Annotated in this window: 109 protein-coding genes, 3 tRNA genes and 1 pseudogene (2 of these 113 running past the window's edge); 75 read left to right on the forward strand and 38 right to left on the reverse strand. The window is 73.5% G+C overall.

Translation table 11 applies throughout. The annotated features are described in order from the left end of the window. The 5 genes from GA0070560_RS16430 to serA form a co-directional block, all read left to right on the forward strand. On the forward strand, window positions 1-1,630 hold the 3' portion of the coding sequence (locus tag GA0070560_RS16430; RefSeq protein WP_091297855.1) for an acetolactate synthase large subunit. It extends 287 nt beyond the left edge of the window; the window shows 1,630 of its 1,917 coding nt (coding positions 288-1,917); its start codon lies off the left edge, out of view; it ends in the stop codon at window positions 1,628-1,630. 2 nt (window positions 1,631-1,632) lie between these two features. Beyond that, a complete protein-coding gene (locus tag GA0070560_RS29815; RefSeq protein WP_281184414.1) occupies window positions 1,633-1,755 on the forward strand; it encodes a hypothetical protein in 123 nt (40 codons plus the stop codon). Then, window positions 1,752-2,267: an acetolactate synthase small subunit gene (gene ilvN, locus GA0070560_RS16435; RefSeq protein ID WP_088977814.1), complete on the forward strand. Its 516-nt coding sequence runs from the start codon at window positions 1,752-1,754 to the stop codon at window positions 2,265-2,267. Before GA0070560_RS29815 ends, ilvN begins: the two co-directional genes overlap by 4 nt. A gap of 79 nt (window positions 2,268-2,346) precedes the next feature. Beyond that, window positions 2,347-3,360, forward strand: a complete 1,014-nt coding sequence (gene ilvC / locus GA0070560_RS16440) for a ketol-acid reductoisomerase (protein ID WP_091297858.1) — start codon at window positions 2,347-2,349, stop codon at window positions 3,358-3,360. Window positions 3,361-3,618: 258 nt separating this feature from the next. Continuing rightward, a complete protein-coding gene (gene serA / locus GA0070560_RS16445) occupies window positions 3,619-5,217 on the forward strand; it encodes a phosphoglycerate dehydrogenase (protein ID WP_091297862.1) in 1,599 nt (532 codons plus the stop codon). Window positions 5,218-5,317: 100 nt separating this feature from the next. On the opposite strand, the gene GA0070560_RS16450 is transcribed toward serA, so the two are convergent. Both GA0070560_RS16450 and GA0070560_RS16455 read right to left on the reverse strand, forming a co-directional pair. After that, the gene (locus GA0070560_RS16450; RefSeq protein ID WP_091297866.1) at window positions 5,318-5,674 is read right to left on the reverse strand and encodes a hypothetical protein; all 357 of its coding nucleotides are present in this window, start codon (window positions 5,672-5,674) and stop codon (window positions 5,318-5,320) included. Window positions 5,675-6,041: 367 nt separating this feature from the next. Next, window positions 6,042-6,917, reverse strand: a complete 876-nt coding sequence (locus tag GA0070560_RS16455) for an FAD:protein FMN transferase (protein ID WP_245675556.1) — start codon at window positions 6,915-6,917, stop codon at window positions 6,042-6,044. A 223-nt stretch (window positions 6,918-7,140) separates the two neighbouring features. Between GA0070560_RS16455 and GA0070560_RS16460 the strand changes: the two genes are divergently transcribed. After that, window positions 7,141-8,172 (forward strand): 3-isopropylmalate dehydrogenase, encoded by a 1,032-nt coding sequence (locus GA0070560_RS16460; RefSeq protein ID WP_091297874.1) that lies wholly within the window; start codon window positions 7,141-7,143, stop codon window positions 8,170-8,172. 235 nt (window positions 8,173-8,407) lie between these two features. Continuing rightward, window positions 8,408-9,505, forward strand: coding sequence for a branched-chain amino acid aminotransferase (locus GA0070560_RS16465; protein ID WP_091297877.1), 1,098 nt, complete (start codon window positions 8,408-8,410; stop codon window positions 9,503-9,505). A 115-nt stretch (window positions 9,506-9,620) separates the two neighbouring features. On the opposite strand, the gene GA0070560_RS16470 is transcribed toward GA0070560_RS16465, so the two are convergent. From GA0070560_RS16470 to GA0070560_RS16485, 4 genes are all read right to left on the reverse strand, one after another. After that, window positions 9,621-10,316 carry a tyrosine-protein phosphatase gene (locus GA0070560_RS16470; protein ID WP_091298232.1) on the reverse strand — a complete coding sequence of 232 codons (696 nt, stop codon included), beginning with the start codon at window positions 10,314-10,316 and terminating at the stop codon, window positions 9,621-9,623. A gap of 97 nt (window positions 10,317-10,413) precedes the next feature. Then, the gene (locus GA0070560_RS16475) at window positions 10,414-10,872 is read right to left on the reverse strand and encodes a PRC-barrel domain-containing protein (RefSeq protein WP_091297880.1); all 459 of its coding nucleotides are present in this window, start codon (window positions 10,870-10,872) and stop codon (window positions 10,414-10,416) included. A 159-nt stretch (window positions 10,873-11,031) separates the two neighbouring features. After that, window positions 11,032-11,562: an alkylhydroperoxidase, AhpD family gene (gene ahpD, locus GA0070560_RS16480; RefSeq protein WP_091297883.1), complete on the reverse strand. Its 531-nt coding sequence runs from the start codon at window positions 11,560-11,562 to the stop codon at window positions 11,032-11,034. A 1-nt stretch (window position 11,563) separates the two neighbouring features. Beyond that, window positions 11,564-12,124, reverse strand: coding sequence for a peroxiredoxin (locus GA0070560_RS16485; protein WP_091297885.1), 561 nt, complete (start codon window positions 12,122-12,124; stop codon window positions 11,564-11,566). A 350-nt stretch (window positions 12,125-12,474) separates the two neighbouring features. On the opposite strand from GA0070560_RS16485, the gene cimA reads away from it, so the two are divergent. Continuing rightward, a complete protein-coding gene (cimA, locus tag GA0070560_RS16490; RefSeq protein ID WP_091297888.1) occupies window positions 12,475-14,058 on the forward strand; it encodes a citramalate synthase in 1,584 nt (527 codons plus the stop codon). Window positions 14,059-14,077: 19 nt separating this feature from the next. Here cimA and GA0070560_RS16495 read toward each other — a convergent pair whose 3' ends face one another. Beyond that, window positions 14,078-15,061: an endonuclease/exonuclease/phosphatase family protein gene (locus GA0070560_RS16495; protein ID WP_091297893.1), complete on the reverse strand. Its 984-nt coding sequence runs from the start codon at window positions 15,059-15,061 to the stop codon at window positions 14,078-14,080. A 218-nt stretch (window positions 15,062-15,279) separates the two neighbouring features. Here GA0070560_RS16495 and GA0070560_RS16500 point away from each other — a divergent pair, with 218 nt between their 5' ends. The 8 genes from GA0070560_RS16500 to GA0070560_RS16535 all read left to right on the forward strand — a co-directional run bounded on the left by GA0070560_RS16500 (window position 15,280) and on the right by GA0070560_RS16535 (window position 21,711). After that, entirely contained in the window at window positions 15,280-16,329 is a 1,050-nt protein-coding gene (locus GA0070560_RS16500; RefSeq protein ID WP_091297897.1) for an AAA family ATPase, read from the forward strand. Then, on the forward strand, window positions 16,326-17,330 hold the full coding sequence (locus GA0070560_RS16505; protein ID WP_091297900.1) for a DUF58 domain-containing protein: 1,005 nt from the start codon (window positions 16,326-16,328) through the stop codon (window positions 17,328-17,330). Before GA0070560_RS16500 ends, GA0070560_RS16505 begins: the two co-directional genes overlap by 4 nt. Further along, on the forward strand, window positions 17,327-18,286 hold the full coding sequence (locus GA0070560_RS16510) for a VWA domain-containing protein (RefSeq protein WP_091297903.1): 960 nt from the start codon (window positions 17,327-17,329) through the stop codon (window positions 18,284-18,286). The genes GA0070560_RS16505 and GA0070560_RS16510 overlap by 4 nt, the downstream gene beginning before the upstream one ends. Window positions 18,287-18,311: 25 nt before the next feature. Beyond that, entirely contained in the window at window positions 18,312-19,175 is an 864-nt protein-coding gene (locus tag GA0070560_RS16515; RefSeq protein ID WP_091297907.1) for a S1C family serine protease, read from the forward strand. A gap of 106 nt (window positions 19,176-19,281) precedes the next feature. After that, window positions 19,282-19,587: a hypothetical protein gene (locus GA0070560_RS16520; RefSeq protein WP_091297911.1), complete on the forward strand. Its 306-nt coding sequence runs from the start codon at window positions 19,282-19,284 to the stop codon at window positions 19,585-19,587. A 9-nt stretch (window positions 19,588-19,596) separates the two neighbouring features. Continuing rightward, window positions 19,597-20,022: an alternative ribosome rescue aminoacyl-tRNA hydrolase ArfB gene (gene arfB / locus GA0070560_RS16525; RefSeq protein WP_091297914.1), complete on the forward strand. Its 426-nt coding sequence runs from the start codon at window positions 19,597-19,599 to the stop codon at window positions 20,020-20,022. Between the two features lie 46 nt (window positions 20,023-20,068). Continuing rightward, window positions 20,069-20,458, forward strand: a complete 390-nt coding sequence (locus tag GA0070560_RS16530; RefSeq protein WP_091297917.1) for a DUF4180 domain-containing protein — start codon at window positions 20,069-20,071, stop codon at window positions 20,456-20,458. A 146-nt stretch (window positions 20,459-20,604) separates the two neighbouring features. Then, window positions 20,605-21,711 (forward strand): cellulose binding domain-containing protein, encoded by a 1,107-nt coding sequence (locus GA0070560_RS16535; protein WP_091297920.1) that lies wholly within the window; start codon window positions 20,605-20,607, stop codon window positions 21,709-21,711. 128 nt (window positions 21,712-21,839) lie between these two features. Here the strand turns inward: GA0070560_RS16535 and GA0070560_RS16540 are convergent, their stop codons facing one another. After that, the gene (locus GA0070560_RS16540; RefSeq protein ID WP_091297923.1) at window positions 21,840-22,703 is read right to left on the reverse strand and encodes a 3-methyladenine DNA glycosylase; all 864 of its coding nucleotides are present in this window, start codon (window positions 22,701-22,703) and stop codon (window positions 21,840-21,842) included. Window positions 22,704-22,736: 33 nt separating this feature from the next. Beyond that, on the reverse strand, window positions 22,737-24,212 hold the full coding sequence (locus tag GA0070560_RS16545; RefSeq protein ID WP_091297927.1) for a hypothetical protein: 1,476 nt from the start codon (window positions 24,210-24,212) through the stop codon (window positions 22,737-22,739). Between the two features lie 166 nt (window positions 24,213-24,378). Here GA0070560_RS16545 and GA0070560_RS16550 point away from each other — a divergent pair, with 166 nt between their 5' ends. The 4 genes from GA0070560_RS16550 (at window position 24,379) to GA0070560_RS16565 (ending at window position 25,807) form a co-directional block, all read left to right on the forward strand. Further along, on the forward strand, window positions 24,379-25,182 hold the full coding sequence (locus GA0070560_RS16550; RefSeq protein ID WP_091297932.1) for a fumarylacetoacetate hydrolase family protein: 804 nt from the start codon (window positions 24,379-24,381) through the stop codon (window positions 25,180-25,182). A 106-nt stretch (window positions 25,183-25,288) separates the two neighbouring features. After that, a tRNA-Gln gene (locus GA0070560_RS16555) sits at window positions 25,289-25,360 on the forward strand. Between the two features lie 139 nt (window positions 25,361-25,499). Continuing rightward, window positions 25,500-25,572 (forward strand) — tRNA-Glu (locus GA0070560_RS16560). A gap of 162 nt (window positions 25,573-25,734) precedes the next feature. Continuing rightward, a tRNA-Glu gene (locus GA0070560_RS16565) sits at window positions 25,735-25,807 on the forward strand. 491 nt (window positions 25,808-26,298) lie between these two features. Here GA0070560_RS16565 and GA0070560_RS16570 read toward each other — a convergent pair. Beyond that, window positions 26,299-26,985, reverse strand: coding sequence for an IclR family transcriptional regulator (locus GA0070560_RS16570; RefSeq protein ID WP_088977837.1), 687 nt, complete (start codon window positions 26,983-26,985; stop codon window positions 26,299-26,301). A gap of 49 nt (window positions 26,986-27,034) precedes the next feature. Between GA0070560_RS16570 and leuC the strand changes: the two genes are divergently transcribed. The 3 genes from leuC to GA0070560_RS16585 all read left to right on the forward strand — a co-directional run bounded on the left by leuC (window position 27,035) and on the right by GA0070560_RS16585 (window position 29,924). Continuing rightward, a complete protein-coding gene (leuC, locus tag GA0070560_RS16575; RefSeq protein ID WP_091297935.1) occupies window positions 27,035-28,477 on the forward strand; it encodes a 3-isopropylmalate dehydratase large subunit in 1,443 nt (480 codons plus the stop codon). A gap of 15 nt (window positions 28,478-28,492) precedes the next feature. Next, window positions 28,493-29,080, forward strand: a complete 588-nt coding sequence (leuD, locus tag GA0070560_RS16580) for a 3-isopropylmalate dehydratase small subunit (RefSeq protein WP_091297938.1) — start codon at window positions 28,493-28,495, stop codon at window positions 29,078-29,080. A gap of 172 nt (window positions 29,081-29,252) precedes the next feature. Next, window positions 29,253-29,924 (forward strand): HU family DNA-binding protein, encoded by a 672-nt coding sequence (locus tag GA0070560_RS16585; RefSeq protein ID WP_170839439.1) that lies wholly within the window; start codon window positions 29,253-29,255, stop codon window positions 29,922-29,924. A 59-nt stretch (window positions 29,925-29,983) separates the two neighbouring features. Here GA0070560_RS16585 and GA0070560_RS16590 read toward each other — a convergent pair whose 3' ends face one another. The 4 genes from GA0070560_RS16590 to cofC all read right to left on the reverse strand — a co-directional run bounded on the left by GA0070560_RS16590 (window position 29,984) and on the right by cofC (window position 34,131). Beyond that, entirely contained in the window at window positions 29,984-30,868 is an 885-nt protein-coding gene (locus tag GA0070560_RS16590; protein WP_091297946.1) for an NUDIX hydrolase, read from the reverse strand. 64 nt (window positions 30,869-30,932) lie between these two features. Beyond that, complete coding sequence (locus GA0070560_RS16595) at window positions 30,933-33,230, reverse strand: RNA degradosome polyphosphate kinase (protein WP_091297950.1); 2,298 nt, start codon at window positions 33,228-33,230, stop codon at window positions 30,933-30,935. A 54-nt stretch (window positions 33,231-33,284) separates the two neighbouring features. Then, entirely contained in the window at window positions 33,285-33,482 is a 198-nt protein-coding gene (locus tag GA0070560_RS16600; RefSeq protein WP_091297953.1) for a cold-shock protein, read from the reverse strand. Between the two features lie 22 nt (window positions 33,483-33,504). Continuing rightward, window positions 33,505-34,131 carry a 2-phospho-L-lactate guanylyltransferase gene (cofC, locus tag GA0070560_RS16605; protein WP_091297958.1) on the reverse strand — a complete coding sequence of 209 codons (627 nt, stop codon included), beginning with the start codon at window positions 34,129-34,131 and terminating at the stop codon, window positions 33,505-33,507. A 115-nt stretch (window positions 34,132-34,246) separates the two neighbouring features. Between cofC and GA0070560_RS16610 the strand changes: the two genes are divergently transcribed. From GA0070560_RS16610 to GA0070560_RS16630, 5 genes are all read left to right on the forward strand, one after another. Further along, window positions 34,247-34,972: a lysophospholipid acyltransferase family protein gene (locus GA0070560_RS16610; protein WP_091297961.1), complete on the forward strand. Its 726-nt coding sequence runs from the start codon at window positions 34,247-34,249 to the stop codon at window positions 34,970-34,972. A 22-nt stretch (window positions 34,973-34,994) separates the two neighbouring features. Beyond that, window positions 34,995-35,999, forward strand: a complete 1,005-nt coding sequence (locus GA0070560_RS16615) for an NAD(P)H-dependent glycerol-3-phosphate dehydrogenase (protein ID WP_091297964.1) — start codon at window positions 34,995-34,997, stop codon at window positions 35,997-35,999. Window positions 36,000-36,114: 115 nt separating this feature from the next. Next, window positions 36,115-37,251: a cystathionine gamma-lyase gene (locus GA0070560_RS16620; protein ID WP_091297967.1), complete on the forward strand. Its 1,137-nt coding sequence runs from the start codon at window positions 36,115-36,117 to the stop codon at window positions 37,249-37,251. A gap of 137 nt (window positions 37,252-37,388) precedes the next feature. Next, the gene (locus tag GA0070560_RS16625) at window positions 37,389-38,174 is read left to right on the forward strand and encodes a putative protein N(5)-glutamine methyltransferase (protein ID WP_091297971.1); all 786 of its coding nucleotides are present in this window, start codon (window positions 37,389-37,391) and stop codon (window positions 38,172-38,174) included. 116 nt (window positions 38,175-38,290) lie between these two features. Beyond that, a complete protein-coding gene (locus GA0070560_RS16630; protein WP_091297976.1) occupies window positions 38,291-39,352 on the forward strand; it encodes an ROK family protein in 1,062 nt (353 codons plus the stop codon). 75 nt (window positions 39,353-39,427) lie between these two features. Here the strand turns inward: GA0070560_RS16630 and GA0070560_RS16635 are convergent, their stop codons facing one another. Both GA0070560_RS16635 and GA0070560_RS16640 read right to left on the reverse strand, forming a co-directional pair. Beyond that, complete coding sequence (locus tag GA0070560_RS16635) at window positions 39,428-39,628, reverse strand: DUF397 domain-containing protein (protein WP_091297981.1); 201 nt, start codon at window positions 39,626-39,628, stop codon at window positions 39,428-39,430. Between the two features lie 3 nt (window positions 39,629-39,631). After that, the gene (locus tag GA0070560_RS16640) at window positions 39,632-40,477 is read right to left on the reverse strand and encodes a helix-turn-helix domain-containing protein (RefSeq protein ID WP_091297987.1); all 846 of its coding nucleotides are present in this window, start codon (window positions 40,475-40,477) and stop codon (window positions 39,632-39,634) included. 272 nt (window positions 40,478-40,749) lie between these two features. On the opposite strand from GA0070560_RS16640, the gene GA0070560_RS16645 reads away from it, so the two are divergent. Both GA0070560_RS16645 and GA0070560_RS16650 read left to right on the forward strand, forming a co-directional pair. Further along, complete coding sequence (locus GA0070560_RS16645) at window positions 40,750-40,977, forward strand: hypothetical protein (protein ID WP_091297990.1); 228 nt, start codon at window positions 40,750-40,752, stop codon at window positions 40,975-40,977. A gap of 149 nt (window positions 40,978-41,126) precedes the next feature. Continuing rightward, window positions 41,127-42,227 carry a D-alanine--D-alanine ligase family protein gene (locus tag GA0070560_RS16650; protein WP_091297993.1) on the forward strand — a complete coding sequence of 367 codons (1,101 nt, stop codon included), beginning with the start codon at window positions 41,127-41,129 and terminating at the stop codon, window positions 42,225-42,227. Between the two features lie 266 nt (window positions 42,228-42,493). Here GA0070560_RS16650 and GA0070560_RS16655 read toward each other — a convergent pair whose 3' ends face one another. Further along, entirely contained in the window at window positions 42,494-43,117 is a 624-nt protein-coding gene (locus GA0070560_RS16655) for a DUF3515 family protein (RefSeq protein ID WP_091298235.1), read from the reverse strand. 9 nt (window positions 43,118-43,126) lie between these two features. Continuing rightward, entirely contained in the window at window positions 43,127-43,360 is a 234-nt protein-coding gene (locus GA0070560_RS16660; protein WP_013284547.1) for an Lrp/AsnC ligand binding domain-containing protein, read from the reverse strand. A gap of 163 nt (window positions 43,361-43,523) precedes the next feature. Here GA0070560_RS16660 and GA0070560_RS16665 point away from each other — a divergent pair, with 163 nt between their 5' ends. Beyond that, a complete protein-coding gene (locus GA0070560_RS16665; RefSeq protein ID WP_091297996.1) occupies window positions 43,524-44,462 on the forward strand; it encodes a thiamine-phosphate kinase in 939 nt (312 codons plus the stop codon). A 28-nt stretch (window positions 44,463-44,490) separates the two neighbouring features. Further along, window positions 44,491-44,952 (forward strand): GNAT family N-acetyltransferase, encoded by a 462-nt coding sequence (locus tag GA0070560_RS16670; RefSeq protein ID WP_091298000.1) that lies wholly within the window; start codon window positions 44,491-44,493, stop codon window positions 44,950-44,952. Window positions 44,953-45,000: 48 nt separating this feature from the next. Here GA0070560_RS16670 and GA0070560_RS16675 read toward each other — a convergent pair whose 3' ends face one another. Together GA0070560_RS16675 and rpmB are read right to left on the reverse strand one after the other, a co-directional pair. Next, on the reverse strand, window positions 45,001-46,257 hold the full coding sequence (locus tag GA0070560_RS16675) for an ATP-grasp domain-containing protein (protein ID WP_091298003.1): 1,257 nt from the start codon (window positions 46,255-46,257) through the stop codon (window positions 45,001-45,003). A gap of 221 nt (window positions 46,258-46,478) precedes the next feature. After that, the gene (gene rpmB, locus GA0070560_RS16680; protein WP_088963534.1) at window positions 46,479-46,670 is read right to left on the reverse strand and encodes a 50S ribosomal protein L28; all 192 of its coding nucleotides are present in this window, start codon (window positions 46,668-46,670) and stop codon (window positions 46,479-46,481) included. A gap of 354 nt (window positions 46,671-47,024) precedes the next feature. Here rpmB and GA0070560_RS16685 point away from each other — a divergent pair, with 354 nt between their 5' ends. The 3 genes from GA0070560_RS16685 to GA0070560_RS16695 all read left to right on the forward strand — a co-directional run bounded on the left by GA0070560_RS16685 (window position 47,025) and on the right by GA0070560_RS16695 (window position 51,836). Further along, window positions 47,025-48,644, forward strand: coding sequence for a DAK2 domain-containing protein (locus GA0070560_RS16685; RefSeq protein WP_091298240.1), 1,620 nt, complete (start codon window positions 47,025-47,027; stop codon window positions 48,642-48,644). Continuing rightward, a complete protein-coding gene (recG, locus tag GA0070560_RS16690) occupies window positions 48,641-50,842 on the forward strand; it encodes an ATP-dependent DNA helicase RecG (protein ID WP_091298007.1) in 2,202 nt (733 codons plus the stop codon). The genes GA0070560_RS16685 and recG overlap by 4 nt, the downstream gene beginning before the upstream one ends. Window positions 50,843-50,903: 61 nt before the next feature. Further along, window positions 50,904-51,836, forward strand: a complete 933-nt coding sequence (locus tag GA0070560_RS16695) for a serine hydrolase domain-containing protein (RefSeq protein WP_091298011.1) — start codon at window positions 50,904-50,906, stop codon at window positions 51,834-51,836. A 228-nt stretch (window positions 51,837-52,064) separates the two neighbouring features. On the opposite strand, the gene GA0070560_RS16700 is transcribed toward GA0070560_RS16695, so the two are convergent. Next, the gene (locus GA0070560_RS16700) at window positions 52,065-53,312 is read right to left on the reverse strand and encodes a hypothetical protein (RefSeq protein ID WP_091298015.1); all 1,248 of its coding nucleotides are present in this window, start codon (window positions 53,310-53,312) and stop codon (window positions 52,065-52,067) included. 314 nt (window positions 53,313-53,626) lie between these two features. On the opposite strand from GA0070560_RS16700, the gene rsmD reads away from it, so the two are divergent. From rsmD to GA0070560_RS16745, 9 genes are all read left to right on the forward strand, one after another. Continuing rightward, window positions 53,627-54,190 carry a 16S rRNA (guanine(966)-N(2))-methyltransferase RsmD gene (gene rsmD / locus GA0070560_RS16705; RefSeq protein WP_091298018.1) on the forward strand — a complete coding sequence of 188 codons (564 nt, stop codon included), beginning with the start codon at window positions 53,627-53,629 and terminating at the stop codon, window positions 54,188-54,190. Further along, window positions 54,187-54,675: a pantetheine-phosphate adenylyltransferase gene (gene coaD / locus GA0070560_RS16710; protein WP_091298020.1), complete on the forward strand. Its 489-nt coding sequence runs from the start codon at window positions 54,187-54,189 to the stop codon at window positions 54,673-54,675. Before rsmD ends, coaD begins: the two co-directional genes overlap by 4 nt. 228 nt (window positions 54,676-54,903) lie before the next feature. Next, a complete protein-coding gene (locus GA0070560_RS16715) occupies window positions 54,904-55,401 on the forward strand; it encodes an SPFH domain-containing protein (protein ID WP_091298024.1) in 498 nt (165 codons plus the stop codon). 111 nt (window positions 55,402-55,512) lie between these two features. Next, the gene (locus GA0070560_RS16720; RefSeq protein ID WP_091298027.1) at window positions 55,513-56,076 is read left to right on the forward strand and encodes a YceD family protein; all 564 of its coding nucleotides are present in this window, start codon (window positions 55,513-55,515) and stop codon (window positions 56,074-56,076) included. A gap of 5 nt (window positions 56,077-56,081) precedes the next feature. After that, a complete protein-coding gene (gene rpmF / locus GA0070560_RS16725; RefSeq protein ID WP_088963525.1) occupies window positions 56,082-56,255 on the forward strand; it encodes a 50S ribosomal protein L32 in 174 nt (57 codons plus the stop codon). Between the two features lie 116 nt (window positions 56,256-56,371). Continuing rightward, window positions 56,372-57,349 carry a phosphate acyltransferase PlsX gene (locus GA0070560_RS16730; RefSeq protein ID WP_091298031.1) on the forward strand — a complete coding sequence of 326 codons (978 nt, stop codon included), beginning with the start codon at window positions 56,372-56,374 and terminating at the stop codon, window positions 57,347-57,349. Next, window positions 57,346-58,128 (forward strand): ribonuclease III, encoded by a 783-nt coding sequence (gene rnc, locus GA0070560_RS16735; protein WP_091298035.1) that lies wholly within the window; start codon window positions 57,346-57,348, stop codon window positions 58,126-58,128. The genes GA0070560_RS16730 and rnc overlap by 4 nt, the downstream gene beginning before the upstream one ends. Next, on the forward strand, window positions 58,121-58,978 hold the full coding sequence (gene mutM / locus GA0070560_RS16740) for a bifunctional DNA-formamidopyrimidine glycosylase/DNA-(apurinic or apyrimidinic site) lyase (protein WP_091298038.1): 858 nt from the start codon (window positions 58,121-58,123) through the stop codon (window positions 58,976-58,978). Before rnc ends, mutM begins: the two co-directional genes overlap by 8 nt. 217 nt (window positions 58,979-59,195) lie before the next feature. After that, entirely contained in the window at window positions 59,196-61,415 is a 2,220-nt protein-coding gene (locus tag GA0070560_RS16745) for an MMPL family transporter (protein ID WP_091298042.1), read from the forward strand. A 76-nt stretch (window positions 61,416-61,491) separates the two neighbouring features. Here GA0070560_RS16745 and GA0070560_RS16750 read toward each other — a convergent pair whose 3' ends face one another. After that, window positions 61,492-62,373 carry an endo alpha-1,4 polygalactosaminidase gene (locus GA0070560_RS16750; RefSeq protein ID WP_091298045.1) on the reverse strand — a complete coding sequence of 294 codons (882 nt, stop codon included), beginning with the start codon at window positions 62,371-62,373 and terminating at the stop codon, window positions 61,492-61,494. Window positions 62,374-62,520: 147 nt separating this feature from the next. Next, window positions 62,521-63,690 (reverse strand): CAP domain-containing protein, encoded by a 1,170-nt coding sequence (locus GA0070560_RS16755; protein WP_245675552.1) that lies wholly within the window; start codon window positions 63,688-63,690, stop codon window positions 62,521-62,523. A 372-nt stretch (window positions 63,691-64,062) separates the two neighbouring features. On the opposite strand from GA0070560_RS16755, the gene GA0070560_RS16760 reads away from it, so the two are divergent. The 3 genes from GA0070560_RS16760 to GA0070560_RS16770 all read left to right on the forward strand — a co-directional run bounded on the left by GA0070560_RS16760 (window position 64,063) and on the right by GA0070560_RS16770 (window position 68,757). Next, window positions 64,063-64,257 carry a hypothetical protein gene (locus tag GA0070560_RS16760; protein ID WP_088977872.1) on the forward strand — a complete coding sequence of 65 codons (195 nt, stop codon included), beginning with the start codon at window positions 64,063-64,065 and terminating at the stop codon, window positions 64,255-64,257. Between the two features lie 268 nt (window positions 64,258-64,525). After that, window positions 64,526-68,137 (forward strand): chromosome segregation protein SMC, encoded by a 3,612-nt coding sequence (gene smc / locus GA0070560_RS16765; RefSeq protein ID WP_091298048.1) that lies wholly within the window; start codon window positions 64,526-64,528, stop codon window positions 68,135-68,137. Next, the gene (locus GA0070560_RS16770; protein WP_091298051.1) at window positions 68,137-68,757 is read left to right on the forward strand and encodes an HAD family hydrolase; all 621 of its coding nucleotides are present in this window, start codon (window positions 68,137-68,139) and stop codon (window positions 68,755-68,757) included. Before smc ends, GA0070560_RS16770 begins: the two co-directional genes overlap by 1 nt. 104 nt (window positions 68,758-68,861) lie before the next feature. Here the strand turns inward: GA0070560_RS16770 and GA0070560_RS16775 are convergent, their stop codons facing one another. The 7 genes from GA0070560_RS16775 to GA0070560_RS16805 form a co-directional block, all read right to left on the reverse strand. Then, window positions 68,862-69,608: a helix-turn-helix transcriptional regulator gene (locus GA0070560_RS16775; RefSeq protein WP_091298054.1), complete on the reverse strand. Its 747-nt coding sequence runs from the start codon at window positions 69,606-69,608 to the stop codon at window positions 68,862-68,864. Between the two features lie 42 nt (window positions 69,609-69,650). Then, window positions 69,651-70,109, reverse strand: a complete 459-nt coding sequence (locus tag GA0070560_RS16780; protein ID WP_091298057.1) for a hypothetical protein — start codon at window positions 70,107-70,109, stop codon at window positions 69,651-69,653. Then, window positions 70,106-71,512, reverse strand: a complete 1,407-nt coding sequence (locus GA0070560_RS16785) for a multicopper oxidase domain-containing protein (protein ID WP_091298059.1) — start codon at window positions 71,510-71,512, stop codon at window positions 70,106-70,108. The genes GA0070560_RS16780 and GA0070560_RS16785 overlap by 4 nt, the downstream gene beginning before the upstream one ends. A 40-nt stretch (window positions 71,513-71,552) precedes the next feature. Continuing rightward, window positions 71,553-72,596: a multicopper oxidase family protein gene (locus tag GA0070560_RS16790; RefSeq protein ID WP_091298062.1), complete on the reverse strand. Its 1,044-nt coding sequence runs from the start codon at window positions 72,594-72,596 to the stop codon at window positions 71,553-71,555. Window positions 72,597-72,779: 183 nt separating this feature from the next. Next, on the reverse strand, window positions 72,780-73,310 hold the full coding sequence (locus GA0070560_RS16795) for a DinB family protein (RefSeq protein WP_091298065.1): 531 nt from the start codon (window positions 73,308-73,310) through the stop codon (window positions 72,780-72,782). A 46-nt stretch (window positions 73,311-73,356) separates the two neighbouring features. Next, window positions 73,357-73,797, reverse strand: a complete 441-nt coding sequence (locus GA0070560_RS16800) for a MarR family winged helix-turn-helix transcriptional regulator (protein ID WP_245675553.1) — start codon at window positions 73,795-73,797, stop codon at window positions 73,357-73,359. A 22-nt stretch (window positions 73,798-73,819) separates the two neighbouring features. Then, window positions 73,820-75,532 (reverse strand): alkaline phosphatase D family protein, encoded by a 1,713-nt coding sequence (locus GA0070560_RS16805; RefSeq protein WP_091298068.1) that lies wholly within the window; start codon window positions 75,530-75,532, stop codon window positions 73,820-73,822. A gap of 152 nt (window positions 75,533-75,684) precedes the next feature. Between GA0070560_RS16805 and ftsY the strand changes: the two genes are divergently transcribed. The 6 genes from ftsY (at window position 75,685) to ffh (ending at window position 84,116) form a co-directional block, all read left to right on the forward strand. After that, window positions 75,685-76,866 carry a signal recognition particle-docking protein FtsY gene (ftsY, locus tag GA0070560_RS16810; protein ID WP_091298072.1) on the forward strand — a complete coding sequence of 394 codons (1,182 nt, stop codon included), beginning with the start codon at window positions 75,685-75,687 and terminating at the stop codon, window positions 76,864-76,866. Between the two features lie 7 nt (window positions 76,867-76,873). After that, window positions 76,874-77,737 carry an aminoglycoside phosphotransferase family protein gene (locus tag GA0070560_RS16815; RefSeq protein WP_170839440.1) on the forward strand — a complete coding sequence of 288 codons (864 nt, stop codon included), beginning with the start codon at window positions 76,874-76,876 and terminating at the stop codon, window positions 77,735-77,737. Window positions 77,738-77,966: 229 nt separating this feature from the next. Further along, window positions 77,967-79,379, forward strand: coding sequence for an ammonium transporter (locus GA0070560_RS16820; protein ID WP_091298075.1), 1,413 nt, complete (start codon window positions 77,967-77,969; stop codon window positions 79,377-79,379). A gap of 25 nt (window positions 79,380-79,404) precedes the next feature. Beyond that, window positions 79,405-79,743, forward strand: a complete 339-nt coding sequence (locus GA0070560_RS16825; RefSeq protein WP_170839442.1) for a P-II family nitrogen regulator — start codon at window positions 79,405-79,407, stop codon at window positions 79,741-79,743. A 10-nt stretch (window positions 79,744-79,753) separates the two neighbouring features. After that, window positions 79,754-82,060 (forward strand): [protein-PII] uridylyltransferase, encoded by a 2,307-nt coding sequence (locus tag GA0070560_RS16830; RefSeq protein ID WP_091298078.1) that lies wholly within the window; start codon window positions 79,754-79,756, stop codon window positions 82,058-82,060. A gap of 505 nt (window positions 82,061-82,565) precedes the next feature. Further along, window positions 82,566-84,116, forward strand: coding sequence for a signal recognition particle protein (gene ffh / locus GA0070560_RS16835; protein WP_091298081.1), 1,551 nt, complete (start codon window positions 82,566-82,568; stop codon window positions 84,114-84,116). Window positions 84,117-84,177: 61 nt separating this feature from the next. Here ffh and GA0070560_RS16840 read toward each other — a convergent pair whose 3' ends face one another. Beyond that, window positions 84,178-87,753 carry a S8 family serine peptidase gene (locus tag GA0070560_RS16840; RefSeq protein ID WP_245675554.1) on the reverse strand — a complete coding sequence of 1,192 codons (3,576 nt, stop codon included), beginning with the start codon at window positions 87,751-87,753 and terminating at the stop codon, window positions 84,178-84,180. A gap of 214 nt (window positions 87,754-87,967) precedes the next feature. On the opposite strand from GA0070560_RS16840, the gene GA0070560_RS16845 reads away from it, so the two are divergent. Further along, the gene (locus GA0070560_RS16845) at window positions 87,968-89,047 is read left to right on the forward strand and encodes an amidohydrolase family protein (RefSeq protein ID WP_091298091.1); all 1,080 of its coding nucleotides are present in this window, start codon (window positions 87,968-87,970) and stop codon (window positions 89,045-89,047) included. 167 nt (window positions 89,048-89,214) lie between these two features. On the opposite strand, the gene GA0070560_RS16850 is transcribed toward GA0070560_RS16845, so the two are convergent. Next, window positions 89,215-89,817: a TetR/AcrR family transcriptional regulator gene (locus GA0070560_RS16850; RefSeq protein ID WP_091298095.1), complete on the reverse strand. Its 603-nt coding sequence runs from the start codon at window positions 89,815-89,817 to the stop codon at window positions 89,215-89,217. A gap of 92 nt (window positions 89,818-89,909) precedes the next feature. On the opposite strand from GA0070560_RS16850, the gene proS reads away from it, so the two are divergent. From proS to GA0070560_RS16910, 12 genes are all read left to right on the forward strand, one after another. Further along, on the forward strand, window positions 89,910-91,316 hold the full coding sequence (proS, locus tag GA0070560_RS16855) for a proline--tRNA ligase (protein ID WP_091298098.1): 1,407 nt from the start codon (window positions 89,910-89,912) through the stop codon (window positions 91,314-91,316). 49 nt (window positions 91,317-91,365) lie between these two features. Next, on the forward strand, window positions 91,366-91,986 hold the full coding sequence (locus tag GA0070560_RS16860; RefSeq protein ID WP_091298257.1) for a ribonuclease FAU-1 family protein: 621 nt from the start codon (window positions 91,366-91,368) through the stop codon (window positions 91,984-91,986). Between the two features lie 242 nt (window positions 91,987-92,228). Continuing rightward, window positions 92,229-92,687 (forward strand): 30S ribosomal protein S16, encoded by a 459-nt coding sequence (gene rpsP / locus GA0070560_RS16865; RefSeq protein WP_091298101.1) that lies wholly within the window; start codon window positions 92,229-92,231, stop codon window positions 92,685-92,687. After that, entirely contained in the window at window positions 92,662-92,922 is a 261-nt protein-coding gene (locus tag GA0070560_RS16870) for an RNA-binding protein (protein WP_088970263.1), read from the forward strand. The genes rpsP and GA0070560_RS16870 overlap by 26 nt, the downstream gene beginning before the upstream one ends. Before the next feature lie 2 nt (window positions 92,923-92,924). Beyond that, entirely contained in the window at window positions 92,925-93,476 is a 552-nt protein-coding gene (gene rimM, locus GA0070560_RS16875; RefSeq protein ID WP_170839443.1) for a ribosome maturation factor RimM, read from the forward strand. Between the two features lie 14 nt (window positions 93,477-93,490). Then, window positions 93,491-94,279, forward strand: a complete 789-nt coding sequence (gene trmD, locus GA0070560_RS16880; RefSeq protein WP_091298108.1) for a tRNA (guanosine(37)-N1)-methyltransferase TrmD — start codon at window positions 93,491-93,493, stop codon at window positions 94,277-94,279. A gap of 143 nt (window positions 94,280-94,422) precedes the next feature. Further along, the gene (gene rplS / locus GA0070560_RS16885; RefSeq protein WP_091298111.1) at window positions 94,423-94,782 is read left to right on the forward strand and encodes a 50S ribosomal protein L19; all 360 of its coding nucleotides are present in this window, start codon (window positions 94,423-94,425) and stop codon (window positions 94,780-94,782) included. A 186-nt stretch (window positions 94,783-94,968) separates the two neighbouring features. Next, entirely contained in the window at window positions 94,969-95,853 is an 885-nt protein-coding gene (gene lepB / locus GA0070560_RS16890) for a signal peptidase I (protein WP_139131504.1), read from the forward strand. Continuing rightward, complete coding sequence (lepB, locus tag GA0070560_RS16895) at window positions 95,850-96,482, forward strand: signal peptidase I (RefSeq protein WP_091298115.1); 633 nt, start codon at window positions 95,850-95,852, stop codon at window positions 96,480-96,482. The genes lepB (GA0070560_RS16890) and lepB (GA0070560_RS16895) overlap by 4 nt, the downstream gene beginning before the upstream one ends. Window positions 96,483-96,541: 59 nt before the next feature. Continuing rightward, window positions 96,542-97,042, forward strand: a complete 501-nt coding sequence (locus GA0070560_RS16900) for an NUDIX hydrolase (RefSeq protein WP_091298119.1) — start codon at window positions 96,542-96,544, stop codon at window positions 97,040-97,042. After that, window positions 97,036-97,848 (forward strand): ribonuclease HII, encoded by an 813-nt coding sequence (locus tag GA0070560_RS16905; protein ID WP_091298123.1) that lies wholly within the window; start codon window positions 97,036-97,038, stop codon window positions 97,846-97,848. Before GA0070560_RS16900 ends, GA0070560_RS16905 begins: the two co-directional genes overlap by 7 nt. Further along, window positions 97,845-98,168 (forward strand): DUF2469 domain-containing protein, encoded by a 324-nt coding sequence (locus GA0070560_RS16910; protein WP_007075222.1) that lies wholly within the window; start codon window positions 97,845-97,847, stop codon window positions 98,166-98,168. The genes GA0070560_RS16905 and GA0070560_RS16910 overlap by 4 nt, the downstream gene beginning before the upstream one ends. A gap of 64 nt (window positions 98,169-98,232) precedes the next feature. Here GA0070560_RS16910 and GA0070560_RS16915 read toward each other — a convergent pair whose 3' ends face one another. Beyond that, window positions 98,233-99,336, reverse strand: a complete 1,104-nt coding sequence (locus GA0070560_RS16915; RefSeq protein ID WP_091298127.1) for a sulfite oxidase — start codon at window positions 99,334-99,336, stop codon at window positions 98,233-98,235. A gap of 199 nt (window positions 99,337-99,535) precedes the next feature. Here GA0070560_RS16915 and GA0070560_RS16920 point away from each other — a divergent pair. Next, window positions 99,536-100,192, forward strand: a pseudogene (locus GA0070560_RS16920) (murein hydrolase activator EnvC family protein); the annotation flags it as partial. A 272-nt stretch (window positions 100,193-100,464) separates the two neighbouring features. Here the strand turns inward: GA0070560_RS16920 and GA0070560_RS16925 are convergent. After that, window positions 100,465-101,646, reverse strand: coding sequence for an aminotransferase class V-fold PLP-dependent enzyme (locus GA0070560_RS16925; protein WP_091298131.1), 1,182 nt, complete (start codon window positions 101,644-101,646; stop codon window positions 100,465-100,467). Between the two features lie 87 nt (window positions 101,647-101,733). Continuing rightward, window positions 101,734-102,837: a tyrosine recombinase XerC gene (locus GA0070560_RS16930; protein ID WP_091298135.1), complete on the reverse strand. Its 1,104-nt coding sequence runs from the start codon at window positions 102,835-102,837 to the stop codon at window positions 101,734-101,736. A gap of 259 nt (window positions 102,838-103,096) precedes the next feature. Here GA0070560_RS16930 and GA0070560_RS16935 point away from each other — a divergent pair, with 259 nt between their 5' ends. Then, a complete protein-coding gene (locus GA0070560_RS16935; RefSeq protein ID WP_091298138.1) occupies window positions 103,097-103,432 on the forward strand; it encodes a hypothetical protein in 336 nt (111 codons plus the stop codon). A 5-nt stretch (window positions 103,433-103,437) separates the two neighbouring features. On the opposite strand, the gene GA0070560_RS16940 is transcribed toward GA0070560_RS16935, so the two are convergent. From GA0070560_RS16940 to GA0070560_RS16950, 3 genes are all read right to left on the reverse strand, one after another. Beyond that, window positions 103,438-104,640, reverse strand: coding sequence for a DNA-processing protein DprA (locus tag GA0070560_RS16940; protein ID WP_091298142.1), 1,203 nt, complete (start codon window positions 104,638-104,640; stop codon window positions 103,438-103,440). After that, window positions 104,637-106,157, reverse strand: a complete 1,521-nt coding sequence (locus GA0070560_RS16945; protein ID WP_091298145.1) for a YifB family Mg chelatase-like AAA ATPase — start codon at window positions 106,155-106,157, stop codon at window positions 104,637-104,639. Before GA0070560_RS16945 ends, GA0070560_RS16940 begins: the two co-directional genes overlap by 4 nt. A 91-nt stretch (window positions 106,158-106,248) precedes the next feature. After that, window positions 106,249-106,608 (reverse strand): YraN family protein, encoded by a 360-nt coding sequence (locus tag GA0070560_RS16950; RefSeq protein ID WP_091298261.1) that lies wholly within the window; start codon window positions 106,606-106,608, stop codon window positions 106,249-106,251. A gap of 136 nt (window positions 106,609-106,744) precedes the next feature. On the opposite strand from GA0070560_RS16950, the gene GA0070560_RS16955 reads away from it, so the two are divergent. The 7 genes from GA0070560_RS16955 to GA0070560_RS16985 form a co-directional block, all read left to right on the forward strand. Then, complete coding sequence (locus GA0070560_RS16955) at window positions 106,745-107,227, forward strand: HIT family protein (RefSeq protein WP_091298150.1); 483 nt, start codon at window positions 106,745-106,747, stop codon at window positions 107,225-107,227. A gap of 64 nt (window positions 107,228-107,291) precedes the next feature. After that, window positions 107,292-108,257 carry a hypothetical protein gene (locus GA0070560_RS16960; protein WP_245675555.1) on the forward strand — a complete coding sequence of 322 codons (966 nt, stop codon included), beginning with the start codon at window positions 107,292-107,294 and terminating at the stop codon, window positions 108,255-108,257. Window positions 108,258-108,488: 231 nt separating this feature from the next. Next, complete coding sequence (gene rpsB, locus GA0070560_RS16965) at window positions 108,489-109,358, forward strand: 30S ribosomal protein S2 (RefSeq protein WP_091298158.1); 870 nt, start codon at window positions 108,489-108,491, stop codon at window positions 109,356-109,358. 138 nt (window positions 109,359-109,496) lie between these two features. Beyond that, complete coding sequence (tsf, locus tag GA0070560_RS16970; RefSeq protein WP_091298161.1) at window positions 109,497-110,324, forward strand: translation elongation factor Ts; 828 nt, start codon at window positions 109,497-109,499, stop codon at window positions 110,322-110,324. Between the two features lie 163 nt (window positions 110,325-110,487). Further along, window positions 110,488-111,255, forward strand: coding sequence for a UMP kinase (gene pyrH, locus GA0070560_RS16975; RefSeq protein ID WP_091298168.1), 768 nt, complete (start codon window positions 110,488-110,490; stop codon window positions 111,253-111,255). Between the two features lie 85 nt (window positions 111,256-111,340). After that, window positions 111,341-111,898 carry a ribosome recycling factor gene (gene frr, locus GA0070560_RS16980; protein ID WP_091298173.1) on the forward strand — a complete coding sequence of 186 codons (558 nt, stop codon included), beginning with the start codon at window positions 111,341-111,343 and terminating at the stop codon, window positions 111,896-111,898. Between the two features lie 343 nt (window positions 111,899-112,241). After that, window positions 112,242-113,251 carry the 5' portion of a phosphatidate cytidylyltransferase gene (locus GA0070560_RS16985; protein ID WP_091298176.1) on the forward strand. The gene runs 262 nt beyond the window's last position, so only the first 1,010 of its 1,272 coding nucleotides appear in the window; the start codon lies at window positions 112,242-112,244; its stop codon lies beyond the right edge, outside the window.

Consider the following 113,251-nt stretch of genomic DNA (forward strand, 5'->3'; position numbering starts at 1 on the left):
CTCCACCGTCCGGCACATCCTGGTCCGCCACGAGCAGGGCGCCGGTCACGCCGCCACCGGGTACGCGCAGGCGACCGGCCGGGTCGGCGTCTGCATCGCCACCTCCGGGCCGGGCGCGACCAACCTGGTCACCCCGATCGCCGACGCGTACATGGACTCGGTCCCGATCGTCGCGATCACCGGTCAGGTGGCTCGCCCGTCGATCGGCACGGACGCCTTCCAGGAGGCGGACATCCAGGGCATCACCCTGCCGATCACCAAGCACAACTTCCTGGTCCAGAGCGCCGAGGAGATCCCGCAGGTGCTGGCCGAGGCGTTCCACCTGGCCTCGACCGGGCGGCCCGGGCCGGTGCTGGTCGACATCCCCAAGGACGTCCTCCAGGCGCCGACCACCTTCGCCTGGCCGCCGACCCTCGACCTGCCCGGGTACCGGCCAACGCTGCACCCGCACGGCAAGCAGATCCGCGAGGCGGCCCGGCTGATGGCCGCCGCCCGCCGTCCGGTGCTCTACGTCGGCGGCGGCGTGCTCAAGGCCGGCGCGACCGAGGGGCTGCGCAAGCTCGCCGAGCTGACCGGCATCCCGGTGGTGACCACGCTGATGGCGCTGGGGGCGTTCCCCGACTCGCACCGCCAGCACCTGGGCATGCCCGGCATGCACGGCACCGTCGCCGCGGTCTACGGCCTGCAGAAGTCCGACCTGATCGTGGCGCTCGGCGCCCGCTTCGACGACCGGGTGACCGGTCAGCTGGACTCGTTCGCCCCGGACGCCACGGTGGTGCACGCGGACATCGACCCGGCGGAGATCGGCAAGAACCGGCATGCGGACGTCCCGATCGTCGGCGACGCCCGGCACGTCATCGACGAGCTGATCACCGCGGTCACCAGCGAGCAGAAGGCCGGACACCGGACCGATCTCACCGACTGGTGGACGCAGCTGGACGACCTGCGCGAGCGTTACCCGCTGGGGTACGAGGAGCCGTCCGACGGCACGCTCTCCCCGCAGCACGTGATCAAGCGACTGGGCGAGATCGCCGGCCCGGACGCGATCTACGTGGCGGGTGTCGGCCAGCACCAGATGTGGGCCAGCCAGTTCATCTCGTACGAGAAGCCGGGCACCTGGCTCAACTCCGGCGGCCTCGGCACCATGGGGTACGCCGTCCCGGCGGCGATGGGCGCGAAGGTCGGCCGGCCGGACGCGGTGGTCTGGGCGGTGGACGGCGACGGTTGCTTCCAGATGACCAACCAGGAGCTGGCGACCTGCGCGCTGGAGGGCATCCCGGTCAAGATCGCCGTGATCAACAACGGCAACCTCGGCATGGTCCGCCAGTGGCAGACCCTCTTCTACGGCGAGCGTTACTCCAACACCGAGCTGGGCACCCACAAGCACCGCATCCCGGACTTCGTGAAGCTGGCCGAGGCGCTCGGCTGTGTCGGCCTGCGCTGCGAGAACGCCGAGGACGTGGACCGGACCATCGAGGCCGCGATGGCGATCGACGACGCGCCGGTCGTGATCGACTTCGTGGTCGGCAAGGACGCGATGGTCTGGCCGATGGTGGCCGCCGGCACCAGCAACGACGAGATCATGTTCGCCCGTGGCGTCCGCCCGGCATTCGACGAGGACGAGCTGTAGTCATGGCCGAACGCACCGAGCGCAGCGAGGGCCATGAGGGCATGACGAGGAAGGCGTCGGTCATGGCCGAACGCACCGAGCGCAGCGAGGGCCATGAGGGCATGACGAGGAAGGCACTGCGATGACCATGCACACTCTTTCGGTCCTGGTGGAGAACAAGCCGGGTGTCCTGGCCCGGGTCTCCGGCCTGTTCTCCCGGCGCGGGTTCAACATCGACAGCCTCGCCGTGGGCGAGACCGAGAACCCGGACGTCTCCCGGATCACGATCGTGGTCAACGCCGAGTCGTCCCCGCTGGAGCAGGTGACCAAGCAGCTCAACAAGCTGGTCAACGTCCTGAAGATCGTGGAGCTGGACCCGCAGGTCTCGGTGGCCCGGGAGCTGCTGCTGGTCAAGGTCCGCGCGGACCGCAACGCCCGCGCGCAGGTGCTGGAGACGGTCAACCTGTTCCGCGCCCGGGTGGTCGACGTCGCCCCGGACACGTTGACCATCGAGGCCACCGGCACCCCCGACAAGCTGGACGCGCTGCTGCGCGACCTGGAGCCGTTCGGCATCAAGGAGATGGTCCAGTCCGGCACGGTGGCGATCGGGCGCGGCTCGCGCTCCATCACCGCCGGTCCCGCGCTGCGCGCCGCCTGACCCCGGCGCTGCGCGCCGCCCAACCGCCACCGCACAAGTCCACGACGGCCGTTCGGACCGCCGTACGAAAGGGAAGTCAATGAGCGTTGAGGTGTACTACGACGACGACGCCGACCTGGGTCTGATCCAGGGCCGCAAGGTCGCGGTGATCGGGTACGGCAGCCAGGGCCACGCCCACGCGCTGTCGCTGCGCGACTCCGGCGTCGACGTGGTGATCGGCCTGCCGGCCGGCTCCAGGAGCCGCCCGAAGGCCGAGGAGCAGGGCCTGCGCGTGCTCACGCCGGCCGAGGCGGCGGCCGAGGCCGACGTCATCATGATCCTGGCGCCGGACACCGCCCAGCGGGCGCTCTACGCCGAGTCGATCGCGCCGAACCTGGCCCCCGGCAAGGCGCTCTTCTTCGGCCACGGCTTCAACATCCGGTACGGCCTGATCACCCCGCCGGCCGACGTGGACGTCGCGATGGTGGCCCCGAAGGGCCCCGGCCACCTGGTCCGCCGCCAGTACGTCGACGGCAAGGGCGTGCCCTGCCTGGTCGCCGTCGAGCAGGACGCCAGCGGCAACGCCTTCGCGCTCGCCCTGTCGTACGCCAAGGGCATCGGCGGCACCCGTGCCGGGGCGATCAGGACCACCTTCACCGAGGAGACCGAGACCGACCTCTTCGGCGAGCAGGCGGTGCTCTGCGGTGGCGCGGCGGCGCTGGTGCAGACCGGTTTCGAGGTGCTCACCGAGGCCGGCTACGCGCCCGAGGTGGCCTACTTCGAGTGCCTGCACGAGCTGAAGCTCATCGTCGACCTCATGTACGAGGGCGGCATCGCCCGGATGCGCTACAGCGTCTCCGACACCGCCGAGTACGGCGACCTGTCCCGGGGCCCCCGCATCGTCGACGCCCGGGTCAAGGAGGAGATGCGCAAGATCCTCGGCGAGATCCAGTCCGGCGAGTTCGCCCGCGAGTGGGTGGCCGAGGACGAGGCCGGTCGGCCGAACTTCGCCAAGTGGCGGGCCGAGGGCGCGGCGCATCCGATCGAGGAGACCGGCCAGAAGCTGCGCTCGATGATGAGCTGGGTCGACCGGCCGATCACCGAGACCGCCTGACGTTCCCCGTACGCGGTGACGCGTCCGGCACTCTCCCCGGTGCCGGACGCGTCACCGCTGCCGTCCGTTAACACCCCGGACATGTCTGGTTTGTGAGGGCACTCACCCCGCCGACCGGGACCCGCCGGCCGGGGTGCCACCTACCATCCTTGATAGGTGCGTAGTCGGCACCTGACGGCCATGGCACGGATCAGCGCAGGGGCGCAGCGCGGCGTCCCGACGCCCCGGGCCGACCGCATACGACGTCTACGAGGACCGATGAATCCTGTCGTACTGATCGCCGAAGAACTCGCTCCCGCCGCCATCGAGGTGCTCGCGCACGACTTCGACGTACGCCACGTCGACGGCACCGACCGTCCGGCCCTGCTCTCCGCGCTCTCCGAGGCCGACGCGGTTATCGTGCGCAGCGCCACCCAGATCGACGCCGAGGCGATCGCCGCCGCGCCGCGGCTGAAGGTGGTGGCCCGGGCCGGTGTCGGTCTGGACAACGTCGAGGTGCCGGCCGCGACCGCGCGGGGCGTCATGGTCGTCAACGCCCCCACCTCCAACATCGTCTCCGCCGCCGAGCAGGCCGTCGCGCTGCTGCTCGCCGTCGCCCGCAACACCGCCGCCGCCAGCGCGGCGCTGAAGGCGGGGGAGTGGAAGCGGTCCAAGTACACCGGCGTGGAGCTGCAGGGCAAGACCGTCGGCGTGGTCGGGCTCGGCCGCATCGGCGTGCTCTTCGCGTCTCGTATCGCCGCCTTCGGCACCCGGCTGATCGCGTACGACCCCTACATCCAGCCGGCCCGGGCCGCTCAGCTCGGCGTCCGCCTGGTGGGCCTGGAGGAGTTGCTGCGCGAGGCCGACTTCATCTCCATCCACCTGCCGAAGACCCCGGAGACCGTGGGCCTGATCGGTGAGAAGGAGCTGGCGATCGTCAAGCCGGGCGTGCGCATCGTCAACGCCGCCCGTGGTGGCCTGGTCGACGAGCAGGCCCTCGCGGACGCGATCGCCGAGGGCCGGGTCGCCGGCGTCGGCGTCGACGTGTACGCCAAGGAGCCCTGCACCTCCTCGCCGCTGTTCGCCTTCGACAACGTGGTGGCCACCCCGCACCTGGGCGCCTCCACCCACGAGGCGCAGGACAAGGCGGGCCTGGCCGTGGCGAAGAGCGTCAAGCTGGCGCTGCAGGGCGAGTTCGTCCCGGACGCGGTGAACGTGCAGGCCGGCGGCGTGGTCGCCGAGGACGTCCGCCCGCTGCTGCCGCTGGCCGAGAAGCTGGGTCGGGCGTTCACCGCGGTGGCCGGCGGGATCGCCTCCAGCGTCACCGTCGAGGTGCGCGGTGAGATCGTCAACCACGAGGTCTCGGTGCTCAAGCTCGCCGCCACCAAGGGGCTGTTCAGCTCGGTGGTGGAGGAGCAGGTCACCTACGTCAACGCCCCGCACCTGGCCGCCGAGCGTGGCGTCGAGGTCACCCTCACCACCCAGGCCGAGACGATCGACCACCCGAACCTGGTCACCGTCCGCGGTGCGTTGCCCGACGGCCGTACGGTCAGCGTCTCCGGCACGGTCACCCCGGCCGGCCCCCGTGACGTGATCAAGCTGACCGAGGTGGACGGCTTCGACGTGGAGATCGGCGCGGAGGGCATCCTGCTCTTCCTGCGCTACGTCGACCGTCCGGGCGTGGTCGGCACGGTCGGCACCCTGCTCGGCGAGGCCGGCGTCAACATCGCGGCGATGCAGGTGGCGCGTCGGGAGGCCGGTGGGGAGACGCTGATGACCCTCACCGTCGACCAGGCGCTCGGCGCCGACCTGCTCACCTCGGCCGCCGACTCGATCGGCGCGACCTCGGCGAGCGCGGCGGACCTGCGCGACGAGTAGCCCGCGCACGACGCATCGGGGGCCCGGCCGTCTCGGCCGGGCCCCTCGTCGTGGCCGCCCGGATCGAGCCGGGGGCCACGCCTCGTCGCGCCCGTGGGGGTCAGCGCGCGACGCGGGACGGCGGTGGGTACACCGAGCCGTCCTGGGCGTCGAAGAGCATCAGGTCGTGCTCGCCCGCCAGCCGCTCGATGTCGAGCAGGACCTGGTCCTCGCAGGTCGGCACGAGGTTGAGCTCCACATGGTCGGCGGCCGCGTGCAGCGGCGCGACCTCCCACGGGGTGCCCGGCCCGACGGGCCGGTCGGGATAGGTGGCGGTGATGGCCCGGTAGAAGGCGACCACCCGGGGGTCGGGGTGCCGGTCGCCGTGGCGTCCCTCGCGGCACCGCCGCACCGCGGCGTGGACGTCCTCGGGCGTGGCCCCGTCCGGCAGGGCCCACACGCTGAGATCGAAACTCACGGCGGACAGCGTGCCATCCGCCGTTCACATTCCCGCAACTGACCCGCCGACCAGCGACACGATCGTGACATGGTGTCTGGTCAGGACGGTCCGTTGTGGAGACCGGAGACCCTTGCGTCGAGCTGCGTCGATTCGCTAGCGTACCGGTGCGGTCACCGGCTGAGTTGGGGCGTTCGGCCCGTCTTCGGGTGACGAGGTCAGGCGTCCGACCGACCGGTCCGCACCCCTCGATTGCGCGAGCCACGCGCACTCGTCGCTGACCGGCCCCCACGGTCGTTGCCGAGACCGTGGGGGCCGATCGCGGGCCCGCCGACCGCGCCACCGGAGTGGACCCCCTCCACTCCGTCGGTCGACGCGCCCCGGCGCCTCAGCGGCGCCGGTGGGCGAAGAGAGCCTGATAACCCGATCCGTTGCGGAACCATGCCAGCCCGGTCGGGCCGGCGGCGTAGAGCGCGGTGGCGTACGCGTCGGCGACCGCGAGGTCGGGACCGACGACGGTTGCCGCGACGAGCTGGTCGGCCGGGTCGCCGGTGTGCGGGTCGACCACGTGCCCCCGGCGGCCGGACACCCCCGAGGTGCCCACCGCCCCGGCCGTCATCTCCAGCACCAGCGGCGCGCGGCGGCCGTCGGTCGGGTGGTGCACGGCCACCCGCCACGGCCCGCCGTGCGCGGCGTGCCCGCGTACGGTCAGGTCCGCGCCGGAGAGCACCGCGTAGTCGGTGATGCCGGCGGCGCGCAGCCGGGCGGCCGCGCGCTCCACCGCCCAGCCGTTGAGCAGGCCGCCCGGGTCGAAGCCGCCGGGCACCGCCCAGGCGTCGAACCAGCCGTCGGTCGCCGCGCGCATGGCCGCGCAGCGGTCCACCAGGTCGGCCAGCGGCGGGTACGACTCGGGGCTGATCTCGCCCCGGCGCAGCCGGGAGACCAGGCTGTCCGGGCGGGTCGGGCCGTAGGTGAGGTCGATGGCCCGCAGTTCGGCGACGGCGTCGCGCAGCGCGTCGCCGACCGTCCGGCGGCCCACGTGTCCGGGGGCGTTGAGCAGCAGCGAGTATTCGGCCGTGCTGGTGCGCACGCGGTGTTGGACGGCGATCCGGTCGCCGGTGGCGTCGCCGCCGGAGTCGACGCGGTGGTTGCGGGTGCCGAGGCGCAGGTCCGGCCGGCGCAGTGTGAAGGCGGCCTGGTCCACCCACCGGGTGCGCGGCTGCTCGTCGAGCCCCGCCGCCCCACGCTGCTGGTCGGTCCGCACCACATCCGCTCCTTCGCTGACCGCGCCGCGACGACAGCGGCGGATCCCGTCGCGAGCCCCCGTGACCCGCTGCACACTGACCCTAGGTAGTGGAGATGACCGCACCATGAATGTCACCTGGGAGCCTCCTGAGCATTTCAATATCCCGAATCGTGGAAGACGCGTACCGGGAGACGGGACGGCGACGTACCGTTCACGGGAACGACGAGGTGAGGAGCGCCAGGTGGCACGGATCGCGGTGGTGGCCGGGGACGGGATCGGACCCGAGGTGGTCGGGCAGGCCCGCAAGGTCCTCGACGCCGTGCTCCCCGGGATCGAGGCCACCGAGTACGACCTCGGCGCCGCGCGCTACCACCGCACCGGCGAGGTGCTGCCCGACTCGGTGCTGACCGAGCTGGCCGGGCACGACGCCATCCTGCTCGGCGCGGTCGGCGACCCGAGCGTCCCGCCGGGCGTGCTGGAGCGCGGCCTGCTGCTCAAGCTCCGCTTCGCCTTCGACCAGTACGTCAACCTGCGCCCGTCCCGGCTCTGGCCGGGCGTGCCGGGCCCGCTGGCCACCGTCAAGCCGGGCGAGGTCGATCTGGTGGTGGTCCGGGAGGGCACCGAGGGGCTGTACGCCGGCGCCGGTGGCTCGCTGCACCGCGACACCCCCGCCGAGGTCGCCACCGAGGAGAGCCTGAACACCCGGCACGGGGTGGAGCGGGTCGTCCGCGACGCCTTCGCCCGGGCCGCCCGCCGGGAACGGCGCAAGGTCACCCTGGTGCACAAGACCAACGTGCTGACCCACGCCGGGTCGCTCTGGGCGCGCGCCTTCGAGGCGGTGGCCGCCGAGCACCCCGACGTGGCCACCGAGTACCAGCACGTCGACGCCGCCGCGATGTTCCTGGTCACCCAGCCCCAGCGGTACGACGTGGTGGTCACCGACAACCTGTTCGGCGACATCCTGACCGACATCGCCGCCGCCGTCACCGGCGGCATCGGGCTGGCCGCCAGCGGCTGCATCAACCCCTCCGGGGCGTACCCGTCGATGTTCGAGCCGGTGCACGGCTCGGCGCCGGACATCGCGGGCAAGGGCCTGGCCGACCCGGTGGCCGCGGTGCTCTCCGCCGCCCTCCTGCTCGACCAGCTCGGCCACGCCGACGCCGCCGCCCGGGTGACCGCCGCGGTCGGCGCCGAGCTGGCCAACCGCACCCCGGGCGTACCCCTGCGCACCGAGGAGGTCGGCGACCGGCTCGCCGGTTACGCCGTAGCCTGACCGGGCGCCGCGTCGCCCGCCTCCACCGGCCCACCGCCCGGGTCCGCCGGACCCGGGCCGGGCCGGACTGCTCCCCGCCGTCGTCGGTGTCGACGCCCCGCGCCGCATCCCATCGGGTGTGCTCGTTCCGCCGGGCGCAGCTATCCGCTGAACGACCGTTCGGGGTAAGTTTCTGGCACCAGTGATGTCGGTGTGCGGCCCCGTACGCCGTTCAACCCTCAGGGAGGTCAGCGCGATGAGCGGTGGTGACAAGCTCGATTTCGAGATCCGTCCGAATCCCGCCCCGGTATCCGCCGCCGACCGGGCCGCGCTGCTGGCCAACCCGGGTTTCGGCCGGGTCTTCACCGACCACATGGTCACCATCCGCTACGCCGAGGGCAAGGGCTGGTACGACGCCCGCGTCGAGGCCCGCGCGCCGATCCCGATGGACCCGGCGAGCGCCGTCCTGCACTACGCGCAGGAGATCTTCGAGGGGCTGAAGGCGTACCGGACCGCCGACGGCGCGGTCACCATGTTCCGTCCGGAGGCGAACGCCGCCCGGTTCGTCGCCTCCGCCAGGCGGCTGGCCATGCCGGAGCTGCCGGAGGAGACGTTCGTCGAGTCGCTGCGCCGGATCGTCGAGATCGACCGGGAGTGGATCCCGGAGGGCCCGGACGCCAGCCTCTACCTGCGGCCGTTCATGTTCGCCAGCGAGGTCTTCCTCGGCGTGCGCCCGGCCAACGAGTACCTCTACTGCGTCATCGCCTCGCCGGCCGGGGCGTACTTCGCCGGTGGGGTCAAGCCGGTGACGGTCTGGGTCAGCCCGGACTACACCCGCGCCGCCCCCGGCGGCACCGGCGCGGCGAAGTGCGGCGGCAACTACGCCGCCTCGCTGGCCGCGCAGGCCGAGGCGATCGAGGCCGGCTGCGACCAGGTGGTCTTCCTCGACGCGGTGGAGCGCCGCTTCGTCGACGAGCTGGGCGGCATGAACGTCTTCTTCGTCTACGAGGACAACACCCTGGTCACCCCGCCGCTGACCGGCACGATCCTGCCGGGCATCACCCGCGACGCCGTCCTGTCCCTGGCTGCCGCCTCCGGGCACCGGGTCGAGGAGCGGCCGGTCAGCTTCGCCGACTGGCAGGCCGACGCGGCCAGTGGCCGGCTGCGGGAGGTCTTCGCCTGCGGCACCGCGGCAGTGATCACCCCGATCGGCCGGGTGCGTTTCCCCGACGGGGAGTTCCTGATCGGCGGGGGTGAGCCGGGTCGCTCCACGATGGCCCTGCGCGAGCAACTGGTGGCGATCCAGCGCGGCGAGGCCGAGGACCCGCACGGCTGGGTGCGCCGCGTCTGCTGATCCGCCGACTGCCGACCGCCGGCCCGCCGCTGCCGCGGCGTGGCCGGCGGTCGCCGTTTCGGACCCTGGAGGTCGCCGGGCGCCCCGGCCAGATCGCGGGAGGGCGGGCCGTCAGTTACTCCAGCAGGTGGTCGCGTAGCGCGGCGAGCTGGGCGTCGGTCAGTCCGGCGTGCCGCAGGTAGTCCTCCACCGAGCCGTGCCGGTGACGCAGCTCGGTGAGGAAGAGCGTCATCGCCTCGGCGGGGGTGGTGAGCGGGGGCAGCCCGGGCCGGACCTGCTTGCCGGTGGAGTTGAACCAGGTCTGGAACCGTTCGGCGGCCTCGGTGCTGAGCGCGTAGTCGGCGGCGATCTCGGTGTCGGGGACCCCGAGCACCGCCAGGGTGAGCCCGCAGACGATGCCGGTGCGGTCCTTGCCCGCGACGCAGTGCACCAGAACCGGGGCGGCGGTCTCGTCGGCGATCAGCCCGACCGCCTCGCCCAGCCCGGTCGCGCCGGTCTCGGCCAGGTCGGCGTACCGGTCGGCCAGGTAGCGGGCGAGGTCGGTGCCCTGCCGGTACGGGTTCTCGCCCCAGTCGGCGTGCTCCGGGTGGATGTTGCGGTACGCCAGCCCGTCGAACTCGGGCACCCGGCCGTCCCGCTCCACCTCGGAGGGTCGGCGTAGGTCGATGACGGTCCGGACGCCGAGGGCGGCGAACGCCTCCCGGTCGGCGCCGTCGAGACGGTGCGGGGAGTCCGAGCGGTAGAGCCGGCCCCTGCGCACGGCGCGGCCGTCGCGGGCGGGGTGTCCGCCCACCTCTCGGAAGTTGAACATGACGGAGAAGGGAACGCGGCGGTTGACCTGTGTGTCGTCCACTCGGACACGGTAACGGCCGGCGGGTTTCCCCACCGGCCGTCGAGGTCCGTGCCGCTCAGCGCGCGGTGCCCGGGGGCACGTTGCCGTACGTCTCGTCGTAGTAGCCGCCCAGCGTGTCCCGGTACGACGGGTCGCTGTGGCTGGTCTCGTCGTACTCCGGCGCGGCCTTGATCTGGTCCTTGCCGCGGTCCACGTAGACCTTCCTGTCGTCGTGGTCCACCTGGTTCACGGTGCCGGCCGGCAGCATGACCTTCTTGCCGAAGATCCACGGGCCGGTGTCGACGACCAGGTAGCTGCCGCCGACCTCGTGGCTCGCGCTGTCGATCTTGCCGATGCCGCCGTCGGTGGCCTCGACCTTGTAGCCGACCAGGTCGGCGTCGACCACCCCGGCCTCGTCGCGGTAGCGCCAGGGGTTGAAGGCGCCGGCGGGGGCGCCGCCGGCGACGCTGCCCTGACCGCCGTCGATCATCGGGTCGGTGCTGCCGTACGTGGCGTGCGGGTCGAGCCTGTCCATGGGGAACTCCTGCCCCGACTGTCGTAGTCGTATCGGAGGAAAAGTGCTTCGTGTCCACGGATGGGGTACCCGGACCCGCCGCCCTCCACACTCGGTGACCGGAAACGACGACGGGCCGGTACCGCGGTCGCGGTACCGGCCCGGTGCCGAGTGTCCGGCTCAGACCAGGGCGGCCTGCGCGTCGAGCGCCACCGCGGCGGCGTGCACGACGGCGGCGATGCGCAGCCCCTCGTGCACCTGCTCGCGGGTGAACCCGGCGCCGCGCAGGGCCTTCTCGTGCGACTCCAGGCAGACGCCACAGCCGGTGATGGCCGAGACGGCGAGGCACCAGAGTTCGAAGTCACCCTTGTCCACGCCCGGCCTGGCGATGATCTGCATCCGCAGCCGGGCCGGCATCGAGGCGTACTGCTCGTCGCCGATGAGGTGCTTGGCCCGGTAGTAGACGTTGTTCATCGCCATGATCGTGGCGGCGCCCTTGGCGGCCTCGACGGCCTCCGGCGACAGGTGGGTCGAGGCCTCGTCGGCGATCTCCCTCAGCACCACCGGGTTACGTGCGGCGACCGCGCAGGCCAGGGCGGTGCCCCAGGCCTGCTCGGGCTTGAGCGTCGAGGTGCCGACGGTGGAGCCGAGGTTGAGCTTGATGTCCTTGGCGTACTCGGGCAGCGTCGCCTTGACCGCGTCCAGACCCATGTCAGGCGCCGGCGCCGGCGAGCAGGGCGTTGGCGTCGAGGGTGGCGCCGCCCTTGTTCCAGTTGCACGGGCAGAGCTCGTCGGTCTGCAGCGCGTCCAGCACCCGCAGCACCTCGGAGACGTTCCGGCCGACGGAGCCGGCGGTGACCATGGCGAACTGGATCTCGTTGTCCGGGTCGACGATGAAGGTGGCCCGCTGCGCCACGCCGTCGTCGCCCAGCACGCCGCAGGCGGCGCTCAGCTCACGCTTGATGTCGCTGAGCATCGGGAAGGGCAGCTCGCGCAGGTCCGGGTGGTCCTTGCGCCAGGCGTAGTGCACGAACTCGTTGTCCACCGAGACGCCGAGCACCTGGGCGTCGCGGTCGGCGAACTCACCGTTGAGGCGGCCGAACTCGGCGATCTCCGTCGGGCAGATGAAGGTGAAGTCCTTCGGCCAGAAGAAGACGACGCGCCACTTGCCCTCGTGGGACTTGTGGTGGAGCGTCTCGAACGCCTTGTCGGCGTCGAGCGAGACGCACGCGGTGAGTTCGTACTCGGGAAAGCGGTCACCGACAGTGAGCACGGGTCCTCCTTGACTGCGGCACGAGGGCCGGTAACTGGATCGGTTCCAGATACTTCCGCAGCGAAGTTTCCTGCTGGTGGCGGCCGGGTGACTTGTGAAGTCGATCACCGCCGGCGGGTTCTGCCCGAGGAGCTGCGGTGAATCTGTTATGAACACTCAACGTCACCATCCCGACATGTGGATTATGCCTCCCAGAAGTCGGTCGGGAGTGGCAGAGTGGCCACCGTGAGCAGCACCGTCCTGATTATTGGCACGTAGCGCGCCGGCCTCCCCTCCGCCGAGCGCGCAGACCTCCCGCACCCCGCGGGGGGTCTTTTTGTTGCTCCCCGGCCCGTGAAGAAGGGACTCCCATGACGTTCCAGGTGTACGACACCACGCTGCGCGACGGCGCCCAGCGTGAGGGGCTCAGCTACTCGGTGGTCGACAAGCTGGCCGTGGCCCGGCTCCTCGACGAGCTGGGGGTGGGCTTCATCGAGGGCGGGTGGCCCGGCGCGGTCCCGAAGGACACCGAGTTCTTCCGCCGGGCGCGTACCGAGCTGGACCTGAAGCACGCCGTGCTGGTCGCCTTCGGGGCCACCCGGCGGGCCAACGTGGCCGTGCAGGACGACCCGCAGGTGCGGGGCCTGCTCGACGCCGAGACCCCGGCGGTCGCGCTGGTCGCCAAGGCGGACATCCGGCACGTCGAGCGCGCGCTGCGCACCACCGGCGCGGAGAACCTGGCCATGATCCGGGACACGGTGGCGTACCTGGTCGCGCAGGGCCGGCGGGTCTTCGTCGACGGCGAGCACTTCTTCGACGGGTGGCGGCACGATCCGGTGTACACCGCCTCGGTGGTGCAGGCCGCGCTCGGTGCGGGGGCCGAGCGGTTCGTGCTCTGCGACACCAACGGCGGGATGCTGCCGTCGCAGGTGACGGCGGCCATCGCCGACCTCACCGCACGCACCGGCGTCGCGCCGGAGCTGCTCGGCATCCACTGCCAGAACGACACCGCCTGCGCGGTGGCCAACACGATCGCCGCCGTCGAGGCCGGGGTCCGGCACGTCCAGGGCACCGCCAACGGGTACGGCGAGCGCCCCGGCAACGCCGACATCTTCGCGGTCGTCGCCAACCTCCAGCTCAAGCTCGGCATGCCCGTCCTACCGGATGGCTGCCTGGAACAGATGGTGCGGGTCTCGCACGCCATCGCCGAGATCGCCAACATCGCCCCCGACACCCACCAGGCGTACGTCGGGGCTGCGGCCTTCGCCCACAAGGCGGGGCTGCACGCGAGCGCGATCAAGGTCGACCCGTTGCTCTACAACCACGTGGACCCGTCGGTGGTGGGCAACGACATGCGGATCCTCGTCACCGAGATGGCCGGCCGGGCCAGCGTCGAGCTCAAGAGCCGCGAGCTCGGCCTGGACCTGGCCGGCCATCCGGAGGCGTTGTCGAAGGTGACCAGCCGGGTCAAGGAGCTGGAGGCGGGCGGGTGGTCGTTCGAGGCCGCTGACGCCTCGTTCGAGCTGCTGGTCCGCTCCGAACTGCCGGACGCCGCGCCGACGCGGCCGTTCGCGCTGGAGTCGTACCGGGTGCTGGTCGAGCACCGGGAGGACGGCGCGGTGGTCTCCGAGGCCACCGTGAAGATCCGGGTACGCGGGGAGCGGGTGATCGCCACCGCCGAGGGCAACGGCCCGATCAACGCCCTCGACGAGGCGCTGCGGGTCGGGCTGTCCCGGCACTACCCGGAGCTGCGCGACTTCGAGCTGGCCGACTACAAGGTCCGGATCCTGGAGGGCAGCCACGGCACCGGCGCGGTGACCCGGGTGCTGGTGGAGACCGCCGACGGCACCGGCCGGGACTGGACCACCGTCGGGGTGCACCCCAACGTGGTCGAGGCGTCCTGGCACGCTCTCGTCGACGCGCTCACCTACGGCCTGGACCGCGCCCGGGTCTGACCGTCGCAGGTGACGCGGTTCAGGCGGCCGGGAGGCGCAGTTCGGCGAGGACCGCCCGGTGGTCGCTGCCCGGCACCGGGTGCACGTCGACGGTGCGGACGGCGATCCGCCGGTCGACCAGCACATGGTCGATGGTGACCGGCGGGACCGGGCCGCCGTCGTACGGCCCCCAGGTGCCGGCCAGCCCCGCCCCGGCGGCGTCGGCCGCGTCCACGTACCCGCTGTCCAGCAGCGCCCGCAGCGGGGCGTGGTCGAGGGTGGCGTTGAAGTCCCCGGCGAGGACGCTCAGCGGCCCGTCCGGGGTGGCGCGCGGCTGCGCCCGCAGGTCGGTGAACCATTCGTCGACCACCTCGACGCCGTACGGGGCGGCCGGATGCGCCGACTCGACCCGCAGCGGTGCCGCGCCGGGGACCGCCACCCGCGCGTACGCCTGGGTGAACGCCATGCCGGCGTTGCGCCGGAAACCGCCGTCGGAGAGCGGGTGGCGTGCGTAGAGCCCCGAGCCGGTGGTGCCGACCTCCGGGTTGAGCTGCCGGTGGGGGAGCAGCTCGGACAGCCCCTGCCGGTCCAGTTCGGCCTGCGCCTGCGGGGTGAACTCCTGCACGGCGAGCACGTCCACCCGGTGCCGGCGGACCAGGTCGACCAGGGTGCGGGCGTCCGCGCCGCCCTTGAGCAGGTTGGCGGTGAGCAGCCGCAGCACCGGTCCGTCCACGTCCGGCTGCCCGGAGGCGAGGGCCCGGGGCGCCACCGTGCCGACCAGCGTCAGCGTCACCAGTGCCGCGACCACCGCCGGCCCGCGACGCCGCAGGGCGAGCGCCAGCCCGAGCGGCACCAGGCTCCCGACCGCGACGTACGGGGTGAAGGCCAGCGCCTGCACCAGGGGGCCGCGTTCCAGCCCGGCCAGGCGTACCACCGCCCAGGCGAGGCCGGGTACGACCGCCAGCCAGCAGAGCAGCATGGTCCACGAGTGCTGCGTACGCGGTGGCGCGACGGTGTCGATCATGGTGCTCAGGCTAGCCGTCGGCCTGTCGCGCGGTGGCCCGCCACACCGTCTCGTGAACGGCGCGGGTGATCGGCACGGAACCCCCGTCGACGTGCCGACGGGTCGGGACCGTCGCTCTGTCGGCTGTGGTGCCGCTCGTCCCGGATAGGCCCGGAGAAGCGCCGTCCGGCCCGGAAATTCCGACGTTTGTCGGGCCGGTGGCCCGGGAAGCAAGCACCGTGACGGACATCTCGGACACCCTGGCCAGCCTGCCCACCCCGGCCGAACCCGATCCGGCGGGCATCGAGCTGGAACAGACCCTCTTCGAGGTCAAACGTGTGATCGTCGGGCAGGATCGGCTCGTCGACCGCCTGCTCACCGCACTGGTCGCCGACGGGCACTGCCTGCTGGAGGGCGTGCCCGGCGTGGCCAAGACGCTCGCCGCGCAGACCCTCGCCACGGTGGTCGGCGGGACGTTCTCGCGGATTCAGTTCACCCCCGACCTGGTCCCCTCCGACATCGTCGGCACCCGCATCTACCGGGCGTCGAAGGAGAGCTTCGACGTCGAGCTGGGCCCGATCATGGCCAACCTCGTGCTGGCCGACGAGATCAACCGAGCCCCGGCCAAGGTGCAGTCCGCGCTGCTGGAGGCGATGGCCGAGCGGCAGGTCTCGATCGGTGGTCGGAGCTGGCCGGTGCCGGAACCCTTCCTGGTGCTCGCCACCCAGAACCCGATCGAGTCCGAGGGGGTGTACCAGCTGCCCGAGGCGCAGCGGGACCGCTTCCTCATGAAGATCGTCGTGGACTACCCGGACGACGCCGACGAACTGGCGATCCTCTACCGGATGAGCGTCGAGAAGCCCCGGGCCCGGCAGGTGCTCGACCCGGTACGCCTGCGCGACCTGCAACAGCGCGCCGCCCGCGTCTTCGTCCACCACGCCATCGCCGAGTACGTCGTCCGGCTCATCCTCGCCACCCGCGACCCGGGTCGCTTCGGGCTGCCCGAGATCGCGCCGCTGCTGGCGTACGGGGCGAGCCCCCGGGCCACCCTCGGCCTGGTCGCCGCCGCCCGCGCCCAGGCGCTGCTGCGCGGCCGGGAGTACGTGCTCCCCGAGGACGTCCGGGACCTCGCCGTGGACGTCCTCGCCCACCGGCTGGTGCTCTCCTTCGACGCGGTCGCGGACGGGGTCGCCGCCGAGGCGCTGGTGCACCGGCTCGTCCAGGCCGTGCCACCACCCGTGCTCGCCACCGGGCAGCCCGAGCACGCACCCGACCTGGCGGCGGCATGAGGCGGGTCGCCGCCCGGCCACCGGCCGACCCGGGACTGGCCGACCTCGCCCCCGGCCAGCGACTGCGCCGACTGGAGCTGACCGTGACCCGACGCCTGGACGGCCTGCTCCAGGGACAGCATCGTGGGCTGCTGCCCGGGCCGGGCAGCGAGATCGCCGGCAGCCGGGAGTACCGGCCCGGTGAGGACGAGGTACGCCGGATGGACTGGGCGGTGACCGCCCGCACGGGCGTGCCGCACGTGCGTGAGGTCGACGCCGACCGGGAACTCACCACCTGGCTGCTGGTGGACGCCAGCCCCAGCATGGAGTTCGGCACCGCGGAGCTGGACAAGCGGGAGCTGTCGGTGGCCGCCGTCGCCGCGGTCGGCTTCCTCACCGCCGGGGCGGGCAACCGGCTCGGCGCCCAGGTGCTCGGCCCTTCCGGGCTGCGTCGCTTCCCGGCGCGCGGTGGGCGTACCCACCTGCTGAGCCTGCTCCGGGCGCTGCTGGCGGCCCCGCGCTCCGGCGGGCACGACGCCGCCGGCCACCCGCCGGAGCCGCCCGACCTGGGCGCGGCGCTCGCCGCGACGCAGCGGGTCGCCACCCGGCGCGGCCTGGTCGTGGTGGTCTCCGACTTCCTCGACGGGCTGCCCGAGCATCCCGACGACCCGGCTCCCTGGGAGCCGGCGCTGCGCCGGCTCGCGGCCCGCCACCAGGTGCTCGCGGTGGAGATCACCGACCCCCGCGAGCTGGAGCTGCCGGACGTCGGCCTGATCACCCTGGTCGACCCGGAGACCGGCCGGCGGCGTGAGGTCTGGACCGGCGATGCGGTCCTGCGCCGGCGCTACGCCGACGCCGCCGCCGTGCAGCGCGACCAGGTACGCCGGGCGCTGCGCCGGTGCGCGGCGGCCCACCTGCCGCTGCGGACCGACCGGGACTGGACCGCCGACATCGTGCGCCACGTGCACGCCCAGCGTCGCCTCGCGGCGGCGCCCGCGGCGGCCCGGGGAGGTGTGGCGTGAGCTGGCAGTCACCCGCCCGCCTGCTGCTGCTGTTCGGGGTGCTCGCGCTGGCCGTCGGCTACCTGCTCGCCCAGCGCCGGCACAGCCGGTACGCCGTCCGCTTCACCAACCTGCGGCTGCTCGACCGGGTCGCGCCGGCCCGCCCCGCCTGGCGGCGGCACGTGCCGGCCGGCCTCTTCCTGGCCATGCTGGCGCTGCTGGTGGTGGGCTTCGCCCGGCCCGAGGCCGAGGTGCGGGTGCCCCGGGAACGCGCCACCGTCATGGTCGCCGTCGACGTCTCCACCTCGATGCTCGCCACCGACGTGGAGCCGGACCGGCTGGCGGCGGCCAAGGAGGCGGCCCGCCGCTTCGTCGAAGGGCTGCCCGACGAGTTCAACGTCGGTCTGGTCGCCTTCGCCGGAAGCGCCGCGGTGCTGGTGCCGCCGAGCACCGACCGGGAGGCGCTGGACGAGGGGATCGAGCGGCTCGCCGAGGGGATCACCGGCGTGCAGGGCACCGCGATCGGCGAGGCGATCAGCGCCTCGCTCGGGGCGGTGAAGAGCCTCGACGCCAACGCCGCCAAGCAGCCGCCGCCGGCCCGGATCATCCTGCTCTCCGACGGGGCGAACACCTCCGGCATGGACCCGATGGAGGCGGCCTCGGCCGCCGTGACGGCGAAGGTGCCGGTGCACACCATCTCGTTCGGCACGCCGGGCGGCTTCGTCGACCGGGGCGGCCGGCCGATCCAGGTGCCGGTCGACGGGCAGACCCTCAAGGCGGTCGCCGAGGACACCGGGGGCCGGTTCCACGAGGCGGGCAGCAGCCAGGAACTGCGCGAGGTGTACGAGGACATCGGCTCCTCGGTCGGTTGGCGCAAGGAACGCCAGGACATCTCCGCCCGGTTCATCGGCCTCGGGCTGGTGTTCGCGATGGGCGCCGCGGCCGGGTCGATGCGCTGGTTCTCCCGGCTGCCCTGACCCCCGACGAGTGAGGAGCACGCGTATGGCTGTGCAGACCGGTCTGGGCGAGCCCCGGGGACCGTGGTTCGTCTCGCCCGAGCTGGGTCCGGACGGGAGGTCCCGGTGGGACGTACCGGGGTCGGGGGAGGACCCGTCCCGGCGGCGCTGGCGCGGACGGCTGCTGACCGCGGCGGCGGTGGTTGCCCTCTCCACCGTCTCCGGCGCGGCGGCCGGCGGCTGGGTGGCCGGCCAGGGCGGCGGCCCGGGGCCGACGGCGGCCTCCGCCGCGCCGGTGCCCGCGGAGCTGGTGACCGCCGCCCAGAAGACCGTGCCGGGCGTGGTGTCGGTGATGGCCGGCGGCGGCACCCGGGCGGGCGCCACCGGCTCCGGTTTCGCCATCGACAATCAGCAGCACATCATCACCAACGACCACATCCTGGCAAAGGGCGGTGGCGGCGAGGTGACCGTGGAGCTGCCCGACGGCCGCCGGTACGCCGCCGAGGTGGTCGGCCGGGAACCGGGCAGCGACCTGGCGGTGCTGAAGGTGCCGACAGAGGCCGGCCTGGCGCCCCTGCCGCTGGCCAAGCCGCGCTCGACCCGGGTGGGGGAGCCGGTGCTGGCGGTCGGTTCGCCGCTCGGGCTGGCCGGCACGGTCACCGCGGGCATCGTCAGCGCGCTGGACCGCCAGGTGCGGCTGGGCACCAACCGGCGCAGCGCGGTGCAGACCGACGCCTCCATCAACCCGGGTAACTCAGGAGGTCCGCTGGTCAACGCCCGGGGCGAGGTGGTCGGGGTGAACACCGCGATCGCCACCATCGACGGCAACGGCTCGATCGGGATCGGGTTCGCCATCCCGATCGACCAGGTTCAGCAGACCGCCGACACGATCATCGGCAAAGGCGGCTGAGCCGGACGTGCCAGGACCGGAAGGGCGTAACGGTAGAACTATCGGATACCCGGCATGGGACCATCGGGCCATAGAAATATCACGTTGAGTGTGGATACTGGCGTGGGTGGAGCTTTCTCTCGTTGCGGTCCTGCTCGCGGTGGGACTCTTCCTCGGATGGGGCGTGGGCGCCCAGTACGCCAGGGCCAGACGCGGCTGGAACGACTACCGGGCCGCCAAGAACGCCGTACCGGGCGCCCGGCGGACCGCGTGGCTGCTGCTCCGGGCGGTCACCACCAAGGTCGGCGTGATCGCGCTGCTGCTCGTCGGTGCGGTCGCGTACGCCACGGTGGGGCCCGACCACGAGCGCGCCGAGCCGGCCCCCAGCCCTACCCCGACCGCTTCCACCAAGGCCGGCGTGAAGGAGCGCTAGCCTCGGGGCGTGGATGACGGACTGCGGGTCAACGACCGGTGGGTGGTGCCCGCCACCGAGCTGCGGGAGCGGTTCTCCCGGTCGTCCGGCCCGGGCGGGCAGGGGGTCAACACCACCGACTCGCGGGTGGAGCTGAGCTTCGACCTGGCCGCCACGCCGAGTCTCCCGCCGGGGCTGCGGGGCCGGGCGCTGGAACGGTTGGCCGGTCGGCTGGTCGGCGGGGTGCTCACCGTCACCGCCAGCGAACACCGGGCCCAGCTCGCCAACCGGGAGGCGGCCCGGGAGCGACTGGCCGCGCTGCTGCGCGAGGCCGTCGCGCCGCCGCCCCCGCCCCGACGGCCCACCCGTCCCTCCCGTGGGGCCAAGGAGCGCCGACTGGCCGAGAAGAAGCGCCAGTCCCAGCGCAAGCGGGACCGGCGGGTCGACGGGGACTGACCGGGAAAGCCCGCGTACCCGGGCGGCGCGTGCCTAGGCTGCGACCATGTCCGGCGACACCCTCGTCACCCTGCACGGCCGTTCGGTGCTGGCCTGCGCCGCCGACGGCCCGAAGCTCTGTGAGGGCGCCGACGCGCTGCGGGTGATCGGTGAGGCCTCCGGGTACGGCGCGGAGCTGGTGGTGCTCCCGGTACGGCGGCTGGCCGTCGAGTTCTTCACTCTGCGTTCCGGGGTGGCCGGGGAGCTGATGCAGAAGTTCGTCAACCACCGGATGCCGTTGGCCGTGGTCGGGGACATCTCCGTCCACGTGGCACGCAGCGCCGCGCTGCGCGACTTCGTCACCGAGGCCAACGAGGGCCACCAGCTCTGGTTCGTCGACACCATGTCCGAGCTGGAGGAGAAGCTGCGCCGGCAGGGGGAGAGCGCCACCGCCTGAGCCGGCCGGCGCGGGCCGCCCCGCCCGGGCGGTGGGCCCGCGGACGGCAGGACGTTGAGTTCGATGATGTTCGATGCTGGAATGGCCGTGGGAGCAAGGGCCGTCACCGACCGCACGCACCGTCACGTGACAGGAGTTCCTTCACCATGCCCCGAAGGCCGTTCGTCTCCGCCCTGCTCGCCGCGCTCGCGGCCGCCCCGCTCGTCCTGATCTCCGGGCTGGCCGCCGCCGCGCCCGCCCAACCGGCCGCTGCCGCCGCACCGGTACGCGTCATGCCGCTCGGCGACTCGATCACCGGGTCACCGGGCTGCTGGCGGTCGATCCTCTGGAACCGGCTCCAGTCCACCGGCCACACCGACATCGACTTCGTCGGCACCCTCGGCCCACAGGGCTGCGGCCAGCCGCACGACGGGGACAACGAGGGCCACGGCGGATACCTGGCGACCAACGTCGCCAACCAGAACCTGCTGCCCGGCTGGCTCTCCGCCACCCGGCCCGACATCGTGCTGATGCACTTCGGCACCAACGACGTGTGGAGCAACATCCCGCCGGCCACCATCCTGGCCGCGTACGGCAAGCTGGTCGACCAGATGCGGGCCAGCAACCCGGCGATGCGGGTGATCGTCGCGAAGATCATCCCGATGGCGCCGGCCTCCTGCGCCGAGTGCGGCCAGCGGGCCGTGGCGCTCAACAGCGCCATCGACGGCTGGGCGGCGGGGAAGACCACCGCGCAGTCGCCGGTCGTCGTGGTCGACCAGTGGACCGGGTTCAGCACCGCCACCGACACCTACGACGGGGTGCACCCCAACGCGGCCGGCGACCAGAAGATGTCCGACCGCTGGTACCCGGCCGTGGTGGCCGCCCTCTCCGGCGCCACCCCGAGCCCGACGGTCAGCCCGACCGTGTCGCCCAGCCCGACGGTCAGCCCCACGTCGACCCCGTCCGCTCCGGTGGCCTGCGCCGCGACCTACCGGATCACCAACCAGTGGCAGGGCGGCTGGCAGGGCGAGGTGACCGTACGCAGCACCGGCACCGCCCGGACCAGCGGCTGGCGGGTCGGCTTCACCCTGCCCGACGGCCAGCGGATCACCCAGGCATGGAACGCCGAACTGACCCAGAGCGGCACGGCCGTCTCCGCACGCAACGTGAGCTGGAACGGCGCCCTGGCCGCCGGTGCCGAGGCCACCTTCGGGTTCCTCGGCAGCACGACCGGCACGCCCACTGTGCCGGCGGTGACCTGCACCGCCGGCTGAGTCGCATGCCCGACGGCCCGTGTCCCGTGCGGCGCGGGCCGTCGGGCATCGTCCACCACCGACGGTACGACCCGACGCCCCTCGGCCCGAACGCCCTCGGCCCGACGTCCTGTCGACGAGCGGGGCGGTCAGCCCAGCGCCGCCAGCAGCCGCCCGCGCAGCACGGCCGCCCGTTCGGCGAAGTCCCGCTGGGCGGCGGCATACTCGGCGCGGCCCTCCGGGGTCTCCACCCGCACCGGGGCGTACCCGAGGTCGGCCAGGTCGTACGGGCTGGCCCGCATGTCCAGCGCGCGGATCTCCCGGGCCAGGGCGAAACAGTCCGCCACCAGCTCGCTGGGCACCAGCGGAGAGAGCTTGTAGGACCACTTGTAGAGGTCCATGTTGGTGTGCAGGCAGCCCGGCTGCTCCAGCGCGTGCTGGCTCTCCCTGGTCGGCGTGAGCAGGTTCAACGGTCGGGCCGGCGGGGTGAAGAACCGGTACGCGTCGAAGTGGCTGCACCGTACGCCGCGTTCCTCGACCACCGCGGCCGTCCGTTCCGGTGTCAGGCGCAGCGGCCAGGCATTGTGGCGTACCTCCTCCTGGGTCTGCCGGTAGACCATCGCCCACTCGTGCATCCCGAAGCAGCCCAGGTGCGCCGGCCGGCCGGCGGTGGCGACGAGCAGGGCACGGATCCAGGCGACGGACTCGCCGCGCCGTGCGCGTACCCGATCGGTGTCGAGGGTGACCCCGGCGGCGTCGGCGCGGTAGTCCGGGCCGAACTCGGCCGGGTCGGCGTCGCGCAGCACCACCCCCGCGCCCGGGTGCCAGCGGCGCAGCTGGGCCGGGCGGTGCGAGTAGTAGGTGAAGAGGAAGTCCTCCACCGGGTGCTTCCCGCCCGCCTTGCGGCGGGCCAGGTGCGGCGCCAGCCAGGCGTCCACCCGCTGTTCGTGCGCGGCGCGCCGGGCCTGCCAGTCGGCCGCGTCGAGGGCGGCGGGGGCGAGGGCGGCGGTCACGGACCCAGGGTACGACCGCCGCCCGCACGCCGGTCAGGGCACGTCCACCCGGACCCCGGCGGAGAAGACCCCGCTGCGCAGTTCGAGCTGTTCCGGCTTCTGCGCCCCGTTCATGGTGAAGACCAGCGGCAGCACCAGCCGACTGTTCGCGGCGACCGGCTGGGCGAAGACGTCGCGGCCCAGGTTGGCCAGCCGGGTGGCGTCCGCGTCGGCGGTGACCCAGTTGCCGCCCCGCAGGTAGGCCCGTTGCAGCTCGCCGTGCCAGGTCTGCTGCTCGGGCGTGACGTTGCGTACCCCGACGGTGGCCTGGCACCGCCGCGCCGACCCGGGGGCGTTCGTGCAGTCCACCCGGTAGACGGTGAACTCGAACGCCCGCTCCCGCAGCGGCACTCCGACGGTGCCGGTGGTGCTCCGGCCCACCCAGGCGCCGCTGGTCGGCTGCTTGGCCGTGTCGATCGCGGAGACCTGCCGGGTGGCGGTGAACACCGCCGTCGAGACGACTGCGGCGAGTACCACCACGGCCACCCCGACGATCGCCCAGACCGGCGGTCTGCGGCGTCGTCCGGTCGCGCCGGGTGCGGCCGGGCGCGGACGGCCGGTGCCGCCGGGAGCGTCGGGGCCGCCGGCGTACGGCGGGACGCCCGCCGCCGTCGGCACGGCGCCGGTCGGCTCGGCGCGTCGCCGACGGGCGCGCCGCCACGCCCAGGCTCCGGCGGCGCTCAGCATGAGCAGCACCACCAGCGTCGCGGCCAGGATCGACGGTCGTCGCCAGGCCGGGGTCGCCTCCTCCACCTCCGCGGCCGGCACCCCTGCGCCCTGCCAGGTGGCGGTGGCGCAGTCGTACGGCCGGTTGCCGTCGCCGGTGAAGGCGCAGGCGGGCGCGGTGACCGCCCGGCCCGGCGCGGTGACCGCGAGCGCGGTGTCCAGCGTCGTGGTGCTCCGGGCCGGCAGGCGCAGCTGCCAGGTCACCTCCCCGGTGCTGTTCGGCCCCGGGACGCGGGTGGCCCGGCCGCCCGCGCTCACCGCCGTCGTCGACGAGCCGGCCGGCAGCTCCTGCCGCACCGTGGTCTCGATCGGCGTGGTGGCGTCGTTGTGGACGCGGATCCGGTAGCCCGGCGCGGGCGTTCCGGCCGCCGTCACCGACACGGTGACCGGTGGGGCGGGCCGGGGCGCTCCCGGCGCGGCCGTGGCGCCCATTCCGGGGGCCGGCACGGCGGGCGTCACCGGGATCACCGCCCCGGTCGCGGCGACTCCCGGGGCTGCCGGCGCCTTGCGCGCCCCGGGTGCCGCGGCCGGGGCGAGCACACCGGTCGGCCCGGGTGCCGGGCTCGTGGACGCCGACGGCGCCGGGCTGGTGGGCGCGGCCGCCGGTGGCGCCGGGGCGACCACCGCCGGTGCGGCCTCGGCTCTCGGGGACGTCGCCGTGGGCAGGGCCGGCACGGCGGCGAGGATGCCCAGGCCGTGCACGAACACGGCGAGGGCCCTGTGGTGTCGTCTCGATGCAGGCATACGAACGAACCTCCGCAGCCGACGCTAGGGGCGCGTCACCTCCGGCCGGGTACGAAGTACCGAACCCGGCCCCGCCCGGCCGTCGATGGCGTACGCTGCGCCGACGCCGCCGGCGGCCGGGCCGTCGCCGGGCTCGGGGCGCGCCGGCAGGGGCTAGATTGGCCTGGTGCGTATCGCTCGTTTTGCTCATGCCAAGGGAATGTCGTTCGGGGTCGTCGAGGGCGATCCGGGGGGCGGGCCGCAGGGCCTGACCGTCGCCGAGATCGAGGGTCACCCGTTCGGTCCGATCCAGTTCTCCGGCGCCCGCTGGGCGCTCTCCGACGTCCGGCTGCTCTCGCCGATCCTGCCGAGCAAGGTGGTCTGTGTCGGCCGTAACTACGCCGAGCACGCCGCCGAGCACGGCGGCGAGGTGCCGAAGGAGCCGCTGCTCTTCCTCAAGCCCTCCACTTCGGTGATCGGGCCGCGGGACGCGATCCGGTTGCCGATCTTCTCCAAGCAGGTCGAGCACGAGGCGGAGTTGGCCGTGGTGATCGGCGCGCCCGGCGCGCGGCGGGCCGATCGGGCCGCCGCCGAGAAGGCGATCTTCGGCTACACCTGCGCCAACGACGTGACCGCGCGGGACCTGCAGCGCTCCGACGGGCAGTGGACCCGGGCCAAGGGCTTCGACTCGTTCTGTCCGATCGGCCCGTGGATCACCACCGGCCTGGACGTCTCCGACCTGGAGGTCCGCTGTGAGGTGGGTCGCGACCCGGAGGAGACGGAGGTACGCCAGCTCGGCCGGACCAAGGACATGGTCTTCGACGTGCCGGCGCTGGTGTCGTACATCTCGCACGTGATGACGCTGCTCCCCGGCGACGTGGTGCTGACCGGAACCCCGGCGGGGGTTAGCCCGCTCACGGAGGGGGATACGGTCACCGTGCGGATCGAGGGGATCGGCGAGCTCACCAACCCGGTGGTCCCGGTCGCCTGATGCGTCCGACGCCCTGTTTGCGCAGTTCAGAGGCGGTTCAGGGGGTTGGATTTGGCCTGTCGGCGCGGGGAGGGTAGAGTTCTTTCTCGGCGCCGCAAGGGGCCAATGGGGTATGGGGTAATTGGCAGCCCGACTGATTCTGGTTCAGTTAGTCTAGGTTCGAGTCCTGGTACCCCAGCGCAACCGCGGATTCGCGAGAGTCCCGGACGCTGGATTCTGGCGGAGTTCCGCTCCCCTCCTTCCCGGAGGGGTGGCGGATGATCTCTGGTAGAGTGCAGCTTCCCCGCCCGTGAGGGTGGGGAAGCGACATGAGTTCTGGCCCCGTCGTCTAGCGGCCCAGGACGCCGCCCTCTCAAGGCGGTAGCGCCGGTTCGAATCCGGTCGGGGCTACAGCGCTGACAGCCCGTTCCACCTCGGTGGGGCGGGCTTCTTCGTGTCTCCGTCTCCGCCACGCACCTGCCCGGCCGGGTGCCCCCGCGTCGGCGCGGGAAAGTGGTGCCGCTAGACTACAACCGCACCGCTCGCCAGGGCGGTGATGCAGGAAAAGTGCCTGGCCCCGTCGTCTAGCGGCCCAGGACGCCGCCCTCTCAAGGCGGTAGCGCCGGTTCGAATCCGGTCGGGGCTACAGAGCAGGTGCGGCCCGTCTCGCTGATCGTGGGGCGGGCCGTTCGCTATCCACCTCACTGAGCGTGTTGCTCGCTCGTCGTTACTCTTCGTGTGCATCGGTGCCGGGTTGTCTGGTGACCTTTGCGTCCTTTGCTCTGCTGCCACCCACGCGCCACCGCTGTGAGCAGCGATGAAGCGACCAGGTCCTGTCGCGGTTGGGCGCTCACCCAGTCACCCTCCGCTGCTGGCGCGTATGTGGCAGCAGAGCAAAGGGGCAAGGTGGTGGGTCCGCACCTTTGGCAGAATATGACGCACAGTGACCGTGGCGAGGCGTTCTCGCCGGCTCGGCCCTTGCTCGAGGTCCGGCTCGTGCCGCTCGACCCGGCCGGCCGATCCCCAGGTCCGGCTCCTGCCGCCCTGCCTGCCGCCCTGCCCGGGGTCGAGCCGGCCCGGCCTGGACACCGCGATCTCGCCCCGCCGTCCGACCGGGCCTCGACGGCCGGGCTGCGGTCAGAGGCCGGAGAGGCGTTGGCCGGCGCGGACCACCGCCATGGCGTGGCGTTCGCCGGGGCGGCGGCCGAGGCGCTCGATGGGGCCGGAGATGCTGATCGCGGCGATCACCCGGCCGGTGCGGTCCCGGATCGGGGCCGAGACGCTCGCCACCCCCGCCTCGCGCTCGGCGACGCTCTGCGCCCAGCCTCGGCGACGGACCTCGGCCAGGGTGCGGCCGGTGAACTTCGACCGGGGCAACAGCGGCATGACCGCCTCCGGCGGCTCCCAGGCGAGCAGGATCTGCGCCGCCGAGCCCGCCGTCATGGGCAGCACCGAGCCGACCGGCACGGTGTCCCGTAGGCCGCTGGCGCGCTCGGCGGCGGCCACGCAGACGCGCTCGTCGGCGCGGCGCAGGTAGAGCTGGGCGCTCTCACCGGTGGCGTCGCGCAGCGCGGCCAGCAACGGCTCCGCCGCCGTCAGCAGCACGTCCGGAGCGGCGTTGGCCAGCTCGCCGAGCCGGGGCCCGGGACGCCAGCGCCCCTGGGTGTCCCGGACCAGCATCCGGTGGATCTCCAGCGCCTGTGCCAGCCGGTGCGCGGTGGCCCGGGGCAGCTTGGTGCGTTCAACGAGTTCGGCCAGGCTGGCACCGTCGACACAGGCGGCCAGGATGACCACCGCCTTGTCGAGGACGCCGACACCGCTCATACTGTGTCCCACAAGCCGAAATTTACCTCCCAGAATTTAGGATGTCCAGATGGTGGGAGTCACTCGACCGAGGACCCTGGCCGAGAAGGTCTGGGACGCGCACGTCGTACGGACCGCCGAGGGTGAGCCGGACCTGCTCTACATCGACCTGCACCTGCTGCACGAGGTGACGAGCCCGCAGGCCTTCGACGGGCTGCGCCTGGCCGGCCGCCGGGTCCGCCGCCCCGATCTCACGCTCGCGACCGAGGACCACAACACCCCGACCTGGTACGACGACCCGTCGTTCCGGCTGCGCCGCGGTGACCTGCTCACCATCGCGGACCCGACCTCGCGTACGCAGATCGAGACGCTGCGCCGCAACTGCGCCGAGTTCGGCCTGCGGCTGCACCCCCTGGGCGACGAGAACCAGGGCATCGTGCACGTCATCGGCCCGCAGCTCGGCGTCACCCAGCCCGGCATGACCATCGTCTGCGGCGACTCGCACACCGCCACCCACGGCGCCCTCGGGGCGCTCGCCTTCGGCATCGGCACCAGTGAGGTCGAGCACGTCCTGGCCACCCAGACGCTGCCCCAGGCCCGGCCGAAGACCATGGCGGTGAACGTCACCGGCGAGCTCGGCCCCGGCGTCACCGCCAAGGACCTGGTCCTCGCGCTGATCGCCCAGGTCGGCACCGGCGGCGGACGCGGCCACATCGTGGAGTACCGGGGCGAGGCGATCCGCGCCCTGTCCATGGAGGGCCGGATGACGGTCGCCAACATGTCCATCGAGTGGGGCGCCAAAGCCGGGCTGATCGCACCGGACGAGACCACCTTCGCGTACCTCAAGGGCCGGCCGAACGCCCCGCAGGGCGCGGACTGGGACGCCGCGGTGGCCTACTGGCGGACCCTGCCCACCGACGCCGACGCGACCTTCGACGCCGAGATCACCCTCGACGCCGGCCGGATCACCCCCTTCGTGACCTGGGGCACCAACCCCGGCCAGGGCGCGCCGCTCGGCTCGGCCGTGCCCGACCCGGAGGAGTTCGTCAGCGAGGCGGACCGGACCGCCGCCCGCCGGGCCCTGGAGTACATGGACCTCACCCCCGGCACTCCGTTGCGGGACCTCGCGGTCGACGTGGTCTTCGTCGGCTCCTGCACCAACGGCCGGCTGGAGGACCTGCGTGCCGCCGCGGACGTGCTGCGCGGCCACCGGGTCGCCGACGGCGTACGGATGCTGGTGGTGCCCGGCAGCGCGGCCGTGCGGGAGGCGGCCGAGGCGGAAGGGCTGGACAAGGTCTTCGCCGACGCCGGCGCCGAGTGGCGCTTCGCCGGTTGCTCGATGTGCCTCGGGATGAACCCGGACACGCTCAAGCCCGGCCAGCGCTCCGCGTCCACCTCCAACCGCAACTTCGAGGGCCGTCAGGGCCGGGGAGGGCGCACCCACCTGGTGTCCCCGCCGGTCGCCGCCGCCACCGCCGTGGCCGGTCGGCTCGCCGCCCCCGCCGATCTGTAGAAGGGCAGCCGAGAGATGGACAAGTTCACCACCCACACCGGCACCGCCGTGCCGCTGCGACGGTCCAACGTGGACACCGATCAGATCATCCCGGCCGTGTACCTCAAGCGGGTGACCCGAACCGGTTTCGCGGACGGACTCTTCAACGCGTGGCGGGAAGATCCGCAATTCGTGCTCAATGATCCGGCGTATTCCGGTGCGTCGATTCTCGTGGCCGGTCCGGAGTTCGGTACCGGATCTTCACGGGAGCACGCCGTCTGGGCGCTGCGCGACTGGGGCTTCCGCGCGGTGATCTCCCCCCGCTTCGGTGACATCTTCCGGGGCAACGCCCTCAAGGAAGGGCTCCTGCCGGTGGAGCTGGAATTGAAAGCGGTCGAGGAGATCTGGGCTCGGATCGAGTCCGACCCGCGCACTGCGGTGACCGTCGACCTGACCGCCCGGGAGGTCCGGCTCGGCGAGTCCACCTGGTCGTTCCCGCTGGACGACCACAGCCGTTGGCGGCTGATGGAGGGCTTGGACGACATTGGACTCACCCTCCGGCACGCCGACGACATCGCCGCCTACGAGGCCACCCGGCCGTCCTTCAAGCCCGCCGTGGCATAGCCGTACGCCGCACCACTCATCGGTTTTCGCCCCCACCGGTTCGCCCGGTGGGGGCGAATCCGTTACGACACAAGGGCTTTTTTCCATCGAATGTTTGTGTCCAGGCAGCACAGGGCATACCGTGCGCGCAGAATGGCTCGCGTCGAGTCAGTTGCACAATCGGGAGGAAGTCGTGAACAAGGCCGAGCTCATCGAGGCGCTCGCCGCTCGCCTGGGGGACCGGAAGACGGCGACGGCCGCGCTCGACGCGGTTCTCGCTGAGGTCCAGGCAGCGGTCACCAAGGGCGAAAAGGTGGCGATCACCGGTTTCGGAGCGTTCGAAAAGCGTGTCCGAGGGGCCCGAACAGCGCGCAACCCACGTACCGGCGAGGCGGTGAAGGTCAAGAAGACGTCCGTCCCGACCTTCCGCGCCGGCGCCGGATTCAAGGAGATGGTGGCCAGCGGCAAGGTGCCGAAGGCCGCGGCCCCGGCGAAGAAGACCGCCACGGCGGCCGCCAAGGCCACCGGGGTGAAGGCGGCGGGGGCCAAGGCGACCGGGGCGAAGGCCACCGGCGCGAAGGCCACCGCGGCCAAGAAGACCACGGCCGCCGCCAAGAAGACCACGGCCACCGCGGCCAAGAAGACCACGGCCGCCAAGGCCACCAGGACCACCGCGGCGAAGGCCGCCACCAAGAAGGCCGCCCCGGCGAAGAAGACCGCCGCGGCGACCAAGGCCACCGCCGCCAGGAAGACCGCCGCGGCCAAGAAGACCGCGGCCACGAAGAGCACCGCCGCCAAGAGCACCGCGGCGAAGAGGGCCCCGGCGAAGAAGGCGCCGGCCAAGAAGGCCGCCACCAAGCGCTGATCTCCGCGTACGACGCACAGGGCGCCCACCGCGACGGTGGGCGCCCTTCGTGCGTGCGGTCAGAGGCGGTCGGCGGTGAGCAGCCGGTCGGCGGTGAAGGCGAGCAGCCAGCCGCTGCCCTTCGGGGTGGTCCAGTCGGCGGCCCGCCCGGCCAACCGTTCCAGCGCGCCCGGGATCACCTTGCCCTGGCTGCACACCCCGACCGACGCCCCGGCGGCGGCCAGCTCCGCCAGCCGGCCGGCCGCAGCCAGCGCACACTCCTCGTTCTGCTGGCCCGGGCGCGGCTCGTCCAGGTCGCCGCAGACCTCGACCGCCAGGTCGAGCAGGGCCGCCGCCGGGGCGAGGGTCTGCACGCAGCGGCGCGCCGACGCCGACAGCAGCCGGGTCGGGCGGACGAGCGCCAGCAACGGCGCCAGCGCCTCGGCCTGGGCCTCGCCCTCGGCGTCGAGCGGGCGGCCGTCGTCCGGGCCGGACCAGGTGGCCCGCCTCCCGGCGTGCCCGTGCCGGACCAGGACGATCGTCGCGGTCACCGGGGGCAGCGCGGCGAACGCGGCCAGCACCTCCGCGTCGTGCGGGTAGCTGACCAGCCGGACCGCGTCGTCGACGCCGAGCCAGCGCACGTCGTCGACCTCGGTGTCCGGTTGGAACCCGCCCTCGCCCACCGCCCGCATGGACCAGTAGTCGACCTCCTTGGGCCGGCCCTCGCTGCGGTAGCGCACGGTGGGCAGGCGGACCTGCGGGACGGCCCGTACGTCGCTCTCCTCGGCCATCTCGCGGACGGCGGCCAGCAGCGGATGCTCGCCGGACTCCAGCTTCCCCTTGGGCAGCGACCAGTCGCCGTAGCGGGGGCGGTGCACCAGGCAGACCTCGACGCCGCCGGCGGCGTCCGGCCGCCAGGCCACCCCGCCGGCCGCCCGGATCCCGACCGGTTCCTCGTCCACCATCCCGTCACCCTACGTCCGGGGCGGTCCCCGTACGGGCCGCTCAGTTTCCTGCGCCTGCGCCTGGTCAGCCCGCCGTGCCGCCGACCCGGCGCAGCAGCAGCTCCTGCAGGTCCACCAGCGGCTCCTCCGGGCTGCCGGTACGCCGGGCCCAGGCGCCGTCGGCGGCCAGCTCGAAGGCGTCCACGTCAGGGCTGAACGCGGCGGTCAGCACGTGGTCCAGCTCGGCCCGGGCCACCGGGTCGCTGACCTGCACCAGCGCCTCCACCCGGCGGTCCAGGTTGCGGTGCATCAGGTCGGCCGAACCCATCCAGAACTCGGCGTCGCCGTTGTTGCCGAACCGGAAGATCCGCGAGTGCTCCAGGAACCGGCCGAGGATCGAGCGGACCCGGATGTTCTCCGACAGTCCCGGCACCCCCGGTCGCAGCGTGCACATGCCCCGGATCAGCAGGTCGACGTGCACGCCGGCCCGGGAGGCCCGGTAGAGCGCGTCGGTCACCTCCTCGTCGACCAGGGCGTTCACCTTGAACTGCACCAGCCCCGGCATGCCGAGCCGGACGTGCGCGATCTCCCGCTCGATCCGCTCGACCAGGCCGCGACGGATGCCCTGCGGCGCCACCAGCAGTCGCCGGTACGCGGTCTGCCGGCTGTACCCGGTGAGGACGTTGAACAGGTCGGTCAGGTCGGCGCCGATCTCCGGGTCGGCGGTGAGCACCCCGAAGTCCTCGTAGAGCCGGGCGGTCTTCGGGTGGTAGTTGCCGGTGCCGATGTGGCAGTAGCGGCGGATCTGGTTGCCCTCCTGGCGTACCACCAGCGCGGTCTTGCAGTGCGTCTTGAGGCCGACCAGGCCGTAGACGACGTGGCAGCCGGCCCGCTCCAGGGTGCGTGCCCAGCCGATGTTGGCCACCTCGTCGAAGCGCGCCTTCAGCTCCACCAGCACGACCACCTGCTTGCCGGCGGCGGCCGCGTCGACCAGGGCGTCGACGATCGGGGAGTCGCCGCTGGTGCGGTAGAGGGTCTGCTTGATGGCGAGCACGTCCGGGTCGGCGGCGGCCTGCTCGATGAAGCGCTGCACGCTGGTGGCGAACGAGTGGTACGGGTGGTGCACCAGCACGTCGCCGTCGCGCAGCGTGGCGAAGACGCTGCGCGGCACCTCGCCCTCGGCGAGCCGGGGGTGGGTGGCCGGCACGAACGGCGGGTCCTTCAGGTCCGGACGGTCGGCCTCGCCGTAGAGCTGCCAGAGCGCCGACAGGTCGAGCAGCCCCGGGACCCGGAGCACGTCGTGCCCGTCCATGTCCAGCTCGCGTACGAGCAGCTCCAGCATGTGGTCGGAGATCGAGGCGGCGACCTCCAGCCGTACCGGGGGCCCGAAGCGGCGCCGGGCCAGCTCCCGTTCCAGCGCCTGGAGCAGGTCCTCGTCCCGGTCCTCGTCGACCTCCACCTCGGCGTTGCGGGTCACCCGGAACAGGTGGCACTCCACCACCTGCATGCCGGAGAAGAGCTGCCCCAGGTGCACCGAGATCAGCTCCTCGACCGGCAGCATGTGCACCCCGGGCCGGTCCTTGGCGACCCGGACGAAACGCGGCACGTTGTTCGGCACCTTGACCCGGGCGAAGAGTTCCGAGCCGCCGTCCGGGTCGCGTACCGCCACCGCCAGGTTCAGCGACCGCCCGGAGATGTACGGGAACGGGTGCGCCGGGTCCACCGCGAGCGGCGTCAGCACCGGGAAGATGTGCTCGCGGAAGTAGGTGCGCAGCCGCTCCCGCTCCGGGTCGTCCAGCTCGGCCCAGCGCAGGATCCGGACGTCCTGCTCGGCGAGCCTCGGCAGCACGTCGTCGACGAAACAGGCCGCGTGCCGGGCGACCAGGTCGGTGGTCTTCTCGGTGATCCGTTCCAGCTGGGTACGCAGCGGCAGCCGGTCCCCGCCGCGTACCGGCAGGCCGGCGGAGAGGCGGCGCTTCAGGCCGGCCACCCGCACCATGTAGAACTCGTCGAGGTTGCTGGCGAAGATGGCCAGGAACTTCGCCCGCTCCAGCAGCGGGGTGCCCGGGTCCTCGGCCAGCGCCAGCACCCGGGCGTTGAAGTCGAGCCAGGAGACCTCGCGGTTGAGGAAGCGGTCCTCCGGCAGCGGCTCGTGGGCCGCCGGGGCGTCCGGGCCCGGGGTGGGCCGCTGCCCGGAGTCCAGCACCTCGTCGAGTCCCGCCGAGGCGCCGGCGGCGCCGACCCCGGAGGAGCCGGGCGTCGTGGTGACGACGTCCTCGGGGCTGCGCGGGGCACGGCCGCCGCGACGGCGGGCGCCGTTGCGGGGGACCGTGGGGTCGGTGGCCTGCGGTGGGCTGGTGGGGTGCTCCCGAGGGGTGCTCACCCGCTCATAATCACCCGATTTTGGTTAACTGAAAATGAACTCCGGCCGGGTCGGTCAGGCCATCGTCGGGAACGTCACCCGGACGACCGTTCCGTCCGGGTCCCGCTGCACCCCTAACCGCTGCCCGAGGCGGAGCAGCCGCAGCCCGGAGGCGTCGAAGGCGTGCGCCGGGAAGGCCAGCTCGGTGCCGTCGTCCAGCAGCAGCACCCCGGTGCGGGTCTGCGCGTCGAAGCTCGCCACGGTGCCCTGCATGCCAGCACCGTACACGGTGTGGTCAGGGGCAGGGCGCCAGCAGCGCGGCGCTGTGCGGGCCGAGCCCGAGCCGGGCGGCGGTGGTCAGGTCGGCGGCGGTGTCCACGTCCCGGCGCAGGGTGGGCCAGTCGCCGTGCAGCGGGAGCGCCCCGCCGGCGGCGTGCGCCGCCGCCGAGCCGATCCCGAACCGGGGCTCCAGCGCGACGCCCGGCGGTGCGGCCAGCAGCACGGTGCCGCTGCCCGGCGCGTCGGCGACGAACCGACGTACCCCCGGGGTGTCGGTGGCGGCGGCGAGCAGCGCGGCGGCCAGCTCGGCCGGGCGCAACGCGGGCAGGTCCGCGGTGAGGCCGGCGACCCAGCCACGGCCGGCGACCTCGGCGCCGTGCCGGAAGGCGGCGTTGAGCCCGGCGTCCGGCCGGTCGGGCACGGCCCGCGCGCCCGCCGCCCCGGCGGTGGCCGCCACCGCCGGGTCGTCGGTGACCACCAGGACCTCGGCCACCGCCGGGCAGGCCACCGCCGCGCGGACCGTGTCGGCCGCCAACGCCAGCGCCAGCTCCTCGTGGGGTACGGCCGGCAGCGCGCCCCGCAGCCGGCTCTTCGCCGCGTCGAGGCGCTTCACCGGCACCACCACGGTCCAGGTCGGCTGCACGCGACAATCCTGCCAGCGTCGCCGGCCGGTACCCTCACTGGCCGTACCCCGGGCGAGCAGGCATGATTTCCGCTGCGGGGCCACACCGCGGGGGTCGGGGCGACGAGGAGGCAGAGTGACACGGCGCAGGCTGGGCTTCTGGCAACGATTCGCCGTGGTGCTGGTCAAGCCGGTGATGCTGCTCTGGACCCGGCGCACCTGGCGCGGCGCCGAGCAGTTGCGCCGCGAGGGCGGGATCATCATCGTGCCCAACCACCTCTCGCACGCCGATCCGCTGGTCTCCGCGCACTTCATCTACGAGGCCGGGCGCTGGCCGCAGTACCTCGGCAAGGCCAGCGTCTTCCGGGTGCCGGTCATCGGGTGGATCCTGCACCGCTGCAAGCAGATCCCGGTGGAGCGGGAGACCGTCCACGCGGTGAAGTCGCTGGACAAGCTGGTCGCCGCGCTGGACGCCGGTGGCGCGGTGGTGATCTACCCGGAGGGGACGATCACCCGCGAACCGCAGTTGTGGCCGATGAAGGGCAAGACCGGGGCGGCCCGGCTGGCGCTGGCCACCGGCGCGCCGGTGATCCCGGTGGCGATGTGGGGTCCGGAGAAGCTCTTCGACCCGCGCACGACCCGCTTCGGGCTGCGACCCCGAACGCCGGTGACCGTGGTCGCCGGCCCGCCGGTGGACCTGGGCCGCTGGGCGGGCGCGACGCCGACCCGGGCGGTGCTCGAAGAGATGACCGACGAGATCATGCTGAGCCTGCGCGACCTGCTCGCCGAGATCCGGGGCGGCACGCCGCCACCGCTGTGGGAACGTCCCGCCCGTCCGCGTACTTCCGAGGTGACCGAATGAGCGAGCGCAGCGAGGTGACGGCATGAGCCATGTGGCGGTGCTGGGGGCGGGTTCCTGGGGGACCGCCTTCGCGAAGATCCTCGCCGACGCCGGTCGGGACGTGACGATCTGGGCGCGTCGGGAGTCGGTCGCCGAGGCGATCCGCACCCACCGGCACAACCCGGACTACCTGACCGGCACGCGGCTGCCCGAGCGGGTCACCGCGACCGGCGACGCCGCCAAGGCGATCGCCGGCGCCGAGGTGGTGGTGCTGTCGGTGCCGTCGCAGACGCTGCGCGGCAACCTCGCCGACTGGGCCCCGCACCTCGCCCCCGACTCGACCCTGGTCTCCCTGATGAAGGGGATCGAGCTGGGCACCACCAAGCGGATGAGCGAGGTGATCGTCGAGACCGCCCGGGTCACCCCGGACCGGGTGGTGGTGGTCTCCGGCCCCAACCTGGCCCCCGAGATCGCCGCCGAGCAGCCGGCCGCGACCGTGGTCGCCGGCACCGACGCCCGCCGGGCCGAGCTGGTGCAACGCTCGATCCGCACCCCGTACTTCCGGCCGTACACCAACGACGACGTGATCGGCTGCGAGCTGGGCGGCGCGGTCAAGAACGTGATCGCCCTGGCGTACGGGATCGCGACCGCGATGGGCTTCGGCGACAACACCCGGGCGATGCTGATGACCCGTGGGCTCGCCGAGACCGCCCGGTTGGGCGTGGCGCTCGGCGCCGACCCGATCACCTTCGCCGGCCTGGCCGGCATGGGCGACCTGGTCGCCTCCTGCTCGTCGCCGCTGGCCCGCAACCGCACCTTCGGTGAGCACCTGGGCCGGGGGGAGACCCTGGAGCAGGCGCAGGCGGCCACCCGGCAGACCGCCGAGGGCGTGAAGAGCTGCCTCGCCATCCGGGACCTGGCCCGGGCGCACGGGGTGGAGATGCCGATCACCGAGCAGATCGAACGGATCTGCCACGAGGGAATGGACCCGAGACTCGCCGTGGACGCCCTGATGAGCCGTACCGCCAAGCCGGAGTCGTACGAGTGAGCGCGAGGAGTGAGCCGGGTCTGCGAGCCCCGCAGTCGCGAACTGAGGTGACAGCGGTGAGCGCGAGGAGTGAGCCGGTGTTGCGAGCCCCGCAGTCGCGAACTGAGGTGGCACCGTGAGCGCGAGAGATTGGCACGACGGCACCCGGTGCGTGCACGCCGGCCTGCCCGAGCCGGCCCCGGGCGATGCGTTCCTGCCCGGGCCGGTCTTCGCCGCGCCGTACCACCTCGACCCGTGGCAGGGGCCGGCGGCGAGCCCGAACGGCTACGGCCGGCCGGACAACCCCACCCGCCGGCTGCTGGAGGCGGCCATCGGCGAGCTGGAGGGGGGCGAGTGCCGGGTCTTCGCCAGTGGGCAGGCGGCCATCACCGGGCTGCTGCTGGCCCTGCTGCGCCCCGGGGACCGGGTGCTGCTCCCCGCCGACGGGTACTTCCCGGTCCGTGCCTTCGCCACCGCCACGCTGGAGGGCATCGGGGTCTCCGTCGGGTTCGTGCCGACCGCCGGGCCGTACCCGTCGTTCGACGGCGTCCGGCTGCTGATGCTGGAGACCCCGGCCAACCCGGGGCTGGACGTGGCCGATGTCGCCGCGCTCACCGCCGAGGCGCACGCCGCCGGCACGCTGGTCGTGGTCGACAACACCACCGCCACCCCGCTCGGGCAGCGTCCGCTGGACCTCGGCGCCGACCTGGTCGTCGCCTCCGGCACCAAGGCCCTGACCGGGCACTCCGACCTGCTGCTGGGCTACGTCGCGGCCCGCTCGGCGGAGCTGCTGGAGACGCTGACCGGTTGGCGTACCACCACCGGTGCGGTGCCCGGGGCGTTCGACGCCTGGCTCGCCCACCGGTCGCTGGCCACGCTGGACCTGCGGCTGGCCCGGCAGTCGGCCAACGCGGCGGCCGTCGTCGAGCTGCTCGCCGGGCGCGCCGACGTGACCGGGCTGCGCTGGCCCGGGCGGCCGGAGGACCCGGCGTACCCGGTGGCGTCGGCGCAGATGCGGCGGATGCCCGGGGTGCTCTGCTTCGACCTCGGTGACGCCGCGCGGGTCGCCCGGTTCGTCGAGGCGTCCCGGCTGGTCGCCGCCGCCACCTCGTTCGGTGGCCTGCACACCACCGCCGACCGGCGGGCGCAGTGGGGCGACGACACCGCCCCGGGTTTCGTCCGGCTCTCCTGCGGGGTGGAGGACACCGCCGACCTGGTGGCCGACATCGGCGCCGCGTTGGACGCCGCGGGGCCGGCCGGTCCGCTATCGTGATCGGCGACCCGCAGGGGTCCCGACCGGAGGAGGTGAGTCCGATCCACCAGTACCGAGGACCGGCGCTCTCCTCCGAGTCCCCGTCGCCGGAGTAGGCGACGGCGGGAGCGCCGACGAGCGTTCCCGAGAGGCATCCCATGGCACCGTTGCACCCTGACCGTTCCGCCCTCGTCTCGCGGCTGCGTGCCGCCGGCTGCGTCTACGCCGAGGACGAGGCGGACCTGCTCGTCGCCGCCGTCGACTCGTCCGACGCGCTGGCCGCGCTGGTCGACCGCCGGGTCGGCGGCGAACCGCTGGAGTACGTCCTCGGCTGGGCCGAGTTCTGCGGGCTGCGGGTCGCCGTCGTGCCCGGCGTCTTCGTGCCCCGCGCGCGTACCGCCCTGTTGGTGGAGGCCGCCGTGTCGGTCGCCGGGCCGGCGCCCGCGGTGGCTGACCTCTGCTGCGGGTCGGGCGCGACCACCCTCGCGCTCGCCGCGCGGCTCACCCCGCGCTGGCTGGTCGCCGTCGACCTGGACCCGACCGCGGTGGCCTGCGCCCGTCGCAACCTCGCCGGCCGTGACGTCCCCGTCCTCCAGGGCGACCTGTACGACCCGTTGCCCCCCGCCTGGCGGGGCCGGCTCGACCTGGTGGTGGCCAACGCCCCGTACGTCCCGACGGAGGCGGTGGCGCTGATGCCGGCCGAGGCGCGGCTGCACGAGGCTCCGGTGGCGCTCGACGGTGGGGCCGACGGGCTGGCCGTGCTGCGCCGGGTGGCGGCCGGGGCGGTGGACTGGCTGGCCCCCGGCGGTCACCTGGTGGTCGAGGTGAGTGACGGCCAGGCCGACGCCCTCTGCGTCGTGCTGACCGGGCTGGGCCTGGCGCCGCGTGTGCTCCGTGAACCGGAGTGGGACGCCACCGCCGTCACCGCCCGCCGGCCCGGCTGACCGCCGCCGCCGTCGTGCCCCGGTGGCGCTGCGGTCGGTTCGGGTCGTTCGGGCGTGGCGGGGGCCGGGCGCGGGAACTAGCCTCGCATCAGGCTCGGGCGGGGAGGCGACCGGAGATGGACAGCGCGGACGTGCCGGTGGTGGTCGGCATCGACAACGGTGGCACCAGCAACAACGCCACCGTGCTCACCGTCGACGGGCGGTTCCTGGTCGACGGGCTGCTGGAGATCCCCAGCGAGGTGGGGGCCGGCCCGGAGGCGGCGATCGAGGCGATGGCCCGCGCGCTGGACGGGGTGCTCGCCCACACCGGCGTACCGCGCGCGTCGGTGCGGGCGGTGGGGCTGGACACACCGGGGCCGGCCAGCGCCGACGGGGTGATCTCGTCGCGCGGGTCGACGAACTTCGCCCAGCCCGCCTGGCACGGGTTCGACGTGCGGGGCGCGCTGCAGCGGCGGTTGGGCCTGCCGGTGGTGTACCACAACGACGGCAACGCGGCGGCGCTCTACGCCCACCACGTCCACTTCGGAGCCGACGCTACGGCCCGTTCCTCGGTGTCGGCGATCGTCGGCACCGGGCTGGGCGGGGGAGTGGTGGTGGACGGCCGGGTGCTCACCGGGGCGGCGGGGATGGCCGGCGAGTTCGGGCACGTGCACATTCCGCTGACCGGGCTGCTCGCCCCGGACCAGCCGGTCCCGACCTGCGCCTGCGGGTTCGTCGGGGACGCGGAGAGCGTCGCCTCGCTGACCGCGATCCGGCGCAACCTGCTGCCGTACTGGCTGACCCGGTATCCGGGGCACCCGCTCGCGGCGGAGCCGGCCGACCGGGCCGCGAGGCTGCTGCGGGGGTACGCCGAGCGGGGTGACGGCTTGGCCCGGGAGGTCTTCGCCCAGCAGGCGGCCGCGCTCGGCCGGCTCTTCACGATCGCGGCAAACGTCACCGACCCGCACGCGTACTTCGTGGGCGGTGGCGTGGTGGAGGCGGCGCCGGAGTTCCGGGACTGGTTCCTGGCGACCGTACGCGAGCACACGGTGCTCCGCGCGGAGCAGGCCGCGGTCGCGACCTTCGCCCTGGTCCCCGACCGTGACATGGCCGGCGCCCGCGGCGTCGCCATCGCCGCGCTGACCGCCCTCCGACCCGCCACCCGCACCCCGGCCCCCCTGCCCGTCACGCCGGGTTGACCAGGCGGTTCGCGCCCCGGACCGGGCCTTCCGGGGACGCGAACCCTGGTCGACCCGGTGGTCGCGCCGGGTGGGTCAGCGGCGGGGCGGGGCGGCGGCGAAGGCGGCCCAGGCGGCCGGGGGGAAGAGCAGGACCGGGCCGGCGGGGTCCTTGGAGTCGCGGACGGCCACCACGTCCGGCACGGCGGCCAGCTCGACGCAGGCCCCCTCGTCGCCGCTGTGGCTGCTCTTGCGCCACGCGGCCGTGGCCAGTGTCGCGCTGATCGTCGGTGTCATCTTCTACCGTCCCTTCAACAGTTGCACGAGCTGGTCGCGGCTGTCCGCCGGGCTGAGCGCGACGGTCCGCAGGTGTTCCATGATCTTGGTGCAGGTACGCAGGTCACCCGGGCGGTCGAGGACCATCTGACCGGCGACCGTCTCCACCGACGCGATGAGTGGGTCCTCCGGGTCGGCGAACTCCAGGATGTGCAGCGAGCCGCGGGTGCCCCGGTGGTAACCCGCCGCCAGGGGGATGACCTGGACGGTCACGTTCGGCAGCTCGCCCATCTTGAGCAGGTGTCGCAGCTGCCCCTGCATCACCTCGCGGTCGCCGACCGGGCGCAGCAGCGCGCCTTCGTCGATGATCGCGTCGAAGATGGGCGGGTCGTCGGCGGTGATCCGCTGCTGCCGGTCCAGCCGTAGCTGCACCCGCTGCTCGACATGGTCGTCGCTGAGGGTGTGCGGCCCGCCGCGCATCACGCCCCGGACGTAGTCCGCGGTCTGGAGCAGCCCCGGCACCACCGAGGGTTCGAAGTTGGCGATTCCGGTCGCCTCCGCCTCCAGCGCGATGAAGTCGATGGTGCGCTTGTCCAGCAGGTGCGAGTACGGCACCCACCAGCCGGGTTTCCGGGTGTCCTTGGCGAGCTGCACCGCCGCGGCGATCTCGTCCGGCCCGACGCCGTAGACGCTGAGCAGCGCCCGCACGGTGGCGGGGCTGACCAGCGTCTGCGCGTTCTCGTAGCGGGAGAGCGTGCTGCGGGTGCTGTTGATCTCGTCGGCGGCGGCCTCCAGCGTGAGGCCGGCCGCCTCCCGGTGGGTGCGCAGGGCGATGCCCAGCCGTCGCGCCCGGGCGGTCTTGGGAGCCATACGTTGATGGTGGCATATGTCTTCGGGAAAGCGCGCATGAGAGAACGTCGATGAGAGTTGCATTCACGCCTGCACACCTGTCAATCTGTGACGGCGTCCTCACCAACGGTTGTCGTGGCGACGGCGATGGTGAGCGACCGGAGGGGATGGGGCGCGTGGTGATCGGGTTTACTCCCCCGTTCCCGATCGCCACGTGCCACACCCCGGGGCGCCACCATCCACCGTGGAGGGAGACGTCGGATGAGGTCGAGCGGATGTCCCGGCGAGCGGCGATGACGCGGTTCCTCGTGGTGCTCACCGACGTCCGTCCGGCGGAGGGGGAGGTCCGCGACGAGCGCACCTGCCCGGAGCGGCGTCGCCAGGTGCTCGGCGCCGGTAGTCGGGCGGCAGCCGACCGGATCGCCGGCGCGTTCATGGCCCTGGGGATGGTGCGCGCCGGCCGGCAACGGGTGAAGGTGATCGCAGTCGGCCGTGGCCGACCCACCAGCCCGGACAGGTGAGTCACGCACCGTGTCGGTGCGGGTGACCGTTTGCGAGGGAGACTCAGCTCCTCCCGGGTATCACCATCGGCCCGCCGCCACCCACAGTAGGGTCAACCGGGTGAGTGCGCCGCAGGCGGCTCCGCAGTCGCGTACCGAGAGGTGACCCAGTGACCACCCCAGGCAAGACCCGCGTGGCGATCGTCTTCGGCGGACGCAGCCCCGAGCACGGCATCTCCTGCGTCAGTGCCGGCAGCGTCCTCGCCGCGCTGGACCCGGACGAGTTCGAGGTGGTGCCGGTGGGCATCACCCGCCAGGGGCAGTGGGTGCTGGCCAGCGGTGACCCGAGCCAGCTCGCCATCGCCGACCGGAAGCTGCCGGAGATCACCGCCGGCTCCGGCGCCGAGCTGGTCCTGCGTGCCGACCCGACCGCCGGCGGCCTGATGGTGCTCGACCCGGCCGAGGGCCCGCGCGCGCTGGCCGACGTCGACGTGGTCTTCCCGGTGCTGCACGGCGCGTACGGCGAGGACGGCACCATTCAGGGCATGCTGGAGATGGCCGACATCCCGTACGTCGGGGCGAACGTCTTCGCCTCCGCCGCCGCGATGGACAAGGAGTTCACCAAGAAGCTCTGCGCCGTCGAGGGCATCCCGGTCGGGCCGTACGCGGTGCTGCGCAACGGCATGACGCTCAGCGAGGAGGACAGGGAGCGACTCGGCCTGCCGGTCTTCGTCAAGCCGTCCCGGGCCGGCTCGTCCTTCGGCATCACCAAGGTCGACGACTGGGCCCAGCTCGACGCGGCGGTCGCAGCAGCCCGGGAGATCGACACCAAGGTGCTGGTGGAGGGCGCGATCGTCGGCCGGGAGATCGAGTGCGGCGTGCTGGAGGGTGAGGCCGGCGGCGCCCCCGAGGCGTCCGTGCTGGCCGAGGTCCGGGTCGTCGCCGGCCACGACTGGTACGACTTCGAGGCCAAGTACATCGACGACTCCTGCGAGTACGACATCCCCGCCACCCTGCCCGAGCAGGTCACCCGCCGGGTGCAGGAGTACGCCACCCGGGCCTTCACCGCGCTGGACTGCTCGGGGCTGGCCCGGGTCGACTTCTTCGTCACACCCGAGCTGGACGTCTACCTCAACGAGATCAACACGATGCCGGGCTTCACCCCGACCTCGATGTTCCCCCGGATGTGGGCGGCCTCCGGCCTGGAGTACCCGAAGCTGGTCAATCGCCTGATCCGCACCGCCCTGCACCGCGACACCGGCCCCCGCTGACCCACCCCGCCCCACCACCCGCCCCCGCCCCGCCCCGCCCCGCCCCGCCCCGCCCCACCCCGCGCCCCGCGTTCAAGATCTGCACAATTTCCCGAAAAGAGTGGTCATTCCGAGCTGGATGGCCACTCTTTCCGGGAAATTGCGGGCACCACAGACCGACGCGTGGCCGGGCCGGCAGACGAGCGCGCCCCCGCGGCGGCGTGCTGCGGGGGCGGGGTGACTCGCGCTGGTGCGCTGGTGCTCGTCGGCTACCGGGCCGGAGAGAGTCAGGCTCGGCAGCCGGCCGGGGCCGCGCCGTCCGACGGCACCGAGGCGACGATCGTGTCGGAGATCGGGGTGACCCACTGCAACGGCTGCTCGTACGACAACGGCACGGTGACCGTCACGGCGGTCTCCCGGTCGACGGTGGTGAGCACCGTGGCGTCGGACTTCTGCTCCGCGTACCAGCAGACCTTGTTGACCGTCCAGACGTCGGCGGTCGCGTCCACGGTCGGCTCGGCGCCGCCGCAGGTCACGGTCAGCGCCGGGTCGCCGTAGGCGGCGTTCTGCTCCGGCCCGGCGGTGACCGGCCGCTGCCTCAGCTCGCGCACGGAGTCGGGCAGCTGCGACACCAGCGCCCGGCAGACGACGGCCGGGCGGGCGTCGAGCGCCGGGGCGGCCATCTCGACCGGGGTCGTGGCCTGCGCCCGCGCGGTCGTCGCGGTCGGGCTGGGCGCGGCGGCCGGGGTGTCCGGCGCCAGCCTGGCGAACGTGATCCCGGCGACCACCACGGTCACCGGCACCGCGACCAGGGTGGCGATCAGCGCGGCCTTACGGGTCGCCGGATCCTTGGCTCGGCCGGCGCCCTTCGTGGGCCGCTGGTCGACCTCGGGAGCGGAGGTGGAAGTCATCTCGTCCACTTACAGGCGCACCACCGAACACGTGAGGGTGCGGGTGATGCCGGGCACCATCTGCACCTTGCTGACGATCAGTTTGCCGAGCTCGTCGACGGTGTTCGCCTCGGTGAGCACCACCACGTCGTACGGCCCGGTGACGGCGTCGACCCGGACCACGCCGGCAAGGTCCGCGATCAGACCGGCCACGTCACGCGCCCGGCCGACCTCCGTCTGGATGAGGATGTACGCCTGTACCACGACTCGACCTCCGTCCGTCGCCGCCCGTGGGCGGCCCGAAGGGTGAAACTACCTTACGGAGCAGGCGTGATCCCTATCGGTGGCCGCCTGGACGCGGTGAGCGAGCGCACGTGGTGGCGGGACGGCAGGGTCGGGGCATGAGTGAGCGCGACGAGGGGACGGGATGACAGTCGCGGGTGTGGGCGAGTTCGGACTGATCGACCGGGTGACGGCCCGCCTGACGCACGGCGGGAGCTGCCTGCTCGGTCCGGGCGACGACGGGGCGGTGGTCGCGGCGCCGGACCGGCGGGTGGTGGCCTCGACCGACGTGCTGGTCGAGGGGAGGCACTTCCGCCGGGACTGGTCCGGCGCGGCCGACGTCGGGCACCGGGCGGCGGCGGCGAACCTGGCCGACATCGCCGCGATGGGGGCCACCCCCACCGCGCTGCTGGTGGCCCTCTGCCTGCCGGCGGACCTGGACACCGCCTGGGCCGAAGGGCTGGCCGACGGGCTCGGCGCGGAGGCGGCCACGGTGGGGGCGAGCGTGGTCGGTGGGGACATGTCCGCCAGCCCCACCCTGACCATCGCCGTCACCGCGCTGGGGGACCTCGGCGGGCGCGCCCCGGTGGTCCGCTCCGGCGCCCGGCCGGGGGACGTGGTCGCGCTGGCCGGGCGGACCGGCTGGGCGGCTGCGGGGCTGACCGTGCTCTCGCGGGGGTTCCGCACGCCCCGGCTGCTGGTCGAGGCGTACCGGCGGCCGGAGGTGCCGTACGCGGCCGGGCCGCACGCCGCCCGGCTCGGCGCCACCGCCATGATCGACATCTCGGACGGGCTGCTGGCCGATCTCGGTCATGTGGCGAAGGCCAGCGGGGTCGGTGTCGACGTGCACCGGGACGCCTTCGAGGTGCCCCGGCAGATGCGCGACGCCGCGCAGGCGCTCGGCGTCGACCCGTACTCGTGGATCCTCGCCGGTGGCGACGACCACGCGCTGGCGGCGACGTTCCCCCGGTCGGCGGCCCTGCCCGCGGAGTGGCGGCCGATCGGCCGGGTGGTCGAGGGCGAGGGGGTGACGGTCGACGGGGCCGCGTACGACGGCCCGGCCGGCTGGGACCACTTCCGGTAACGGCCCGTCCCGGTCGTACCCTTTACCGGTGAGTGAGATCGAGATCCACGCGTCGGCCTTCGACTCGCCGGTGGCGCAGGCGCTGATCCGCGCGGCCCTGGCCGACCTCGGCCGGCGGTACGGCGGCAGCGGCGACGAGACCCCGGTCGACGCCGCCGAGTTCGTCCCGCCGCACGGCGCGTTCCTCGTCGCCCACCTGGACGGCGAGCCGGTCGGGTGCGGTGGCTGGCGCAGCCACGACGACGACACGGCCGAGCTGAAGCGGATGTTCACCGCCCCGGCGGCCCGGGGGCGGGGTGTGGCCCGCGCGGTGCTGGCCGCGGTCGAGCGGTCCGCCCGGGACCACGGCCGCAAGCGGATCATCCTGGAGTGCGGCGATCGGCAGCCCGAGGCGATCGCCATGTACACCTCGGCCGGGTACGAGTCGATCCCCAACTTCGGCTTCTACGCCGACGAGCCGGGCTGTCTCTCCTTCGGCCGGGTCCTCTGACCGTCCGCCGGCGGAGCCCGGCTCGACCGTCACGGCGGCGGGAGCGGCTCAGCCGACGCTGATCCGGACCAGTCCGGCGGCGTGCCGGGCGGCCCGCGTCGCCTCGGCCGGGTCGGCGCCCCAGGTGAGCACGTGACCGCTGCGCCGGGTGGAGGAGACCAGCTCGCCGACGGTGTCGCCGACCCGCACGTCCAGCTCGACGGAGAGCACCCCGGGGGCGCGCAGCGCGTCGCGTACCCCGTCCACCGCGGTCACCGTCCCGGGCGGGGCGAGCAGGAACTCCACCGCCGCCGCGCCGGAGGCCCGGGCCGGCAGCGCGGGGCGCCCGCCGCGCAGCACGTCCAGGTACGCGCCGATGAACGCGCACTCGTACGCGGCCGCGACCAGCGCGGTGATCATGTCCCCGGGGAGTCGGGCGGCGCACTCCACCAGGGTCGGCGTCCCGTCGGCGACGATCCATTCGCTGTGCAGCACCCCGGTTCCGAAACCGGCCGCCACGGCGAGCCGGGTGGTCACCGCCACCAGTTCCGCCTGCCGCGCCGGGGGCAGCGCGGAGGGCACGGTGTGCCCGGTCTCGACCGGGCGGCGCCCGGGCAGGACCCGCTTGTCGGTGACGTTGGCGAAGAGCACCTCGCCGTCGGCCACCAGCAGTTCGACGCTGTACTCCGGGCCGACGAGGGTCTGCTCGACCAGCACCTCGCTGGGCAGGCCCCGGTCGGTGGCCTCCGGCGACTCCGCCGGGGCGGCCGTCGCCGCCCAGGCGGGGACGATCTGCTCCCGGTCGGTGATCAGCTGCACGCCCAGGCTGCCCGCGCGGCGGGTCGGCTTGAGCACGCACCGCCCGCCGAAACGCTCGGCGAACACCGCCGCCTCCTGCGGGCCGGTGACCAGCGTGTAGGCGGGATTCGCCAGTCCCGCCGCCGCGGCGGCCCGCCGCATCCGGTGCTTGTCGGTGAAGACCTCGGCGGCCGGTGGGCCGGCGCCGGGCAGGCCGAGCCGGTCGGCGAGTCGGGCCGCGGCGGTCACGGCGTACTCGGTGCCGGGCACGACCAGCCGGGCGGCGGCCAGGCCCGGCTCGCGGGCGAGCAGCGTGTCGACGTCGAGCCCGGTCTGGTACTCGACGGCCACCGTCCGGGAGATGACGGGCAACCCGGCCACGAGCCGGTCCACGCCCCGCCGCCGGATCACGTCCGGTTCCTCGACGAGAACCACGCTGGACGGCGGGAGCTGCTCGTCGAGCCAGCGCAGGATGCCGACGGAGGACCCGAAGAAGATGATCTCGTCTGGGTCGAGGTCCAGGTGCACGGTCGTCCTCCCGGGGGTGCGGGCAGGCAGGCCGGTGCGGACGCGCCCTGCGGGGCCGGCGGGGCAGACGCTAGTCGGCTGACCGGGACCGGTCGAGAGCCACGTCGCCGATCTGTCAGAGGCAGGGCCGGTTGGTGCGGGCGTACCCGGACACGACAGCACCGGCGGACCGTGACGGCCCGCCGGTGCTGGCGAATATTCGAGCTGGAGGCGCTACCGGGTCAGGCGCGGGTGACCTTGCCGGCCTTGATGCACGAGGTGCAGACCTGCATCTTCTTGGTGTTGCCGCCACCGGCCGGGGTACGCACCGACTGGATGTTCGGGTTCCAGCGGCGGTTGGTCCGCCGGTGCGAGTGGGACACGTTGTGGCCGAAGCCCGGTCCCTTGCCACAGACGTCGCACACGCTAGCCACGGGATACTCCTGGGATTGAAACGTTCATGAGGTCGCCGGCAGGCGCTGCCCGGGCAACCTGGCCAGGTTACAGGATCACACCCACCCCGGACCAACCGGCCCGGTCTGCAGGCGTCGGCGTGACAGCGGTCACCGCCCGGTGGCGACCAGGCCGTCGTGGTGGGGACCGACTCAAGTAACGCCGCACAGGCTACCGTCGGTCGGCTCCCCGGGGCGCGACCGGGTGTCCGGCCCGGACGTCCGGCGTGCCGGCCCGCGCCACCCCGCCGGGCCACGCCGGACGGGACCTCGGACACGCCGGGTGAGGACGGCCGACCCGGGCGCGTGTCGGTGCGCGACAGTAGGCTTCTGGCCGTGCTGGACACCCTCGACGCCGCCGCGGTGCGCCGCTGGTGCGCGGGTGGGCTCATCTCGCTCCGGCACCACCAGAGCGAGATCGACGAGCTGAACGTCTACCCCGTCCCCGACGGTGACACCGGCACCAACATGGTGCTCACCCTCACCTCGGCCCAGCAGGCCCTCGCGATGGACCTGGACACCCTGCCGGAGGACGGGCACACCCCGCACGGTCACGCGCTGCGGCTGATGGCCCGTGGGGCGCTGCTCGGCGCGCGGGGCAACTCCGGGGTGATCCTGTCGCAGATCCTGCGCGGCTTCGCCGACGCGCTCGCCGACGTGTCGCGAGTCGGCGGCCGTGAGCTGGCCCGCGCGCTGCGCCACGCCGCCGACGCGGCGTACGCGGCCGTCGCCCGGCCGGTGGAGGGCACCCTGCTCAGCGTGGTCGCCGCCGCCGCGACCGCCGCCGAGCAGGCCGACACCGACGACCTGCGCACGGTGGTGCGGGCGGCGGCCGGGGAGGCGGCGCGCGCCCTGGCCCGCACCCCCGAGCAACTGCCCGCGCTGGCCCGGGCCGGGGTCGTCGACGCCGGCGGGCGGGGGCTCTGCCTGCTGCTCGACGCGCTGGTCGAGGTGGTCACCGGGGAGAGCCCACCCCGGCCGGCGCCGGTGGCCCGCGCGGTCCGCCCGCCGCTCACAGCCGTCCGCGAGACCGGCTCCGAGGAGTACGCCTACGAGGTGCAGTTCCTCCTCGACGCCGACGACCGGGCGGTGTCGAGGATGCGGGACACCCTGGACACGCTGGGGGACTCCCTCGTGGTCGTCGGCGACGGGGGCGAGCCGCAGGCCACCTGGAACGTGCACGTGCACGTCAACGACGTCGGCGCGGCGATCGAGGCCGGGGTGGTCGCCGGCCGGCCGTACCGGATCTCGGTGACCCGCTTCGCCGACCAGAACCCGCCGGCCCCGCGCCCCGGGCCCGCCACCGACGGCCGGGCGGCCGTGGTGGTCGCGGCCGGCGTGGGCATCGCGGAACTCTTCGCCGGCGAGGGCGCGACGGTGGTGCCGGGCAACCCGTCCACCAGGGAGTTGCTGGATGCCGTCCGGGCCACCTCCGCGGCCCGGGTGGTGGTGCTGCCCAACGACCCCAACACGCAGGCCGTGGCGAGCGCCGCCGCGAAGGAGGCGCACGCCCTCGGCGTCAAGGTCAGTGTCGTGCCGACCCGCTCGCCGGTGCAGGCGCTCGCCGCGCTCGCCGTCCGCGACCCGAAGCGGCGCTTCGAGGACGACGTCATCGCGATGGCCGAGGCCTCCGGCGCCTGCCGGTACGCCGAGGTCTGCCGGGCCAGCCGGGAGGCGCTGACCGTCGCCGGCCCGTGCCGCCCCGGTGACGTGCTCGCCCTGGTCGAGGGGGAGGTGCACCTGATCGGCGCCGACCTCGTCGACACCTGCGTCGCCGTGGTCGACCGGATGCTCGGCGGCGGTGGCGAACTGGTCACGCTGCTCACCGGCGAGGACGCCCCGGACGGCCTCGCCGAGGCGGTCCGCGCCCACGTCGCCCGGCGCTGGCCCTTCGTCGAGGTGCAGGCGTACCCGGGCGGGCAGCCGCACTATCCGCTGCTGGTGGGGGTCGAATGACGAGCGAGCCGTCGACGGTGGACACGCCGCTGAGGAAGCTGGTCGGGGAGCGTACGGCCAAGGCCCTGGCCGGCCACCTCGACCTGCACACCGCCGGTGACCTGGTCTACCACTTCCCCCGCCGGTACGACGAGCGCGGCGAGCACACCGACATCCGCTCGCTCGACGTGGGCGAGCAGGTCACCGTGCTGGCCCAGGTGCAGCGCACCGCCGTGCGGCCGATGCGGCAGCGCCGGGGCAACCTGCTGGAGGTGACCGTCGGCGACGGCTCCGGCGGTGTGTTGACGTGCACCTTCTTCGGCAACCAGGCCTGGCGGGAGCGGGAGCTGCGCCCCGGGCGCTGGGGCCTGTTCGCCGGCAAGGTCACCGAGTTCCGGGGCAAGCGGCAGCTCAACGGCCCGGAGTACGTCCTGCTCGGCGAGGGCGGCGACGGCGAGGCGGCGGCCAGCGAGGAGGTGGAGGAGTTCGCCGGCGCGCTGATTCCGGTCTACCCGGCCGCCGCGGCGGTGCCGACCTGGGTCATCGCCCGCTGCGTCCGGGTGGTGCTGGACACCTTCACCCCGCCGGACGACCCGCTGCCGGTCGCCGTGCGCTCCAGCCGCAACCTGGTCGGCATCGGCTCCGCGCTGCGGGAGATCCACCGCCCGTCCAGCAAGGAGGCGCTGTACCGGGCCCGGCGTCGGCTCAAGTGGGACGAGGCGTTCGCCGTGCAGCTCACCCTGGTGCAGCGCAAGGTGCGGGCGGCGTCCTGGCCGGCGAAGCCCCGCCCCCCGAAGGCCGGTGGGCTGCTCGACGCGTTCGACGCCCGGCTGCCGTACGAGTTGACCACCGGCCAGCGGGACGTCGGCGTCGAGATCGCCGCCGACCTGGCCACCCCGCACCCGATGCACCGGCTGCTGCAGGGCGAGGTCGGCTCCGGCAAGACCATGGTGGCGTTGCGGGCCATGCTCCAGGTGGTCGACGCCGGCGGGCAGGCGGCGCTGCTCGCCCCGACCGAGGTGCTCGCCGCCCAGCACCACCGGGGGATGCTGGAGCTGCTCGGCCCGCTCGCGCAGGCGGGTGAGCTGGGCGCGGCCGACGACGCGACCCGGGTGGAGCTGGTCACCGGCTCGCTCGGGGCGGCCGCCCGGCGAAGGGCCCTGGCGGAGGTCGCCGAGGGCCGGGCCGGGATCGTCCTCGGCACCCACGCCCTGCTCTACGAGGGGGTGGACTTCGCCGACCTCGGCCTCGTGGTGGTTGACGAGCAGCACCGCTTCGGCGTCGAGCAGCGTGACGCGCTGCGGTCCAAGGCCGACCAGCCGCCGCATGTGCTGGTGATGACGGCGACCCCGATCCCGCGCACGGTGGCGATGACCGTCTACGGCGACCTGGAGACCTCCACCCTGTCGCAGCTGCCGCAGGGGCGCTCGCCGATCGCCTCGCACGTGGTACCGGCCGCCGAGAAGCCCGCCTTCCTCGACCGGGCCTGGCGTCGGTTGCGCGAGGAGGTGGCGGCCGGGCACCAGGCGTACGTGGTGTGTCCCCGCATCGGGGAGGGGCCGCAGAGCGACGAGGAGCCGCCCCGGGAGGACGACAACGGCCGACGGCCGCCGCTGGCGGTGACCGAGGTGGCGCCGCTGCTCGCCGAAGGACCGCTGCACGGGCTGCGGATCGGGGTGCTGCACGGCCGGTTGCCGGCCGACGAGAAGGACGCGGTGATGCGGTCCTTCGCCGCCGGTGACCTGGACGTGCTGGTCGCCACCACGGTGGTCGAGGTCGGCGTCAACGTCCCCAACGCCACCGTGATGATCGTGCTGGACGCCGACCGGTTCGGTGTCTCCCAGCTGCACCAGCTCCGCGGCCGGGTGGGGCGGGGTACCGCACCGGGTCTCTGCCTGCTGGTCACCGAGGCGGCCGAGGGTACCTCGGCCCGGGAGCGTCTCGACGCGGTCGCCTCCACCACCGACGGTTTCAAGCTGGCCGAACTCGACCTCGAACAGCGCCGCGAGGGCGACGTGCTGGGCGCGACCCAGTCCGGTCGCCGGTCGCATCTGCGGCTGCTGTCGCTGCTGCGCGACGCCGACCTGATCCGTGACGCCCGCGCCGAGGCCCAGGCGCTGATCGCGGAGGACCCGGAGCTGGAACGGCATCCGGCGCTGGCCGCCTCGGTCGCCGTGCTGGTCGACGAGGAGCGCGCGGAGTACCTGGAGAAGGGCTGACGCCCCGGTCCCCTGTGGAGCCTGCCCCCACGGCTCGGTGCTGCGCGCCTAGGCTCGATCGATGGCGATTTCCCTCACCCGCGGTGTGCTCCTGCTGGCCCATGGCGACGACCTCGTCCTGGAGCAGGTCGGTGGCGTCGCGGACGACACCTCCGGGGGGGTGCCGTGCACCCGCGCGACCCGGTTCCAGATCGCGTCGATCAGCAAGCAGATGACCGCGGTGGCGGTGCTGCTCCTCGCGGAGCGGAAGGCCCTTGACCTGGCCGACCCGGTCGCCCGCTGGCTGCCGCGCACGCCCGCGCACTGGTCCGGGATCACGCTGCACCACCTGTTGACCCACACCTCCGGGATCGGGCACTGGTCGGACTACCCGATGATCGACCTGGCCGGACCGGCCGACCCGGACGACCTGCTCGCCACCTTCGCCGCCGGCGCGCCGCTGTTCGCCCCCGGCGCGGGCTGGAGCTACAGCAGCCCGGGCTACGTGCTGCTGTCCCGCGTCGTCGAGCGGGCCGCCGACCGGCCGTACGGCACCGTCCTCGACGAGGAGGTGTTCGGGCCGCTCGGGATGACCGGCAGCTTCGCCGGCACGCCGGTGGACCGCGCCGAGGTGGCGGTGGGCCACGAGGACGGCAGGCCGGTGCCCTCCTGGGACCTCGACGTCGTCAACCAGGGCACGGGCGACGTCTGGTGCACCGGGCCGGATCTGCTCACCTGGCTGGACGTGCCGCGCCGGGGGCGACTGCTCACCGCAGACTCGGTCGCGGCGATGACCACCCGGCACGCGTTGACCCCCCGGGACGGCGAGGCGTACGGCTACGGCTGTTTCCTCGGCCCGCTGGCGGGGGAACCGGCGGTGCACCACTCCGGGTACAACCTGGGCTTCAAGTCGCTCGCGGTGTGGCTGCCGGAATCGGACCGCCGCCTGGTGCTGCTGACCAACCAGGCCGAGGTGGATCCGGCGCTAGCGTCGGCGGCGCTCGCGGCGCGCTGACCCACGTCGGGGCCGCACGGGGCGGTGGCGTGCCCGTCCGTGGCGCGCCCGTTGCGAGGCGGCCGTTCCCGGCGCGCCCGTTCGGGTGCCGTCGGCGCGGCCCCACGTCCCCGATCCCGGCGCGCGGCTCGACCAGCGCGGCCGAGCCGCCCGGGCCCCACCCTGGAACCGCCGGGGGCGCGCCGACCTCGCGGTCGACGCGCCCCCGCGCGGTCAGGCAGGTGTCGCTCAGGCGGTGAAGCGGATCCGTCGGCGTCGGGCGACGACGAAGAGCACCGCGCCGGCCGCCAGCAGGGCGAGTGCGCCCGCGGCGATGCCGCCGGCCGCCGCGCCGGTCACCGGCAGGCCGGGCTCGCCGCCGCCGGTGCCACCCTCTTCGCAGTTCTCCGGCTGCTCCCAGGCCAGCGGGCCGCCGGAGTCGAGGTCACCGGTGACGGTGACGGTGAAGCCCTCGCCGGCCTTGAAGCTGACGGTGCCGGTGCGGCCCGGCTCGACGGTCAGCGTCTTGGCCGCACCCTTGCTCGGAGTGAACGTCGAGGTCAGCGTGACGCCGTCCTCCGGGTTGGCGATCCGGAAGACCATCTCGTCGCAGGTGGACTCGTAGTCGGCGTCCGGGACGCCGACCTCGGGCCGCTGGCAGTCCTCGGGCTTCTCCCACCCGCCGGTGAAGTCCTTCATGCCCGGCGTGGTCACGGTGATCTCCTGCGCCTGGCCCGGGCTGAGCTTGCGGGTCTCGATCTTGCGCATGGGGACGGTCACCTTCTCGGTGAAGCCGTTGCTGCCGGTGATGACGAACTCGGCCGCCGCGTTGCCGGTGCGGTTGACCAGGGTCAGCTCGACGGTGCCCTCGCAGTCGGACTCGGCGATGACCTCCGGGACGGCGGTGCAGGTGCCGGAGCCGCCGTTGTACCAGGCCCGCGGGCCGGTGGACCGGGAGCCGATGCCCTTCCTGCTGCCGACCTTGCGGTCGCCGTAGCGGTCGCTGGTGTCGGTCAGCGGGTCGACGACGGTGCTGCCGAAGACGAAGTCGACCTGGGTGTAGCAGTTCGGCACCTCGACGGTGAAGTCCAGGGTGGCCAGGCCCAGCTCGCCCTCGCCCACGCCGGTGAACTTCTTGACCGACTTGTCGAGCACGTACTGCGGCACGGCGAACTTCGCCGACGGCGTCACGTACGAGACCAGGGCCAGTTCCTGCTCCTCGCCGGCGCAGAGCGGGCCGTTGGTCAGCGTGATCGAGGCCTCGCCCTTCGGGCCGTCGAAGGTGTGCGTGTACTTCGCGTCGGCGGCCTCGACACAGTTCGGCGCCGGTTCCGTCGGGGTGGTCGGCGTCGCGGTCGCGGTCGGGGAGGCCGACGGCGAGGGCGAGGTGTTGGTGGCGCTCGCGGGCGCCGTGAAGGCGAGTGCCGTGGCGAGGCCGGCCAGTGCGGCGGCGGCCACGGCGAGCGGTCGCCGGGGCGACAGCTGGGGACGGATCACGCGTACTCCCGGGGTGAAGAAGCGTCAGGGTGCGGCGGGCGGGGTGGCGACGGCTGGTCGCGGTCGCTTGCGGTGCGTCCCGCGACGGCGCCCTCCCCGGCGCCGCTCGGCCGGCGCAGCGTCGCCGGCACCCGGCAGACCCTAGTGGGATCGCCGTTCGCGTTACAGCGCTCAGGAAAGGCTAAGAATGATGTTATGAATCTGAGATCATTGATGCACTGAAGGTGATCACAGTGCCACCCTTCCTGCACGCACCGTCTCGCCCGGACCCCCGGGCCGTCGCGTAGCGTCATCGGTATGAGCAGGGGGAGACCGTGACCCGGATCGTGGCCGGCACGCTCGGCGGGCGGCGGATCGCCGCGCCGCCCGGCGCCGGCACCCGACCCACCTCCGACCGGGTGCGGGAGGCGTTGTTCAGTGCGGTGCAGGCCGAGGTCGACCTCGTCGGCGCGCGCGTCGCCGACCTGTACGCCGGCTCCGGCGCCGTCGGCCTGGAGGCGCTCTCCCGGGGTGCCGGGCATGTGCTGCTGGTCGAGTCCGACCCGCGTGCCGCCCGGGTGATCCGGGAGAACGTGGCCACGCTCCGGGCCGCCCCCGCCGCCCGGCTGGTCGCCGGCAAGGTGGCCGGGGTGCTCGCGGCCGGCCCCGGCGGCGAGCCGTACGACGTGGTCTTCGCCGACCCGCCGTACGCGGTGCCCGACGCCGAGATCACCGCGATGCTGGCCGCGCTGGTCGCGCACGACTGGCTGGCCCCGGACGCCCTGGTGGTGGTGGAGCGGTCCAGCCGCACCGGACCGGTCGTCTGGGTGGAAGGCGTCACCGGCGAGCGCAGTCGCCGCTACGGCGAGACCACCCTTTGGTACGGTCGCCGATCATGAGACGTGCGGTGTGTCCCGGCTCGTTCGACCCGGTCACCAACGGCCACCTCGACATCATCGGACGGGCCAGCCGGCTCTTCGACGAGGTAATCGTTGGCGTGCTGGTCAACCAGTCGAAGAGTGGCCTGTTCACCGTCGAGGAGCGGATCGACATGCTCCGCGAGGTGACCTCCTCGTACGACAACGTCCGGGTCGAGTCGTTCCGTGGCCTGCTTGTCGACTTCTGCCGGGCGCAGGAGGCGAGCGTGCTGATCAAGGGCCTGCGAGCGGTCAGCGACTTCGACTACGAGCTGCAGATGGCGCAGATGAACATCGGTCTGGCCGGGGTGGAGACGCTCTTCATGCCCACCAACCCGCTCTACTCCTTCCTCTCCTCGAGCCTGATCAAGGACGTGGCGAAGTGGGGTGGCGACATCTCCGCGCACGTACCGGACCGGGTCCGCGCCCAGTTGGCCGTCCGCCTGCACCCCGACACCCGCTCCTGACCCGCCTCCGACCGCCACGATCTTGCAGTTGTGGCCGGGCTTTCGTCCGGGTGAGGGCGGAATGACCGGACCGAAACTGCAAGATCGGCGGGGCGGGGTGGGACGACGCGCCGGGTGGGGGCGGATCGGCGCGGGGTGGAGTGGGCGCGACATGATGGATGGAGCGCCGAACCCGGGCGCAGGCCGCATCATGTAGGTCGGCCGACGAACGACAGGAGTGAGGTACCGGTGGACCCGCTCGATCGCATCGACGAACTGATCGCCATGGTGGAGCAGGCCCGCTCCGTACCGATGTCGCGCAACAACTGCATGGTCGACCGGGGCGAGATGATCGCGGTCCTGGACGAGTTGCGCGCCGAGCTTCCCGCCGACCTGCGCCGGGCCGCCGCCCTCCTGGAGGAGCGGGACAAGATCATGGAGGCCGGCAAGCGGGAGGCCGACCGGATCATCAGCGAGGGTGAGGCGGAACACGCCCGGCTGGTCTCGGTGAACGAGATCACGGTCTCCGCCGAGCACGAGGGCGCCCGGATCATCGGCGAGGCCCGGGCCGAGGCGCAGCGGCTGCGGGAGGAGGTCGACGACTACGTCGACACCGCGCTGGCCAACTTCGAGCAGTTCCTGACTCGGGCGCTGGCCTCGATAGAGCGTGGCCGGGACAAGATGCACGCGCTGCGGGAGATCGGCACCTTCGCCGGGGACGAGGCGGAGCGCCCGCTACCCTTCTGAGCGGCACCTCACCAGCCGACATGAGCAGGAGGGCGTCCGCCCCCGGTTCGACGGTCCGGCGGTCGCCCAGGTAACCTTTTTTGTCGGCCTCTCACCGGCCGGAGTCTGACTATGCCCAAGAACTCGCCATCGAACCTGAACCCCAGGTCGCCGCTGGTCCTCGACACGAGGGACCTGCCGCGTCGACCTGGCGCGATGCGTACGGTCAAGCGGGTCGCACCGGCACCGGCGGACCTCGGCGTGGAGTTGATCGGCGTGCCGGAGGGCGCGGACCTCGACCTCGACCTGAGGTTGGAGTCGGTGTCCGAGGGCGTGCTCGTCTCCGGGACCATCAGCGGTCCCGTCCGGGGCGAGTGCGGCCGGTGCCTGCGTGAGATCAACGACTCGGTGGTCGTGAACGTCCAGGAGCTGTACGCGTACCAGGACAGCACCACGGACTCCACGACCGACGAGGACGAGGTGGGCCGGATGCAGGGCGATCTGATCGACCTGGAGCCGGCGCTGCGGGACGCGGTGGTGCTCACACTGCCGACCAACCCGCTCTGCCGGGAGGACTGCCCAGGCTTGTGCCCCGAGTGTGGGGTGCACTGGGACGATCTGCCGGTCGACCACAGCCACCAGCAGATCGACCCGCGTTGGGCGGGCCTGTCGCAACTGAACCGTACAGAGGAGTAGGAACCGTGGCCGTCCCCAAGCGCAAGATGTCGCGCAGCAACACCCGGTCCCGCCGGGCGAACTGGAAGGCGGCCGTGGTCGCGACCGTGGCCTGCCCGCAGTGCAAGTCCGCCAAGCTGCCGCACGCCGCGTGCTCCGTCTGCGGCACGTACAACGGCCGCCAGGTCCTCGAAGTCTGAGACCTGGACGCCGAGTGACGCCCCCGACCACGGGTCGGGTGGCGCGCGCACCCTGGCGATCGCCCGGTGCCCCGGCTCCCTGCGACACCGACCGGCCCGCTCCGGCCGGTGTCACGGTGGAGCCGGGCACCGCGCGGATCGCCGTTGACCTCCTCGGCGGGGACGACGCCCCCGCCGTCGTGGTTGACGGCGCTCTGCGAGCCGTCCGCGCCGATCCGGACCTGCACCTGCTGCTCGTCGGCCCGACCGAGGTCGCGGTCGCGGTGACCGACGCCCTCACCCCGGTGGAGCGCGCCCGGATCACCGTCCGACCGGCGCACGCCGCGGCCGGCCCGGCCCATCACGCGCCGCGCGCCGACAGCACCGTCCGGGCGGCCGTCGCCGCCGTCCGCGACGGCACCGCCGACGCCCTCGTCTCCGCCGGGTCGACCGGCGCCACCGTCTCCGCCGCCGCCCTCGGCCTCGGTCGGTGGGACGACGTCCGCCACCCGGCCCTGGTGGCCACCGTCCCGGCCGTGTCCGGCCCGGTGGTCCTGCTCGACGTCGGCGGCTCCCTGGAACCCCGTCCCGCCACCCTGGCCCGGCACGCCGTGCTCGGTGCCGCGTACGCCGCCGTGGCGCACGCCGTCGACGCTCCCCGGGTGGGGCTGCTCTCCGTCGGCACCGAGGCGGGCAAGGGCGACCGCCCCCGCAAGGCCGCCGACCCCCTGCTCGCCGCCGCGCCGTTGCCGTGCGGGGCCCGCTACGTCGGCCTGGTCGAGGGGTACGACCTCTCGATCGGCGCGCGCGCCGATGTGGTGGTCACCGACGGCTTCACCGGTAACGTGCTGCTCAAGGCCATCGAGGGCGCGTACGCGATGGCCGGCGGCCCGCCCGAGATCGGTGGCGCACCCCGCGCGGCGGCCCTGCTCGGCGTGGCCGGGACGGTGGTGGTCTGCCACGGCGCCGCCGAACCCGCCGACGTCGCCTCCGGCATCGCCCTCGCCGCGCACCTGTGGCGACGCGGCGCCACCGACCGGGTCCGCGCGCTGCTCGCCGGCGCCCCCGTGCACTCCTCGACCAGTGACAGCATCGACACCGAGGTGAGCCCATGACGAACGACAAGCGCCGACGTGCCCACGTCGGTCACCTGGAGGCGGCGTTCGGCGTGACGCTCGACCCCGAGCTGCTGGAGCGGGCCCTGACCCACCGCTCCTACGCGTACGAGAACGGCGGCCTGCCCACCAACGAGCGGCTGGAGTTCCTCGGCGACTCGGTGCTCGGTGTGGTGATCACCACCGCGCTCTTCCGCAACCACCCGGACCTGCCCGAGGGGCAGCTCGCCAAGCTGCGGGCCAGCGTGGTCAACATGCGCGCCCTGGCCGACGTGGCCCGGGGCCTGGGGCCGGACGGGCTCGGCGCGTACCTGCTGCTCGGCAAGGGCGAGGAGGCCACCGGCGGCCGGGACAAGGCCAGCATCCTCGCCGACACGCTGGAGGCGCTGCTCGGCGCGATCTACCTCCAGTACGGCCTCGACACCGCCGCCCTGGTCATCCACCGCCTCTTCGACCCGGTGATGGCCGAGTCCGCCGGCCGCGGCGCCGCCCTGGACTGGAAGACCAGCCTCCAGGAGCTCACCGCCGCGCTGGGGCTGGGTGTGCCCGAGTACCGGATCGAGGGCACCGGTCCGGACCACCTCAAGACCTTCACCGCCTGGGTGGTGGTGGCCGGCAACCGCTACGGCGGGGCCGAGGGGCGCAGCAAGAAGGAGGCGGAGCAGCGGGCCGCCGAGGCGGCCTGGCGGGAGCTGACCGCGCAGGCCGAGAAGGAGCAGGCCGCGCTGGCGGCCGAGGAGTCCGCGGCCACCGCCGAGGCAGGTCTGGGCAGTGCCTGAACTGCCCGAGGTCGAGACGGTCCGGCACGGTCTGGCCCAGTGGGTCACCGGCCGGCGGATCGCCTCGGTCCAGGTGCGCCACCCCCGCGCGGTACGCCGGCACGTCCCCGGCGCGGCACACTTCGCCGCCGTGCTGGCCGACCGTACGGTCACCGACGTGCGGCGCCGCGGCAAGTACCTCTGGCTGCCGCTGGACAGCGGCGACGCGCTGATCGGCCACCTGGGCATGTCCGGCCAGCTGCTGCTGCAGCCGGTGGACGCCGCCGACGAGCTGCACCTGCGGGTGCGGTTCCGGTTCGCCGACGACGGCCCCGAGCTGCGCTTCGTCGACCAGCGCACGTTCGGCGGGCTGTCGGTCAGCGAGGGCGGCGCCGAGCTGCCGGCGGAGATCGCGCACATCGCCCGCGACCCGATGGACGACGAGTTCGCCGACGCCGGCTTCGTGGCGGCGCTGCGCCGGCGGCGTACCGAGGTGAAGCGGGCGCTGCTCGACCAGACGCTGATCTCCGGAGTGGGCAACATCTACGCCGACGAGGCGTTGTGGCGGGCGAAGCTGCACGGCGCGCGGCCGACCGACGCGCTGACCGCCCCGGCCGCCACCCGGCTGCTCGGGCACGTCCGTGACGTGCTCGGCGAGGCGATCGCGCAGGGCGGCACCAGCTTCGACGACCTGTACGTCGACGTCAACGGCGAGAGCGGCTACTTCGACCGGTCGCTCAACGTGTACGGCCGGGAGGGTGAGCCCTGCCGGCGGTGCGGCGCGCCGATCAAGCGGGAGGCGTTCATGAACCGCTCGTCGTACAGTTGCCCGCGATGCCAGCCACGTCCCCGGGGGGCCCTGAGGGGGTGACCCCGAGCCGGCTCGGGGTGGCGCCGGTGTGCCGTTCCCGGCGGGTCCCTGACATCGGCCCGCTCTGCCCGTCCGGTCCGCCCGGGTGCCCCTTACCACGCGCCGGGTGACGTCCGGGACGAGCCGGGGCCGATCCCCGATGCCGGCGGCTGCCCGTTTCCCTAGCGTCAGCACCGTCGGCAGGACGCCGACGGGTGCGACAGGGGGAACGCGACAGATGGGCAGAAGACCGGTGACGGTGCGGCTGGCGCGGTGGAGCGCCGAGCACCCGTGGCGTGCGATCGCGCTCTGGGTGGTGTTCGTGGCGGTGTGCTTCGTCGGTGGCAGCGCCGCCGGGCTGAAGGAGGCCACGAACGCCGACATGGCGATCGGGGAGTCCGGCCGGGCGGACATCCTCGTCACCGAGGGGGACTTCGACGACCCCGCCGTCGAGAACATCCTCATCACGCCGCGTACCGGGACGCTGGACCAGGCGGCGGCGAAGGCGGCGGCGGCCGACGCGACCGAGCGGATGCGCCAGGTGGCCGGGGTGGCGTCGGTGGGGGCGCCGGTGTCGTCCCGGGACGGCAACGCGCTGCTGGTGCCGGTCACCATGGCCGGCGACCCGGAGGACGCCTCCGACCGGGTGCAGCCGCTGCGCGACGCCACGGCGGGCATCCAGGGCTCGTATCCGGGGCTGCGGGTCGAGCAGGTCGGCGGGCCGTCGATCGGCAAGGCCCTGGACGACACGCTCGGCAAGGACTTCAAGCGGGCCGAACTGCTGAGCCTGCCGGTCACCCTGGCCATCCTGATCGTCGCCTTCGGCGCGCTGATCGCCGCCGGGGTGCCGGTGCTGCTGGCGCTCTCCTCGGTGGCCGCCGCGATGGGACTCTCCACGCTCGCCTCGCACCTGGTGCCGGCGACCGACACCACGTCCAGCGTGATCCTGCTGATCGGCATGGCCGTCGGCGTCGACTACTCGCTGTTCTACGTGCGCCGGGAGCGGGAGGAACGCGCCAAGGGCCGCTCCGGGCTGGACGCGGTGGAGATCGCCGCGGAGACCTCCGGGCACGCCGTGGTGGTCTCCGGCTTCGCGGTGATCATCTCGATGGCCGGGCTGCTGCTCGCCAACGACGCGGTCTTCTCCTCGCTGGCGGTCGGCTCGATCCTGGTGGTGGCGGTCGCGGTGACCGGCTCGCTGACCGTGCTGCCGGCGCTGCTGGCGAAGCTGGGCCGCTGGGTCGACCGGCCCCGGGTGCCGCTGCTGTGGCGGCTCACCGCGGCGCGTACCGGGCGGCACGGGCAGCCGGCGAAGGCGCGGTTCTGGCCGGCCGTGCTGCGCCCCGCGCTGCGTGCGCCGCTGGCCACCCTGGTCGTCTCGGTCGGGCTGCTGCTCGCCCTGGCCGCGCCGGCGCTGGGCATGAAGCTGAAGTTCCCCGGCATGGAGGACCTGCCCCGCACCACGCCGGCCATGCAGGCGTACGACCGGCTCACCGCCGCCTTCCCGAGCACCGGCACCAGCCACCTGGTGGCCGTGCAGGCGCCCGCCGAGCAGGCCGACCGGGTACGGGCGGCGCTTACCGACCTGGCCGGGCGAGCCGCCGCCGACCCGCTCTTCGCGCCGGCCGAGGGGGACGGCCCGAGGATCGAGGTGTCGGCCGACCGGCGGGTGTCGACGCTGGAGGTCGCCACCCCGTACGCCAGCCGGGACGACGAGGCGGCGCGCTCGCTGCACACGCTGCGCGACGACCTGCTGCCGGCGGCGATGCGCGGCATCCCCGGCGTCGAGTACGCGGTCGGCGGCGGGGTCGCCGCCAGCGAGGACTACGCGCAGCACGTCGAGGAGAAGCTGCCGCTGGTGATGGCCTTCGTGCTGGCGCTGACCTTCCTGGTGATGACCTGGACGTTCCGTTCGGTGGTCGTGGCGCTCACCTCGATCGTGCTCAACCTGCTCTCCGCCGGCGCCGCGTACGGCCTGCTGGTGCTGGTCTTCCAGGGCGAGTGGGCCGAGGGGCCGCTCGGCTTCACCTCGATGGGGGCGATCGTCTCCTGGCTGCCGCTCTTCCTCTTCGTGGTGCTCTTCGGGCTCTCCATGGACTACCACGTCTTCGTGGTCAGCCGGATCCGCGAGGGGATCCGGGCCGGCATGTCCAACCGGGACGCGGTGGCGTACGGGATCACCTCGTCGGCGGGCGTGGTGACCAGCGCGGCGGTGGTGATGGTCGGGGTCTTCGCGATCTTCGCCACGCTGAGCACGATCGACATGAAGCAGCTCGGCATCGGGCTGGCGGCGGCGATCCTGCTGGACGCCACGATCATCCGGGCGGTGGTGCTGCCGTCGCTGATGACGCTGCTCGGCGACGCCAACTGGTGGGCCCCGCGCTTCCTGCGGGCCCGGGCGGTCGCCCCGCCGGCCGACCCGCCCACCCCCACCCCGGAGCTGGTCGGCGCCCGCTGATCCCGCCCACGACCGCCGAGGCCCGGACCGTGCGACGGTCCGGGCCTCGGCTCGTCCCGCCCCAGGGCGGGTGGCGTCAGGGCAGGGGGCAGGGGTCGCGCCAGGGGCCGAGGTCGCGCTGCTTGCGCATGGAGGCGAAGCCGTAGCCGACGGTGGTGACGCAGAACGTGGCGGTGGTCCCGGTGTACTCCACGTGGAAGACCGGCTTGTGCGCCTCGGTGAAGGGCAGCAGCTTGGCGCACCGGTGCAGCCGTACGCACTCCTCGTTGACCGCGAAGTCGAAGTCGGGCGCCAGCGCGGCGACCTGATCCAGGTCGTCGACCAGGCCGGGGGAGAGCTCCAGGGAGCGGGCCAGCGTGGCGACCCGCCGGTTGAACCGGAGCTGGTCGTCGAAGTGCAGCGGGAACCCGGAGCGGTGGGCGTACCCGTCGGCGTCGGCCAGGGCGACCGCGCCGAATCCTTTGCCCCGGCAGAGCCGGAACCGGTCGGCCAGCACCGGGCGCAGCACGTCCCAGCGGCGGACGTCCAGCCAGTGGCGGCGCGGCCGGTCGGTCGCGACGCCGCGGACCGCCGCCGGGAAGCGGGTGGCGTCCGGGTCGGTGTCGGCGTACGACCCGACGTGCACCTGGCACACCAGCCGACGGTCCCGCCGGCGCAGTTCGGCCGTCTCGGCGGAGGTGGTCCGGACCGGGTCGAGCAGGAAGACGTCGGCCTCCACCGTGGTGTCGACCGGGCCGGTGAGCTGCCACTGCCACTGCCACCGGTGGGCGTACCCGGCCGGCCACGGGGTCGGCGCGCTCGGCGGGGTGGGCACGGCGCGGCAGGCGTACATCGGGACGAGCAGGGTGAGCGCGACGACGGCCGGCAGGGCCCGGCGGGCGGTGCGGCGCGACGGCGCCCGGGCGGGCGTGCCGGAGCGGGCCGGCCCGCCGCACCGCGCTGGCAGCCGGATCCGCATGCGCCGCTCCCGGGTCCTCGGGCGGGCCGCGCCGCCCCGCGCCGGTACGCCGGGCCACCTCGCGCGGCCTTCCTCACCCGGTCAAACGACGCGCCCCCGGCCGACGACGCGGTGGGCGTCGCGGACGGGGGCGCGTCGGTGGGCGGCTCAGCGGGGCGCGGCGAAGACCTGCGTCCAGTACGGGCCGTTGCTGCTCGCCACGCCGACACCGATCTCGGTGAAGGCGCAGTTGAGGATGTTCGCCCGGTGCCCGGGGCTGTTCATCCAGGCGTCCATGACCGCTGCCGGGGTCTTCTGGTTCCAGGCGACGTTCTCGCCGTAGGTGCGCCAGGCGTAGCCGACCCGGTCGATCCGGTCACCGGCGTCGCTGCCGTCGCTGCCGGTGTGCGACATCTTCTGGTGGTCGGCCTGGTCCTGGCTGTGCCGCTGGGCGGCGGTCATGAGCTTGTCGTCGATGCCCAGCTTCCCGCAGCCGGCCTTGGCCCGCTCCGCGTTGACCAGGTCGACGACCTGCTGGGCCTGGCTGCTGACGCCGGGGCTCAGCGAGTTCGTGGTGCTGCCGCCGGTCGAGGCGCTGCCGTTGCGTCCGGTGCCCTGCCGGGACGCCGCCGTGGTCCGCGTCGGCGCGGGAGTCGGCCGGACGGTCTTCGTCGGTGACGGCTTGGGACTCGCGGTGGTCGGCGTGGCGCTGGGGGAGGGGCTGCCGGTGGCGGCCAGCGCGTCGGCGCCGGTGACGTCGGGGGCCACCGGGGCGGCGGCCGCCGTGTCGTCGAAGGACGCCTTGTCGGCCCCGCCGCCGTCGCCGGGCAGGACCAGGGCGCCCACGCCGAGGCTCACCACCAGCGTGGCGGCCGCGGCGGCGCCGCCGATCACCAGCGGGCGGGGGAAGCGGCCGCGCTGCCGGTGTCGCCCCTGTCCCTCGGCGGACGGGTCGCCCGCCGGGCTCCAGGCGGGTGCGGTCTCCGGTCCCCGGCCGGCGGCCCGCTCGAACCGGGCCACCACCGGGCCCGAGGCGTCCCGGGGCAGCCGGTCGGCGGTCCGCTCGAAGGGCGTCACGACCGGGCCGGTCGGCGCGTCGACCACCGGGAGGGCGGCGGTGTGGTGCGGCTCCCCGTACGGCCGGTCGGCGGGCGCAACCTGCCAGCCCCCGGTGGGGGCCTCGGTCCAGTCGTCGCCGGGCTGCTCCGGGGCGTCCCCGAAGAGGTACGCCGAGCGCGGCTCCGGGCGGTCGGTCAGCCAACTCGGCTGCTCGTCGGCAGGCGGTCGCGGTCGGCGGGGAACGCCGTCCGGTTCGTTGGGGTCGGTCCAGCCGTACACGCCTGTCGCCTCCACGGGTCGGTTGCGGGCCGGGGTGACGCTACGGACGCGCCGTGAACTGCGGCAACCTGGCTAAGGAAGAGTTAAGGGAGAGTGACTCACGTACTGACCGTACGCACATTTCCGGGCGTACAGTCAAGGAGTCCGGACAGAGTGTGTCCGAGCCTGGTGGCCCCCGACGAGTGGACAGGGTGGACGTGGAGATGATCTACGGCCTGCGGGAACTTGACGAAGGAGGGGTCCTCGGCTCAATATATACGTGTCGCCAGTCGCGCCCAGCCATGCCCGGATTTCGCCCGGGATAGCAGTCGCGGACAGTTCATGGGCGCGCGTTGGCCGGCCTTTCCGGCAGCGCATATCAAGGAGTTCAGCATGGCCAAGGCCCTCTTCGGCCACGTAGGTGCAGCGCCCGACCGGCGTCTGCTCGACGAGGTCACCCGACTGCGTGCCACGGTTCAGGCACTGGAGTTCGAGATCACGCGTCTGCGCGCCGAGAACGATCGGCTCGCCGCGGCCGCCGCGGAGGCTGACGACCTCCTCCGGCTCGCCGAGCCCGCGCTGACCTGATCTCATCGGGATCCCGCACAACTGAATAGCACCACTCGAAACAACGCGCGCCGACACTCGAAGTGCCGGCGCGCAGCTCTGTCCCCGCAATTTCGCCACCGCAGTTTCGCGATCTTGTCGGATGCGTCACGCCGCATTCAGCGGTGCCGTGCCGTGCCCCGGGGCGGGTCGCGTGCCGACCGGCCCCCACCGAGGGGTTAGTCTGCGGGTTCACCAGGTCCGCGCAGCCCGCGACGCCTGCGGCGGCCACCGGACGAGGATCGAGAAGGTGCATCTCAAGAGCCTGACGGTGAAGGGGTTCAAGTCCTTCGCCTCCGCGACGACGCTGAAGTTGGAGCCCGGGATCACCTGCGTGGTCGGCCCGAACGGCTCCGGCAAGTCCAACGTCGTCGACGCCATCGCCTGGGTGCTGGGCGAGCAGGGCGCCAAGGCGCTGCGCGGCGGCAAGATGGAGGACGTCATCTTCGCCGGCACCGCCGGCCGGGCGCCGCTGGGCCGCGCCGAGGTCACCCTCACCATCGACAACACCGACGGCGCGCTGCCGATCGAGTACACCGAGGTCTCCATCACCCGCCGGATGTTCCGCTCCGGCGAGAGCGAGTACGAGATCAACGGCGACTCCTGCCGGCTGCTCGACATCCAGGAGCTGCTCTCCGACTCCGGCATCGGCCGGGAGATGCACATCATCGTCGGCCAGGGCCGCCTCGACGGCATGCTGCACGCCAAGCCGGAGGACCGGCGGGCGTTCATCGAGGAGGCGGCCGGCGTCCTCAAGCACCGCAAGCGCAAGGAGAAGGCGCTGCGGAAGCTCGACGCGATGCAGACCAACCTCAACCGGCTCACCGACCTCACCGCCGAGCTGCGCCGCCAGCTCAAGCCGCTGGGCCGGCAGGCCGAGGTGGCCCGCCGCGCCGCCGCCATCCAGGCCAACCTGCGCGACGCCCGGCTGCGGCTGCTCGCCGACGACCTGCACACCCTGCGCACCACCCTGAACAAGGAGATCGCCGACGAGACCGCGCTGCGGGAGCGACGCGAGCAGGTGGAGGCGGAACACACCGAGGTGCAGGCCCGGCTGGCCGAGCTGGAGGCGGCCCTCGCCCAGGACGCGCCGCTGCTGGCCGCCGCCCAGGACACCTGGTACAAGCTCTCCGCCCTGCAGGAGCGGTTCCGCTCCATCGAGCAGCTCGCCCGGGAACGCCTGCGCCACCTCAGCGCCACCTCCGACGACGAGCGCACCGGCCGCGACCCGGACCAGTTGGAGGCCGAGTCGCAGCGGGTCCGCGAGCAGGAGGAGGAACTGCGCGCCGCGCTCACCGAAGACCAGGTCCGCCTCGCCGAGGCGGTCGAGCAGCGGCAGGAGCTGGAACGGCAGCTCGCCACCGCCGAGCGGGAACTGGTCGCCGCCGCCAAGGCCATCGCCGACCGGCGGGAAGGGCTGGCCCGGCTCACCGGGCAGGTCAACTCGGCGCGGGCCCGTACCACCAGCGCGGGTGAGGAGATCGACCGCCTCGCCGCCGCCCACACCGACGCGCTGGCCCGGGCCGAGAAGGCGCAGGCCGACCTGGACGCGGTCGCCGCGCAGTCCACCGAGGCCGACCGGGACAACGCCGAGCTCGACGAGCGGCACGCCGAGGCGGTCGCCGTCCACGAGCGGGCCCAAGCGGCCGTCCGCGCCCTCGCCGACGCCGAGCGGAGCGCCGAGAAGGACGCCGCCACCTGGAAGGCCCGCGAGGAGGCACTCGCCCTCGGCCTGCGCCGCAAGGACGGCGCGGGCGCGCTGCTCGCCCGCGCCGGTGAGGTGCCCGGCCTGCTCGGCAGCCTCGCCGGGCTGCTCACCGTCGCTCCCGGCCACGAGGCGGCGCTCGCCGCCGCGCTCGGCGGGCTCGCCGACGCGGTCGCGGTCACCGGGGTGGACGAGGCCGTCGAGGCGATGCGGCTGCTCAAGATCTCCGACGCCGGCCGGGCCGGGCTGCTGGTCGGCAGCCCTGCCGGCCCCGGCATGGACGGCAGCGCGGACGCACTGCGCCCGAAGCTCCCCGAGCACGCCCGCTGGGCCCCCGACCTGGTCGAGTGCTCCGCCGAGATCCGTCCGGCGGTGCACCGCGCGCTGCGCGACGTGGCGCTCGTCGACGACCTCGCCGCCGCGGCCGAGCTGGTCGCCGCCAACCCGGAGCTGCGCGCGGTCACCGGAGACGGTGACGTGGTCGGGGCGTACGCGGCGGCCGGCGGGTCGGCGAAGGCACCCAGCTACATCGAGGTGCAGGCAGCCGTCGAGGAGGCGCGGGCCAACCGGCTCACCGCCGAGCGGACCAGCGGCGAGCTGCGCGAACAGCTCGTCGACGCCCGGGCCGAGGTGGCGGCGGCCAAGGAGGCGGTGCAGCACGCCGCCGCCGCCAGGCGGGAGGCGGAGAGCCACCGCAACGCCGCCGCCCGCCGGCTGGCCGAGCTGGGGGCCGCCGCCCGCTCGGCGAAGGCGGAGACCGACCGGCTCGGCGAATCCCGGGCCCGCGCCGAGGCGGCAAGGGAACGCGACCTGACCGCCCTGGCGGAGCTGGAGGAGCGGCTGCGGCTGGCCGAGGCCACCCCGATCGACGCCGAACCGTCCACCGAGGAACGGGACCAGCTCGCCGCGATGGTGCCCCGGGCCCGGCAGAACGAGATGGAGGTCCGGCTCGCGGTGCGTACCGCCGAGGAGCGGGTCGCCTCCATCGCCGGCCGCGCGGACTCCCTGGCCCGGCAAGCGACCGCGGAGCGCGCCGCCCGGGAACGGGCCGCCGCCCGGCGGGCCGCGCGGGCCCGGGGCGCGACCATCGCCCGGGCCGTGGTCGGCGGCGCCCGTGCGGCGCTCACCCGGCTCACCGGCTCGATCGCCGCCGCCGAGGAGCACCGCGACGCCGTGGCGCGCGAACGCGCCGCCCGCGAGGCCGAGCTGTCGGAGGTACGCGGCGCGGCCAAGCGGCTCGGCGCGGAGCTGGAACGGCTCACCAGCCAGGTGCACCGGGACGAGGTGGCCCGCGCCGAGCAGCGGCTGCGCATCGAGCAGCTGGAGGCCAAGGCCGCCGAGGATTTCGGCCTGGACGTGGAGACCCTGGTCGCCGAGTACGGCCCGAACCAGCCCGTCCCGCCCACCCAGGTGGACGTCGCGGCGGCAGAACGCGACGGCCTGCCGGTGCCCGAGCCGGTCCGCTACGAGCGCCCGGTGCAGGAGAAGCGCGCCGCCAAGGCGGAACGGGAACTGGCCCTGCTCGGCAAGGTCAACCCGCTCGCACTGGAGGAGTTCGCCGCGCTGGAGGAGCGCTTCAAGTTCCTCTCCGAGCAGCTGGAGGACCTGAAGGCCACCCGCCGCGACCTGCTCACCGTGGTCAAGGACGTCGACGACCGGATCCTGGAGGTCTTCGCCAGCGCGTTCGCCGACACCGCCCGGGAGTTCGAGCAGGTCTTCACCGTGCTCTTCCCCGGCGGCGAGGGCCGGCTGATCCTCACCGACCCGGAGGACCTGCTCACCACCGGAGTCGAGGTCGAGGCGCGACCCCCGGGCAAGAAGATCAAGCGGCTCTCGCTGCTCTCCGGCGGGGAACGCTCGCTGACCGCGGTGGCGATGCTGGTGGCGATCTTCCGTGCCCGGCCCAGCCCGTTCTACATCATGGACGAGGTCGAAGCGGCGCTGGACGACGTCAACCTGGGCCGGCTGATCACGCTGCTGGCACAGTTGCGGGAGAAGAGTCAGCTGATCGTCATCACGCACCAGAAGCGGACGATGGAGATCGCCGACGCGCTGTACGGGGTGACCATGCGCAGTGGGGTCACCCAGGTGATCAGTCAACGGCTCAACCGGGCCGACGGGGACGAGCGGCCAGGCCGCGGCGAGGAGAACGAGTAGTGGGTCGGGAACGCGCGACGGCGCTCCTGGTGGACTTCGACGGTGTACTGCGTCGCTGGGACCCGGCGGTGGCCGTCGGCGTCGAGCGGGAGTACGGGCTCTCCGAGGGCGTCCTCGGCGAGATCGCCATGCAGTGGGGGCGGCTCCAGCCGGTGCTGACCGGCCGGGTCAGCCACGCCGAGTGGATGTCCAGCGTGGCGGACGCGCTGACCGAGTCGGTGGGCAGCCCGGAGCGGGCCCGCGCCGCGGTCGAGCAGTGGCAGCGCTACCGGGGCGAGGTGGACCCGGAGGTGCTCGGCTTCGTCCGCGAGGTGCGGGCGGCCGGCGTACGGGTCGGGCTGGGCACCAACGCCACCGACCTGCTCGACGCCGACCTGGCCGCGCTGGGCCTGACCGGTGAGCTGGACGTGGTGGTCAACTCCTCGGTCGTCGGGGTGAACAAGCCGGCCAAGGAGTACTTCCAGGCGGCCTGTGACGCGCTTCAGACCGCGCCGTCGCGGGTGCTCTTCGTCGACGACGAGGACTGGGCGATCCGGGGCGCGCGGGTGGCCGGCCTGTCGGCGCTGCGCTGGTCCGGCCCTGACGACCTGCACTACCTGCGCAAAGCCCTGGTGTACTGAGCCGGACTCCCCGATAGGTGCACGAGCCGGCCGAGGAGTGCTCCCAGGCGGGCGCCGGACACCGCCTGGGTCCGTCGCAGGCCGGCGAAGATCCGGGAGACGCCCTAGTTTCCGGAGTCGTCCGGGTGCTGCTCGTCCGGGCGGTGCCGGCCGCCCTCGGGCTCGTCCCCGGTGAGCGGCAACCGGGCGACGCAGAGCCGGGGCGTCACGAACGGTTCGAGGACGGTCTGCTCCGGGTCGCCGCCGAGTTCCTCCGTGGCGCCCTGGAGCAGGCCGAGGTGGACCGAGCAGATGACGCCGGGATGGCGTTCGGCCACCGCCCGGAACGGGCACCGGTGCAACAGGATCTCACCGTTCGCCTCCGTCTCAGGCTCGAATCCGAGCTTGTCGAGCATGCCGGAGACCCGGGTGACGACCTCCTCGCGCGTCGGCTGGTCGGACGGGGCCGGGCGGTCCACCAGGAAGTGGCCCCACTGCCGTCCGGCGGAGCGGGCGGCGGCGGCCGGATCGTCGGTGTGTGCCGCGACGTAGCCGGTGAGGATGTGCGACAGCAGTTGGTACTCGCCGATCTGGTCCTCGGCGGTCGGGCCGGCGGGCGGGGTGTCCCGGACCGCCCGGTAGCACAGCCGCGGTCGGCCCGGTCCCTCCGGTGCGGCCTGTTCCTCGTGCACGAGACCGCCCTGGACCAGCTTCATCAGGTGGAAGCGCACCGTGCTGGGGTGCAGGCGGAGCTGTCCGGCCAGGGCCTGGATGGTGACCGGACCGTCGAACGCACGCAGGGCGTCGAGGACGGCGGCCCGGCCCGAACCTGACGGCTGGGGTTCCGGCGGCGGAGCAGACCTGGTTTCCATTACTGCCAAGTATCGCTCACGCCGCCGGCACCCATCAGGTACTCAGGCCGTGCCCGGCCTCGCCGACCTCTGCCGACGGGCCGACAGCGCCAGCCCCACCGTGATCGCTGCCACCGCGACCACCTCGGCCACGACGCTGGCCAGGTCGGTGGCGAGGACCGGTTCCGGTTCACCCGCGTGTGGGCCCACCGGCAGCCCCGCCGTACGGCTGACCAGCCATCCGGCCAGCACCAGAACGTTGCCGCCGAGCCCGAGGACCAGCAGGGCGCGGTCCCCGTCCCGCCACGCCAGCACCGCCCAACCGAGTTGCAGGCCACCCACCAGCGTGAGGAGCGCGGCGGCCACCCACCACTCGGCCCGGTGCTGCGGTACCACCGCGTAGTGCGCCACCCCGGCGAGCGCGGTCGCCACGACGGCGAGCCGGCGGGCGACGTCGGCCCCGGCCGGTCGTGCCCCGCCCAGCGGGAGGCCCGCCCGCTCGGCGGCACCCGCCCCGGTCACTGTCCCGCTCCGACCTGGAACAGCCCGATCGCGCCCTTGTGCGCCGAGGACATCTTGTGCGTGACGAACGGATAGGTGCCGTCCCGGTCGAGGGTGAACTCGACGAAGCCACCCTGTGCCGGCATCAGGTCGAGCGCCTGGCCGCCGCCCCTGCCCGCGTCGGGGCGCAGCAGGTAGTTGCCCTCCTTGTACACGGTGTCGAAGATCGTGCCGATCACATGGAAGGAACTGATCTCGTTGATGCCGGCGTTCAGCACCCAGACGCGGACCCGCTCGCCCTTGTCGACCGTGACGGGGCGGTGGACGTACTGGTTGACGAAGCCGTTGAAGACCACGGCGTCGGCCTTCTCGGCGTGCATCTTCTTCAGGTCGCCGGGTTCGCCCTTCGGGCCGAGGTAGAGTTCCGCCTGCTCCAGGATGATCTCCCGGTCCACCGCGCCGAGGTTCGGCGGATCGACGATCAGCGCGCCGTACATGCCGTTGGCGATGTGGTGCAGCATCGGGTCGGTGCCGCAGTGGTAGTAGAAGATCCCCGCGTAGTCGGCCTTGAACTGGTACGTCAGCTTCTCCCCGGGCTTGATGGTGCGCATCTCGACGTTCGGCGCGACCTTCGAGGCGTGGAAGTCGATGGAGTGGGCCATGGTGCCGTTGTTGACCAGGGTCACGGTGAAGAGGTCACCGACCCTGCCTCGCAGGGTCGGCCCGGGGACCTGTCCGTTGAACGTCCAGCGCAGCTGGGTGACCCCGGGGGCGACCTCCTGCTCCTTCTCCTCGACGCTGAGGGTGACGTCGTGCCGGGTGCCGCCGGGGGCCGGCGTGACCGCCGGGTCGTACGGCTTCCAGTCGGAGGCCGGCGCGGCGGCGAAATCGATCTTCGCGCTGTTGTCGGCGCCCTCGCCGGCGGGCGCTGCACCGGCGTCGGCGGTGCTGCCCTCGACCAGGATGTCGAGCACCATGCCGGCGTCCTTGTGGCCGGCGACGGTGCACCACGCCTTGACCGAGGAGGTGATCGGACCCCAGGTGACGGTCTCGGACTCGCCGGGCTTCAGCATCTTGCCGCCGGTGCCGTCGAGTTCGAGGCTGTGGTCCATCTTGCCGGCGTTGTGCACCCGCAGCTCGACCGTCGCGCCCTTCGGCACGTTGATCGAGGACGGCTTCACGTACAGGTCACCGAGCTCGATGTCGAAGGGACCGGCCTTGCCCGCCGGGGCGGCGGCACCCGCCGCCAGGTGGCCCGGTCCGGTCCGGCCCGGGGCGAACGCCACGATGATCATGCCGAGCAGGAGGCCGAAGACGACGGCGGAGGTCAGTGCGGGGAAGAGTCGCTGGAGTGGCTCGGCGAGGCCGGTCCTGCGGTCGCGACGGGCAGCGCCGGTCGCCGCGCCGCTGGGGATGTCTGACACGAGAGGCTCCTCAGGGAGAACTACGGAGGTGGAGGGAGGATCAGCTGACCGTCAGGGCGGTGACCATGCCGAACATGCCCTGGCTGCCCTCGGCGTGGGAGAAGATGTGGCAGTGCCACAGCCAGGTGCCGACCCGGTTGGCCTTGATCAGGACGGTGTACCGCTCACCGGGGGCGATCAGGACGGTGTCGACCTCGTAGGGGGTGGCCAACGGGTAGCCGTCCTTGGCGATCACGAGCTGGTCGAGCCCGTGCAGGTGCATCGGGTGGGCCTGCCCGCCGGCGTTGACGTAGTGGATCTCGACCCATTCGTTCAACTTCGCCTGCACCGGTTCGGTGGCCGGGAAGGACTTCCCGTTGAGGCTGAGCCCGATCACGCCACCGTCCTGGAGGTGCATGGTCCTGCTCTGGGTGACGGTGACGCCCTTCGGCCTGGGCATCTCACCCATCAGGATGGTCCCCCAGAGGCCGTTCGCGACCTGCTTCGTGCCGTCGTGGTGCGAGTGGAACCAACCCACCGAGGCACGCTCGGCGGTGAACTCGTACGTGAAGGTCTCACTCGGCTTGATCGGGTCCTGGGTCATGTTGGCCACCCCGTCGACCTCGTTCGGTAGCAGGATGCCGTGCCAGTGGACGCTTGTGGACTCCGGTAGCTCGTTCTTGACGATGACCCGCACCTTGTCGCCGACCGCGACCTTGAGCGTCGGGCCCGGCACGGTGCCGTTGAAGGTCCAGGCGTCGACCGTCTTGCCGGGCTCCAACTCCCACTTGGCGATCTTGGCGGTGAGCGCGAACTCCTTCGTCCCGTCCGGAGCGACGGTCGGCTCGAGGTCGGGCGCGCCCTGCCCGGCCGTCTTCGCGGGGAAGGACTTGTCCCGCGCCGCCATGGCGGCGTCCATGGCCTCCGGGTCGGCGTGCTCGTGGTGGGACCCGGATCCGCTCGGGTCGGCGCTGGCCGCGGTGCCGTGCGTGCCGCCGGCGGCGGGCGTGGGTGCGGTTGCCGGCTGGTTGCCGGCCGCCCAGACCGGTACGGCCGTGGCCAGGACGAACGCGGCTGCCACCGCGCTCAGGCTGGTTCTTGTCATGGCGGGTGCTCCTAGTGGTGCTGCGATGATGGAGAGTTTTTATCATAAATATTAGAAGAACTGGTGTGGTCAATCTCCCAGTTGCCGGAAGGAACGAACGACCGACGGCTCACCGGTCGGGAAGAACAACGACGCCGGCCACCGCCCTGGGAACGGGCGGTGGCCGGCGTCGCGGGATGACCGTCAGTCTCCGGTGACGCCGTCGATGCGTTCCCGGATCAGGTCGGCGTGCCCGTTGTGCCGGGCGTACTCCTCGATCATGTGGACGTAGACCCAGCGGACGCTGATCTCGTCGGTGCCTCCGTCCCTGCGGCGGCGCTGGAAGGTCTGGTCCAGTGACAGACCGGCGGCGGCTGCCCGGGCGGCCTCGACCTCCGCCCGGAAAATGGCGAAGTCGGCCTCCGCGTCGGCCTCGGCGACCCCGTTGAAGTCGGCGTCCGGGTCCTCGTCGGTGCTGTGGAGGCCGCCGACGTCCTGGCCCGCCGCCCGGACGCGGAACCACCAGCGCTCCACCTCCGCCATGTGCCGGACCAGGCCGAGCAGGGTCAGCCCGGACGGCTCGACGCTGGGCGTCCTCAGCTGCTCGGCGGTCAACCCGGCACACTTCGTGAGCAGGGTGTCCCGGTGGTAGTCCAGCCAGCCCTCCAGCATGGTGCGTTCATCGGCGACGTACGGTTCGTTGGTCCGGGTGATCTCGGGTGCGGTCCACGTCATCCGGCCATCCTCGCGGTCGGGGACGACAATCTGTGTGCGAGAGCGATCAGAGAGCGCCGTCGTTGAACCGGCGCAGCAGCCGGGCGAACTCCTCCACGTCGCGGTCCGGCCAACTCTCCAGGGCCTGCCGGAGCTGCCCCAGCCGCACCGAACGGGCGCTGTCGAAGCGGCGGGTGCCCTCCTCGGTGAGGCTGAGCTGGGCGGCCCGGCGGTCGTCCGGGTCCGGATCCCGGCGGACCAGCCCCAGCCCCTCCAGGCCGTGGATCTGCCGGCTCAACGTGCCCTTGCCGATGCCGAGCCGGGTGGCCAGGTCGGTGAGCCGGGTCGAGCCGGAGCGACGCAACCAGAGCAGCAGCCCGTACGCGTTGGGCTCCAGGTTGGGGTGGACCTCCCGGGCGATCTCCCAGGAGAGGGCACGCCCTCGCCGCAGCAGCGCGGCAAGCTCGTCCTCGACCGCGCGCAGGGCCTCCGGCAGGTGCTCGTCCACGGCACCGAGCGTACGGGGCGGCTCAGCCCACCGGTGTCAACCGCTGCCGCGCCACCTCGCGCAGGTGGCCGTCGCCGGTGGTGCCCTCGATCAGCACCTCGGCCTCCCGTCCGGTGTGCGCCAGCGTCGCCACCGCGTTGCCGAAGTACGGGCCGGCCAGCTTCTTCCACCGCACGCTCGGGCGGCGTACCCCGGCGAAGCGGGCCAGGGCCCGGGCGGCGGCGGCCGGCCCCGGGTTCCAGCCGAGCCGCATCAGCGGGCGCATCCCCGCCGGCACCTGGTTGTGGATGGGGGAGCAGGTGAGCTGGTGCACGGGGGTACGCACCGCCGGATCGTCGAACCGGGCCCGGGCCACGTACGAGTGGTGCACGTCGCCGGAGAGCACGCTGATCGACGCCGGCGCCGGGTACGCCGAACCCGCCCCGATCCGGTCGCCGGACGTCGAGGCCGTGCCGCTGCCCAGCCGGGCGAAGAGCGCGCCGAGCCCGTCGAAGGAGCGGCGGAACGCCGCCCAGTGCTCCAGGTCCAGGCCACGACGCAGCTGCTCGGAGACCTTCGCCAGCCAGGGCCGGCGCGAGTCCGCCAGGCGCTCGTTCCAGGCCTCCACATGGTGGATGCCCGGCGGCAGCAGCCAGGGCAGCGAGGCGCCGACCACCAGATGGTCGTAGACGCCGTGCGCCCGGTCGAGGAACCAGGACCACTCGCCGGGCGGCAACATTGCCCGGTTGCCCGGCTGGAGCACCCGACTGCACCGGTTGTCGAGCATCACCAGGCGGGTCCGCCCCAGGTCGAGGGCGTAGCTCCACTGGTACTGCACGGCCCGCCAGCGCTCGGTGTCGTGCGCCTCGTCGGCCTCCCTGTCGACCCGCTCGCCGAACTCGCGCAGCACGTCGGTGGCGTCCTCGGCGGCCATCACCTTGGCGTACACCGGGTCCGCGGCGACCTCGTCGGGGGACAGGTTGCCCAGGTGCTGGTACACCCAGTAGGAGGCCAGCCCGCTGCGGATCCGCTCGGCCCACCAGGGCTGGGCGCGCATGTCGTCGCGCCAGGGCGCCGAGGTGTTCCAGTCGTCGATGACCTCGTGGTCGTCGAAGATCATCACGCTCGGCACCGTGGAGAGCAGCCAACGGATCTCCGGGTCCCGCCAGGACTCCAGATAGAGCTTGGTGTACTCGTCGAAGCTGACCACCTGGGTCGCCGGGGCGTGCTCCGGCCGCCGCCGGCGTCGCTTGAGCAGCCGGCGCACCGTGGGGGAGGTCTCGTCGGCGTAGACCTGGTCACCGAGGAGCACCAGCAGGTCCGGCAGGCCGGCCGGGTCCGGGCCGGCCATCGCCCGCCGGGCGTACGCGTCGAGCGCGTCCGGCGGCAGCCGCCGGGCGGTGGCGTGCTGGGTGGTCTCCCGGCAGGAGCCGAAGATCAGCCGTACCGGCTGGTCCCGGTCGTCGGCGGCCCTGGTCCGGATCACGCTGGGCGGGAAGCCGCTCGCCGGCACCGGCCAGGCCACCTCGTCGTCCACCAGCACCTCGTACCGGTCGACGCTGTCCGGCGCGAGCCCGTCCACCACCACGAGGGCGTAGTGGTGGCCGTACGCGGAGAAGGTCGACGCGGTGCCGCAGGCCCCGCCGGCCGTGCGGACGGTGACCACGGCGGGCGCACTGGTCTCCACCCAGACGGTGGCCCGGGTGCCGACGACCCGCCGCAGCAGAGGTCCGATGAGCAGGCGTGCGGCGGGCATGGCGGACCTCCGAGGTGAGCGGACTTCATCATTACTACCCCGCCGGCGGTCGCACCACTGCTGGCTGTGGCCGAGCCTACCGCCGGCCATCCCGGGCACCACGGGGGTGCGGTCGATGAGACGCCGTCGCCGGCATCTGACAGGATTTCGGCATGAAGGAATACCTCCTCGTCGCACTCGCCCTGCTCGGTGTGCTGATCCTCGGCGGCCTCAGCCTGGTGGTGCCCCGGCTGCGCCGGCGCCCCGAGCCGCCGCTGCCGGAGACCGAGGTCGACACCCGGGCCGAGGAGGACCTGGCCGGTCCCCCGGTCGAGGCGGTGGAGTCCGAATTCTCCACCGGCATCCTGGTCGAGCCGCCGGTGGTCGAGGCGCCCCCGCTGGAGGTCCCGGAACCCACCGCCGGCCGCCTGGTGCGGCTGCGCTCCCGGCTGTCCCGCTCGCAGAATGCCCTGGGCAAGGGCCTGCTCGGCCTGCTCAGCCGCGACCACCTCGACGAGGACACCTGGGAGGAGATCGAGGACGCCCTGATCACCGCCGACGTCGGTGTCGACTCCACCCGGGAGATCGTCGACCGGCTGCGCGAGCGGACCCGGGTGCTCGGCACCCGCTCCGCCACCGAGCTGCGTGCCCTGCTCGCCGCCGAGCTGGTCAACGCCCTCGACCCGAGCCTGGACCGGTCGTTGAAGACCACCCCCAGGGAGGGAGGACCGGCGGTGCTGCTGGTGGTCGGTGTCAACGGCGCCGGCAAGACCACCACCTGCGGCAAGATCGCCCGGGTGCTGATCGCCGATGGCCACAGCGTCACCCTGGGCGCGGCCGACACCTTCCGGGCCGCCGCCGCCGACCAGTTGCAGACCTGGGGCGGCCGGGTGGGCGCCGAGACGATCCGCGGCCCCGAGGGCGCCGACCCGGCCAGCGTCGCCTTCGACGCCGTCCGCCGCGGCATCGAGGCCGGCACCGACACCGTGCTCATCGACACCGCCGGCCGGCTGCAGAACAAGATCGGCCTGATGGACGAGCTGGGCAAGGTCAAGCGGGTGGTGGAGAAGCACGGCCCGATCGACGAGACCCTGCTGATCCTCGACGCCACCACCGGCCAGAACGGCCTGGAACAGGCCCGGGTCTTCACCGAGGTGGTGAACGTGACCGGGGTGGTGCTCTCCAAGCTCGACGGCACCGCCAAGGGCGGCATCGTGATCGCCGTGCAGCGCAAACTCGGCATTCCGGTCAAGCTGGTCGGCCTCGGCGAGGGCGCGGACGACCTGGCCCCGTTCGACCCGGCGCAGTTCGTCGACGCGCTGCTCGGGACCGAGCCGCTCGCCCGCGACGCGTAACCTCGCAGTGACGAACGACGATCGCGCGTACGCCGGGTGGCGCGACTCCCGCCACTCCGGTCCGGGCCTGGGGAGACCGTACGTGACCTCGCAGGAGATCCCGCTGCACGGCGGGAACGTGAGCACCGTGGTGCGGGTCGGCGACACCGTGCGGCGCAACGCCGGCCCGTGGACCCCGTCGGTGCACGCCCTGCTGCGTCACCTGGAGTACGTGGGGTTCACCGGTGCGCCCCGTGCCCTCGGCATGGACGAGCGCAACCGGGAGGTCCTGTCGTACCTGGAGGGGGAGTGCGGGGAGTACCCGCTGGCCCCGCACTGGGTGACCGACGAGGCGCTGGTCACCGTGGCCACCATGCTGCGGATGTTCCACGACGCCCAGTACGGCTTCGCCCCGCCGCCGGGTGCGGTGTGGCGCTCGTTCGGCCCGCCCCCGCCGGACACCGAGGTGATCTGTCACCACGACGCCGCCCCGCACAACGTGATCTGGCGGCCGGACGGCACCCTCGGGCTGATCGACTTCGACCTGGCCTCGCCCGGCGCCCGGATCTACGACGTGGCGTACGCGGCCTGGACCTGGGTGCCGATCTTCTCCGACCGGGACTCGATCACCCTCGGCTGGAACCGCCCCGACCGGCCGCGCCGGCTGCGGCTCTTCGCCGACGCGTACGGGCTGATCCCCCGGGACCGGCACCGGCTGATCCGGACCATCCGCAAGCGGATCGTCGACCATGTCGAGGGCATCCGCCGGATGGCCGCCGCCGGGGAACCGGCGTTCGTCCGGATCGTGCACAAGGGTCACCTTCGCCGCCCGATGCGCGACCTGCGCCTGTTGGACTACGAGCGGCACGCCCTGGAGCGCGCCCTGCACTAGGCGCTGCCGACCTGCGAAGAGTGGCCGTTCCGCGCGGAACGGCCACTCTTTTTCGATCCTGCGGGGCGGTGAGGAGTTCTTCACACGCCGGAAACAACCCGTCACACCCCGGAAATCGAGCGGTGTCGGTGAAGGAAACAGGCGGCGACCAAGCTTCCGCGCAACCGGCGTACGGGCGACGCTGCCCCGGAAGCCGTGAAGGAGGGAACCTCACCTTTAGGAGGCCAGCGTGCCTGAAGCACCGACGATCGACGGCGGCAACACCGTTTGGCTGCTGGTTTCGACCGCGCTCGTGCTGCTCATGACCCCCGGACTGGCGCTGTTCTACGGCGGGCTCAACCGGTCCAAGGGTGTGCTCAACATGATGATGATGAGCTTCTCGGCCATCGGGCTCATCTCTGTTCTGTGGTGGTTCTACGGATTCAGCGTCGCCTTCGGGTCCGACGTCAACGGGCTCTGGGGCGACCCGGGCGCCTACCTCGGTACCAAGACCTTCCTGGCGGAGACCGACCTGTGGGGCGCGACCGCCGAGAACCCCAGCGGCATCGGCGTCCCGCTCTACGTCTTCATGGCGTTCCAGATGGTCTTCGCGGTGATCACCGTCGCGCTGATCAGCGGCGCGGTCTCCGACCGGACCAAGTTCGCCGGCTGGCTGATCTTCGCCTTCGGCTGGGCCACCCTGGTCTACTTCCCGGTCGCCCACTGGGTGTGGGGCGGCGGCATCATCGGCGCCAAGATCCACGCGCTGGACTTCGCCGGTGGCACCGCGGTGCACATCAACGCCGGTGCCGCGGCGCTCGCCCTGGCCCTGGTGCTCGGCAAGCGGCTCGGCTGGCCCCGTGAGGGCATGAAGCCGCACAACATCCCGCTGGTCGCGCTCGGCGCGGGCCTGCTCTGGTTCGGCTGGTTCGGGTTCAACGCCGGCTCGGAGCTGACCGTGGACTCGGTCGCCGGTCTCGCCTTCATCAACACCCAGCTTGCCACCGCCGCAGCGGTGCTCGGCTGGATCGCGGTCGAATGGATCAAGGACAAGAAGCCGACCATGGTCGGCGCCTCCTCCGGCGCCGTCGCCGGTCTGGTCGCCATCACCCCGGCCTGCGGCTTCATCGCCCCTTGGGCGGCGGTCCTGCTCGGCATCGTCGCCGGCGTGGTCTGCGCGCTCGCCATCAGCCTGAAGTACAAGCTCGGCTACGACGATTCGCTCGACGTGGTCGGCGTGCACTTCGTCGGTGGCTGGATCGGCTCGCTCTGGCTCGGCCTGTTCGCCACCAACTCGGTCAACGCCGCGATCACCGACGTGGTCGGGGCCTCCGACGGCCTCTTCTACGGCGGCGGTGTCACCCAGCTCGGCCGGCAGGCCCTCGGTGGTCTGATCGTGACGGTCTGGTCGTTCGCGGTGGCCTACGCCCTGGCTCTCGCCATCGAGAAGACCATCGGCTTCCGGGTCACGGCCGAGGCCGAGGTCGAGGGCGTCGACATCGCCGAGCACGCGGAGAGCGCGTACGACCTGTCGCCGACCACCGGCAGCGCCGGCGGTGGGGCGTTCGCGATGGCCGGGTTGACCCCGGGCGCGGCGAAGCCGGCCTCACAGGAGGCGCCCGCATCGGCCGCCGCGCCGGTGGACGAGAAGGTCGCCGGTTAACGTTCGGAGAATGGAGGGCATGGACATGAAGCTGGTGACCGCGGTCATCAAGCCGTACCAGCTGGACGCGGTGAAGGAGGCCCTGCACGCCCTCGGCGTGGCCGGCCTGACCGTCAGCGAGGTCCAGGGGTACGGACGGCAGAAGGGGCACACCGAGGTCTACCGGGGTGCCGAGTACACGGTCGAGTTCCTGCCCAAAATCCGGGTCGAGGTGCTCACCGACGAGATGGACGTCGAGAAGATCGTGGACGCGATCGTCGCCGCCGCCCGGACCGGCAAGATCGGCGACGGCAAGGTGTGGGTGACCGGGGTCGAGGAGGTCGTCCGGGTCCGCACCGGCGAGCGCGGCCTCGACGCCCTGTAGGGCCCCGCTCATGACCCCGTCGACCAGGAGCACCGCGTCGGACACCCCCGGCTTCACCGACGCGGCCGCCGCGGTCGACGGGGTCGGCGGCATCGGGGAAGCGGCCCGGGCCAGGCGCGCGGCAGAGTACGACGCCTGGCTCGGGTCGCTGCTGCCCGCCCGGGACGGGATCGCGCTGGTCGCCGTCGGCGGTCTGGGTCGGCGGCAGTGCGCCCCGTACGGCGACCTCGACCTGGTGCTGCTGCACGCCGGGGTGGCCGGTGTCGACGAGCTGGCCGCGTCCCTCTGGTACCCGGTCTGGGACGCCGGGGTGCGGCTGGACCACTCGGTGCGCACCCTGGCCGAGGCGCTGTCGGTGGCCCAGGACGACGTCAAGGTGGCGATGGCCCTGCTCGACGCGCGGTACGTCGCGGGGGACCGGGCACTCGCCGACGCGCTGGTCCGCACGGCCGCCGACCACTGGCGGCGGACCGCCGTGCGCCGGCTGCCCGAACTGCGGGAGATCACCGAGGCCCGCTGGCGTACCCACGGGGAGTTGGCCTTCCTGCTCGAAGGCGACCTCAAGGAGGCGGCCGGCGGCCTGCGGGACGTGGGCATCCTGCGGGCCATCGCCACCGCCGGGGTCACCGACGCGCTGCGTCCCGCCGTCCGTGCCGCCCACCTGCGGCTGCTGGACGCCCGAGACGCCCTGCACCGGCAGGTCGGTCGGCGCGTCGACCGGCTGGTCGCGCAGGAACGCGACGGGGTGGCCGCACTGCTCGGCCTCCGGCCGGCTCCGGTCACGGCCGGACCGGACGGCGTCGTCGGGCACGACGGTGACGCCCTGCTGCGCCGGGTCGCCGGGGACGCCCGCACGGTCAGTCACGCCCTCGACGACGCCTGGCGGGCCGCCGACCGGCTGCGCGCCGGCCGCCGCCGGGGCACCGACGGCCGGCCGGTGCGCCGACCGGTCGCCCGGGACGTCGTCGAGCACGACGGGGAACTGGTGCTCGCCCGGACCGCCATCGGCGCCCGCCCCGACCCGAGCCTGTCGCTGCGGATCGCCGCCGCCGCGGCCACCACCCGGCTGCCCATCGCCCGGGCCACCTGCGAGTGGCTCGCCGCGTACTGCCCGCCGCTGCCGTCGCCCTGGCCGCCGGAGGCCCGCACCGCGCTGATCACCCTGCTGGGGGCCGGTCCCGGCCTGGTGCCCGCCTGGGAGACCTGCGACCGGTACGGCCTGATCGACGGCTGGCTGCCGGAGTGGACGCGGTTGCGCAGCCTGCCCCAGCACAACCCGGTGCACCGGTTCACCCTGGACCGGCACCTGGTGCAGACCGCGTACGAGGCGAGCCGGCACACCCGCGAGGTGGACCGCCCCGACCTGCTGCTGCTCGGCGCGTTCCTGCACGACATCGGCAAGGGAACGACCGGCGACCACAGCACGGTGGGCGCGCCGATCGCCGAGGCGGTGGCCGCCCGGATCGGCCTGCCGGAGCCGGAGGCGGCGCTGATCGGCACGCTGGTCCGGCTGCACCTGCTGCTGCCCGACGTGGCGACCCGGCGGGACCTGTCGGACCCGAAGACCGTCGCCGGGGTGGCCGCGAAGGTCGGCGACACCAGCACGCTGGACCTGCTGCACGCCCTGGTCCGCGCCGACGCGGCGGCCACCGGCCCGGCCGCCTGGTCGGACTGGAAGGGCCGGCTGGTCGCCGAACTCGTCACCCGGGTCCGTACCGCGTTCGACACCGGGGTGGTGCCCCCGCCGCCGGCCCCGGACCCGGCGCTGGTGGCGGGTCCACTGCCGGTCGTACACCTGGCCGGGGACCGGGTGTCGGTGGCCGCGGCGGACCGGCGGGGCCTGCTCGCGACGGTGGCCGGCTGCCTGGCCCTGCACCGGCTGGAGGTGCTCGCCGCGGACGCCTCCACGGTCGACGGCCGGGCGCTGGTCGAGTGCCGGGTGCAGCCGCGGTACGGCCTCGCGCCCGATCCGATCGCGCTCGGCGCCGACCTGCGTCGCGCCGTCAACGGGGACGTCTCGGTCACCCAGCGACTGCGCGGCCGGGCCCTCGCGGCGCGGGGCGAGGGGGCCGCGCCGCGGGTGGTCTGGCACCGGGAGGCGGCCACCGACGCGGTGCTGCTGGAGTTGCGGGCCGCCGACGCGGCCGGGCTGTTGTACCGGGTGACCTGCGCCCTGGACGAGGCCGGCGCGCAGGTGCGGGCGGCTCGTATCTCCACCCTCGGCGGCGACGTGGTGGATGTGTTCTACCTGGTCGGCGGCGTGCCGGACGACGCGGAGCGGGCCCGGCTGGAAGCCGCCGTGCTGGCCGCCGTCTGAGGCCGCCCGGGTGTCGCGCCCGGGTGTCGCGCCCGGGTGCCGCGTCCGGGTGTCGCGGCCGGAGGTCGTCCACGGTGGCCGGCGTGAGTTCGCCCGGTGGGCGTCGCCGGCGGTCTCGATGACGGACCCCGGGGGTGGTGGTGCGACGCTACCGACCTGATCGCATGAGTGGATCGCCCGGCTGTGGTGTCGCTTCGACGCCGTCGTGCGCGACCGGGACGGCGAGCCGCCGGGCCATCTCCGGCCGGCGTGGTCGTCCAGGACGACTCGTCCACATCCGGCAGCAACCGGCGGCCCCGATCCATCCGTGCGATCAGGTCGGTAGCGTGCGACGGGCGGACTCGGCGTACGTCGGGGTGGCCGACGCGCGCTCGCCGACGCGGTCGGAGGGTGCTCCCGTGGCTGGGCCGGAGCGCGGCTGCGGACGGCGGGCTACCCTAGCGGTGGCTGGACACCTGCCCGGCCGCGTTGTGCCCGCCGGAAAAACGACAAACGGGATGTTCGCGTGTTTGACACCTTGAGTGACCGCCTCTCCGGGATCTTCACCAAGCTCCGCGGCAAGGGTCGGCTCACCGACGCCGACATCGACGCCACCGCGCGCGAGATCCGCATGGCGCTGCTGGAGGCGGACGTCGCGCTGCCGGTGGTCAAGGGCTTCATCGCGAACGTCAAGGAGCGGGCGCGCGGGGCCGAGGTCTCCCAGGCGCTCAACCCGGCCCAGCAGATCATCAAGATCGTCAACGAGGAGCTGGTCAACGTCCTCGGTGGCGAGGGTCGGCGGCTCCAGTTCGCCAAGCAGCCGCCGACGGTGATCATGCTCGCCGGCCTCCAGGGCTCCGGCAAGACCACCCTCGCCGGCAAGCTGGCCCGCTGGCTCAAGGCCCAGGGCCACCAGCCGCTGCTGGTCGCCGCCGACCTCCAGCGCCCCAACGCCGTCGGGCAGCTCCAGGTGCTCGGCGGTCGCGCCGGCGTCGAGGTGTACGCCCCGGAGCCCGGCAACGGCACCGGCGACCCGGTGCAGGTCGCGCGCGCCTCGATCGAGCACGCCCGGCGGTCCGCCCGGGACATCGTCATCGTCGACACCGCCGGCCGCCTCGGCATCGACGCCGAGATGATGCAGCAGGCCGCCGACATCCGTGACGCCGTCCAGCCGGACGAGGTCATCTTCGTCATCGACGCGATGGTCGGTCAGGACGCCGTGCGTACCGCCGAGGCGTTCCGCGACGGCGTCGGCATCACCGGCGTGGTCCTCTCCAAGCTCGACGGCGACGCCCGCGGTGGTGCCGCGCTGTCGGTGCGGGAGGTCACCGGCCAGCCGATCCTCTTCGCCTCCACCGGCGAGAAGCTGGAGGACTTCGACGTCTTCCACCCCGACCGGATGGCCAGCCGGATCCTCGGCATGGGCGACGTCCTCACTCTGATCGAGCAGGCCGAGCAGGCCTTCGACACCGATCAGAAGGAGAAGATGACCGCCAAGCTGATGGGCGGTGAGCAGTTCACCCTGGAGGACTTCCTCGACCAGCTCATCGCGGTCCGGCGGATGGGCCCGATCGCCAACGTGCTGGCCATGATGCCCGGCATGGGGCAGATGAAGGACCAGCTCGCCGAGCTGGACGACAAGCACTTCGACCGGGTCACCGCGATCATCCGGTCGATGACCCCGGCCGAGCGGACCAATCCGAAGATCATCAACGGTTCCCGCCGGGCCCGCATCGCCAACGGCTCCGGCGTCACCGTGATGGACGTCAACCAGCTGCTCAACCGCTTCGCCGACGCGCAGAAGATGATGAAGCAGATGGGCGGCATGATGGGCCTGCCCGGTGGCGGCCGGCGCAAGGCGACCAAGTCGCCGAAGAACAAGCGCAAGGGCACCAAGGGTGGCAACCGGCCGCGTACCGGCGCGGGGATGCCGGGCGGCTTCCCGGGCGGCATGCCGCAGCTTCCGCCGGGCATGGACCCGGGCGACCTGGCCGGCGGGCAGGGCCTGCCGCCCGGCTTCAAGCTCCCGAAGATCGACTTCAACAAGCTCGGCAAGGGCGACGACCGCCCCCGCTGAGCCGCGTACGCGACGGGGCCCGGCCGGTGCACCGGCCGGGCCCCGCCCCTCTCTCAGCCGGTCACGGCGTCAGGTCGGGCCGGTCGGTCACCCGCAGCGCGTTGACGATCGGCCTGCCGTACCCGGTGTGGGTCACGAACCGCACGTTGAGCTGGCCGTCGGTCACCCGGACGGTGTACGACCGGCTCACCGCGGCGAAGCTGCCCGCCTCGGCGGCCACGTCCAGCGACGGCAGCACCTCCTGGCCCTCCAGCAGCACGTCGAAGACCCGCTTGTCCGGGGCCTGCCGGCGTACCTCGGCGAAGTCGAGCTCCACCGTGTAGAACCCGTCGGTCAGCCCGTCCACCCGGTACTCGTACATGCCCTCGCGCAGCGTGGCGAAGCGGGCCGGATCGTTGGTGCCGGTGATCGTCGTGTTGGTCGACTGCCGGCTGGAGTTGCCCAGCCAGCCGGCCCCGCCCGCGGTCCAGGCCCCGTCCGGTGACCAGGTCTGACCCTCGACGTCGGTGCGGGCGCCGGTGCCGCCCGCGTCGATCGCCACCACCTGGCTCGGCACCGCCAGGGTGACCGGGACGACGATCGTCGGCCGGCGGCCGCTGGTCGAGGTGACCTGCACCTTCGCCTGGTGCCAGCTGCCCGGCGCCAGTCCGCTGGTGTCGACGGCGACGCCGACGGTGTGCCGCCCGCCACCGGCGGCCAGCGTGCCGGTCAAGCCGGTCAGGGTGAGCCACCCCAGGTCGGTGGGGGAGCCGTCGGCCCCCAGTTCGGTGACCGTGACGTCGGTGCCGAGCGAGCCGGTGTTGGTCAGCCCGATCTGCCGGTCACGGGTCTGCCCGGCCGGGGCGACCACGGTCAGGTCCGCGACGGCCGAGTTGACCCGGGCCGTGCGCAGCGCGAGCGAGCGGGTCGCGACCGCCCCCGGGGCGAGCGTCGCGGTGGCCGAACCCGTCTCGTAGTGCGGTGCCGCGACATCCAGCGCGACCGCACCGGCCGGCGCCTGGATCAGGTACCCGCCGTCGGCGTCCGTGGCGTCGGAGACGTCGGCGTCCCCGACGCGCGCGGTGACCGTCGCGCCGGCCACCGGCAGCCCGTCGTTGGCGTCGGTGACCACGCCGGAGACCACCGCGCTACGGGTGGGCCGGAACGCGATCGCGGTGCCGTCGGCGATCGCCGAGGTGTTGTACGAGTACGCGAAGCCGACGGTGCCGTCGACGTTCTCCAGCCCGATGGTCGCCCCGGTGCCGGTCTCCACGCCGGTGCCGTCCACGTCGGCGTACCGGTAGGTGACGGTGCCGTCCTCGCTGATCGCGGCGCTGAACGTCACCCGCGAGGAGCGGCTGGTGAAGAACGACACGTTGCGCCACTCCACCACGAAGGTACGGTTCGGCTTCGCGCCCACGACGGCCGTGTACACGCCCGAGTCGGCCTCGACGTACAGGTCGTCCCAGAGCGGGAAGAGGGCCAGGTCCGGGTTGGCGGTGTTCGGCAGGTTCGTGTTCGCCCGGCTGGTGGAGGCGGTGCCGAAGCCGAACACGCCGTTGGTGCTCACCCACGCCTGCCGGTACGACTTGCCGTACAGCGGCACCCGGAAGGGAATCGTGACCGGGACGGTCTTGTCGTCCCCGGTCAGCGGCATCAGCTCCGTGCCGCTGACGAAGGAGCCACCGGCCGCGCCGCAGGCGTAGCCGAAGCCGTCCACCCGGTCCGGCAGGGCGACGTCGAGGGTGAGGTCCCCGCTGACGTCCGCCGTGCGGGTGACCGGGTCCGCGCAACGGTAGCTGTGCGCGAAGCCCACCTCGTACGACCCGTGCGGCACCACCAGGCGGTAGCGTCCGGCCTCGTCGGCGGTCGCGGTCAACGGGGTGCCCGCCACGGTCACCGTCGCGCCCGCGGCGGGGCCGGCGGTGGTGGACACCGTGCCGCTGATCGTGCCCGACGGCGCCTGGGTGACCTCGATGTCACGGGTCACGGTCTGGTTCTCGGTGACGGTCGCCGTGGCGGTCGCGGTCAGGTAGCCGAACTTGCTGACGGTCACCGTGTACTCGCCGACCATCAGCCGGTCGAACGCGTACCCGCCGTCCGCGCCGGAGGCGCCGGTGCGGCTCATCGGGCCGGTCACGGTCACGGTCGCCCCGGCGAGGCCGGCGCCGGCCGAGACGATCCGGCCGCCGAGCGCGCCGAGCGCGCCGCGCGGGCTGGCGGTCACCGCCGCGTACGCGTCGAGCCGGCCCTCGCCGAAGACGTTGTTGTCGTCGGCGGTGCCGCCGCAGGTGGTGGCGTCCACGTCGATCGCCGTGTCGTCGAGGATGCTCCGCGTGGCGGCGACGTCGCCCTGGATGGCGGGCGAGGCGGACCACATCAGCGCCACCGTGGCGGCGGTGTGCGGGGAGGCCATCGAGGTGCCGCTGAAGGCGCCGTAGCCGGTGCGGGTCGCGGAGCGGACGTTCACGCCGGGCGCGGCGATGTTCGGCTTGATGTCGCCGTTCTCGCCGGAGCCGCGGCTGGAGAATCCGGCGATGGCGTTGTTGACGTCGAACGCGCCGGAGGCGTAGCTGACCGCGTACGACCCGGGGCTGCCGGCGGTGGCGCAGCCCGGCCCGTTGTTGCCGTTGGAGAACGCCGGGAAGATGCCGGCGGCCACCCAGGACGACACGGTCTCGGTGTACCAGGGGTCGTACGCGTTGGAGCCCCAGGAGTTGTTCACCACGTCCGGGGCGAGATCCGGTCGGGGGTTGGCCCCGGTGAGGTCCGTGGGGGCGACGATCCACTGGCCGGCGGCGAGCAACGAGGCCCGGGAGCAGGAACTGCTCTCGCAGCCCTTCGCGGCGATCCACCGCGCGCCGGGGGCGACGCCGACGACGTTGGCGCCGTCCAGGCCGACCATGGTGCCCATGGTGTGGGTGCCGTGGTTGTTGTTGTCGCAGGGTGCGGCGGTGCCGCAGACCCCGGCCGGGTCGAACCAGTGGTAGTTGTGGTCGTAGCTGCCGTCGGCCTGCCGGCCCCGGTAGCTGGCGGCGACCGCCGGGTGGGTGTAGTTCACCCCGCTGTCGATGTTGGCGACGACGATGCCCTCGCCCCGGACGCCCAGCTCGTCCCAGACCCGGGGGGCGTTGATCCGGTCGATGTTCCACTCGACGCCGTCGAGGTCGGGGACGACCTCGCCGGGCAGCGGCTCGGGGATGTCGACCGGGTCGTCGGCGAGGATCTCGGCGACCTCGGGGCGTACGGCGATGTCGGCCAGCAGCGCCGCGTCCCCGGTGACCTGGACGGTGTTGGCGAGCCAGAACGGGGTGAAGTCGGCCTTCTTCCCGGCGAGCAGGGCGCGCAGCCCGGCCTGGCTGCGCTCGGCGTGGCCGGTCTTGGCCTTGAGCACGAAGGCCGCCTTCTCCTCCTTGCGGCGCAGCTTCGCCGCTCCGGCCAGGTCGGCCCGGCTGTCGAGGAAGACCCAGAAGGTGGTCTTGCCGTCCTTGCTGATCCGTTCGCGGACCTTCGGTTCGGCCTTGGCGGCGACCGCCGTGGCCCGGGCCGCCGCTGCGGTGTCGTCGGGGGCGGCGGGGGCGGGGCCGGCGGCGCCGAGCGGGAGGGCGAGGCCGACCGCGAGGCCGATCGTCGCCGTACGCCATCGTCGTGATGTCACTGTGGACGCTCCTTCGGTGAGGCGAGGGTGCGAAGAAGCCGGGTTGAGCGGCTTCCCCGGCATCCTGCGACCGAAAGATCCCTTCATCAAGACGTGCTTAAATAAATAAATCTGTCAATCGGACGTTCTGGTGACCCGTGAGGGGTTGGTCACGTAGTGTCGTTTCCGGTAGTGGGTCACGCGCGCCACCCGTCCATCCGGTAGGACTGTGCACATGGCTCTGCATGTGCGCGGTGTGCTCCTGCCGGACGACGAGGTCCGGGATCTCTGGCTGGTCGGCGACCGGGTCACCTTCGAACCGGTGCCCGGTGCGGAGACCGTCTCCGACGGCGGCTTCGTGCTGCCCGGCCTGATCGACGCGCACTGCCACATCGGCATCGCCCGTGGCGGCGCGCCGGTGACCTCCCTCGACCAGGCCCGCGAGCTGGCCCGCACCGACCGGGACGCCGGGGTGCTCGCCATCCGCGACGCCGGCTCGCCGTACCCGTACCCCGAACTCGACGACGAGCCGGACCTGCCGCGACTGGCCCGCGCCGGCCGGCACGTCGCCCCGCCCAGGCGCTACCTGCGCGACATCGGCGTGGAGGTCGGCGCGGCGGAGGTCGCGGCCACGGTCGCCGCGCAGGCCGCGGCCGGCAACGGCTGGGTCAAGCTGGTCGGCGACTGGATCGACCGCGGCGTCGGCGACCTCGCCCCGGCCTGGGACGCCGACACCATGACCGCGGCCGTCGCCGCCGCGCACGCCGCCGGGGCCCGGGCCGCGGTGCACACCTTCAGCGAGTCGGCCGTGGAGATCATGGTGCGTGCCGGGGTGGACTCGGTCGAGCACGGCACCGGGCTGAGCCTCGACCTGATCGACCTGATGGCCCGGCAGGGCACCGCGCTGGTCCCCACGATGATCAACATTCGGACCTTCGGTGGTATCGCCGACCAGGCCCGTGCCAAGTTCCCCGGGTACGCCGACCACATGATCGCCCTGCGCGACCGCTTCCCCGAGGTGGTCCGGGCCGCGTACGAGGCGGGGGTGCCGATCTACGTGGGCACCGACGCGGGCGGCGGCATCGACCACGGCCTCGCCGCCGAGGAGATGCTGCTCCTGCACGAGCAGGCCGGCATGCCCGCGGTGGACGTGCTGGCCGCCGCGTCGTGGCGGGGACGCGCGTGGCTCGGCTTCCCCGGCCTGGTCGAGGGCGGCCTCGCCGACCTCACCGTCTACCCCGAGGACCCGCGCACCGACCTGCGCGTCGTCCGTACCCCGTCCCGGATCGTCCTACGCGGCCGCCTCCTGCGCTGACCCCCCGCCGCACCCCCGCCGCCCCGTGCTCCGCCGCGCGTCCCGCGCCGCGCGCCAAGATCACGCTGAATCCTGGATTCAGTGGTGTCCGAGCGCGGGTGAGGCCACTACTTCCTGGATCGAGCACGATCTTCGCGCGCGGCGCGGGCGCGGGGCGCGGGGCGTGGTCAGGAAGTGGGGCGGGCGGCGGAGAGGAAGAGGTGAACGGTCAGGTCGGCGAGGGCCTCGGCGGTCGCCTCGACCGGCGCCTTCGGCAGCACGATGTGGCTGACCACCAGACGTACGACGGTGTCGGCGGCGAACGCCAGCGCCGCCTGGTCGGCGTCGGGCAGGTGCTTGCCCGCCCACTCCAGCAGCGCGTCCGACGACTCGGTGAGCACCAGCTCGGCGCGGGTGGTCAGGTAGGGCAGCAGCTCGTCCGAGCCGCCCCGGGCGCTGGTGAGGATCGCCTTGACCAGCGGGTTGTCCGCGGCCGAAGCCAGGGTGTGCCGGATCGCCGCGTAGGCGCCGGCCCGCACGTCGTCGCCGTGCGCGTCGAGCGCCCCGCGCACCTCGGCGACGAACCGGTCCACCTCGCGCCGGGCCAGCGCCTCGGCCAGCCCCGCCTTGCTGCCGAACTCGTTGTAGACGGTCTGCCGGCTCACCCCGGCGGCGGTGGCCACGCCACCCATCCGGACCGCGTCCCAGCCGACGGCGACGGTCCGGGCGCGGGCGGCGTCCACGATCGCGTCGCGCAACCGCTGCCGCGCGGAGTCCCTCAGCTCACCCATGGTGGTCCAAGTCTACGGTCGACCGGCCCGACACGGCGGGTGCCGACTCCCCGGCGCAGCGGCGGCCCGCGCGGCGCATAGGATGTGCGGTCATGGCACGCGTGCTCACTCCCCGTGCGGAGGACTTCCCCCGCTGGTACCAGGACCTCATCGCGAAGGCGAAGCTCGCCGACAACGGCCCGGTCCGGGGGACCATGGTGATCCGACCGGCCGGCTACGCCATCTGGGAACGGATGCAGGCCGAGATGGACGCCCGGATCAAGGCGGCCGGCGCGGAGAACGCGTACTTCCCGCTCTTCATCCCCGAGAGCTACCTCAAGCGTGAGGCCGAGCACGTCGAGGGCTTCTCGCCGGAGCTGGCCGTCGTCACCCACGGCGGTGGCAAGCAGCTCGCCGAGCCGGTGGTGGTGCGCCCCACCAGCGAGACCGTCATCGGCGAGTTCATGGCCAAGTGGATCGACTCGTACCGGGACCTGCCGCTGCTGCTCAACCAGTGGGCCAACGTGGTCCGCTGGGAGCTGCGCCCCCGGATCTTCCTGCGCACCAGCGAGTTCCTCTGGCAGGAGGGGCACACCGCGCACGCCACCCGCGAGGACGCCCGCGCCTACGCGCGGCGGATCCTGCACGAGGCGTACGAGGACCTGATGGTCAACGTGCTGGGCATCCCGGTGGTGGTCGGCCTGAAGACCGCCCGGGAGCGCTTCGCCGGCGCGACCGCCACCTACACCTGCGAAGGCATGATGGGTGACGGCAAGGCGCTCCAGCTCGGCACCAGCCACGAGCTGGGGCAGAACTTCGCCAAGGCGTTCGACATCAGCTACTCCTCCGCCGAGGGCGGCCGGGAGCACGCCTGGACGACGTCCTGGGGCACCTCCACCCGGATGCTCGGCGGCCTGATCATGGCCCACGGCGACGACAACGGCCTGCGGGTGCCGCCGAAGCTGGCGCCGGTGCAGGCGTACGTGATGGTGGTCAAGGCCGGCGAGGGCGTCGGAGAGGCGGCGGTCAAGCTGCGTGACGCGCTGCGCGACGCCGGCGTCCGGGTCGCGCTCGACGACCGCACCGACACCCCGTTCGGCCGCCGGGCCGTCGACGCCGAGCTGCGTGGCCATCCGGTACGCGTCGAGGTCGGCCCGCGCGACCTGGCCGCCGGCAACGCGGTGGTGGTCCGGCGTACGGACGGCTCGAAGGCCCCCACCCCGGTGGCGGACGTGGTCGGCGCCGTCCTCGCCGCCCTGGAGGCCGACCAGAAGGCGCTGCACGACCAGGCCCTGGCCCACCGCGAGTCGCGCACCGTCGAGGTCGCCACGCTCACCGAGGCGATCGAGGCGGCGGCCACCGGCTGGGCCCGGGTGCCGTGGTCGGCGGTCGGTGTGGCCGGCGAGGCCGAGGCGAACGGGCAGGGCGTGACCGTGCGCTGTCTGCTGCGCGCCGACGGCTCGGTGCCGGACTCTGAGGACGAGCCGGACCTGGTCGCCATCCTGGCCCGCGCCTACTGAGGTGCGGTCGGACGTTCCCGCCGACCGGTTCGCGCCGGGCCGGCTGATCATGCACCGGAACGTGCGGCGCGGCCGGATCGGCTGGGTCCGGCCGGGCCGGGTGGTCAGTGACGACGAGCGTGGCCTGCTGCTCTGGGTCGCCCGGGACGCCCCGGTGGCGCACGAGGTCACCCAGGCGGGCCTCGGCATGCGGGCGGTGCCCTTCGCCGAGTGGATCACCTCGTCCTACCGGCTGGCGCGGGGCCGGTGGAACGGCCCGCCGCTGCTGAAGTTCCTCCCCACCGGAGCCGCCCACTCGGTCTGGTGGTTCCGGGACGCCGCGGGCCGGTTCCAGAACTGGTACGTCAACCTGGAGGAGCCCGGCGTGCGCTGGGACGACGGCGTCGTCGCCGGGGTGGACATGGTCGACCAGGACCTCGACGTGGTGGTCCGTCCGGACCTGAGCTGGGAGTGGAAGGACGAGGACGAGTTCGTCGAGCGGCTGGCCTTCCCCGAGCACTACTGGGTGACCGACGAGAAGGCGGTCCGCGCCGAGGGGGAGCGGGTGATCCGGATCGCCGAGGCGGGCGCCTTCCCGTTCGACGGCACCTGGTGCGACTTCACCCCGCCGGGGGACTGGGACGTACCGGACGGACTGCCGCCCGGCTGGGACCGGCCGCCGGTGCGCTGAGGGGTGTTCCCCGTCACGGCGGTACCGGACCCGGGCGTGATGTCCGGGTCCGGTGTGAGTGATCGGCGACGGATCTGGCAGAATGGGGCGCTGGTATCCGGCGCGCGTCCGGCGCCCTCTAACCCGGGCGCGTCGCCAGTCCACCGAGCAGTCTCCGGCCCAAACCCCACTGTGCCGGTCGGCGCTCACCCGTGCACACCGCCCGTCCGGGCCGGTGAGATCGCAACAGGAGCGAAACAACTGTGGCCGTAAAGATCCGGCTCCTGCGGATGGGTAAGATCCGCAACCCGCAGTACCGCATCGTCATCGCCGACTCGCGTACCAAGCGTGACGGTCGGGCGATCGAGTTCGTCGGCGTGTACCACCCGAAGGAAGACCCTTCGGTGATCGAGGTCAAGTCGGACCGGGTCCAGTACTGGCTCTCCGTCGGCGCGCAGCCGAGCGAGGCCGTGCAGCGTCTGCTGGAGCTGACCGGTGACTGGCAGAAGTACAAGGGCCTGCCGGCCCCGCCGCCGCTGAAGGTCGCCCCGGAGCGGGCCGACCGCAAGGCGGCGTACGAGGCCGAGGCGAAGGCTGCCGCCGGTCTGGCCGAGGCCCCGGCGGCCAAGCCGGCCAAGAAGGCCGCCAAGACCGAGGCTCCGAAGACCGAGGCTCCGGCTGAGGCCCCGGCCGCTACTGCCGACGCCGGTGAGCAGGCCTGACGTGGCACTGCGTCCCGCGCTGGAGCACCTGGTCAAGGGCATCGTCGACCACCCGGACGACGTGCGCGTCCGCATGGTCGACTCCCGTCGGGGCAAGCGGCTGGAAGTCCGCGTGCACCCCGAGGACCTCGGCACCGTGATCGGGCGGTCCGGCCGGACCGCCAAGGCGCTGCGCCAGGTGATCGGTTCCATCGGTGGACGCGGGGTACGCGTCGACATCGTCGACTCGTACTGATGCTGCTCATCGTCGGCAGGGTCGGCAAACCGCACGGCATCCGCGGTGAGGTCACCGTGGAGGTGCGGACCGACGAGCCCGAAGCGCGGTTCGCCCCGGGCACGGTGCTGCGCACCGTGCCCGGGGCCACCCCCGCCGCCCCGGCGCCCGGTCCGGGTGAGCAGTTCCAGGTCCCGGCGGAGCTGGTGATCGAGTTCGCCCGCTTCCACCAGGGGCGGATGCTGGTCGCCTTCGAGGGCGTGCACGACCGCGACGTCGCCGAGGTGCTGCGCGGCACCCTGCTCGGGGTGGACAGCGCCGACGTCGCCCCGCCGGAGGACCCGGAGGAGTGGAACGACCACCAGTTGGTCGGTCTCGCCGTGGTCACCCGGGACGGGGAGCGGTTGGGCGAGGTGGCCCGGATCGACCATGCTCCGGCCTCCGACCTGCTGGTCCTGCGGCGCTCCGAGGGGCGGACCGCGCTCATCCCGTTCGTCAAGGCGATCGTGCCCGAGGTGGATCTCGCCGGCGGTCGCGTCGTCGTGGACCTGCCCGGCGGCCTGCTCGACCTGTAGCTGGAGCCACCGAGATGCGCGTCGACGTCGTGTCGATCTTCCCTGAGTACTTCGCGCCGCTGGACCTGTCGCTGATCGGCAAGGCCCGGGCGAACGGGACGCTCCGGCTGGCCGTACACGATCTGCGGACCTGGACCCGCGACGTGCACCGCACGGTCGATGACACGCCCTACGGCGGCGGGCCCGGCATGGTGATGCGGCCGGAGCCCTGGGGCGAGGCCCTGGACGCCCTGGCTCCGGACGAGCTCAGCCCGGACGGGCACACGCTGCCCCGGCTGCTGGTGCCCTCCCCGGCCGGCGTCCCGTTCACCCAGGCGATGGCCCACGAACTGGCCGCCGAGTCGCACCTGCTCTTCGCCTGCGGCCGGTACGAGGGCATCGACCAGCGGGTGCTCGACCACGCCGCGACCCGGATGCGGGTCACCGAGGTGTCCCTCGGCGACTACGTGCTCTTCGGCGGCGAGGTGGCGGTGCTGGTGATCCTGGAGGCGGTCACCCGGCTGCTGCCCGGGGTGCTCGGCAACGCCGGCTCGCTGGACGAGGAGTCGCACGCCCACGGGCTGCTGGAAGCGCCGATGTACACCAAGCCGGCGACCTGGCGCGGGCTGGAGGTGCCGGAGGTGCTCCGCTCCGGCGACCACGGCCGGATCGCCCGGTGGCGGCGGGACGAGGCGCTGACCCGGACGGCGGACCGGCGGCCCGACATGATCGCCGCCCTGCCCCCGGACAGCCTGGACAAACGGGACGTCGCGACGCTGGGCCGGGCCGGATTTCAGCTGCCGCCGGGGGATGTGGCAAAGTAGTGGGGTTGCCGCATCCGCTCACGCCGTGGGTGGCTGCGAGGGCCCTCGACCGGGGTCGGCGTCGCCGGCCACCATCCGGGGGTCAGAATCACCCATCCGCGCACCGAGTGACGGTGCGCCGTGAGCCTCACGAGGACGCAGCGATGAACATCCTGGACGCCCTTGACGCCCAGTCGAAGCGGACCGACCTTCCCGACTTCCGTGCCGGTGACACCGTGAAGGTGCACGCGCGGGTCGTCGAGGGCAACCGGTCCCGTGTCCAGATCTTCCAGGGCGTCGTCATCCGCCGCCAGGGTGACGGTCTGCGCGAGACCTTCTCGGTCCGCAAGGTCAGCTTCGGTGTGGGTGTGGAGCGGACCTACCCGCTCAACGGCCCGGGCATCGACCGGATCGAGATCGTGACCCGCGGTGACGTCCGTCGCGCCAAGCTCTACTACCTGCGCGAGCTGCGCGGCAAGAAGGCCAAGATCAAGGAGCTGCGCGAGAAGCAGCCGGCGAGCTGACTTCCGCCCGCCGCGCCTGAACTGCGCACATGTCGTATCGACCAGATCGCACTACCCTGGTCGTACGGGCGCAGGAGGGCAGCGACGCCGCGACGGTGGTCACGGCATGCGAATATCCACTACCGCCCGTGGGGCCTCGACGAGGCTCCCGGGCGGTAGTGTCGTTTCTGCGGACCGGGGAGTGGCGTGGTGCGGGTGCTTGACTCAGAGGGCACAGTCGATCCCTGGCGTCGCCGTACCCGGCGCACCCGCCGGCAGATGCCGCTCTGGCAGGAGCTGCCACTGCTGCTGGTCGTGGCGTTCTGTCTCGCCGTGCTGATCCGCACCTTCCTGCTCCAGGCCTTCTTCATCCCGTCCGGCTCGATGGAGGACACCCTCCTCATCGGCGACCGGGTGCTGGTCAACAAGGTCGTCTACGACGTCCGCGACCCGGTGCGCGGCGAGGTGGTCGTGTTCCGCGGCACCGACCGGTGGGTGGCGCAGGAGACGCCCGGCCCGCCGCCGGACTTCGCCGGCAGGATCGGCCGTACCCTGGGCGATCTGGTCGGGGTGAGCCGCCCCGGCGAGAAGGACTTCATCAAACGGGTCATCGGCGTCCCGGGTGACCGGGTGAAGTGCTGCGACGACCAGGGGCGGGTGCTGGTCAACGGCATCCCGCTCGACGAGCCGTACGTGATCCGCGACTCGCCGCTGGACGTGCCGCCCAACCCGCGCGAGTGCCGGTCGCGGCGCTTCGAGGAGGTCGTGGTCCCGCCGGGCCAGATCTTCGTGATGGGCGATCACCGGCTGGTCTCCCAGGACGCCCGCTGCCAGGGCCCGGTGCCGATCGACAACGTGGTGGGTCGGGCGTTCATGGTGGTCTGGCCGTCGCAACGGTGGACGTCGCTACCGGTGCCGGCGACCTTCGACGCGATCTCCGGTCCGGCGCCGGCACCGGTCGAGCCGCCGGCACCGGTCGAGCCGACCCCGGTGGGCGGTGTCGCCCTCGTCCTCCCGATGGCCGGGCTGATGTCTGTTCTCGCGCGTTCCGGACGATCTCTCGGTGCCCGGCGACGTAGGCTCCACCCGTGATTGACGAGCAGACCGACAAGCCCCGCAGCTCCTTCTGGAAGGAGCTGCCCATCCTGCTGGGTGTCGCGATCCTGGTGGCGGTGCTGGTCCGCGCCTTCGTGCTGCAGACCTTCTTCATCCCCTCACCGTCGATGGAGAACACCCTCCAGATCGACGATCGGGTGCTGGTCAACAAGCTGGTCTACGACTTCCGCTCACCCGAGCGCGGCGAGGTGGTGGTCTTCAAGGCGCCGACCGCGTGGAGCGGCAACCCCGACGGCGAGGACTTCATCAAGCGGGTCATCGGTGTCGGCGGCGACCACGTCGTCTGCTGCGACGCCGGCAAGCTGGTGATCAACGGCAAGCAGCTCGACGAGCCGTACATCTACTCCGTCGACGGTGAGCAGGACAAGCCCGCCGACCAGGAGTTCGACGTCACCGTCCCGCAGGGTCGGCTCTGGGTGATGGGCGACCACCGCTCCGCCTCCGGCGACTCGCTGGAGCACTGGCAGCAGTCCGGCCAGGACATCACCGAGGCCACCATCCCGGAGGACCAGGTGGTCGGCCGCGCTTTCACGGTGTTCTGGCCGGTGAGCCGGGCCACCTGGCTCAGCGTCCCGAAGCCGTTCGAGGCGATCCCCAACCCGTAGCGGTCACGAGGCGGCCCCGGGCGTGGCCGACGGTCCCCGGTGTCTGGCAGGCTGGGGCCGTGACCGTCTACACCCCTCGCCGTGCGGCCCGGGTGCTGCTCGTCGACGCGGGCGGCCGGGCGCTGCTGTTCAGCGGCCGGGACCCGGCCCGCCCCGACCACCGGTACTGGTTCACCCCCGGCGGCGGGCTCGAGGAGGGGGAGACCCCGGCCGAGGGGGCGGCTCGCGAGCTGGCCGAGGAGACCGGGCTGCGCCTCGGCCCGGCCGAGCTGGGCGACCCGGTCCGGTCGGAGACGGTCGAGTTCCCCTTCGACGGGGTCTGGTACCGCCAGGAGCAGGAGTTCTTCCTGGTCCGGGTGGCGTCCTGGGAGGTGGACACGGCGGGCTTCGACGCGATCGAGCGGGCCAGCGTCTCCGGGCACCGGTGGTGGACGCGGGACGAACTGGCCACCACCGACGAGCGGTACTATCCGGCGGACCTGCCCGTGCTGCTGTCCCGGGCCCTCGCCGTGACGCCGTCCGCCGGCACCTGCGGTCCGGGTGGAGGTGCGCCGTGCTGACGCCGCCGCGCACCGTGGTACGCCGCGACGGCGGGCTCTACGCGCTGGAGCGGGCCCTGCAACGGCGGGGCTTCCGGTACGTGGCCGGGGCCGACGAGGCCGGCCGGGGCGCGTGCGCGGGCCCGCTGGTCGCCGCCGCCGCGATCCTGCCCGAGGGGCGGCGGGGCGAGATCGAGGGGCTGGCCGACTCCAAGCTGCTCACCGCGGCGAGCCGGGAGCGGGTGTACGCCGAGGTCGTCGCCCGGGCGCTGGCGTACGCGGTGGTGGTCATCCCGGCCGAGGAGGTCGACGCGCGGGGCCTGCACGTGTGCAACCTGGCCGCCATGCGCCGGGCGCTCGCGTCGCTGGCCACCCGCCCGGAGTACGTGCTGACCGACGGCTTCGGAGTGGACGGCCTGGACGTGCCGGGGCTCGCGGTGTGGAAGGGCGACCGGGTGGCCGCGTGCGTGGCGGCGGCCAGCGTGCTCGCCAAGGTCACCCGGGACCGGATCATGGTGGAGCTGGACGGGCGGTACCCGGGCTACGGCTTCGCCGAGCACAAGGGGTACATCACGGCGGAGCACACCGAGGCGCTGCGCGGGCTCGGTCCGTGCGTCGAGCACCGCTTCTCGTACGTCAACGTGGCCGCGGTGTCCGGCCGTGACGGGGCCCCACCCCGCGCCCGGCGGCCGGTCGGCCGGCCCGCACCCGAGCCGATGGAGCGCGCGGGTGCGTCAGGGGGTACCGTCGGCGTGGCGTTGGGCGAGCAGCCTCGGCCTCTCGCGCCGGTGGGGGAAGATGTGGTCATGGAAGGCGGAGTGCGATGAGCGCGGAAGATCTCGAGAAGTACGAGACCGAGATGGAGCTGCAGCTCTACCGGGAGTACCGCGACATTGTCCGCCAGTTCTCCTACGTGGTGGAGACGGAGCGCCGTTTCTACCTCGCCAACCAGGTGGACCTGCATGTGCGCAACTCCGACGGCGAGGTCTACTTCGAGGTCGAGATGCACGACGCCTGGGTGTGGGACATGTACCGCCCCGCCCGGTTCGTCAAGAATGTTCGGGTGATGACGTTCAAGGACGTCAACGTCGAGGAGTTGGAGAAGCCCGACATCTCCCTCCCCGCCGACTCCGGCTTCGGCGGCTGACCCAGGCCCCACCCGTCCCGCCGGCGTCCCCCACCCGCCGGTCGCCGGACGAGAGCCGGTCGGGTCACTCCGCGACGACCACGACCTCCACCCGCTGCACCAGGTTGTTGGCGAAGCCGCCCCGGTTCCACGGCTGCTCGACCGGCTGGGTCCGCCCTGACGCGTCGGTCGCCCGCGCCCCCAGGACGTACCGGCCCGGCTCGGGTGACCACTCGAACCGCCAGCGCCGCCACGACCAGTCGCCGCCCGCGGCGTCCAGCATGGCCGGTGCCCAGTTCGCCCCGCCGTCGGTGGTCACCTCCACCGACATGACCGGTGCGTGCCCGGACCAGGCCCGACCGTCCACGGTGCACGGCCCTGGCCGCAGCATCCGGGTACGCGACATGAAGTCCGGGAAACCCGGCGGGCGGACCAGCGCCCGGGGCTCGATCCGGGTCACCGGCTCGCCCGGGTCGTCGGCGTCCCGGCGTAGCCGGTAGGCCACCGCGTTCTGGTAGCCGGTGAACTCCTCGGTCGACACGGTGATGCCGCGCAGCCACTTGACGTGCGCCATGCCGTACCAGCCGGGCACGATCAGCCGCAGCGGCGCGCCGTGCTGCGGCAGCAGGGGAGCGCCGTTCATCTCGTACGCCAGCAGCACCTCCTCGCGCAACGCGTCGGCGACCGGCAGGGCGCGCTGGTAGTCCTGCTCGACACCGCGCTCGACGCCGTGGTCCGCGCCGGTGAAGACCACGTCCACCGCCTCCGGGGCGACGCCGGCCTCGCGCAGCAACGGCGCCAGCGGGGTGCCCGTCCACTCCGCGTTGCCGACCGCCTCCACCAGCCAGGGCTGGCTCACCGGACGCGGGTGCAGCAGCGCCCGCCCGTTGCCCGCGCACTCCAGCGTCACCCGGTGGGTCACCCTCGGACGCTCCCGCAGCGCCGCCAGGTCGAGAGCGAGCGGACGCGCGACGGCGCCGTCCACGGTCAGCGTGTGCGTCGCCGGGTCGACGTCCGGGATGTCGTAGTGGATGAGCAGGTAGTGCAGGCCGGCCGGGGTCACGTCGTAGCGCAGCGCCTCCAGCGGGATGCCGTGGTTGCGCGCCGCGAGCTGGAGCTCCTCGGCGCTGATCGCCTCGTCCGGGTCGGCCACCCGCGAGGGTCGGCTCACCTCGCCCACCGTGGTCATGACGGCCTCCCGGTCCTGCCCCTCGACACCCGCGCCCAGCCTAGTCCGTCACCGGCACCCCGGCCCGCCTCCGATGATCATCACCCGGCGCCCATAGCAGGTCGACGGCCCGTCCGGGGGTTTTCCACAGCCGGGACCGTCGTCCACAGCGGACGGCCTGTCCGTGTCGGGACCCCCTGACCGCCGGCATGCTGACGGCATGCGACAACAACTGCGGCGGGCGACGGCGTGGGGGGCCCTGCTGGTCCTCGGGACTCTTGGCGGTCCGGCCGTCGCGGGCGGGAGAGCGCCCGTCCCGACGACCCGGACGGTGGCGCAGGCCGCCGGGGCGGTGACACCCGGGGCCGCAACGGTTGTCGCCACGGGGGCGGCGGTCACGTTGCCCGGGGCGGCGGCCGGGGTGCCCGGGGCGGCGGCCACGGCCGGGTCACCGGGGCGCGACGGACTCCGCCCGCAGTTCCGGTGGCCGCTCGACGGCACACCCCGCCCGGTGCGGCGCTTCGACCCGCCACCGCAGCCGTGGCTGCCGGGCCACCGTGGGGTGGACCTGGCCGCCGCTCCCGGGGCCACCGTGCGCGCCGCCGGTCCCGGCACGGTGCTCTTCGCCGGAATGGTCGCCGGCCGCCCGGTGGTCACCGTGGGGCACGCGGCAGGCCTGCGCACCACCTACGAGCCGGTACACCCCGACGTACGCCCCGGCGACCCGGTCCCGGCCGGCACGCCGCTGGGCGTCCTGCTGGCCGGGCATCCGGCCTGCGAGACGGCGGGCTGCCTGCACTGGGGGCTGCGCCGCGGACCGGAATACCTCGACCCGCTGGCGCTGCTGGGGCTCGGCCCGGTCCGGCTGCTGCCGGTCGCGGACGGCCATGCCGCTGCGCTGCCGGTCGCGGACGGCCATGCCGCTGCGCTGCCGGTCACGCACGGCCACGCCACCGTGCCGTCGTCCGGTGGTGCCGGTGCCGGTGGCCTTGTCGCGCCCGCCCCGCTCGCGGTCACCCCGTCGTCCGGTGGCCCTGGCGCCGGTGGCCTCGTCGTCCCCCTCGCGGTCACCCCGGACCCGTGGACCGGCACCGGTCACCGGCGCTGGGGGTCGGTCTGCCGGTGCGGGCACCGTGGCGAGCGCGCCGATCAGCCCCGGGCGAGCAGCGCGGGTAGCCGGGCGGCCAGCCGCTCGTACTCGGCGGGGGAGTTGTAGACCTGACCGCAGAGCCGGAGCCACCCACGACCGTTCCAGCCGGCCACCGACACCTCTGCGGCGAGCCGTTCGGCGATCCGGGCCCGCAGGGCGCGGGCGGCGTCGAGGGTGGTGGCGACGCCCGGTGGCAGGGGGACGAGCCGCATGGCGACCGTCGGCCCGCCCGGGTCCGGCAGGTCGGCCGGCGCGACCCCGAGCGCCTCCCCGAGCACCCGCTGCCCGTATGCGGCCAGCCCGGCGTTGTGTGCGCGTACCCGGTCCAGCCCGAGACCGCGCAGGGTGAACAGGCCGGTCGGCGCACTCAGCCAGCTCGTGTAGTCGAGGGTGGCCTGCCACTCCACGTTGCCGGGGAAGCCGGCGTCCTGCTCCCAGGAGACCACCAGCGGCTCGATCCGCTCCCGCCACGGCGGCGCGACCACCAGCACGGCGGTGCCCCGGGGCGCGTACCCCCACTTGTGCAGGTTGCCCACCCAGAAGTCGGCGCCGACGGCGGTCACGTCGACCGGGAGCATTCCGGGTGCGTGCGCCCCGTCCACCAGCACCGGCACGCCCCGCTCCCGGGCCACGCCGACGATGGCCGCGACCGGGAAGAGCCGCGCGGTGGGCGAGGTGAGCTGGTCGACCACGAGCAGCCGGGTCCGGCCGGGCCGCAACCCGTCCCGGACGATCTGCACGATCTCCTCGTCGGTGGCGGCCAGCGGCACCCGCAACGCCCGGGTGACCGCGCCCGTCCGGCGGCACTCGCGGGCGATGGAGAGGTCGACCGCGCCGTACCCGTGGTCGGTGGTGAGCACCTCGTCGCCTGGGCGCAGGCCGATCGACTGGAGCACCACCGCCACGCCGGTGGTGGCGTTGCCGACCAGCGCGGTGCCGTCCGGGTCGGCGTCGAGGAAGGCGGCCAGGTGTCGCCGGGTGTGTGTCATCCGGTCGACCAGCCCCTGCGTGAAGAAGCGCAGCGGGTTGGCCTCCATCTCGTCGCGCAGCCGCTGCTGGGTCCGCTGCACGTTCACCGGCACCGCGCCGAACGAGCCGTGGTTGAGGTGGCTGACCGCCGGGTCGAGCGAGAAGAGCAGTCGGGCCCCGGGGATCGGCTCGGGCGGCCGGGCGACGGTCACCCCGTGATCGTATCCGCCGACGGATCAACCCTCATCGGTTCGCCCGGCTCGTCCACTGCCCCGGGGGCCCGGGTGTTCACGGGCGGATCAGGCGCGGGGGTGGGCCTGGCGGTACGCCGCCCGTAGCCGCTCCACCGAGACGTGGGTGTAGATCTGGGTGCTGCCCAGCGACGAGTGCCCGAGCAACTCCTGCACGGCCCGCAGGTCCGCTCCGCCCTCCAGCAGGTGGGTCGCCGCCGAGTGGCGCAGCCCGTGCGGGCTGACCCGGGGCAACCCGAGGTCGTCGGCGTACCCGCGGACGACGCGGCGCGCCGTCGTCGGGTTCAGCCGCCCGCCCTTCGCGCCGAGCAGCAGCGCATCCCCGGAACCCGGCCCGGCCAGGGCGGGCCGGCCGGAGCGCAGCCAGTCGTCGATCGCCCGCTGCGCCGGCACCCCGTACGGCACGGACCGTTCCCGGCCGCCCTTGCCGAGGACCCGCACCACCCGCCGGCCGTGGTCGATGTCGGCGACGTCCAGCCCGCACGCCTCGCTGACCCGTACCCCGGTGCCGTAGAGCAGTTCGAGCAGGACCCGGTCGCGTAGCCGCACCGCCTCGTCAAGGCCGTCCGCGGAGGGCGGCGTCGACGTCCTCGACCCCGCCACCGGTCGAGCCGACGCCTCGACCGCCGACGCCTCGACCGGCGGCGGCGCCTCCACCGGTCGAGCAGACGCTTCGACGGGCCCGGTTGACGCGTCGACCGGTCTGGCAGGCACCCCGACCGGCCTGGCCGGGGCCTCGACCAGGGCGGCGGCCTGGTCGGCGCGGAGCACGGTGGGCAGCTCCCGGTGCGCCCGGGGACTGGCCAGCGCGGCGGCCACGTCCGTGGCGAGCACCCCACTGCGGTGCGCCCAGGCGCTGAAGCTGCGGGCCGCCGCCGCCCGGCGGGCCAGCGACGTCCGGGCCGCGCCCATCGTGCGCTGCTTCGCCAGCCAGCTCCGCACCACCGTCAGGTCCACCCCGGCAGGCTCGGCGTACCCCGCCCGTGCGGCGTGGTCGAGGAGCGAGACGACGTCGGCGGCGTACGCCCGCACGGTGTGCGTGGAGCGGTTGCGTACCCGGGCCAGATGGTCGGCGAAGTCGTCCACCGCCTCCCGCATCGCCGGGGGCAGCGCCGCGTGCCGGGCACGGGTGTCCCGCCCGCCGCCCGTCATCGCCCACCCCGCGACCTCGGTGGACCGGCCGTCGGGCCGTGCCCCGGCGTCTGACTCCCGCCTCGCATCCGCTCAGCCTAGGCGCGTCCGGCCCGGCCGGCAGGACACCGATCCCGGCGCGCCACGGCGTCCTGTCGTACGGGATCGGCCCTGGCCCTGGCCGGGGCCGGCGCGGGCGGGGAGACTGGGGGCAGGGACGGCGATCGTGCCGGCGTATCGACGCGCCGGGCGGGCCGTCGACGGGAGGAGGGGGACTCTCATGGGCCTGGACGTCGTCCTCTACCGGTTGGTGCGCGGCTCGGGCCGCCGGCCGTCCCCGGTGGCGGCGCAGATGGTGGCCGACCCCGACGACCTCCTGCTCGACCTGGTGAAGCGGGGCCGGGGCGGTGGACGCACCCCCACCCTGGACCGGATCGACCCGCTCGGTGAACTGGTGGTCGGCGCGGAACGGGCGTCCGACCTGCTCGCCGAACTGGACCGCCTGGCCGAGGTGGCCCGCACCCCGGCGGAGACCGCCCAGCTGGGCCGGGTGGTGACGCTGGTCCGGCGGTGCGCACACGAGCGCGACCTGGAGATCCGTTTCGAGGGGGACTGAGCCGGTCATCCCTGCGCTTCCGGCGCCGGAGTGGCCGGCTTCGCGGGCGGCGCCAGGGCGTACCCGCCGTCCCGGCGGATCACCATCGCCAGCTCCTCGAGCAGGGTGAGCTTGCGCATCGCCGTACGCAGGTCCACCCCGGCCCGGGCGGCGAGGGCGTCGACGCCGAGCACTCCCCGCCGGGGCAACGACTCCAGCACCAGCGTGGCCTCGTCGTCGAGCAGGTCGGTCGGGCGGTCCGGCCCGCGTGCCGGCGGCGCCAGGTCGAAGCCGATCCGGCCCACCTCCTCCAGCACGTGCGCCACCCCGGTCACCAGCCGTGCCGCCGAGTGCTCGCGTAGCAGCTCGTGCGCGCCGACCGACATCGCCGAGGTCACCGGCCCCGGGACGATCATGGCCGGGCGGCCCATCGCGATCGCCCGGTTCAGCGTCTGCGTCGCGCCGCTGCGCGCCGCCGCCTCGACCAGCACCGCCCCCCGGGTGGCGGCGGCGATGACCCGGTTGCGGATCAGGAACCGGGGCCGGAGCGGATCGGCCCCGGGCATCCACTCGCTCACCAGCAGACCGGTGTCGGCGATCCGGTCGAACAACGCCGCGTTGCCCATCGGATAGGGGCGGTCGACGCCGCAGGCGAGCACGGCGACGGTCACCCCGCCGGCGGTCAACGCGCCCCGGTGCGCCGCCGCGTCGATGCCGAACGCGCCGCCGGAGACCACGGCCCAGTCCCGCTCGGCCAGCCCGTATCCGATCTCGGTGGCGACGTGCACGCCGTACCCGGTGGCGGCCCGGGCGCCGACCACCGCGACGGAGCGGTCCAGCGTCTCGCCGAGCGGCCAGCCGCCGCGTACCCAGAAGCAGAGCGGCGGGGCGGTCTCCAGGTCGACCCGCCGGCTGGCCCCGGCGAGGACCAGCCGACTCAGATCACCGAGCCGAACCGGCCACTCGTCGTCCTCCGGGGTCAGGAGCCGGGCGCCCACCCGTTCGGTACGGGCCAGCGCCTCCACGGCGACCGCCCGCGCGTCCTCCGCCCCGGTACGGGCGGCCACCACGTCGCGCAGCCGCCTGTCCGGCGCGCCGCCGTCGAGCAGCAGGTCCAGCGCGGCCACCGGCCCGAGCTGCTGCACCAGCCGGTGCACCGACCAGGTGCCCGGTTCGGCGAGCCAGGTCAGCGCCACCCGGGCCAGCAGGCGCTCGTCTCGGGTGCTCATGTCCCTTCCCCCGTCCTCAGTTGAATGGCCTCCAGCACGTCCTCGCGCCCCGGCCGGTCCCGGCCGTCCAGGTCGGCGATCGTCCAGGCCAGGCGGATGATCCGGTCGAAGCCGCGGGCGGAGATCGACCCGGAGTCGAGCCGGCCGCGCAGCTCGGCGGTGTCCCGCACCGGTAGCCGCCAGGGCGGCCGGCGCAGGTACGGGCCGGGGATCTCGGCGTTGAGCTTGCGGCCGACCGGGGCCCAGCGGTCGGCCGCCGCCCGTCGGGCGAGGGCGACCCGGGCCGCGACGCCGGCCGACGACTCGCCGGCCCGGGCCGCCTCCATCAGCTCCGCCGCCCGGACCGGCAGCAGCTTCACCTGCACGTCGATCCGGTCGAGCAGCGGCCCGGAGAGCCGGCTCAGGTAGCGTCGCCGGGCCAGCGGGCTGCACTCGCAGTACGCGTCACCGGAGGGCTTGGCGCACGGACACGGGTTGGCTGCCAGCACCAGCTGGGTCCGGGCCGGATACTCCGTCCCGCCCCCGCTGCGGGCGAGTTGGATGCGGCCGTGCTCCAGGGGTTGGCGCAGCGCCTCGAGCGCGCCCTTGCTGAACTCGGGCGCCTCGTCGAGGAAGAGCACCCCCCGGTGGGCCAGCGACACCGCTCCCGGCCGGGCCAGCCCCGACCCGCCACCGACCAGCGACGGCACCGTTGCGGTGTGGTGCGGGGCCTGGAACGGCGGGCGGCGCAGCAGACGCCCGCCCGGCGGGAGCAGCCCGGCGATCGAGTGCAGCGCGGTGACCTCCAACGCCGCGTCGTCGTCCAGCTCCGGCAGGATCGACGGCAACCGTTCGGCCAGCATGGTCTTGCCCGCGCCGGGCGGCCCCAGCAACGCCAGGTGGTGCCCGCCGGCGGCGGCCACCTCCAGCGCCCGCCGGCCCAGCCCCTGCCCGGCCACGTCGGCGAGGTCCGGCCCGCCCGGGTCGGACGACGGCAGGTCGGTGGGCGGGTCGAGCAGCGGGCTGCCGTCGCGGACGTACGCGACGAGACGGTGCAGCGTGTCGACGGCGCGTACCCGGATCCCGGGGATGACCGCCGCCTCGGCGGCGTTGCCCACCGGGACGACGACCCGGTCCCGCCCGGCCCGCGCCGCCGCCGCGACCATCGGCAGCACCCCGCGTACCGGCCGGACGGCGCCGTCCAGGCCCAACTCGCCGAGGATCACCACGCCGTCCAGCGGGGCGAGGGGAAGCTCCCCGGAGCCGCCGAGCACGGCGGTCGCGATGGCCAGGTCGAACGCCGAACCGTACTTGGGCATGGTCGCGGGCAGCAGGTTGAGGGTGATCCGCCGGTTGGGCCAGCGCTGCCCGGAGTTGACGATCGCCGCGCGGACCCGGTCCCGTGCCTCGTGCAGGGCGGTGTCGGGCAGCCCGGAGATGGCCACCGCCGGCAGGCCGGGCGCCAGGTCGGCCTCCACCTCGACGAGGTGGCCGGTGACGCCGACCAGCCCGACGCAGAGCACCTTGGCGTAGCTCACCGGGCCACCCCGGACAGGGGCCGGCCCGCGCCCCGCCCCGCCACTCCGCCCGCGCGACGGCCCGTCGCCCGGCGGATCGCCGGCCGGGCCATCAGAACGCGCCCTTGACGTGCTCGACCAGCGCGGGGCCGGCGGCGGGCAGCCGGACCGCCAGCACGTCGAAGCGCACCTCGTCGGCGGCGACCCCGGTCTCGGCCAGCCAGCGGGCGGCGAGTCCGCGCAACCGCCGGGCCTTGCGCGGGACGACCGCCTCCGCCGGGGTGCCGTAGTCGCCGCTGCGCCGGGTTTTCACCTCGCAGAAGGCGAGTGTCTCGCCGTCCCAGGCGATGATGTCGATCTCGCCGTCCGGGCAGCGCCAGTTGCGGGCCACCGGACGCAGCCCCGCCCCGATGAGGTGGCGCAGGGCGCACCGTTCGCCGTACGCGCCGACGGCCTGGTTCCGCTTCGTCATGGCGTCGAGGGTGCGGTCACCGGGGCGGCCGGCGCCGTCACGATCGCGCCGGCTGTGGACGGCGGGGCTGCCTGTGGACAGCCACCCGATCATGCCCGCGCTGTGCTACGAGGGCAGCCCCCTTAGCCTGGGTGGCGTGACTGGCGACTGGCGGGACGACCGGGTCGGGGCGGCGCTGCGCGGTGAGAACCCGACGGTGCTGCGACGCCTCACCGCCGGGTTCGCGGTGATCGGCGACGTCCAGCTCCTGCCCGGCTACTGCGTCCTGATCAGTGACGATCCCGCTGCGGACCGCCTGGCCGACCTGCCCCGGGAGCGCCGGCTGGCCTTCCTCGCCGACCTGGATCTGCTGGGCGAGGCGGTGCACCGGGTCTGCGCCCGCCGCGATCGGGCCTTCCGCCGGGTCAACTACGAGATCCTGGGCAACCTCGACGCGTTCCTGCACGCCCACGTCCGTCCCCGCTACGACTGGGAGCCGGCCGAGCTGCGGCAGGGCCCGGCCACGGCCTACCCGGCCCAGGTGTGGCACGACCCGGCGCACGCGCTCGGGCCCCGCCACGACGAGCTGCGCGTCCTGCTCACCGCCGAGCTGGATGTGCTGGCGGCCGAACTTCCCTGACCGGGCGGACGAGGGCGCCTCGGGCGAATGGCGGCACTGGGGGCGGTCGCATACCGTGCCGGGCGTGGACGCACGACGGAGCTACCCCGAAGACCAGGAGTCGAGCTGGTACCCCGCAGGCCGCGAGCGCGGGTACGACGAGCAGGACTGGCGTGGCGGCGAGGCACGCCTGCGCGACGACCAGTTCCGCACCCCCGACCAGCGCGTCGCCGAGGAGGGCCGCTACGCCGACGCCGCCGGCCGGTACGACGGGACCGGACGGTTCGGCGCTGTCGACCCGCTCGGTGACGACCGGCCCGAGCCGGACGGATACCGCCCGACCCGCGCCCGACGGGCCGATCGGGACGACCCGGAGATCTCCGGTGAGCTGCCCGGGGACCGTCCCGGCCGTCGCGCCGCCCGTGAGGCCGCGGCGGACCCGCTCGCCACGAGCGGCGCCGGCCCGTTGACCGGGGACCGGCTCGCCACGACGGGAGCGGGGCCGCTCACCGGCGGTGCGACGGACCATGCCGACCGGCTCGCCACCACCGGGGCCGGCCCGCTCGTCGGTAGCTCGGCCGACCGGCCCGCCCCGCTCGGCGGGTACCCGATCATCGGGGCGAACCGGCCCGGTGAGGCGGCGAACCCCCTGGAGATGCCGACCGGGCCGATGCCCCCGGTGCTGCCCCGTCCGGACCCGACGGCAGGCCCCGACGCCGCGTACCGGCCGGCCGGCGCGCCCTCCGACGGCGTCTACCGGACCCGCCGACCGGCGCTGGCGGCGTTGCTCGGCCTGCTGGTCCTGGTCTTCGAGGTCCCGGCGCTGCGGGTGCTGCTGCACGGTGTGACCGGCGATCCGGTCTCCACGTCGCACGTGGTCGTGGGCATGTTCCTGGTCGTCGGCCTGCCGATCTTCGCCGGCGGCCTGTACGGGCTGCGCACCGGCGGCCTGGCGATGGCCGACGGCGCGCGGGGCTGGCTGCGCCCGCCGACCGCCTACCTGACCGTCGGGTTGGCGCTCTTCCTCGCCGCCGCCCTGGCGGCCGGCTGACCTGGCCGCCGGGTTCCCGAACCCGGCGGCCAGGCGGTGGGGCAGGGGCGTACACTGGTCGACTGGCGACCGCCTCGCGCGGTCGACCTCGCGCGCCCTCTCCACGGTTCCGTGGGGCGACGGCCTCCCTGGTCCCGATCCTGTTCGGGCCCGCCATGGCCGGCGATCGGGCGCCAGGACGCCCGGCCGCCGGCCGGGCGGGACAACCAGGGACCAAGGGAGTACCCCACCATGGCCGTCGTGACCATGCGCCAGCTGCTGGAGAGCGGTGTCCACTTCGGGCACCAGACCCGGCGCTGGAACCCGAAGATGAAGCGCTTCATCTTCACCGAGCGCAACGGTATCTACATCATCGACCTGCGCCAGACCCTCGACTACATCGAGAAGGCGTACGACTTCGTGCGCAACACGGTGGCCGAGGGTGGCAGCATCCTCTTCGTCGGCACCAAGAAGCAGGCCCAGGAGGCCATCGCCGAGCAGGCGACCCGGGTCGGCCAGCCGTACGTCAACCACCGCTGGCTCGGCGGCATGCTGACCAACTTCCAGACGGTGTACAAGCGGCTGCAGCGGATGAAGGAGCTGGAGGCCCTGGGTGACCTGAGCGGCACCGCCGCCGGTTACACCAAGAAGGAGACCCTGCAGCTGTTCCGCGAGAAGACCAAGCTCACCAAGACCCTTGGTGGCCTGCGGGACATGCAGAAGCTCCCGGCCGCGATCTGGGTGGTCGACACGAAGAAGGAGCACATCGCCGTCGACGAGGCCCGCAAGCTGGGTATCCCGGTGATCGCCGTGCTCGACACCAACTGCGACCCGGACGAGGTCGACTTCCCGATCCCGGGCAACGACGACGCGATCCGTTCGGCCGAGCTGCTGACCAGGGTTGTCGCCGCCGCCGTCGCCGACGGTCTGATCGCCCGCTCCGGCCGCCGCCGGGGCGGCGACGAGAAGCCCGAGGCGGGGCAGGTCGGCGCCGACGAGCCGCTGGCCGAGTGGGAGCGTGAGCTGCTCGAGCAGCCGAAGAAGGCCGACGAGCAGCAGCCGGCCGCGCAGCAGCCGGCCGAGCAGCCCGCCGAGCAGCCGGCGACCGCCGCCGCGGAGTGATCGCACCGTCGCTTCCCCGCCGTCCGTTTTCGCGGACGGCGGGGAACGGCGGGTACGCCGGACACATCCGGCCCGGATCCGGGTAACCGGCACCAGACCATCCCACCGCAGTTCCGACACGACACCGAAGAGAGAGTCATGTCCAACTTCACCGCCGCGGACGTCAAGAAGCTCCGCGACCTCACCGGCGCCGGCATGATGGACTGCAAGAAGGCGCTGACCGAGGCCGAGGGCGACTTCGACAAGGCCGTCGAGATCCTGCGCGTCAAGGGCGCCAAGGACGTCGGCAAGCGGGCCGGCCGCACCGCCGCCAACGGCCTCGTCGCGCACTCCGGCCAGGCGCTGCTCGAGCTCAACTGCGAGACGGACTTCGTCGCCAAGAACGACGCCTTCATCGCGCTGGCCCAGCAGCTGGTCGAGCACGGCGAGCGCAGCGGCGTGAGCAACGCCGAGGAGCTGCTCGCCTCCGAGTTCGACGGCAGGACGGTCGCCGACCTGGTCCAGGAGCAGTCGGCCAAGATCGGTGAGAAGCTGGTGCTCAACCGCTTCGCCAAGCTCGACGGCACCACCGCCGTCTACCTGCACCGCAAGAGCCAGGACCTGCCCCCGGCGGTCGGCGTGCTGGTGCAGTACAGCGGCAAGACCGACGAGGCCGGCGACGCCGACGCCCGCGCGGTCGCGATGCAGATCGCCGCGATGCGGCCGAAGTACCTCACCCGGGACGAGGTGCCGGCCGAGGTCGTCGAGTCCGAGCGGCGCATCGCCGAGCAGACCGCCCGCGAGGAGAACAAGCCCGAGGCGGCGCTGCCGAAGATCGTCGAGGGTCGGGTCAACGCCTTCTTCAAGGACTACGTCCTGGTCGAGCAGTCGTCGGTCGCCGACAACAAGAAGACCGTGAAGCAGGTGCTGGCCGAGGCCGGCATCGAGGTGACCCGCTTCCTGCGGTTCGAGGTCGGCCAGGCCTGATCCGCCGGACCGGGCGCATGCCGCGTCCGTGGGCAGGGAACGTCGACGAGGAGGCCGCCGGTGTACGTGACAGGCACCGCGGCCTCCTCGTCACATAGGGTCGGCAACGGCAGTCGAGCGGTACGCGGCGCGCGGGACGTGCGCCCGGGGAAGGGCGGGGCGGATGACGCAGGTTGTGAGTGACCGGAGCCTGGAGGCTGACGACCCGACGGCGCCGCCGCCCGGAAGGGCCCGCCGGGTGGTGCTGAAGCTCTCCGGTGAGGTCTTCGGTGGCGGCGCGATCGGCGTCGACCCGGACGTCGTACAGGGCATCGCCCGGCAGATCGCCACCGTCGTCCGGCGCGGTGTGCAGGTCTCCGTGGTGGTCGGCGGCGGCAACTTCTTCCGCGGCGCCGAACTGCAGAAGCGCGGCATGGACCGCGCCCGGGCCGACTACATGGGCATGCTCGGCACCGTGATGAACTGCCTCGCCCTGCAGGACTTCCTGGAGAAGGAGGGCATCGAGACCCGCGTGCAGAGCGCGATCACGATGGCCCAGGTCGCCGAGCCGTACATCCCGCTGCGCGCCATCCGGCACCTGGAGAAGGGTCGCGTGGTGATCTTCGGGGCGGGCGCCGGCATGCCGTACTTCTCCACCGACACGGTCGCCGCGCAGCGCGCGCTGGAGATCCGCGCCGACGTGGTGCTGATGAGCAAGAACGGGGTGGACGGCGTCTACACCGCCGATCCCCGGGTCGACCCGGCCGCCAGCAAGTTCGACTCGATCACCTTCTCCGAGGTGCTGCGCCGCAACCTGCGGGTGGCCGACGCCGCCGCGTTCAGCCTCTGCATGGAGAACGGGCTGCCGATGCTGGTGTTCGGCGCACAGGGCGACGACACGATCATCCGCGCGGTCGGCGGCGACAAGATCGGTACGCTGATCACCGCCTGAACGGCCCCCGCCGGTCATCGCGGCGGTCCTCCGACAGACAGCAGCTTCAGCCCACGACGAGCAACAGAAGGAGGCGAGGAGACCGGTGATCGACGACACCCTCCTCGAGGCCGAGGAGAAGATGGAGCGTGCCATCGAGCACGCCAAGGAGGAGTTCGGCGCCATCCGCACCGGTCGCGCCAACGCCGCCATGTTCTCCAAGGTCATCATCGACTACTACGGCAGCCCCACCCCGCTGCCGCAGATGGCGTCCATCGGTGTGCCCGAGCCGCGGATGGTCATCATCAAGCCGTACGACAACTCGCAGATCAACGCCATGGAGAAGGCGATCCGCGACTCCGACCTCGGCGTGAACCCGAACAACGAGGGCAACCAGCTGCGCATCCTGCTCCCGCAGATGACCGAGGAGCGCCGCCGCGAGATGATCAAGGTGGCCCGGCACAAGGGTGAGGAGGCCAAGGTGGCCGTCCGCAACATCCGCCGGAAGGGCAAGGAGGAGCTGGACCGCTTCGTCAAGGACGGGGAGGTCGGTGAGGACGAGGGCCGTCGCGCCGAGAAGGAGCTCGACGACCTGACCCAGCGCTACGTCGCCACCGTCGACGAGCTGGTCAAGCACAAGGAAGCCGAGCTGCTCGAAGTCTGAGCCACCGGCACCGCGGCATCGGGCACCGGTGTGCCGCCGCCCCTGCGGGCGGTGGGACGCCGGTGCCGCTGTCGTCGGGCCCCCGGACCGCGCAGCTGCCCGTCGATCCCGCAGCCCGCCGGCACCCGCGCGGTCCGGGGGCGGCACGGGGGCGGGCCATCGTCCGCCCTGCCGGGGCGGGGAGTGCAGTAGGCTCGGCACGATTCCCGGGCCACCACGCGGTGAACGACGGGAATCGACCGGCCGAAGGGTCGGGCAATCGGACGGAACAGTCGCGCGTGTAGGGGATGGCCTTGGTCTTGCGTCATGTGGTGGAACTCGTACCGTCGCCGTTCGGTGCGTGATGTCCCACCTCGACCCCTACGGCGGTGCCGAGCCTCGCGGCTGGGACCGGCCGGAGCGATCCTCCGCGCTGCCCTGGCCGGAGCGTGACGTGGAGCCGTGGAACCGGCAGGCCGGCCCCGAACTGTCCGCCGGGCCGCAGGCCCCTCCGCGTCCGCACGCGCACCGCCCCGGCGAGCCCGGCGCCGAGCCGTACGCCCCGCCCCGGGAGGGCCGCCCCGGCGAGGGCCCCGGCCGACCTGCCGGCCCCGGCCGTGCCACCGGCCGCCCGCCGGTGGGCGACGACGCGCCCACCTCGCAGCTCGCTCCCGTCCGCGACGACGACGCGCCCACCACGCAGATCCCGGTGGTGCGGGCGGAGGCCGACGACGAGCCGGAACCGCGGCGGCCGTCCGGCCGGCAGCGCGGCCGGCGCAGGGCCAGCGCCCAGCGGCCGCCGACCCAGCAGCCCAGCCCCGGCCGGGCCGGCCGTAACCTCCCGGCCGCGATCGGGGTCGGCGTCGCGCTCGGCGCGCTGATCCTCGTACCTCTGTTCTTCTATCTCGAGGCGTTCCTGGCCGTGCTGGCCGCCGCGGTCGGCGTGGGCATCTGGGAGATGGCCCGCGCGGTCCGCCGCAGCGGCGCGCACCCGCCGCTGGTGCCGCTGATCACCGGCGGCGTGCTGACGGTCGGGCTGGCCTGGTTCGCCGGGCCGGACGCGCTCAGTCTCGGCCTGCTGGTCACGGTGCTCGGCACGATGATCTGGCGGCTCGGCGACGGCCCGGCCGGCTTCCAGCGGGACCTCACGGCCGCCACCCTGATCGCGGTCTACGTGCCGTTCCTCGCCGGGTTCGCGGCGCTGCTCGCGGCGGCCCCCGACGACGGGCACCTGCGGGTGCTGGTGACCCTGGTCGCGGTGGTGCTCTCCGACACCGGCGGGTACGCCGCCGGGGTGTCCTTCGGCAAACACCCGATGGCTCCGTCGATCAGCCCGAAGAAGTCCTGGGAGGGGTTCGCCGGCTCGGTCGCCGC

This window comes from Micromonospora halophytica, assembly GCF_900090245.1.
Classification (GTDB): Bacteria; Actinomycetota; Actinomycetes; order Mycobacteriales; family Micromonosporaceae; genus Micromonospora; species Micromonospora halophytica.

Bases quoted from the DNA above. Each gene is read 5' to 3' on its own strand.
- rplS (WP_091298111.1), top strand. From the start codon at position 94,423: ATGAACATCCTGGACGCCCTTGACGCCCAGTCGAAGCGGACCGACCTT.
- GA0070560_RS16655 (WP_091298235.1), bottom strand. From the start codon at position 43,117: ATGACTTCCACCTCCGCTCCCGAGGTCGACCAGCGGCCCACGAAGGGC.
- GA0070560_RS16750 (WP_091298045.1), bottom strand. From the start codon at position 62,373: ATGCGGATCCGGCTGCCAGCGCGGTGCGGCGGGCCGGCCCGCTCCGGC.
- GA0070560_RS16515 (WP_091297907.1), top strand. From the start codon at position 18,312: ATGGCTGTGCAGACCGGTCTGGGCGAGCCCCGGGGACCGTGGTTCGTC.
- GA0070560_RS16600 (WP_091297953.1), bottom strand. From the start codon at position 33,482: ATGCAGGGCACCGTGGCGAGCTTCGACGCGCAGACCCGCACCGGGGTG.
- rpsB (WP_091298158.1), top strand. From the start codon at position 108,489: ATGGCCGTCGTGACCATGCGCCAGCTGCTGGAGAGCGGTGTCCACTTC.
- tsf (WP_091298161.1), top strand. From the start codon at position 109,497: ATGTCCAACTTCACCGCCGCGGACGTCAAGAAGCTCCGCGACCTCACC.
- GA0070560_RS16475 (WP_091297880.1), bottom strand. From the start codon at position 10,872: ATGGACAGGCTCGACCCGCACGCCACGTACGGCAGCACCGACCCGATG.
- GA0070560_RS16930 (WP_091298135.1), bottom strand. From the start codon at position 102,837: ATGACGGGCGGCGGGCGGGACACCCGTGCCCGGCACGCGGCGCTGCCC.
- ahpD (WP_091297883.1), bottom strand. From the start codon at position 11,562: ATGGGTCTGGACGCGGTCAAGGCGACGCTGCCCGAGTACGCCAAGGAC.
- GA0070560_RS29815 (WP_281184414.1), top strand. From the start codon at position 1,633: ATGGCCGAACGCACCGAGCGCAGCGAGGGCCATGAGGGCATGACGAGG.
- recG (WP_091298007.1), top strand. From the start codon at position 48,641: ATGACGAGCGAGCCGTCGACGGTGGACACGCCGCTGAGGAAGCTGGTC.
- ilvC (WP_091297858.1), top strand. From the start codon at position 2,347: ATGAGCGTTGAGGTGTACTACGACGACGACGCCGACCTGGGTCTGATC.
- GA0070560_RS16665 (WP_091297996.1), top strand. From the start codon at position 43,524: ATGACAGTCGCGGGTGTGGGCGAGTTCGGACTGATCGACCGGGTGACG.
- GA0070560_RS16630 (WP_091297976.1), top strand. From the start codon at position 38,291: ATGGACAGCGCGGACGTGCCGGTGGTGGTCGGCATCGACAACGGTGGC.
- GA0070560_RS16775 (WP_091298054.1), bottom strand. From the start codon at position 69,608: ATGGAAACCAGGTCTGCTCCGCCGCCGGAACCCCAGCCGTCAGGTTCG.
- proS (WP_091298098.1), top strand. From the start codon at position 89,910: ATGGCACGCGTGCTCACTCCCCGTGCGGAGGACTTCCCCCGCTGGTAC.
- GA0070560_RS16635 (WP_091297981.1), bottom strand. From the start codon at position 39,628: ATGACACCGACGATCAGCGCGACACTGGCCACGGCCGCGTGGCGCAAG.
- GA0070560_RS16470 (WP_091298232.1), bottom strand. From the start codon at position 10,316: ATGTTCAACTTCCGAGAGGTGGGCGGACACCCCGCCCGCGACGGCCGC.
- GA0070560_RS16535 (WP_091297920.1), top strand. From the start codon at position 20,605: ATGCCCCGAAGGCCGTTCGTCTCCGCCCTGCTCGCCGCGCTCGCGGCC.
- GA0070560_RS16790 (WP_091298062.1), bottom strand. From the start codon at position 72,596: ATGACAAGAACCAGCCTGAGCGCGGTGGCAGCCGCGTTCGTCCTGGCC.
- GA0070560_RS16830 (WP_091298078.1), top strand. From the start codon at position 79,754: ATGACCCCGTCGACCAGGAGCACCGCGTCGGACACCCCCGGCTTCACC.
- GA0070560_RS16545 (WP_091297927.1), bottom strand. From the start codon at position 24,212: ATGCCTGCATCGAGACGACACCACAGGGCCCTCGCCGTGTTCGTGCAC.
- GA0070560_RS16645 (WP_091297990.1), top strand. From the start codon at position 40,750: ATGACGCGGTTCCTCGTGGTGCTCACCGACGTCCGTCCGGCGGAGGGG.
- GA0070560_RS16530 (WP_091297917.1), top strand. From the start codon at position 20,069: ATGTCCGGCGACACCCTCGTCACCCTGCACGGCCGTTCGGTGCTGGCC.
- GA0070560_RS16745 (WP_091298042.1), top strand. From the start codon at position 59,196: ATGGGCAGAAGACCGGTGACGGTGCGGCTGGCGCGGTGGAGCGCCGAG.
- GA0070560_RS16845 (WP_091298091.1), top strand. From the start codon at position 87,968: ATGGCTCTGCATGTGCGCGGTGTGCTCCTGCCGGACGACGAGGTCCGG.
- GA0070560_RS16950 (WP_091298261.1), bottom strand. From the start codon at position 106,608: ATGACGAAGCGGAACCAGGCCGTCGGCGCGTACGGCGAACGGTGCGCC.
- ftsY (WP_091298072.1), top strand. From the start codon at position 75,685: ATGAAGGAATACCTCCTCGTCGCACTCGCCCTGCTCGGTGTGCTGATC.
- GA0070560_RS16850 (WP_091298095.1), bottom strand. From the start codon at position 89,817: ATGGGTGAGCTGAGGGACTCCGCGCGGCAGCGGTTGCGCGACGCGATC.
- GA0070560_RS16910 (WP_007075222.1), top strand. From the start codon at position 97,845: ATGAGCGCGGAAGATCTCGAGAAGTACGAGACCGAGATGGAGCTGCAG.
- rnc (WP_091298035.1), top strand. From the start codon at position 57,346: ATGACGAACGACAAGCGCCGACGTGCCCACGTCGGTCACCTGGAGGCG.
- leuC (WP_091297935.1), top strand. From the start codon at position 27,035: ATGGTGGGAGTCACTCGACCGAGGACCCTGGCCGAGAAGGTCTGGGAC.
- GA0070560_RS16940 (WP_091298142.1), bottom strand. From the start codon at position 104,640: ATGAGCACCCGAGACGAGCGCCTGCTGGCCCGGGTGGCGCTGACCTGG.
- GA0070560_RS16495 (WP_091297893.1), bottom strand. From the start codon at position 15,061: ATGATCGACACCGTCGCGCCACCGCGTACGCAGCACTCGTGGACCATG.
- GA0070560_RS16695 (WP_091298011.1), top strand. From the start codon at position 50,904: ATGGCGATTTCCCTCACCCGCGGTGTGCTCCTGCTGGCCCATGGCGAC.
- GA0070560_RS16570 (WP_088977837.1), bottom strand. From the start codon at position 26,985: ATGAGCGGTGTCGGCGTCCTCGACAAGGCGGTGGTCATCCTGGCCGCC.
- coaD (WP_091298020.1), top strand. From the start codon at position 54,187: ATGAGACGTGCGGTGTGTCCCGGCTCGTTCGACCCGGTCACCAACGGC.
- GA0070560_RS16640 (WP_091297987.1), bottom strand. From the start codon at position 40,477: ATGGCTCCCAAGACCGCCCGGGCGCGACGGCTGGGCATCGCCCTGCGC.
- GA0070560_RS16615 (WP_091297964.1), top strand. From the start codon at position 34,995: ATGAGCCATGTGGCGGTGCTGGGGGCGGGTTCCTGGGGGACCGCCTTC.
- GA0070560_RS16825 (WP_170839442.1), top strand. From the start codon at position 79,405: ATGAAGCTGGTGACCGCGGTCATCAAGCCGTACCAGCTGGACGCGGTG.
- pyrH (WP_091298168.1), top strand. From the start codon at position 110,488: ATGACGCAGGTTGTGAGTGACCGGAGCCTGGAGGCTGACGACCCGACG.
- GA0070560_RS16465 (WP_091297877.1), top strand. From the start codon at position 8,408: ATGAGCGGTGGTGACAAGCTCGATTTCGAGATCCGTCCGAATCCCGCC.
- GA0070560_RS16915 (WP_091298127.1), bottom strand. From the start codon at position 99,336: ATGACCACGGTGGGCGAGGTGAGCCGACCCTCGCGGGTGGCCGACCCG.
- GA0070560_RS16760 (WP_088977872.1), top strand. From the start codon at position 64,063: ATGGCCAAGGCCCTCTTCGGCCACGTAGGTGCAGCGCCCGACCGGCGT.
- GA0070560_RS16795 (WP_091298065.1), bottom strand. From the start codon at position 73,310: ATGACGTGGACCGCACCCGAGATCACCCGGACCAACGAACCGTACGTC.
- cimA (WP_091297888.1), top strand. From the start codon at position 12,475: ATGACGTTCCAGGTGTACGACACCACGCTGCGCGACGGCGCCCAGCGT.
- GA0070560_RS16590 (WP_091297946.1), bottom strand. From the start codon at position 30,868: ATGGTGGACGAGGAACCGGTCGGGATCCGGGCGGCCGGCGGGGTGGCC.
- trmD (WP_091298108.1), top strand. From the start codon at position 93,491: ATGCGCGTCGACGTCGTGTCGATCTTCCCTGAGTACTTCGCGCCGCTG.
- serA (WP_091297862.1), top strand. From the start codon at position 3,619: ATGAATCCTGTCGTACTGATCGCCGAAGAACTCGCTCCCGCCGCCATC.
- GA0070560_RS16935 (WP_091298138.1), top strand. From the start codon at position 103,097: ATGGGCCTGGACGTCGTCCTCTACCGGTTGGTGCGCGGCTCGGGCCGC.
- GA0070560_RS16720 (WP_091298027.1), top strand. From the start codon at position 55,513: ATGCCCAAGAACTCGCCATCGAACCTGAACCCCAGGTCGCCGCTGGTC.
- ilvN (WP_088977814.1), top strand. From the start codon at position 1,752: ATGACCATGCACACTCTTTCGGTCCTGGTGGAGAACAAGCCGGGTGTC.
- GA0070560_RS16505 (WP_091297900.1), top strand. From the start codon at position 16,326: ATGAGGCGGGTCGCCGCCCGGCCACCGGCCGACCCGGGACTGGCCGAC.
- GA0070560_RS16860 (WP_091298257.1), top strand. From the start codon at position 91,366: ATGCACCGGAACGTGCGGCGCGGCCGGATCGGCTGGGTCCGGCCGGGC.
- GA0070560_RS16805 (WP_091298068.1), bottom strand. From the start codon at position 75,532: ATGCCCGCCGCACGCCTGCTCATCGGACCTCTGCTGCGGCGGGTCGTC.
- GA0070560_RS16625 (WP_091297971.1), top strand. From the start codon at position 37,389: ATGGCACCGTTGCACCCTGACCGTTCCGCCCTCGTCTCGCGGCTGCGT.
- leuD (WP_091297938.1), top strand. From the start codon at position 28,493: ATGGACAAGTTCACCACCCACACCGGCACCGCCGTGCCGCTGCGACGG.